Here is an 85,977-nt window from a genome sequence, read left to right as displayed (position 1 = left end):
GGCTGGCGATGGGCACCGGCACCGACGCCGCCATCGAGGCCGGCGACCTGACGCTGGTCAGGGGCGATCTGCGGGTGGCCGCCGATGCGATCAGGTTGTCGCGCCGGACGCTCGGCACGATCAAGGGCAACCTGTTCTGGGCGTTCGCCTACAACGTGGCCGCTCTGCCGCTGGCCGCGCTCGGCCTGCTCAACCCGATGATCGCGGGGGCGGCGATGGCCTTCTCCAGCGTATTCGTGGTGAGTAACAGCCTGCGGCTGCGCCGGTTCAAGTAAGCCCGATGGGATGGCTCCGAGCGCCGACTCGGAGCCATCCCAATCGCGGGTCAGGGGGCGATGCCCACGCCTCCGCGCCGGGCCAGCGCTCGCTCCTGCGCCGCCGTCAGCGCGGGCCAGTGCCGCGCCCCGGGGCGCGGCAGCACCCGCGAAGCGTAGTCGGCGGGGACGAAGCCCGGATCGTGGAAGCAGCCGGTGCCGTAGGTGGCGTCGAAGGCCGGGCAGGACGCGGCCACCGACGCGGCCGTGGGCTTGACGCCGGTGCGCACCCAGGCCGACAGCGCCGAGATCGCGTTGGCGTACTCCGCGATGCTCAGCCCGCTGTGCTCGCTTTCCCGGGTGAAGGTCTGTACGAGGTGCTCGTCGGAGTGGGCGCCCTCCAGGCTGGCGCGGTAGGCCGCTTCGTGTTCGACGAAGGCCGTGGGGTCGTCGATCGCGTGCACGGTGAGTACGGGGATCGAGACCGCGCCGGTGACGTCGCTGTCGAAGGACAGATCCCGCACGGCCGACTGGTCGGGGGAGAATCGTTCGACACCGGCGTTGAGCGCCTTGTCGTCGTGGGATCCGGAGTAGCGGACGTTCCGGTTGCCGAACGGGTTACGCCCGCCGAGCCGATTGTGCACGATGTCGCGGAAGGTGAAGGTGGCGAACCTGAGGTGTGACTCCAGCGTCCGCTCGGGGATCTTCGTCACGGCGAGGATGTCGTCGAGGTTGCGTTGCTGCTCGGGCGTGCGGTCTTCGGGCTTGGCGTCGTAGCCGGTGCACTCGCGCAGCCGGGCGCGCAGGCCTTCCGTCGTCATCGTGGAGGACTTGCGCAGTCCCATCCACAGCGGATACTGCGGCTCGGACGGGCGCGGGTGGTTCTGGCAGTAGTACTGGTAGACCACGCGCAGGTCCACCCGGTAGTCGTAGCCGCGCGAACCGCCCGCCAGCACGCCGCTGGTGAGCAGCACTCCGTCGTACGGCGACTTCGGGCCGTGCCCGTAGATCTCCGCGACCTTGGCGGCGACGTCGCCGCCCCAGGACTGGCCGTGCACGAAGGTCCGCTGCGGTCGCCCGAACCTCTCGACGAACAACCGCCGCAGGTTCTCGGTGTCCTCGGCTCCCATCCTGGTCCCGTAGCCGCCGCGGCGGTAGGCCGAGCCCGCCCAGGCGTAGCCCTCGCGTACCATCACCGACCAGCGGTCGAGGTCGTCGGGACTGCGTTCGGGGTCGGACTCCTCGGTCAGATCTGGTCCCCCGTGGGCGTGCATGACCAGCGACCCGTTCCAGGCTTCGGGGATGGCGATCATGTAGTGGGCGCCGTTGGCGTCCTGCCCTCGGTAGCAGGTCGCCTGTCGCGAGAGCGACGCCGGGCAGGGCGCTGGGTCGGGCCCGGCCGTCGCGGCGGCGGGTGAGCCGAGCGCGACGAGCAGGGGTCCGATGAGAATGCCGGTCAAGGTGGCTGACCGGCGTCGTCGGGATCTGGAGACTGTCTGGGGGGTGTGGGCGGGCACGTCGTCCTCCTTTGTCACTCCGCGCCTCACTGCGGCGCGGCGCTCTGATGTTAGGAAGGACGGTCTGTTAACCATATGTTTCGTCCATTGAGTTCGTAGATCGCGCCGCTTGATCGAGGCTACGAGGGTAGATGCCCGATATGTCCGTTGGAGGGGGCGTCATGGCACAGGGCAGTGTCTTCGACCAGGTGCTGGACTATTCGCACCGCGCCGACCCGTACCCCTTGTATGCCGAGCTCCGCAAGACCCCGGTGGCGCGGCAGGAGGACGGTCGCTACGTGGTCAGTACGTACCGGGAGATCGTCGCGCTGCTGCACGACCCGCGGGTGAGCTCGATCCGTCCCGAGGAAGCGGCCCCGCCCGGAGTGCCTCCGTCGTTCATCCGCCGCGATCCGCCCGACCACGATCGGCTGCGGCAACAGGTGATGCGGCACTGGGGGCCGCCGTGCGCGCCCGGCCGCATCGAGGGCATGCGGGGTGAGATAGCCGCGCTCATCACCGAGCTGATCGACGGTTTCGAGGGCCGGAGCAGGGTGGACATCGTCGACGACTTCGCCTATCCGCTGCCGGTGACGGTCATCTGCCAGCTCCTGGGTGTCCCGCGGGAGGACGAGCCACGCTTCCACGCCTGGGCCGCGGCGCTGATCGAGACCCTCGACCCGCGGGCAGGAGAGGCCGAGGAGCGGCGGCGCTTCGCCGTACAGACGGAGCTGGGCGCCTATCTGGACGAGCTGGTCGCGGCCCGCCTGCGCCGGCCGGGCGACGACCTGCTGTCCGCGCTGGTCACCGACGACGACCCCGGCGGGCGGATGGCGCGGGAGGACGTGGTGAGCACCGCCTCGTTGCTGCTCATCGCCGGGCACGAGACCACCGTCAACCTCATCACCAACGGCATGCTGACGCTGCTGCGCCATCCTGACGTGCTCGGCAGGCTGCGGCGCGACCCCGGCGTGGTCGTCCCTCTGGTCGAAGAGCTGCTGCGGTACGAGCCGCCGGTGCACTTCCCGGCCCAGCGCACCGCTCTGGCCGACATCGAGATCGCCGGCACCGTCATAGCCGAGGGCGCCAGGATCACCCTGGCGCTGGCCGCCGGCGACCGTGACCCGCGGCGGTTCCGCGATCCCGACCGGTTCGATCCCGATCGGGTGGACAACCAGCATCTCGGCTTCGGCAGCGGCATCCACTACTGCTTCGGGGCTCCCCTGGCCCGGCTGGAGACGCAGCTCGCCCTGTCCGAGCTGGCCCGCCGCCTGGAGGATCCCCGGCTGGTCGCCGACCCGCCGCCGTACCGGCGCAGCCCGGCGCTACGCGGCCCGCACCACCTCCTCGTGGAGGTCTCGAACACCGGCGTCTGAGAGTTGCCGTGCGGGAGCCAACAGTCCATGCCAGGACACGCCCGGAAATTTGGGCGGGAAGTATCAAAGGATGTTCCATTGACACCAACCTTGGGCTGGTGTTCAAATGGCACCACTCGACGGCAGGGCAAGCGGCAAAATGTGACCTCGCTTGCCACTCTCACTTGGAGCGGCGCGATGAAGATCCAACCCCTCGCAGCCGGAGCGTCCGCGATGCTCCTCGCCGCCGCCCTGACCGCCTGCGGCGGCGGTGGCGATTCCGAGACCTCGGCAGGCGCCGGTACGACGATCACCTACTGGGCCAGCAACCAGGGCGCGAGCCTGCAGAACGACAAGGACGTCCTGACCCCCGAGATCGCGAAGTTCACCCAGCAGACCGGGATCAAGGTCAAGCTCGAGGTCGTGCCGTGGACCGACCTCACCAACAACACCTTGTCGGCGGCCGTCAGCGGCCAGGGCCCGGACGTGCTCAACATCGGCAACACCAACGCGGTGACCTTCCAGTCGACCGGCGCGTTCCTGCCCTTCGACGACGCCGCGCTGCAGAAGATCGGCGGCAAGGACCGCTTCGTGGCGAGCTCCTTCGCCACGGCGGGCAAGGCGGGTGAGCCGCCCACCTCGATCCCGCTCTACAGCCAGGTCTACGCGCTGTATTACAACAAGAAGCTGTTCCAGGACGCCGGTCTGAAGCCGCCCACGACGTGGGAGGAATTGATCGCGGCCGCACAGAAGTTGACCGATCCCGCGAAGAAGAAGTACGGCATCGTCATCCCGGGCGCCACCGTCAACGCCAGCATGCACTTCGCCTACATCTTCAGCGAGCAGAACGGCGGCTCCGCCTTCGACGCCGCGGGCAAGCCTGCGTTCACCACCCCCGGCATGATCGCCGGCGTCAAGCAGTACGTGGACCTGCTGGCGAAATACCACGTCGTCAACCCGAGCGCCGCGCAGTACAGCGACTCCGCGCAGGCCGCCGGCGACTTCGCCCGGGGAGACGCCGCGATGTACATGGCGCAGACCTCCGGCATCAACGTGCTGGCGCAGAACGGCATGAAGCCCGACGACTACGGCATCGTGCCGATCCCGGCCCCGGCCGCCGGCAAGAAGATCTCCAGCTTCGTCGCCGGGACCAACATCTCGGTGTTCAAGAACAGCAAGAACGTCGACGCGGCCCTCCAGTTCGTCAAGTTCATGACCAGCGACGACGAGCAGAAGATCCTCAACAAGGCCTACACCACGCAGCCCCCGATCCAGGGCGTGCCCGCGGCCTTCACCGACGACCAGGAGAAACTCGACACCTTCACCGAGATCCTCTCCAGCTACGCCAAGCCGCTGCCGCTCGTCCCGGGCATCCAGGCGTTCCAGGCCAACGTCGGCGGCGCGGCCGTCGCGCTGGTCGCCAAGGCCGCGACCGGAGCGCAGGTCGGCGACGCCGAGGTGCAGGCCGCGCTGGAAGAGGCGCAGCAGAAGATGGGGGCGAGCTGATCATCGTTTCCCCCACCGACAACCGACCGAACCACGGGTTGCGGCCCAGCGAGCGGCCTCCCGAGGAGAACGAGATGGCAGCGACGACGTTCCCCAGGCGGCCCGCGCGGGCGCCGAAAGACGGGCCGGGCCCGGACGAGGTCCGGCCGCGCGGGCTCAGACGCATCAACTGGACCCGGGCGGCCCCCTACCTGCTGATCCTCCCGGCGGTGGCGTTCGAGCTGCTCGTGCACGTCATCCCGATGATCGTCGGGATCTTCATGAGCCTCATCGAGCTCACCCAGCTGTTCATCACCAACTGGTCGGCGGCGCCGTTCGCGGGGCTGGGCAACTTCGGGGTGGCGCTCGACTTCTCCGGGCCGCTCGGCCAGCAGCTGCTGCGCTCCTTCGGGATCACGCTCGGCTTCACGGTGCTGGTCATCGGGGTCTCGTACGCGTTCGGCATGGCGGCCGCGATCGTGCTCCAGCGGCCGATGCGCAGCCGGGGCTTCCTGCGCACGTTGTTCCTGATCCCGTACGCGCTGCCCGCGTACGCCGGGATCATCGTCTGGAAGTTCATGCTGCAGCGCGACAACGGCCTGCTCAACCAGTTCATCGTGGACGTGCTGCACCTGGTGGACGACCGGCCGTTCTGGCTGATCGGCGGGAACGCGTTCGTCTCGGTGGTGGTCGTGTCGATCTGGCAGCAGTGGCCGTTCGCGTTCCTCATGTCGATGGCGGGCATGCAGAGCATCCCGGACGAGCTGTACGAGGCGTCGGCGATCGACGGCGCGAGCACCTGGCAGCAGATGCGGCACATCACGCTGCGGATGATGCGGCCGATCAGCGCGGTCCTGCTGCTCCTGCTCTTCCTGTGGACGTTCCGCGAGTTCAACACGCCCTACGTGCTCTTCGGGCCGACCCCGCCCGCGTCCGCCGACCTGCTGACCGTGCACATCTATTCCAGCTCGTTCATCACCTGGAACTTCGGCCTGGGCTCGGCGATGTCCGTGCTGCTGATGTTGTTCCTCGTCGTGGTCGCGGGCCTGTGGGCGCTGTGGAACAGGAGAGTGAGCCGCAATGCGTGAGCAGACGTCGTTCCGCGTCTTCCGCTGGGTGGTGCTGGTCCCGCTGGCCGTGTTCACGATCGTGCCGCTCTACGTGGTGCTGACCTCGGCGCTGAAGCCGCTGCGGGACGTGCAGGGCGAGTTCCAGTGGTGGCCGACGCATCCGACGCTGGCGCCGTTCGTCGACATGTGGTCGACCGTGCCGCTGGCCGACTACTTCGTCAACAGCCTCGTCGTGACGTTCTCGTCGATGGTGTTCAGCGTCGTCATCGCGATCTTCGCGGCGTACGCGATCTCGCGTTATCGCTTCCGCGGCCGGGGCGCGTTCTCCGGGGTGATCCTGTCGACGCAGATGTTCCCGGGGGTGTTGTTCCTGCTGCCGCTGTTCATCATCTTCGTCAACATCGACCGGAGCCTCGGCTTCACCTTCCTCTACCAGACGCGGATCGGGCTGATCGTCACCTACCTGACCTTCACCCTGCCGTTCTCGATCTGGATGCTGGCCAGCTACATGGACAGCATCCCGCGGGCCCTGGACGAATCGGCGAAGGTGGACGGCACGACGGCGCTGGGCGCGTTGTTCCGGGTGCTGCTGCCCGCCGCCCGGCCCGGCATCATCGCGGTCGCCGTCTACGCGTTCATGACCGGCTGGGGCGAGATCCTGTTCGCCTCGCAGCTGACCAACAGCGAGACCCGTACGCTGTCGGTCGGCATGCAGAGCTACGCCACCGAGACGAACGTCTACTGGAACCAGGTCATGGCGGCGGCGCTGGTGGTCAGCGTGCCGATCGTGGCCGGCTTCCTCATCCTGCAGCGCTACCTCGTGACCGGCCTGACGGCCGGCGCGGTGAAGTAGGGCTCGTCATGCCGCTGGACGTCATCTGCGTCGGGGTCGTCACCGTCGATACCATCACCACGATCGACCGGTTGCCCCCTGCGGACGGCCGGGTGGTCGGCGAGCCGTTCACCGTCGCCGGGGGCGGCCCGGCCGCGACGGCGGCGGTCGCGCTGGCCCGGCTGGGCGCCCGCGTCGGGTTCTGCGGCGTCGTCGGCGCCGACGAAGCGGGCCGGCTGAGCAGGAAACTGCTGGAGGACGAGGGTGTGGACACCACGTGGCTGCGCGCCAGGCCCGGCGTCCGCACGCCGCAGAGCATGATCATGGTGTCCCGGATGTCCGGCACGCGGGCGATCGTCACCTCGCCCTCGACCGCGCCCGACGCGGCGCCGCGCGGCATGGCCCGCTGGTTGCACGCCGACCAGACCGGCTACGCCGCCGCCCGCGCGGCCTTGGGCGGTGGGACGTCGCTCAGCCTCGACGGTGGCAACCCGATCCCCGGCCTCGACCTGGCGGGCGTCGAGCTGTACGCGCCGACCGCCGGATCGTTGCGCGCCGCGTTCCCTGCCGCTGACCTGAGGGTGAGCCTGCGGGCCGCCGCCGCGGCGGGCGCCCGGCAGGTGGTGGCGACTCTGGGCGGCGACGGTTGCGACGTCCTGGTGGCGGGCGAGCTGACGCACGTCCCCCCGGTGCCGGTCGAGCCCGTGTCCACGATGGGCGCCGGCGACGTCTTCCACGGCGCGCTGCTGGCCGGGCTGGTCGAGGGCCGGTCGCTGGTCGAGGCGGCGCGGCGGGCCAACCTCGTGGCGGCGCTCTCGTGCCGCGCGCTCGACGGCAGGAGCGGCATACCCCGCGCCGCCGAGGTGGAGCAATGGCTGTCCGCGGCGCGTCCCGCGCCGCGGTCCGATTGAGAACGGAGAATGATGTCTGGGAATTCTGTGGCCCCCCAAGAACACGTGATGCGCAGGTTGACCGCCCCGCTGGAATCGGCCGAGGGCGGTTTCGCCATGCTCGCGCTGGACCAACGGGAGTCACTGCGCCAGATGTTCCCCCTTGTCAACGGCCAGGAAGCAGCCGACGAGGCGCTGCGCGAGTTCAAGTCAACGGCGACACGGGTGCTGTCACCGCTGGCCTCCGCGGTGCTGCTCGACCGGCTGTACGGCGTGGCCGACGCCGCGCCCGAGTCGCTCGCGTCCAGCCTGATCCTGGCCGCCGACGTGCTGGAGCAGCCGCCGGGCCAGCCGGTGCTCACGACTCATCTCGACCCCGCCGTCACCCCCGAGTACGTCCGCCAGGTCGGGGCCGCCGCGTTGAAGTTCCTGGTGATCTGGCGGGCCGACGGCGACCCGGCCGAGCGCGAGCGGCTGGTCCGCTCGTTCCTCGACGTGGCCGCCGCCGCCGAGGTCCCCAGCCTGGTGGAGGCGATCGTACGGCCGGCCGCCGGCCAGACCTGGACCCCGGAGGAGCGGCACGCCGCCATCCTCCAGGCGGCCAGGGAGATCGCCACGCTGGGCGGCACGATCTACAAGGCGGAGGTGCCCGGGTACCAGCCGGGTGACCTGTCGCGGGTCAGGGAGCAGGCCGAACGCCTGTCGGAGATCGTCCCAGGGCCATGGGTGGTGCTGTCGAACGGGGTCGATCCCGCGGACTTCGCGCCGGCCGTACGGGAGGCCTGTCTTGGCGGTGCGAGCGGTTTTCTCGCGGGACGGGCGATCTGGGGCGATACTGTCGCTGACCCCGACACGCTGGGCGCGCTGACCCACCGCTCGGCGGAGAGGTTGCGCGCGCTGACTGCCATCGTGGCCGAGACGTCACGAGGGAGCCTAGGAACCTCACAATGACCAAGGAAAACTTCCGTTACACCTCCGCGCCGGAGCGCCGGGATCGGCTGGTGCAGTTCATCACCGAACAGGGCTACTGCACGATCACCGAGCTGTCGAAGGCGTTCGCCGTGTCGGAGATGACGATCCGCCGCGACGTGCTGCGGCTGACCGAGCAGGGCAAGGTACGCGCGTTCCGCGGCGGCGTGGGCTCACTGTCCAAGCAGGAGATGGAGGGCAGCGACTACCACCTGCGGGACATGAAGATGGCCGACGCCAAGCGGGCCATCGCGCTGAAGGCCATCGAGATGGTCGGCGCGGGTTCGGTGGTGGCCATCGACGCGGGTACGACGACCCGCCAGGTGGCCGACCTCCTGCCCGCCGACCGGAACATCACGGTCGTCACCCATTCGTTCCCGGTGGTGTCGAGCCTGATCGGGCGCAGCGGCACCGACGTGATGTGCCTGGGCGGGTTGCTGCACCCGGAGTCGTTGTCGTTCGACGGCCCGGCGACCCTGTCGGCGATCTCCAATCTGCAGGTGGAGACGTTGTTCCTGGCCGCCAGCGGGATCGGCGAGCGGGGCGCGTTCTGCGGCAACGGGTTCGACGCCATTACCAAGCGGGCGCTGATCGAGGTGGCCGAGCACGTCGTGCTGCTCACCGACTCCTCGAAGTTCTACGCCTCCGCCATGGTGAAGATCTGCGACTGGGACGCGATCGACCGCGTCATCATCGACGACCGCATCACGGACGAGCAGCGCACCATGCTCCAGCAGCAGGACATCGACGTGGTGACGGTGGCCACCGCGCCGCGCGAGCTGGCCAGCGGCGCCGCCTCATGACCCGGCACCGCGTCGCGGTCATCGCGGGCGACGGCATCGGCCAGGAAGTGGTGCCGGCCGCGCTCGGCTGCCTCGACCTGGTGGCCGCGCGGCACGGCGTCCACCTCGACTGGCACCACCTCGACTGGGGCTCCGACCACTACCGGGAACACGGCCGGATGATGCCGGTCGACGGGCTGGACATCCTGGCCGAGCATGACGCGATCTTCCTGGGCGCGGTCGGGGTGCCGGACATCCCGGACGTCGAGACGCTGTGGGGACTGCTGATCCCGATCCGGCGGCGGTTCGAGCAGTACGTCAACCTGCGGCCGGTCAGGACGTTGCCCGGAGTGCGCTCGCCGCTGGCCGACGCGGGCCCGATCGACCTGGTCGTGGTCCGGGAGAACAACGAGGGCGAATACTCCGAGATCGGCGGCCGGATGTACCACGGCCTGCCGGAGGAGGCGGCGGTGCAGGAGGCGGTGTTCACCCGCCGCGGCGTCACCCGGGTCGCCCGCTACGCCGCCGAGCTGGCCGCCGGCCGGAGCGGGCGGCTCACCTCGGCCACCAAGAGCAACGGGATCGTGCACACGATGCCGTTCTGGGACGAGGTGGTCCGGGAGGTGCTGGCGGAGTTCCCAGATGTGGAGCTGCGCAGCGAGCTGATCGACGCGCTGGCCGCGAGCCTGGTGCTGCGCCCCGCCCGTTACGACGTGATCGTGGCGTCCAACCTGTTCGGCGACATCCTGTCCGATCTGGCGGGCGCGGTCACCGGGTCGATCGGGGTGGCTCCGAGCGCCAACCTCAACCCGGAGCGGCGGCACCCGTCGATGTTCGAGCCCGTGCACGGGTCGGCGCCGGACATCGCCGGGCAGGGCGTGGCCAACCCGGTCGGCCAGCTCTGGAGCGGCGCGATGATGCTCGACCACCTGGGCCACCCCAAGGCCGCCGCCGAGCTGACGGCGGCCTTCGAGGCGGCGCTGGCGAGCGGCGTGCGCACCCGCGACCTGGGCGGGACGGCTTCCACGGCCGAGTTCACCGAAAGCGTGCGGAAGAACATCGAGGAAGGCACGTGAAGCTCTACATCGACGGGGAATGGGTGTCCGGCGCGGGCGAGCAGCCGGTGCTCGACCGCTGGAGCGGCGAGCAGATCGGCACGGTCGCCGTGGGCACCGCTGAGCACGCCGTGCTGGCCGTGGACGCGGCCGAGCGGGCGATGCGGCTCGGGCTGCCGGTTCCGGAACGCGCCCGGGTGCTGGGCGAGGCGGCCCGGCTGGTCGCGCGGCGGGCCGAGGAGTTCGCCCGGCTGGTCACCGCGGAGACCGGCAAGCCGATCACGGCGGCGCGCGGCGAGGTGGAGCGGGCGGTGCAGACGCTGACCTGGGCGGCCGAGGAGACCCGGCGGCTGGCCGGGGAGGCCGTGCCGCTGAACGCGATCGAGTCGGGTGCCGGCACGCTCGCGCTGACCGTGCCCGAGGCCAGGGGCATCGCGGCGGCGATCACCCCGTTCAACTTCCCGGTCAACCTCGTGCTGCACAAGATCGCACCGGCGCTGGCCGCGGGCTGCGCGGTGGTGCTCAAGCCGTCGGAGAAGGCGGTGCTGGCCGCCGGGCTGCTCGCCGAGGTGTTCGCCGACGCGGGCCTGCCCGCCGGGTGGCTGAACCTGGTGACCGGGCCGCCCGCCGAGGTGGTGGACGCCTGGCTGGCCGACTCCCGGGTCGCGGTGGTCACCTTCACCGGCTCGACCCGGGTCGGCTGGGAGCTGAAGGCCCGCTCGCCGCGCAAGCTGCACGTCCTGGAGTTGGGCTCGAACACGGCGATGGTGGTCACGGCCGGCGCCGACCTGGAGCGGGCCGCCGCCGCCGCGGTGACGGCGGCCCTGTCCAACTCTGGCCAGGCGTGCGTCTCGCTCCAGCGCCTGTACGTGGCGCGCGAGGTGGCCGACCGGCTCACCGCCGCGCTCAGCGAGGCCTTCAAGTCCGTACGGCACGGCGACCCGCACGACCCGGCCACCATGGTCGGCCCGCTGATCACCCCGCAGGCCACGGCGGCGCTCAAAGCCTCGATCGACACCGCGGTGGCCGGGGGAGCGCGGCTGCTGGCCGGGGGCGAGGTCGTCGCCGGCGTGCTGACGCCGACGCTGCTCACCGACGTGGACCCGGACGGGGCGCTGGTGTGCGAGGAGGCGTTCGGGCCGCTGCTCAGCGTGCTGCCGGTCGACGACCTGGACGAAGCGATCGGCGCGGTCAACAGGTCGGCGCTGGCGCTGAACACCGCCGTCTACACGCGCGACCTGGGCGAGGCGATGCGGTTCGCCGAACGGGCGCAGGCGGGCACCGTCCTGGTCAACATGCCGCCGTCGTACCGGGCCGATCACATGCCGTACGCCGGGGTCAAGGACTCGGGGCAGGGCACCGAGGGCGTACGGTACGCGATCGAGGAGCTGCTGCACCACAAGCTCGTCGTCCTCAGGTCCTAGGACTGGGTGAAGGCGGTGTCGAAGCGGGCGTGCGGCTGGTCCCAGAGCAACGAGCGGACGAACTCCAGGGCCTTGGGCGCGCCGTGCAGGCGGCTCATCCCGGCGTCCTCCCACTCGATGGAGATCGGACCGGTGTAGCCGATCGACTCCAGGGCGCGGAAGGCGTCCTCGAAGGGCACGTCGCCGTGCCCGGCGGAGACGAAGTCCCAGCCGCGCCGCGGGTCGCCCCAGGCCAGGTGCGAGCCGAGCCGCCCGACCCGGCCGTCCTTGTCGCGCAGCCGGGTGTCCTTGCAGTCCACGTGGTAGATGCGGTCGGCGAAGTCGACGATGAAGTTGGCCGGGTTGATGTCCTGCCACATCATGTGGCTGGGGTCCCAGTTGAGGCCGAAGGCGTCCCGGCGGTCGATCGCCGCCAGGGTCCTGGCGGTGGTCCAGTAGTCGTAGGCGATCTCGCTCGGGTGCACCTCCAGGGCGAACTTGACGCCCTCGGAGTCGAACACGTCCATGATCGGGTTCCAGCGGGCGGCGAAGTCGGCGTACCCGTCGTCGATCACCTCCTGCGACACCGGCGGATACATCGCGACATAGCGCCAGATCTTGGATCCGGTGAAGCCGGTCACCACCGACGCGCCGAGCTTGCGGGCCAGGATCGCGGTCTTCTTGACCTGCTCGGTCGCCCGGGCGCGGACGCCATCCGGGTCGCCGTCGCCCCACGTGCGCGGGCCGACGATCGGCTCGTGCCGGAAGTCCAGCGGGTCGTCGCAGATCACCTGTCCCTGGGCGTGGTTGGACAGCGCCCACACGCCCAGGCCGTAGCGATCGAGGATCTCGCAGCGGGAGTCGAGGTACTTCTCGTCCTCCAGCGCCCGGTCCACGTCCAGGTGCTGGGACTTGCAGGCGATCTCCAGGCCGTCGAAGCCCCACTCGCTCGCCAGCCGGGCCACCTCCTCGAACGGCAGGTCGGCCCACTGCGCGGTGAACAGCGTGACGGGATGGGTGGCCATTCAGATCTCCTGGAGGAACTCGAGCTGGTTGCCGAAGCAGTCGTGGGTGTGGAAGCGGCAGTGGCCGGGGTAGTCCCCGTTCATCACGTACGGGATGCCGTGCGCGTCCAGCCGGGCGGCGAGCGCGTCCAGGTCGTTCACCAGGATCGCCGGGTGGCTGACCCGGTTGGGCCGGAAGTCGTCCTCGGGCAGGCCGTGCACCTCCAGCCCGCCGGTGCGGAACCAGCAGCCGACCTGCCTCATGGTCGCCGGTTTGGGCACCGGGGTGAGGCCGAGCACGCCCGCGTAGAACGCCCGCGCCTCGTCCTCCGCGCCCACGGGCATGGTGAACGTCGCGTGATGCAACCTCATGAACGTCATTGCCTCACCTCGGCCGCGTGGACCCGGTCGATGGCGTCCTTGAGGATCTTGGGCAGGTCGCGCTCCGGGATGGTGAACGAGTTCTCGTCGTCGATGGCCAGCGGCGCGCCGAAGACCACGACGCCCGCGCCGATCGCCGGGCAGCTCACGGCCTGGTCGATCGACAACCCGCCGACCGCCTGCACGGGCACGGTCGTCGCGGCGACGATCCCCGGCAGGTCGGTGAGCGGTGACAGGCGCAGCTCCCGGTGCATGTTCCGGTGATCGTGCCCGATGTGGTGCAGGACCATGCCGACGCCCAGCCGCTCCAGCCGCCGTGCCTCGGCCACCCGGTCGCCGGCGCCCATGTCGTCGCCCATCACCAGGATCCCGTGGTCGATCCCGGCCTCGCAGACCCGCTGGACGGTCGCGTCGTGCGCCCGGCCCATCACGACCACGGCGTCCGCCCCGGCCTCGGCGAACATGGTGGCCTCGCCGTACCCGCCGTCCATGATCTTGAGGTCGGCGATCAGCGGGTGGTCGGGGTACTCGCGGCGCAACGCGCGTACGGCGTGCGCGCCCTCGGCCATCACCAGCGGAGTGCCGATCTCCAGCCAGTCGGCCCCGGCCTCGACCGCGATGGCGGCCATCCGCAGACCGTCGTCCAGGTTCTTCAGGTCGAGCGAGACCTGGACCAGGCCGTGCGTCAGGTCGGCCCGCCGCAGTCCGCGAATCGACGTGCTCATCGGTTGTCCTTTCGTGCCTGCTCAAGGGTGGATACGCGGACCGCGGTGGAGCCGCCGAACCAGCGGTCCCTGGCCGCGCGCAGGAAGTCGGCCGAGGCGCGCAGTTCGTCGAAGCCGTTGACGCCGTCCTCGATGCTGATCCAGCCGTCGTACCCGGCCTCGACCAGGATGGTGAAGATCCGGTCATAGTCGTTGAGCCCGCGCCCGATCACGCCGTGCTTGAGCGCGGGCGCGTAGCCGATCGTGCCGTCGGCCTGGCGCAGGTCGTCCAGCGTGGTGCCGGGCTCCAGGAAGCGGTCGGACGCCTGCATGGTGACCACCCGGTCGATCACGCTCTCCAGGAACTCGGCCGAGTCCACTCCGGCGGTGATCGCGTTGGACGGGTCATATTGCACGCCGAAGTGCACCCGGTCGGGAATGTTTTCCACGATCCGGTGGAAGACGGCCGGGGCCTGGGCGAACTCGGGGTAGTTCCAGGTGCTGGCCTTGTAGTGGTTCTCGATGGCCAGCACGATGTCCACCTCGGCGGCCAGCGGCAGCAGCCCGCTGATCGCCTCCGACGCCCACTCCACGCCCTGCTCGACGGCCACCTGGGGGTAGCGTTGCCCGCTCAGCACCCGGCAGGTCGCGCCGGGCCCGCCCAGCCTGGCAGTGATCCGCATGAACTCGGCCTGGGCGTCGATCTCCCTGGCCCGCGCGTCCGGGTCGGGGTTGGTGAAGTCGGGCGAGGCGCACATCATCGGCATCTCGAACCCGGCGCCGGCGAGCGCCTCGCCGATCCGGTCCACCTCGTCGCCGGCTCCGGTCCAGAAGAACCCGGTGTGCAGTTCGAGCCCGTCCACGCCGAGCGCGCGGGCCTCCTCAATCCATTCGAACACGGTCTTGGTACGCCGGATCACCAGCTGATCCAGATCACCCTTTGGGAACGCTGCGATCCTCACGAAATCCCCTGTACTGGTCCCAAAATATGGGAGCAATCATACAGACTTTGGGAGAAATCTGAACTACTGTTGCTCGGGAATGAGCATTCTTGGGAGATCACTGATGAAGGCGTTGGTCAAGTACGCGAACGCGGACGGCGCGCTGGAGGTCCGCGACGTGCCCCGGCCACAGGCCGGTCCCGGCACCGTCCTGGTACGCGTGCACACCGTCGGAGTGTGCGGTTCGGACATCCACATGTGGCACGACACGCAGAGCAAGAGCTCCAAGGGCGTGCTGCCGGTGACGCTGGGCCACGAGTCCGCCGGGGTGATCGAAGCCGTCGGCGAGGGCGTCACGGGCTGGTCGATCGGCGACCGGGTGGTGTGCGAGACCGCCGCGTCGATCTGCGGTGTGTGTGCACTGTGCCGGGCGGGCCGCTACAACCTGTGCCCCTGGCGCGAGGGCTACGGGCTCAAGCGCGACGGCGCCATGGCCGAATACCTCGTGGCCGAGCCCCGGGTGCTGCACCGCATCCCGGACGGCATCGCGTACGAGCTGGCCGCCATGTGCGAGCCGTACGCGGTCGCGTACAACGCCGTCGTCGAGCGCGCCGGAGTGCGGCCCGGCGACCTGGTGGTCGTCCAGGGCGCGGGCGCGATCGGCACGCTCGCCCTGGAGGTCGCCATCCAGCAGGGCGCGGCCACCACGGTCGTGCTCGGCACGGGCATCGACGCGCACCGGCTGGAGAAGGCCAAGCAACTCGGCGCCGACCACACCATCGACATCACCCGGCAGGACCCCGTCGAGGTGGTCGCCGGGTTGCACGACGGGCTCGGCGCCGACCTGGTCGTAGACGCCACCGGGGTGAGCGCCGCACTGCGGCAGAGCATGGAGCTGGTACGCCCGGCGGGAGCCATCGCCAAGGTCGGCTGGGGGCTGCAACCGCTGGGCTTCACCCTGGACCCGCTGGTCAAGAAGGCCGTGACGCTCTACGGCTGCTACTCGCACACCTGGAGCACCTGGGAGAGCGTGTTGCGCCTGTTCGGCCTGGGCAAGCTCCGGCCTGACCTGGTGCTGGGCGGCGTCTACCCGATCGAGGAGTGGCAGGAGGCGTTCTCCGCCATGCAGCGCGGCGACAACGTCAAGTCCGCCCTGCGCCTGGACACGGCGACGTGACGGCCTCCCCGCTGCGGCTCGGCGTGCTCGGGCTGGGCGCGGTGGCGCAGGCCGTACACCTGCCGCTGCTCGCCAAGCGCCCCGACCTCTACACCATCGCGGCCGTCGCCGACCTGTCCGCCGAGGTCACCGAGGTGATCGGCGACCGGTACGGCATCCCCCCGCGCCGCCGCTTCACCGACCTCGGCGACCTGCTCGACGCGGGCGGCCTGGACGCGGTGATGATCCTGGCCCGCGGCTCGCACGCGCCCGAGGTCCGGGCGGTGTTCGAGCGCGGCCTGCCGGTCTTCTGCGAGAAGCCGCTCGCCTACACCCTCGCCGAAGTCGACGACCTGGCCGCCCTCGGCGGGCGCATCCTGGTCGGCTACATGAAGCAGTACGACCCGGCGGTCATCGCGGCGGAGCGGGCGCTGGCCGAGGTGGACGACATCCGCAGCATCGAGGCGACTGTGCTGCACCCGACCGGGGCCTCCCAGCTCGCACTGGCCCGGGTGGTCGGACCGACCGCACCGCTCCCGCCGGACCTCCAGGACGCGACCGACCGCGAGTTGTGGCGGGACGCCGTGGGGGACGCGGAGGAGTCGCTGTGGCGGGCCTACCGCGGCTGCCTGGTGAGCAGCCTCGCGCATGATCTGTCCATCATGCGAAGTTTCGGTACGCCGCCCGCCACCGTGGAGTTCGCCGACATCTGGCGGCAGACCTCCCGGCACACCCGGCGCGACGTGGGCCGCGACCGCAAGTCGTTCGGCGAGCACCCGCCGTCGATCTCGGCCACCGGCACCCTCGCCGCCGGCGGCCGGTACACCCTGGCCTGGCACTACCTGCCCGACTTCCCCGCCTACCGGGAGACGGTCCGGGTCGTGCACGGCCGCGGCACCGTCGAGCTGACCTTCCCCTCGCCGTACCTGCTGCACGCCCCCACCGAACTGGTCGTCACCACGCTGGACGGCGACGCCGAGCGCCGGGTGGTGCGCCGCAGCGTCACCGAGGCGTTCGAGACGCAGCTCGAAGCGTTCCACGCGTACGTCCGCGAGGGCACGCCGCCGAGGTCCGGGCTGGCCGAGGGCCGCGCCGACGTCCTGACCTGCCAGCAGATCGTGGCCGCCTACGCCGCTCGCACCGGCGCGCAGGTCGGCGGCGAGGTCGGCCGCCTGGTGAAGGAGCGTCTGTGATCCGCGTCGCCATCATCGGATACGGCCTGGCCGGACGCGTCTTCCACGGACCGCTGGTCAGCGCCGACCCGTCCTACGCCGTGCGCGGCATCGTCACCGCGAACCCGGAGCGGGCCGCGGCCGCCGCGTCCCGTCATCCGGACGCCCGCATCCTGTCCGGCCCGGAACAGGTGTTGTCCGGCGACTTCGACCTGGTCGTGGTCGCCGCGCCCACCCCCAGCCATGTGGAGCTGGCCACCATGACCGTGGGCGCCGGGCTGCCGACGGTCGTGGACAAGCCGCTGGCCGTGCGCGCCGCCGACGCCGAGCGGCTCATCACGCTCGCCGAACGCGGCGGGGTGCCGCTGACCGTCTTCCAGAACCGCAGGTGGGACGGCGACTTCCGGACGGTACGGCGACTCGTCACCGAAGGGCTGCTAGGCGACGTGTGGCGATTCGAGTCCCGCTTCGAGTGGCTGAGCGCCCGGCCCCGGCCCGCCTGGAAGGTCGGCACCGCCGGGCAGGACGGCGGCGGCGTCGCCTACGACCTGGGCGCGCACCTCGTCGACCAGGCCATCCAACTCTTCGGCCCGGTCAAAGAGGTGTACGGCGAGCTGGACCGGCACCGGGAGAACGCGGTGAACGACGACGACAGCTTCATCGCGCTGACCCACGAGTCCGGGGTCCGGTCGCATCTGGGGATGAGCAGCCTGGTGGCGCAGCGCGGGTTCCGGTTCCGGGTGCTGGGGTCGGCGTCGGCGTACGGCAAGTGGGGGCTGGATCCGCAGGAGTCGCAGCTCGCCTCGGGGATGTCGCCGCTGGACGACGCCTTCGGGCTGGAGCCCGCACAGGCCTACGGAATCCTCGGGCGGGACGGCGAGGGCTCGCCGCTGCCCACCGAGCGCGGCGCCTATCGCGCCTTCTACGCCCAGTTGGCCGAAGCCCTGGCGGGCGGAGGTCCGGTGCCGGTCGATCCGCGGGACGCGCTCGCCGCCCTCCGCATCATCGAGGACCTGCACGAACGCCACGGCTAGCCGTACCCAGGAAAGGAGCGCCCGCCGATGACGGCGGGCGCTCCTTCTTCGCTCAGAGGGTCTTGGCGTACGGGTCCCAGGTCTCCGGGATGGGGGCGGTGAGCGGTGCGCTGCTTTCCACCTGGACGGTCTCGCGGCGTTCGAGGGACTCCGAGATGGCGGCCATCGTGTCGAGGACGTGGTAGGCGAGCCGGCCCGACGCGCGGTGCGGGACGTCGGCGCGGGCCGAGCGGGCGATGTCCAGCGTGCCGAGACCGCGGCCGCCGACCGGGCCGGAGCAGGGCACGGTCGTCCACTCCTGGTCGTCGCCGCGCCGCAGGTACAGGTCGCCGTCGAAGTGGTTGGGATCCGGGATGGACAGCGTGGCCTCCGAGCCGACGATTTCCACGTGCCCCACCCGGCGGTGCGGCGAGTCCCAGCTCAGCACGCTGGTCGAGGTCTGCCCCGACTCGAACTCGGCGATGATGCTCACATAAGTCGGGACTTGTGCCGAAATATCCTGACCAGCCTTGGGACCGACCAGCAGCCGCCTGACCGGCCGGGCGATCCGCCCCACCGCCGTCACCGCGGCGAACGACCCGAGCGACTGGGTGAGCGCCGTCAGATAGTACGGTCCCATGTCCCACAGCGGCCCGGCGCCGCGCGACAACAACACCTCCAGGTTGCGGTGGTCGGCCACCGGCCCCGGCGTCTCGAACAACGTCAGCCCGGTCAGCGGCACCCCGATGTCGCCCCGGTCGATCATCCGGCGGGCCGTCTGGAGCCCCGCGCCGAGGAAGGTGTCCGGCGCACCGCCGACCCGCAGCCCCGCGGCGTCGGCCTTCTCGAGCAGTTGCCGCCCGCTCTCCCGGTCGAGTGCGAACGGCTTCTCCGTCCACACGTGCTTGCCGGCGTCGAGTGCCGCCGTCGACACCTCGGCATGCGCCGCCGGGATGGTCAGGTTGACGATGATCTCCACGTCGGGGTGCTGGAGAGCCTGCTCGGGCGTGCCCGACTCGGCCACGCCGTACGCCTCGGCCTGCTCGGCGGCCCGCTCGGGCAGCAGATCGGCGACGATTCTGACGTCCAGGTCGGGGAACGCGGTGAGGTTCGTCAGGTACTGCTCGCTGATCTTGCCCGCGCCGATGACGCCGACACCGACCGCGCTCATGCGGTTACCCGCGCGTTGAAGTACGCGAAGCTGGCCGCGATGGCCTCGAAGATGTCGCCGTCGTACTCGTCGAACTCGACCACCCCGGCCTCCAGTCGCGGCGCGGCGTCGAGGATCTCCGGCCACAGCATCTTGCCCTGACCGGCGGGACGCTGCTGCAGGTTCTCCCGGTTGATCGGGCCGTCCTTGAGGTGCAGGAAGTGCACCCGGTCGCGCTGCCTGCCGAGCAGTTCGAGCACGTCCTCGCCACCGACCGCCACCCAGTAGGCGTCCACCTCGAGCAGCACGTCCGGCCGTACCCGGTCGACCAGGCACTCGAGCGCGGTGCGGCCACCGAACCGGCGCTCCAGCTCCCACCAGTGGTTGTGATAGCCGACCCGCAGACCGTACTCCTCGGCCTTTTCAGCGGCCCTGTCGAGATATCCGGCGATCCGGTCCACATCAGCCTCGGACGTCCAGAACTGTTCGGGAATGAACGTGTCGATCACCGTGCCGGCGCCGAGCTCCTTCGCGGCCGTGAAGACCGCGTCGAGGTCGACGTCTACCAGCGAGGAGGTCATCGTCGGCGAGGCCAGGCCGGTGTCCCGGACCGCGGCCAGGAACTCGGGACCGCGCGAGTACAGCTTGTAGGAGGACTCGATCTGCCGGTAACCGATGTCCGCGACCTTGACGAGCGTGCCGGGCAGGTCCTCCTCGATGGCATTGCGGACGCTGTAGAGCTGGAGGGAGAGGGATGGGAGGGGCACAGTCAACCTTTCGCCGTGGATGCGCCGCCCCGGTCGACACTGTGGCGGTCCGCACCAACATGTTACTAAATTAACGAATATCTGTGAATTAGGCACCATGTCAAGGTGCGATCCCCACCAGACCGCCCACCGTCAGCCCTTGGTCGCCCCTCCCGTGAGGCCCTTGACGAACTGCTTCTGCGGGAAGAGGTAGCAGATCAGCACCGGCAGCGTGGCCAGGAACATCAGCGCGAACACGGTGCCGAAGTCGGCCTGGTACTGGCCGATCGACCGCCGCGGGGGTTCACCGGCAGTGGTCCCGCGTGGCAACATCCCCAGAGACGAGATGCCGAGGAGGCGGCGATGACGACGAATGACGAGGTGCTCACCGCGGACCAGGTGGAGCAGTTCCTGGACAAGGGCTACGTCCTGCTGCGCGAGTGCTTCACCCGGGAGGCGGCCGAGCAGTACACCGGATCCATCTGGGACCGGCTCGGCTACGAAGCGGACGACCCCTCGACGTGGGCGCTGCCGTCGGTGCACATGCCGGCGCACCAGCGCATCGACATCCGCACGTTCGCGCCCAAGGCGTGGCGGGCGGCCTGCGAGCTGGTCGGCGGTGCGGAGCGCATCTCCACCGAGCAGCCGTACACCTGGTCGGACGGCTTCATCGTCAACCTGCGGCAGGACGCCGACCGGCCGTGGCAGCCGGCCTCCAACGAGTCGCCCGGCTGGCACGTCGACGGCAACTTCTTCCGGCACTATCTCGACTCGCCCGAGCAGGGCCTGCTCACCCTGGTGTTGTGGTCCGACGTCGAGCACCAGGGCGGCGCGACTTTCATCGCCACCGACTCGGTCGGCCCGGTCACGCGGTTCCTGGCCGAGCACCCGGGCGGGCTCCTGCCGTCGCCCGACCCCGACGACGACACCCCGGTCATCCCGTACGCCGACCTGGCCCGGCAGTGCACCGAGTTCGTCGAGGCCACCGGCCAGGTCGGCGATGTGTACCTGGTGCATCCGTTCGTGCTGCACGCCAAGTCGCAGAACGTCCTGCGCAGGCCGCGCTTCATCACCAACTCGACGCTGATCCTGGCCGAGCCGATGCGGTTCGACCGGCCAGAACCCGGCGAGCATTCGCTGGTGGAGCGGGCCGTGCTCCGGGCGCTCGGCGTCGACCGGTACGACTTCACCCCGGCCGGGCCGCGTACCCGTCTGGTGTCGGAGCTGTCCAAGACCCACGAACGCATGCTCGCCGAGGAACGCCGGCGCCTGGCGGCGACGGGCCGTACAGACGGGCACTGACGATGCGACCGTGAGCGCTGGGGCCGCCACCGTGGAGCGGCCCCAGCGCTGGAGCGCCGTATGACCTGCTGGTCAGTGTCCGGGCAACAGGGACTTGGCGATGTAGGCGACGATGACCTTGTTGCCGTCGACCGCCTCGGCGACGATGAAGTCGACCGCGATGCTGCACAACGCGTACGCGTCGGCGGTCGTCAGCGCACCTTGGGTGACCTCGACGAGATAGGCGACCGCCTGCTTGACGGCGATCTGCAGCGCGACGTCGAGGTCGGCGTCGATGCCCATGCACCAGAAGTACTTGTCGCTCTCCGCCCGCGGCCACTCGAGGCTCGCGCCCTTGCGCACGATGAACTGCGCGGTGAACGCCATCGAGTGCTCGACGGCGGTCTGGTCGACTTCACCGTGGCCCTGCGCGCCGTGCGTGTCGCCGGTGTAGAACATGGCGCCCGGTTGGAAGACCGGCAGGTACAGGGTCGTCCCGGCGACGAGGTCGCGGAAGTCCAGGTTGCCGCCCCACCGGTTCGGCGGGTTGGCGGAGACGAAGCCGGCCGACGTGGGCGGCGCGACCCCGGTGATCCCGGCGAACGGCTTGAACGGGACCTTGATGCCGTGCCCGAACGAGTAGTGGCGGCCCGAGCGGTCCAGCCGGAGCAGCCGGGTCGAGGCCGTGTCCAGCAGGTCGCCGCAGACTCCCCGGCCGGGGCCGGTGCTGTTGACGCCGTACGGGACGCGCGGCGAGACGTCCAGGATACGGATCTCCAGTACGTCTCCCGGTTCGGCGCCCCTCACCTCGACCGGGCCGGTGAGGATGTGGCCGCTGGAGCCGGCCGGGCGGGGGTTCTTCGCGACCTCCGCCAGCTCGGGCAGCACCTGGTCGGCGGGCACGCCCAGGGCCTCGAAGTAGGCGACGGGCCCCTGGGCGGCGGACACGCCGGACTGGTTGACGGCGTCGATCCTGACGACCGTGCCGGAGTCCACGGTCAGCACCGGCGCCCGATCAGTGGGGAAATATCCCCAGATCGCGGTCTCCTGGGTGGTCTTGAGTACGACGGGTTTGGGGTAGCTCTGGCGCGACGTGGTGGCCTCACTGGTGGATGTCATGGCGGTACCGAGGGTCAGTCCGGCCCCCGTGGTGCCGAGGGCTCGCATGATCGTACGTCGGCTGGGGAACTCGGGCGATCTCACGTCAGTCAGCCTCCAGACGAAGAGGAAGATCGCCAAGAGTCTGACCGCCGCGTGTTTCGTCACGATATTACGCTGTTTATACCGTGTTACGGCGGCGCTCGACGCGCGTTACGCTGCCTAAGCACTCCCGCGCAACGCCCACTCGACTCCCGGGCACCGATCCATGACCACATGGAGACCGGCGTCGAGAGCCCGTTGAGCGGCGGCCTCGTCGATCACGTCGAGCGGGAGCCAGACCGCCCCGGCGCCCACCGCGATCGCCTCGTCGATGACCTGTCCCGCGTGCTCGGAACGCCGGTAGACGCCGACGACGTCCACCGTGACCGGCACCTCGGCCAGCGACGAGTACCCGGTCTCACCCAGCACGGTCTCGGCGGCAGGATGAACGGGGATGACCCGCCTGCCTCTCGCCTGGAGCAGTTGTGCCTGGTCGTAGGCCGTGCGCTCCGGGTTGTCGCTCAGGCCCACGAACGCCCAGGTCTGTGCCTGGTGCAGCAAGCGCTTGATGACGTCGTCATCGGCGAAACGATTCTCCATGCTGCGGGCAACATGGCCGGCACCTCGAAACTTCCCTGAACGCCTCACTTCTTGAACTGGATCAGGCGTTTGCCGAGGCGCTGGGCCGGGGCCTCGATCAGGTGGTAGGTCAGGAAGCTGAGCGGGATCAGGGTGAGGAAGTACAGCGGCAGGCTCGGGATGACGTACAGCAGGATCGGGTGCAGCAGGTAGAGGGAGAAGCTGATCACGCCGAGCTGCGACAGCCAGCGCGAGAACGCCCGCCGGCGCAGCGCGAACGCCAGCGCGAAGACGCCGAACGCCAGCACGATCGCCGGTGCCCAGCCGGGATCGTCCTTGGCGGGGATGCCGCATCCCAGCACCGCCGCCACCGCGACCGCGGCCGTGCGCCAGGAGATCGTTCCCTGTTCGGCGCGGTACACCGCCGTTCCCGCGAACATCGCCGCCAGAATGATCAAACCCTGCCAGGTGCCGCCCCGGCTGCCCAGGATCACCAGTGCGAGCCCGAGCAGACCGCCCGCGACTGCGGCCGCCGTACGCGTCCTGCCGTGGCCCAGCACCGTCACCGCGATGGCCGCGACGACCGCGAGGCCGAGCAACGCGGCGGGCAGGTCGGCCCGGCCGCTGATCGTCGCCCGTGGTAGCAGCAGGCCCAGGGGCACGCCCGCCAATGCCAGGACGACGGCGATCCCCGCCGACCTGTGTGCCTGCCGCATCGTGAACAGCGCGACGCTGATCAGGTAGAACGCCATCTCGTACGAGAGCGTCCACGTCACGCCGATGACCGGGGGCAGGTTGAGCAGTTCCTGGAGCATCGTCAGGTTGCCGAGCACGACCACGGGCAGGGGGCGCTCGCCGAGCTGCGGTTCGAGCGGGAACACGCCGAGCTGAGCGAGCAGGAGTGCCAGGCAGCAGGCGGCGAGCAGCAGCGGCAGGAGGCGGAAGGCCCGGCCGGTCCAGAAGGCGCGCAGGTCGCCGCGCCGTTCCAGGGAGGCGGGGATGATGTACCCGCTGACCAAGAAGAACACGAACACACCCCACGTGCCGAGATCGATCCGGCGGTCCACTTCCGCCCAGACGCCCGGGATGAAGGTCCAGCCGGCGTGGTGCATGGCGACGGCCAGCGCGGCCGGTCCCCGCAGGGCGTCCAGCCAGGCCACTCGGTGGGGGGCCGCGAACATCTGCCGGATTCTAGGGCACTTCGCGCGACCTCGGTGGGCGCCTGGTCGCCAAGTAATTGACACGTCAATCGCATTGCCCGGTCACCTGGCAGGGCAAGAGGCGCCCGCCGCTCGTCGAGCAGGATGTCGTACCGCATGTCGAGGGCGGGGCGTTCCCGGCGTGGATCGGCGTCGGCGGCAGCCCCCAGTCGGTCATCCGCGCAGCGCGCTACGGATACTCGCTCATGCTCGCGATCATCGGCGGGTCCCCGGCGCGCTTCGCACCTTTCGCCCAGCTCTTCCACCGCGCCCTGGCAGAGTTCGGCCGCCCCGCCCTGCCGGTCGGCGTGCACTCGCCCGGGCACGTCGCCGCCACCGACGAGCAGGCCCTTGAGGAGTTCTGGCCCCACTACCTGGATGTGATCACCGGCGTCAGCAAGACGCGCGGCTTCGCCATCCCGACCAAGCAGTCCTTCCGCTACGAGGTCGGACCGCACGGCGCGCTCTACGTCGGGTCGCCAGAAAGCGTCGCGCAGAAGATCGCGGCGAATCTCAAGCTGCTCGGCGCTAACCGCTTCGACCTGAAATACGGCATGGGCGGCCTCTCCCACGAAAAGCTCATGACCAACATCGAGCTCTACGCCACGAAGGTCATCCCCCGCGTCCGCGAACTCCTGGCGTGAGCGGCGTGGTAGGCCGGGTGCGTCAGACGGTCGTCTCGTGGCCGGTGCCCGGGTCCAGCCAGGTGAGGGATTTCCGGAGAGACGAGGGGGCGGAGGCCAGCGCGTTCTGGATGCCTGCGCGGCCCTCCTGGAAGTGTTGCCAGCCCTCGTAGTGGACGGGGAGCACCGTGGTGGGGGTGAGTCCCTCACACAGTCGGATGGCGTCGGCCGCGGTCATCGTGTAGCGGACGGGTCCGGTGAGGGGGAAGCGGACGCCGCCCAGGTGCAGCAGGATCGTGCCGGGGTTCAGGTCGGCGGCGGTCTCGCGCAGGGCGCGGTGGAGCACGGTGTCGCCGGTGATCCACAGGGGGCCGTGGTCCTGGCCGGGCCAGGTGAGGGCGAAGCCGACGACGTCGCCGACGATCGGGCGGCTCAGGGGCGGGCCGTGGCGGCAGGGGGTGGCCGCGATGTCGATGGGCGGGCGGCCGGGGGCCTCCAGCCGGGTGGTCTGTCCCGCTGCGAGACCGCGGGCCGAGTCGCCGATGCGGCGCGCTCCCGAGACGGTGGTCACGACGGTGCCCGCGGTGGCGAGCAGGGCCCGGCCGGAGTCGTCGAGGTTGTCGCCGTGGTGGTCGTGGCTGAGCAGGACGGCGTCCAGGGGCGGCAGATCGTCGGGGGACAGGGCCGGGCCGGTGAGTTTGCGGGAGGAGGTCCCCCAGCCGAAAGCGTACTTCCGGCCGGGGGCGTCGAAAGTCGGGTCCGTCAGCAGCCGCCAACCGGCGAACTCGATGAGGACGGTGGGGCCGCCGATGTGGGTGAACCTGACTTCCGACATGGGAGGGTCTCCTCTGAGAGGGCTCAGCTGTGGTCGAGGGCCCAGGCCAGGGCCTTGTCGGCCACCTCTTCCCAGCCCTGCTGGGCGGGCATGAGGTGGGACCGGCCGGGGAACTCGATCACTTCGGTGATGGTGTTCGACTTGTAGTGCTTGGCGTTGGAGTGCTGGATCTTGGGCGGCATCAGGTGGTCGTTCTCGCCCGCGACGAACAGCAGGGGCGGCCGGTTGTCGTTGTGGTAGTCGACGTGGTTGTCGTCCGGTCCGGGGTGGATGTTGGCCAGCGCGCTGCCCCAGAACACGTGCCCGGAGGCGGGGACGTGATAGCGCTCGTACGTGGCGCGGGCCTGGTCCTCGGGGAAGGTGTTGGTGAAGGCGTAGCGCCACTGGTCGTAGGTGAACCCGACGGCCTTGTGCCGGTTGGCGGGGTTCTTGAGCACCGGGAACGTGGCCTTCAGCTGCGACAGCGGGATCACCGCCACCCCTTCGGTGGGCGCGGAGTTGATCGCCACGCCGGCCGTGCCGTAGCCGTGGTCGAGCAGGATCTGGGTGAAGACACCGCCCGCGGAGTGCCCCATGATGATGGGCGGGTTGTCGAGGCCGCCGATGAGCTTCTCCAGCGACTCGATGATCGCGGGCACGGTGAGCTGCTCGATCGGGGCAGGATCGGCGTTGAGCGCCTCGACCTCCACCTCGAAGCCGGGGTAGGCGGGGGTCAGGACCTTGAACCCCTTGGCCTCGTAGTGCGCCTTCCACCCCTCCCAGCTGCGCGGTGTGACCCAGAAGCCGTGGATGAGGACGATCGTGTCGGGTTTCATCGGGTTCTCCTTCAGCGGGTGGCCGCGTAGGCCGACAGGATGACCGCGGTGGCCGCGGCGGGGTGGGAGATCATGACGACGTGCGAGGACTTGATCTCCTTGACCTTGCTGTCGGCGCGCTTGGCCATGAAGCGCTGCGCGGCCGGCGGGATGACCTTGTCTTCGGTCGGGATCAGGTACCAGGACGGGATGGTCTTCCAGGCCGGTACGCCGCTGCCGCCACTGAGTCCGCCGACGCTGCCGGGCCGCTGGGTGGCGGCCATGAGCCGGGTCTTGGCGGCGGGCAGGTCCGCGGCGAACACCTCACGGAAACGTTCGGCGGTGATGTAGCCGTCGACCCCTTGGCTGCCGTCGGGCAGGGACCAGGGGCGGGGCAGCAGCGCCTCGCCCAGCAGGCTGCCGGGGAACTGCGAGGCCAGCTGCAGGGCGCTCTCACCCTCGTCGGGCGCGAACGCCCCCAGGTAGACCAGGGCCTTGACGTTGGCGTGGCCGCGGGCGGCATTGGTGATGACGATGCCGCCGTAGGAGTGGGCGGCCAGGATGATCGGGCCGGGGATGGTGTCCAGGATGCTGGAGACGTACGCGGCGTCACCGGCGGAGTCGCGCAGCGGGTTGGCCGGGGCGATCACTGGGAAGCCCGCCGCCTGTAACAACGCGATCGTGTCGTTCCAGCCGGAGGCGTCGGCGAACGCGCCGTGCACCAGGACGACGGTGGGCTTGGGGCCGCCCCGCGCCTGCGTGTCCGCCTGGGCGGAGACGGCTCCGGTGCCGATGAGGAGGGCGAGTGTCACAACGATCAGCAGCTGTCTGACGCGCATCGGGGAGAGCCCTTTCACGAGTTGAGGAATTCCAGCAGGTCGGCGCTCAGCTGCTGCTTGTGGGTGTCGGTGATCCCGTGCGGGGCGCCGGGATAGACCTTGAGCGTCGCGTTCTTGATCCGGGCCGCCGACGCCTCGCCGCCGACCTCGAACGGGACGACCTGGTCGTCGTCGCCGTGGATGACCAGAGTGGGTACGTCGAAGGCGTCGAGGTCGCGCCGGAAGTCGGTGGCCGAGAACGCGGCAATGCACTCATAGGCGTTGCGGTGACCGGCCTGCAGGCCCTGGGCCCAGAACGCGTCGCGAAGCCCCTGGGAGGGATCGGCGCCGGGACGGTTGCCGCCGAAGAACGGCCCGTCGGCGAGGTCACGGTAGAGCTGGGAGCGGTCGGCCAGGGATCCGGCGCGGATCGCGTCGAACACCTCGATCGGCAGCCCGCCGGGGTTGTCGGCGGTCTGGAGCATGAACGGCGGTACGGCCGAGACGAGCACGATCTGGGCGACCCGTCCGGTGCCGTGCCGGCCGACGTAGCGAGCCACCTCCCCGCCGCCGGTGGAGAATCCGACCAGCGTCGCCTCGCGCAGGTCGAGCTCCTCGATGAGGGCGGCGAGGTCGTCGGCGTAGGTGTTCATCTCGTTGCCGTGCCACGTCTGCGTCGAACGGCCGTGGCCACGCCGGTCGTGGGCGATGACGCGGTAGCCGTTGGCGGCCAGGAAGAGCATCTGCGCCTCCCAGCTGTCGGCGTTCAGCGGCCAGCCGTGGCTCAGGACGACGGGCCTGCCCTCACCCCAGTCCTTGAAGTAGATCTGTGCTCCGTCGGAGACGGTGACGAAACCCATTCAACGCTCCTATCTGGGTGGATACCTGCCGATCGTCCGTTGAGTCGGGCGATATCCGAACCACGTGGAGCGCGTAGTCGTGACCGCGTTCACCCGGGGAGTGCCTGGGCGAGCTGACGCCGGGAAGAGACGCCGAGCTTGCGGAAGATCTTGCGCAGGTGGTAGTCGACGGTGCTGGCGCTGATGAACAGCCGGGAGGCGATCTCGGCATTGGTGGCGCCGCCCTTGGCGAGCTTGGCGATCGCGAACTCCTGCGGGGTCAGGACGTTCGCGGTCTCGGGAGCCCTGCTGCCGGGGGTTTCACCGGTGGCCAGCAGCTCCTGCCGGGCCCGCTCGGCGAACCCCGTGGCCCGCATCTCCTCGAACATCCCCATGGCGGTGCGCAACTGCTCGCGGGCGTCCCTGCGTCGTTTCTGCCGGCGCAGCCACTCGCCGTACAGCAGGTGGGCGCGGGCGAGATCGGCCCGCGCCCGCGTGGGGGTCAGCATGTCGATCGCGGCACGATAGAACGGCTCGGCGTGCTCGCCGTGGGCCAGGACCGCCTCCGAACGCGCCAGCAAACCCAGCGCCCGCGGGGCTCCACTGACCCGTGCCCGTTCCCTCAGTGTCCGCAGGGCGGTGCCGGCCAGCAGTCGGTCTCCCGCGCGTACGGCGGCCTCGACCAGGTCGGGCAGCACGCGCGAGTGCACGCCGAGCGTGTCGCCAGCCACCAGGTGGTGGGCGGTCGCGCACGCCTCGGCGTAGTCGCCCCTGCCCAGCGCCAGGATGACCAGGCCGATGCGGGCGATCGACTCCACCGCGCCGTTGCCGAGCGTCCTGGACGACTCCATCGTCCCGCGCAGCGTCCGGCCGAGCTTCTCGTCGCCGTCGTGCCAGGCCAGCAGCTCCGGATGCCGGTAGATCTCCCACACGTCGGAGGTGGCGCCGATCGCCGAGCGGATCTGGTGTCCCTCGATCAGCAGCGCGTCGGCGGCGGCCAGGTCCCCCAGGATGGTCTCGTGCATCGACGCGCAGTACAGGGCCGTATCCAGCCGCCACAGGGCGCCGGTCGCGCGGGCGATGTCGGCGGCGCGGCGGATGAGGGCGGCGTGCGCGTCGTCGTCCCAGGTCATCATGCTGAACGTGACGCCCAGCACGTACCTGTGCACCACCACCTCATCCGGGGTGTCCGGGTGCAGCAGCGCCTCGACCGCCCGCCGCAGATGAGGCACGGCGGGTACGTACCCGTCGCGGGCGAGCACGGCGAAGCCGTGCAGCAGCAGGTCCAGCGGAGCCGCCGAGCCAGAAAGCGCAGAGGCGGCGCCGGCCAGCTCGGTGAGCGAGAGGTCGCGCACGAGGTGCTCGGCGGTCACCACCCTCGCCGCGGACTCCAGCAGCGCCTCGCGGGCCAGCTCGGGAGCATGCTGCCCGAACGCCGTCGCGGCGGCCAGGCACAGCGCCGGCGCCACGGCGAAGGAGCCCGGGCTGCCCAAGGCGATCTGCGCGTCCACGCGGACCAGCAGCGCTCTGCCCCTGCCGACCTCGTCGATCGCCTCGGTGTCGATCGCGTCCAGCAGCGTCTGCGCCTGCAGCGGCGCGCCGGCGGTCAGGGCCGCCTCGGCGGCCGCGAGCATCCGGCCGGCCCGGACCGCACCCTCCGCCGTCAGCTCCGCGGCCCTGACCAGGAAGGCGGAGCGAGCCGCGTAGCCGCCGCGCCCACCGGCTCGATCGGCCGAGCGCTCGAGCTCGGCGGCGACCTCCTCGTCGGGGCCGAGGGCGGCGGCGGCCAGGTGCCAGGCCCGCCGGTCGGCGTCGGCCGGTCGGGTGGTGGCGGCGGCCAGCGCGTCGTGGACGCGCCGTCGCTGCACACTGGTGGCGCCGCCGTAGATCGCCGAGCGCACCAGCGGATGCCGGAAGCCGGCGGTGGCCCGCACGGTCAGCAGGCGCCGCGCTTCGGCCGGGCCGCTGGCCCCGGCCCCGATCCCCAGCAGCGCGGCCGCTGCCGTGATGTGGCCGAGGTCCCCACCGGGCTCGGCCGCGGCCAGCAACAGCCAGGTCTGGGTGGCCTGCGGGAGCTCGCGCACCTGCCGCAGGTAGTGCTGTTCGAGCCGGCCGCCCACCGGTAGCGGGTCGGGCAGCGAGATCCCGCCCAGGAACTGCTCGCTGGACAACTCCCGCGCCAGGTCGATCAGGGCGAGCGGGTTGCCGTCCGTCGCGGAGACGACGCGCGCCGCGACGCGGGCGTCCAGCCGTCCCGTCACGACCGACTCCAGCAATTCCAGCGCGTACGGCTCCTCCAGACCGGTGACCTCGGTGACCGCCAGGCCTTCCAGCCCGGCGAAACCACTGCGGACGGCGAACACCAGGCCGACCCGCTCGGCGTGCACCCGGCGGCCGATGAAGGTCAGCACGCCCAGCGACTCGCCGTCCAGCCACTGGGCGTCGTCCACGCAGCACAACACCGGCTCCCGCCCGGCCACCTCGGCCAGCAGGTTCAGCGCGGCCAGCCCGACCAGGAACCGGTCGGCAGGCGGCCCGTCCGCGAGCCCGCACGCGACCAGCAGCGCCTGGTGCTGCGCGGCGGGAAGCCTGCCCGGCGCCTTCAGGAACGGGATGAGCAGCCGGTGCAGCGCGGCGAACGGGAAACCCGCCTCCGACTCGACCCCGGACACCCGGATGACCCGCACTGCCTGGGCCTCGGCGGCGACGTGATCGAGCAGGGCGCTCTTGCCGATCCCGGCGTCCCCCCGAAACACGATCACCCCGCTCAGGCCCTCGCGTAACGCCATGAGCAGGCGGTCCAGCGCCGCGCGTTCCCCGACCCGTCCCTTGAGAAGCATGTACGCGCCCTTCAGGCAGGTTCAGGGCAGCGTCGGCGACAGCCCCCCGTGACGTCGATTATCGAACCGCCGCTTTCACCGCGTCCAGCGCACAAAGGCGGGCGAAAACCTCCACCACCGCCTTCGGCCTGCTCGCCTGGGCTCTCACCCGGTAGGAGACAGGGTTTCGGTAACACCGGCGGAGGATCCGTACCGGGTTCGATTTGCCGACCTCTGGCCTGGCCAAGCAGCATGGCGGGATGCACTTCTCGATCAACATTCCGAACTTCGGAGATTTCGCCGACCCCAGGACCGTCGCCTCGGTGGCCGTGGCGGCGGAGCAGGCGGGCTGGGACGCGCTGTTCGTCTGGGATCACCTCGTCCACGCCAAACGCCGGCGCCGGGTCTTCGGCGACCCCTGGATGCTGCTCACCGCGGCGGCGCTGGCCACCACCCGGATCAAGCTCGGCACCCTGGTCACCCCGGTCGCCCGGCGGCGGCCGCAACAGCTCGCCCGCCAGGTCGCCACGCTCGACGTGCTCAGCGGTGGGCGGGTGATCTTCGGCGCTGGGTTGGGCGGGCCGATCGAGGACGAGTACGGCAGTTTCGGCGAGCCGACGGATCCGGTCGTGCTGGCCGAGCGGCTCGACGAGGGGCTGGACCTGCTCGACCGCTACTGGACCGGCGAGCCGGTGACCCATCATGGACGGCACTACCAGGTCGAGGACGTGACCTTGCTGCCCGCGTCCGTGCAACGCCCCCGCCCGCCGGTCTGGATCGCCGGGTTCTGGCCGAACCGGCGGCCGATGCGCCGTGCCGCCCGCTGGGACGGCGCCGTCCCGCTGTTCGGGCCGGGCTCGCACGGCTACAACCCGCCCGCCGACCAGGTACGCGAGCTGGTCTCGTACGTTGACCAGCACCGCCAGGAGGGACCCTTCGAGATCGTCGTCGGCGGTGTCAGCCCCACCGGCCCTGCTCAGGCGCGCGACCTGCTCGGCCCGCTGATGGAGGCCGGGGCCACCTGGTGGGACGAGCGGCAGCCGATCGACGGCGACGAGCTGGACCAGGTCGCGCCGGTGTTGCGCCGCATCGAACAGGGCCCGCCCACGTTCTCCGCCTGAGTCATGGGCGGGCCGCTCCCCGGACCAGGTGATCCGGGGAGCGGCCGCGGGTGGGGGATCTAGGCGAATGCCCAGGTGAAGATGTGGAGCTGGCCCTCGTCCGCGGGGGAGAAGGTCAGGCTCTTCACCTTCTTGGCGGGGTCCAGGGCGATGGGCTGGGAGGCGTACACGTTGGTGTTGACGGGGTGGAGCTCCCACGAGCCCCAGTACAGGCGGTAGGGGGTGGTGGCCACGATCTCGTTGCCGAACTGCGGGGTGTCCTGGCCGAAGTCCAGGATCCAGTCGCTGAAGCCCAGCTTGGCCGTGGTCTGCGTGCCGTCCGTGTAGGTGACGGTCACCGTGGACTGGGGGTTGCCCTGGGTGCCCGCGCCGAGGAAGGAGAGCTTGGTGGCCCCGGCCGGGGCCGCCGCCTCAAGGGGCTGGGTGCCTGGGCGGAGGTTGTCCCATTCGCCCTTCTTCCTGTTCGGCCAGGTGAAGCGGAAGTCCTTCCAGGTCACCGGCTCGCCCGGCCGCAGGCCGGCGTCCGCCAGCGCCTGGGCCGAGTAGCTGAAGCCGGGGCCGTCGAGGTTGGCCTCGCCGGGCGAGGTGGCGTCGCCGATGCCCGCGTTGTTGTGGTGCCATTCCGGGCTGCCGCGCTGGGCGACGTTCAGGCGGACGCCGGCCGTGGTGTTCCCGACCGTGATCGGGACGGTCTGGAAGCCGCGGGCGAGGGAGGCGGACACCGAGACGGTGAGCGTCACCCGGGCCACGCCCGAGGCGGGGACGGTGAGCGTGCCGCCGGACGGCGACACCGTCACGCCCGGCGGGGGCTTGGCCTGCCAGGTGACGGTGGCCGCCTGGCCCAGGGACCGGACCGCGAGCTGCGTCTTGAAGGCGCCGCCGGGCTCGACCGGACCGCTGCCGGGGGCCAGGCCCGCCAGGTACGGCTTCGAGCCCTGGCCGAAGGAGGGCGGGAAGTCGCGCGGAGCGGCGCCGAACGCCTTGTTCGGAGTCGAGCCGAGGGTGAAGTCGAGCTGCCCGCCCGCGGTCGCGAACGATTCCGGCAACCACGCCTTGCTGGTCGCCGCGCCGTTCACCTTGAGCGTCTGGATGAAGCGGTTGGCGGCGCCGGGGGCGTTGACCACGATGTCGCCCGCCGGGCGGTCGATCGTGACGCGGTCGAACAGCGGCGTGGTCACGAACAGCTCGGCGCGGCCCGGGATCGCCGGGAACAGGCCCATCGCCGACCAGACGTACCAGGAGCCCATGGCGCCCAGGTCGTCGTTGCCGACCAGGCCGTCCGGGCCGGGCTTGAACAGCTCCTGCTGCACCCGCCGTACCAGGTCCTGGGTCTTGTACGGCTGGCCCACCCAGGCGTACAGCCAGGGCTGGGGCAGCGCGGGTTCGTTGCCCATGTAGGCGTAGGGGTCGGCCGGTCCGGCGTTGAGCTTGGTGAAGTACTGGTCCAGGCGGGCGGTCACCTTGGCGTCGCCGCCCATCGCGGTGAACAGGCCCTGCGGGTTGTGCGGCACCATCCAGTGGTATTGGGCGCCGTTGCCCTCCATGTAGACGTCGGGGGCGGCCGGGTCGAAGGGGGCCTTGAACGAGCCGTCGCCCATGCGGGGCTGGATCCAGTCCTCGGCCGGGTTGTAGAGGCTCTGCCAGGCCTGGGCCCGCTTCATGAACTCGGTGGCCGTCGTCTGGTCGCCGAGCCGCGAGGCGAGCTGGGCGATGCCGAAGTCGGCCACGCCGTACTCCAGGGTGGTGGAAGGGTCGTAGGGGACGTAGCCCTTGCTCATGAAGGCGGCGTTGCCCGGGCGTTCGTCGTAGCCGAGGATCGGGTGGCCGATGTCCATGGGGCCGACGCGGCGGGCCGCCGCCGCCATGGCCTTCAGCGCGGATGCGTAGTCGAAGCCGCGGGCGCCGAAGGCGTACATGGTGGACAGGATCACGTGGTACGGGTCGCCCACCATGACGCCGGTGACCGCGTTCTGGTGTGACCAGCGGTCCCAGACGTTGCCGATGGCCTGCGCGTTGTCGTACATCGACTGGGCGATATCGCCCGCGACGTCCGGCGCGAGCAGGGCCAGGAGCTGCACCTCGCTGCGGTAGATGTCCCAGCCGGAGAAGGTCGCGTACTGGTGGTGGCCGGGGCGGACGGTGTGCGGCTTGCCGTCCATGCCGGTGTAGGTGCCGTCGACGTCCTCGAAGACGTACGGCTGGAGCAGCGAGTGGTAGAGGCTGCTGTAGAACGTGCGCCGCTGGTCCTCGGTGCCGCCGCCGACGTCCACCAGCCCGAGGCGCTTGTTCCAGACGGCGTCGGCCTCCTGCCGCACCTGGTCGAGGCCCTTGCCGGCGATCTCGGCCGCCAGGTTCTCCTTGGCGCCCTCGATGCTCACGTACGACAGCCCGACGCGCATCTGCACCGGGCGGGCGGGGTCGAACTCCAGGTACGCCCCCGAGCCCGGCCCGTTGACGGTGACGTCCTCCGAGGTGACCAGGTCGCCCCTGACCTTGGCGGCCCCGGCGTTGGCCACCGTCTGGGCCCCCGGCAGCACGGCGTCGTCCTTCCAGGTGCCGAAACCGGTGACCGGCTGGTCGAAGGTGGCGTGGAAGTAGACCTTGTAGCGCATCGGAGGGCCGCAGAAGCCGCCGGTCTGGACCCAGCCCTGGACCGTGTTCCCGCTGATCCGGGTCTCGCCGTCGTCCACGCCGTTGACGGAGCCGCTGGTGTTCAGCAGCACCGTGCCGGGCTTGCCCGGCGGGAAGGTGAAGCGGCCGACGCCCGCCCGCATGCTCGCGGACAGCTCCGTCTTGATCCCGGTGTCCAGGGTGCTGCTGTAGAAGCCGGGGGAGGCCTGCTCGTTCTCGTGTTTGAAGGTCTGGACGTAGTCCTCGCCGTGGGTGGCGGGGGAGCGGCCGATCTTGCCGGAGACCGGCAGCACCGGGAAATCCTGGGCGCCCGTGCAGCCGGGCCCCGAGATGTGCGTCATGGAGAACCCGCGCAACCGGTTGTCCTCGTACCGGTAGCCGCCTCCGGCGTCGGCCACGGTGTCGGGGCTCCACTGCATCATCCCGAACGGCAACACGGCGCCGGGGAAGGTCATGCCCCCGCCTCCGCCGTGGCCGAAGTCGGTGGCCGCCTCCTTGGTCCCGTGGAAGACGTTGACCAGGGCGGCCGGGCTCCGCACTATGGCGCCGTCCGGGGAGGCGGGCGCCACGGCGCCGGACGGGAACGCTGCCGTCGCGACGAGGGCGGCGACGATCGGTAAGGACCAATGAGACACGACAGTCCTCCAGAAAGTGAGATCGCCGTATCAAAACCCGGACCGCTGAAGGGGGTCAACGAGGAGAAACGACGGCCAGAAGCTGCCACCCCGGACCCGGTGAGTAGGGGTTGGCGGGCGTGCGGGACCTTGCCACATTCGCAAATACCTGTGTCGAGGCGTGAGGAAGAGCAGCGATGACTGTCGTGTCCACGATTCCCGTCGAGAGCCCAGCAGAGCCCGCCGCCGATCCCCTGGCCCCGTCCTCCCGGCTCGCCCGGCTGCTCGACCCGGGCTCGGCCGTCCCGCTGCACGGTGACGACGACAGCGGGGTGCTGACCGTGCACGGGCTGATCGACGGTGCGCCGGTCGTCGCCTTCTGCACGGACGCCCGCCGGATGGGCGGCGCGCTGGGCGCGGCCGGGGCCCTGCACATCGTGGACGGCATCGAGGTCGCCGTGCGCCAGGGCTGCCCGGTGGTCGGCCTGTGGCACTCGGGAGGCGCCAGGCTCGCCGACGGCGTGGAGTCCATGGACGGCGTCGGCCGCATGTTCGCGGCCATGACGTGGGCCTCCGGCGTGGTGCCACAGCTCTCGGTCATCCTCGGGCCCGCGGCGGGTGCGGCGGCGTACGGGCCCGCGCTCACCGACGTCGTCATCATGGCCCGCACCGGGCGCGTCTTCGTGACCGGGCCCGACATCGTGCGCAGCGTCACCGGCGAGACCATCGACATGGCCGGGCTCGGCGGGCCCGAGGCGCACGGCCGCAAGTCGGGCGTGGCCCACATCGTGGCCGCCGACGAGGAGGACGGCCTGCGCCGCGCCCGCCGCCTCGTCGGGATCTTCACCCACCGCGGCACGTTCGACCTGGCCGCGCTCGGCGAGCCCAGGGACCTGCGCGCGCTGCTGCCCGAGTCGCCGCGCCGCGCCTACGACGTGCGCCCGCTGGTGCGGGAGATCCTGGATGCCGACGGTGACTTCGAGGAGCTGCAGCCCCGCTGGGCCGCCAACGTCCTGGTCGGCCTCGGCCGGCTGGGCGGCCGGTCCGTCGGCGTGCTCGCCAACAACCCGCTGCACAAGGGCGGCTGCCTCGACTCGCTGTCGGCCGAGAAGAGCGCGCGTTTCGTCCGCATGTGCGACTCCCACGGCCTCCCGCTCGTGGTGCTGGTGGACGTGCCCGGCTACCTGCCGGGGGTGGGCCAGGAATGGGGCGGCGTCGTCCGCCGGGGCGCCAAGCTCCTGCACGCCTTCGCCGAGTCGGTCGTGCCCCGGGTCACCCTGATCACCCGCAAGGCGTACGGGGGCGCGTACATCGCGATGAACTCCCGCTCGCTCGGCGCCACCACCACGTTCGCCTGGCCGGGAGCGGAGGTCGCGGTCATGGGCGCGGAGTCGGCCGTCGGCGTCCTGCACCGGAAGGCCCTGGCGGCGGCCCCGGAGGCGGAGCGCGCGGAACTGCGCGCCCGTCTGACCGAGGAGCACCGGCGGGTCGCCGGCGGGGTCGAGCGGGCCGTGGCCATCGGCGTCGTGGACGAGGTCATCGCGCCGGAGACCTCGCGGCTGCGGATCGCGGAGGCGCTGGCCCGCGCGCCGCGCGCCCGCGGCCGCCATTCCAACATCCCGTTGTGAGAAACCATCGGGGCTATACGTGCTCGCTGACCAGCTTGGACGGCAGCTCGGCGCGGCGTGACACATTGAGCTTGCGGTAGACCCGCGTCAGGTGCTGCTCCACCGTGCTGATCGTGATGTACAGCTTGGCGGAGATGTCACGGTTGGAGTAGCCGTCGGCGGCCAGGGCGGCGACGCGCCGCTCGGCGTCGCTGAGGATCGGCTGCACGCCAGGGGCCGCGCCGTCGTGGTCGTCGCCGGGCGACAGCGCCCGGCTCAGCCCGTCGGCGTGGCACTCCTGGGCCAGGGCGCGGGCCCGCCGCGTCAGCATCCCGCCGCGGCGGTACTCCCCGATGGCGTGGTACGCCTCGATGAGGTCGAAGAGCGTCCTGGCCAGCTCGTACTTGTCGCCGCCGGCCTGGAGCAGCTCGGCCGACTGGCGCAGCAGCATGACCCGGTGGCGGCTCTCGCCGGTGGCGGCCAGCACGCGCATGGCCATGCCGTGCACCCTCTTGGAACGCCGGTGGCAGCCCGCCAGTTGCTCCTCGACGAGCACCCGCGCGGCGTCCGGCTCCCCGAGCCGGACCAGGGACTCGGCGGCGTCCACCCGCCAGGCGATGAACTCCGGCGAGTCCAGCCCCCACGCGGCCATCAGCTCGCCGCAGAGCCGCAGGTCGCGCAGGGCCTGTTCGGCCTGTCCCGCCATGAGGTTGAAGCGGGCCTTGCCGTGCAGGTAGAGCAGGCCGAAGCGGGTCTCCAGCATGGCCTCGGGCACGGGCTGGGTGACGTGCGGCAGGCACTCCTCGTGGCGGGACATGGCCGCGCCCGCCAGCAGCAGGGCGCCCAGCGGGGCGCCGACGGCCACGCCCCAGCTGCCCGGCGGGATGATCTCCAGGGCGCGCCGGGCGTCGCGCGCCGCCGCCGCCAGGTCGCCCGCGCGCAGGCCGATCTCGGCGCGGATCGCGGAGAGCCTGGCCTGCCTGCTGGGAGCGTGGCGGGAGGCGGCCTCGTCGATGAAGGCGTCGCACCACGGCGCCGCCCGGTCGGGGCGGCCGGAGTAGGTCAGGGTCAGCAGCGCGCTCTCGACCGTGTCCATGGACATCTCGTCCAGCCGGGAGCCGCGCAGGACCCGCTCGGCGGTCGCCACCGTCTCCGGCCGCGGGCCCTCCGCCAGCGCCCGGACCAGCGCGCCCGCCGACTCGATGCGGCGGCTGACGCTGAGCGAGTGCGCGGGGCTGCCGGCCTCCTCCTCGCTCGGCTCCGGCAGGTGCGGCAGGAAGGACGGCCAGGCACCGCGGAGCCAGGCGCGGGCCACGGCCAGCTCCGCCAGGCCCTCCCGGTCCAGCTCGCCCAGCTCCCGTACGTGGTCCAGGACGTCCCTGGCGTCGGCCACGTGGCCGTGCCACAACAACGCCTTGGCCAGCACCACGGCGTCGCCGCCGCCGAGGTGGCCCTTGTGCAGGGCCTCGGTCAGCTCGGCCAGGTGCCCGGCCGGGCTGCTCGGGTTGATGCGCCACTTGGCGCGTACCAGCTTGGTGGCGATCCTGGCCCGCCGCCGCTCGTCGCCGCAGCCCTGCCAGGCCAGCTTGAGGTACTCGATCGCGGGCTCCACGGCACCGTCGCGCAGCGCCTGGGCCGCCGCCTCCTCCAGGGTCGACAGGGTCCACGTGCACTCCGCGTACCCGGCGAGCAGGAGGTGCTCGGCCACCACCGTGGCGGGGGCGCCCTCGTGGTAGGTGAGCTCGGCGGCGCGGCGGTGCAGGTCCACGCGGTCGTGGGCGTCGAGCGAGGCCAGCACCGCCGACCGGGCGCTCTCGTGGCGGAAGCGGCCGCTCGCGAGCAGACCGGCCCGGTTCAGCGCCTGGAGCGCCTGGGCGGCGGCCGCCTCGCTCACGCCGAGCAGCCGGGCGACCCCGTCGGGCTCGCCGAGCACCGCCAGCCCGCGGGCGACCAGCAGCAGGTCGGGGTCGGCGCTGTGCAGGCAGGTCAGGACGGCTTCGGCGTACCGCTCGCCGGGGGCGCGCGTGGCCTGGTAGTCCTCCACGAGGGCGTCGACCAGGAGGCGGTTGCCGCCGCTCAGCTCGTGGCAGAGGGCCGCGAACCGGTCGGCGGCCTCCCGGCCCGCCCGGTCGGCCACCCGCTGGGCCACGGCCTCGGCGGACAGGTGGGTGAGCCTGACCGGGCGGCAGTGGGGCTGGCGCAGCAGGTCGGTGTGGAGCAGAGAGCGCTGGTGCGGGTCGGGCGCGCTGAAGACCAGCATGATCTTGGCGTACTTGACCCGGCGGGCCAGGTAAGCGAGGCAGAGCTGGGAGGCGCGGTCGGCGTGGTGGGCGTCGTCCACGGTGATCAGCAGGGGGCAGCGTTCCGACAGCTCCAGCAGGACCGTGCAGAGCGCGTCCACGATCTGCACGTCCACGTGGTCCAGGGTCTCGCCGGCGAGCTCGGCGCGGGCGCCCTCCTGCAGCAGGCCGAGCGTGACCGCGCGATGCTGCTCCATCATCGGCGTGTTGCGGACGAGCTGCGAGAGGACGCCGAGCGGCAGGTCACGCTCCGCGCGGGAGCCGGTCGCCGTGAGAGCCAGCGCCCCGTGCTCGAAGGCGTGCTCGGTGAGGCCGTACAGCAGGTGGCTCTTGCCGGTGGCGATGGCGCCCGTCACCACCGCGATGCGGCCCCTGCCCGCCACCGCCTGGTCCAGGAGTTCGCGCAGGAGGGCCATCCCCTGCCGCTGGTTGTGCTCGGCCATGACGGCCCTCCTTCGTGTTCAGTAGGGAAGTCTGCGGCCCGAGGGCGTGCGGAGGTCGAGCCGGGGGACGCGGGTTCGCCTCGGCCTCTCCCTCACGATCCTGATCCGTGGCATCGAGATTTCCTTTCGTGCCGGGCGGCCGCCTGCCGGCCGCTCGCTCATCAGCCCGCGGCCGCCAGACGGGGCCGCGGGACCGGCCGGCGGGACGGCCGCGCCCCGGCGGTCGGGCGGGCGCTGACCGCCGCGCGGACGGCCGAGAAGGCGCAGGCGGCGACGTCGCTGTCGATCCCCGCTCCCCAGGCCGGGCCGGCGCCGGTGCCGCACTCCGCGTAGATCACGATCTCCTCGGGCGCCCGGCCGCCGAGCACCGGCCGCTCGGGCGTCATCGCCTCGTCGTCCAGCGGGGGCGCGGTCGTGTGCACCGCGCGCACCTGGATGCCCCAGGGCCCGAGCACCGCGCCCAACTCCTGTACGGCCGCCGCCCGCGCCCCGTCGAGAGCGGAGCCGCCGTCCACGTGCAGCGTGACCGCGATCGGCTCGCTGCCCAGCGGCAGGGGCTGCGACGGGTCACCGCGGTAGAGGTACTCCTCCTGGAACAGCGTGCCGATCCGGCCCGGCGACAACTCGCCGCCCGCCGCGTCGGCCTGCGCCTGGACCCGGGCGCTCAGGTCGGCCTGGAGTCCGCGCGGCAGGTTGAGCCCGTGCCAGGCGCTCATCACGTACGCCACACCGCCCTTGCCCGACTGGCTGTTCACCCGGACCACCGCCTCGTAGGTGCGGCCCACGTCCTTGGGGTCCACCGGCAGGTACGGCATGCGCCAGGCCAGCTCGTCCACGGGCGTCCCGGTCGCGGCGGCCTGCCGTTCCCGCTCGTCGAAGCCCTTCTTGATGGCGTCCTGGTGCGAGCCGGAGAAGGCGGTGTAGACGAGGTCCCCGCCGTAGGGGTGGCGCGGGTGGACCGGGAGCCGGTTGCACAGCTCGACCGTGTGCCGGATCGCGTCGATGTCGGAGAAGTCGATGCCCGGGTCGACGCCGTGCACGTACAGGTTCATGCCCAGCGTCACCAGGCAGACGTTGCCCGCGCGCTCGCCGTTGCCGAACAGGCAGCCCTCGATGCGCTCGGCCCCGGCCAGCACGGCCAGCTCGGCCGAGGCCACCCCGGTGCCGCGGTCGTTGTGCGGATGCACCGACAGGCAGACGTGCTCGCGGCGGGACAGGTTGCGGTCCAGCCACTCGATCTGGTCGGCGAAGACGTTGGGCAGCGAACGCTCGACGGTCGTGGGGAAGTTCAGGATGATGCCCCGGCCCGCCTCCGGCTGCCAGACGTCCATGACCGCCTCGCACACCTCCAGCGAGAAGTCCAGCTCGGTCTCGTTGAACAGCTCGGGGGAGTACTGGTAGCCCAGGTCGCAGTCGCCGAGCACGCGCTCGGCGTGGTCCATCATCACCCGCGTGGCCTGGACGGCCAGATCGCGGCAGCCGGCCCGGTCGATGCCGAAGACGAGCCGGCGGAACAGCGGCGACGTGGCGTTGTAGATGTGCATCATCGCGCGGGGAGCGCCCTTGAGCGTGTCGACCGTCGCCCTGATGAGCTCCTCGCGGGCCTGGGTGAGCACGGTGATCCGGACGTCGTCCGGGATGCGGTCCTGCTCGACGAGCAGCCGCACGAAGTCGCGGTCGTCCTGGCTGGCGGCGGGGAAGCCGACCTCGATCTCCTTGTACCCCATGCGCACGAGTAACTCGAACATCATCAGCTTGCGCTCGGGGGGCATCGGGCGGGCCAGCGACTGGTTGCCGTCCCGCAGGTCGGTGGAGAGCCAGCGCGGGGCCGTGCGGATGCGCCTGCTCGGCCACGTGCGGTCGGTCAGGTCGATCGGCCGGAATTCTGCATAGCGTTCGGCGCCCTGCATCCTCGGATTTCCTTTCCTGAATGACCTGGTCGTCAGGTGGCGTGCATCGGGCTGCAGAATTCCCGCCGTCTGGCGGAAACTTTCACGAGCGCGACGCGCGGCATAAGGGGTCCGGAAAAACGGAATCCCGCCGCGGGTTCTCCGGCGAATGCGGGTCCGTCCCCGGTGGAAGTTCGGCTGGTATGGCCCGAAGCTATAGACGGCCCCGGGCCGGGACAAGACAGGGGGTCAGGAGTTCGGGCCGGATATCCAGGGTGCGCACGGCCGGGGGTATCGAAAGGTGTATCCCCCTACTTCTTTCGGATCTCACCCCTTACCGAGGTCCGGGACGCGGTTCAGACTCCGAGCCATGACGGCTGTCCCTCGCGCTGTCGCGCTGTGTGTCGTCGAAGCCCGCCCGCTGGTGCTGGCGGTCTCGCTGCTCCGCTTCCTGACCGGCGTCGCCCTGGCGCTGCCGGCGGCCGTGGGCCCCGATCCGCTGACGATCCTGCGGGGCGCGGCGGCCTGGGTGCTCTCCATTTTCGCGATCTACCTCTTCAACGGCGTCACCGACGTCACCGAGGACCGGATCAACGGCTCCGGCAGGCCGATCGCCCGGGGAGACCTGGACCCGCGGCACGCCATGGCCGTCGCCGCCGTAGGGGCCTGCCTGGCGCTGGTCGCCACCGTGGGCCTGCCCGCGCCGATGCTCTGGATCATCGCCGGCAACCTGGTCCTGGGCTACCTCTACTCGGGACCGCCGCTGCCGCTGAAGGGCAGCGCGGGCGGCACGGTGGCCGTGTTGTGCCTGTCGGGCCTGCTGTCGTACCTGGGCGGGTTCGTCGTCGCGACCGCGGGCGTGAACGTGGCCGTGCCGACCGCGCTGGTCGTGTTCGCGGCCGCGGCGATCTGCTGGATGGTGTTCGTCGGCGTGCCCGCGAAAGACCTCTCGGACATCACAGGGGACGCCGCGGCCGGCCGGCGCACGCTCGGCGTGCTGATCGGCGAACGGGTGTCACGGCGCGTGATGGTCGTGGCGGCGCTCGCGCTCCTGGTCGCGTTCGGCCTGACCGTCTCACTGCTCAGGGTGCCGCTGGTGGGCGTCTCCCTGGCGATGGCCGTCGGTGTCGCCGCCGTGACGGCGACCGGGGTGATCGTTCCGGGGTCCGGCGGGGCGGGTGACGGGCGCCGCTGCCGGCGCCGTCCGTACGGCGCGTTCATGGGAACGCAACATCTCGTTCACCTGACCGCTCTTGTGTGCCATATATGACCTTAAATGTTGCATTAGTGCTCTTGGCAGGGGATAGTTAGGAAGCGCTTGATCACACGTCCCGCGGGCGGAGGGGGGACATTGGAGGCGTTACACGGGGCGGCGGGGGATCCGGCGAGATTTGTCGAATCGTGTCGTGAGGAAATACTCGCTGAGTTCGAGCTGGCATTGCAGACCGCCGACAGCGTCGTTTTCGCAGATCAGACCGCCAGAGAGCAGGCTCTCGCCACCGCCAGGTACGTCTTGGACGACGTCGCGGCCACGCTACGCGCTGGAAAGGTACAGGTAAGTGAACTGTACAAATTTCACTCATGGGAAGTTGGAAATGCGCGGGCGGCGAGCGGTGTCCATCCGAAGACCTCTCTTGAGGCGGGCTCATATTTTTTCCGCGCCGCGCTGCGCCATCTCGCCGGCCGAATAGCCGCAGAGTCCGATTCACCGGCGGAGTTGTTCACTCTGGCCGTCAGCGGCATGGAGGAGAGCCTGTCGCGGCGCATCCGCGAGTCTGCGGAGAGTTACCACAGCTTCCTGCTCAACCAGGTCCACGAGGCGCAGGAGGAGGAGCGCCGCCGCATCGCCCGTGAGCTGCACGACCGCATCGGACACGGCATCAGCGTCGCCCACCAGCAACTGGCCCTGTCGGAGGCGTACCGGGCGGCCGACTCGGCCCGCGCCTCCACCAAGATCAGCGTGGTGCAGCAGGCCATCCAGGAGACCATGGAGAACCTGCGGCAGCTGACCTCGGAGCTGCATCCGCAGACGCCGGTCAAAAGCCTGGAGAAGTCCCTGATGGGCTTCCTTGAGGCGGTCGAGGACGACAGCGTCTCCGTCGCCCTGAACGTCAGCGGCGACGAGTCGTGGGCGGACCCGCGCGTACTGGACGAGGCGTTCCTCATCGTGCGCGAGGCCGTGCGCAACGCGCTCACGCACGGATGCCCGGCGATGGTCCTGGTGCGGGTGAACATCGCCCCCCACGAGCTGTTCGCGTCGGTGCAGGACAACGGGCGGGGCTTCGATCCGGCGGGCGTGCGGGGTCGCGGCGGGGTGGGCCTGACGTCCATGCGCGAGCGCGCCGAACTGCTCGACGGACAGGCCGTCGTCTTCAGCGAGCCGGGGCGCGGCTGTCTCGTCGAGCTCTCCATCCCGCTCAAGAGGCGCTCCCGTGGCCGCCGCGACGTCTAGCGGCGCGATCTCCGTCGTCCTGGTGGACGACCACGCGCTGTTCCGGGAGGGGCTGCGGGAGATCCTGGAGTCCGACGGCGGCATCGTCATCGTGGGCGAGGCGGGGGACTCCGAGGCGGCCGTGGCCGTGGTCGCGCGGACCCTGCCGGACGTGCTGCTGCTCGACGTCGAGATCCCCGGCGACGAGGTCACCGAGACCGTCGCCAGGATCAGGACGTCGTCGCCGGAGACCCGGATCATCATCCTGAGCATGTACGACGGACCCCAGCTGCTCACCCGGCTGCTGGCCGCGGGCATCCGCGGTTACCTGCTCAAGAGCGTGCACCGGCACGAGCTGATCGCGGCGGTGCACAGCGTCCACGAGGACGCCTCCAGGATCGTGCTCGCCGTCTCGCGCCACAGCCTGGCCCGCGTCGAGGCGCCCAGTACCGGGGTCCTGTCGGAGAAGGAACTGGAGGTGCTGCAACTGGCGGCGCAGGCGCTGAGCAACGTGCAGATCGCCCGCCGCCTGGGCCTGGCCGAGGCCACCGTGAAGCGGCACATGCGCAACATCTTCGTCAAGCTCAACGCGGTCTCGCGGATCGACGCGGTCAACAAGGCGCTGGCCGCGGCCCTGATCTCGCCTCAGAGCAGGGGCGAGGGCGACTGAGCGTAGTGGCCGGCCGGGAAGAGGCCGGCCAGCGTGTCGAGGGTCTCGGGCGGCAGCCTGACCGGCGCGGCGGCCAGATTCATCTCCAGGTGGACCAGGTCGCGGGTGCTCGGGACGGGGACGACGTGCTCGCCCTGGGAGCACAGCCAGCTCAGCGCGAGCCGTCCGGTGCCCAGGTCGAGCTGCGCGGCCACGGATTCGAGCGCCTGCAGCCGCCCGGCGCTGCTGCGCCGGTGCTCGGGACGGAACCGGGTGTCGGCGCGCCGCCAGTCGCCCGGGACGAGGCGGGCCTGCCGCCGCATCCGCCCGGTGAGGAAGCCGCGGCCGAGCGGGCGGGCGGCCACCACGGCGATGCCCAGCTCACGGGCGGTGGCCAGCAGTTCTGGCCCCGGGCACCGGCCCCACAGGGAGTACTCGACGCCGACCGCGCACACCTGGTGGACCGCGTGCGCCCGCTGGATCTGCTCCGGCGTGCCGTTGGACAGCCCCAGGTGCCGGATCTTCCCGGCCCGCACCAGCTCGGCCAGCCGGCCCATGCTCGCCTCCAGCGGCACCCGCTCGTCCTGGCAGTGCAGGTAGTACAGGTCGATGCAGTCGGTACGCAGGCGCTTGAGCGAGGCGTCACAGGACCGCTCCAAAAAGTCGGGACGCCCGTCGAACAGCACCGGGCCTTTGGGGCCGAGCACCCGCGCCCCGCCCCGCGTGCTCACCACCACCTGGTCCGCCCGCCCGGCGATCGCGTGCCCGATCAGGCTCTCCACCTGCCCGGCGGCGTAGAAGTCGGCCGTGTCGAGCAGCGTCACCCCGGCGTCGACCGCCCTGCGGACCAGCCGGTCGGCTTCGCCGGGGTCCACCCGCCCGTAGGCCCCGCTCAAGGCGAGTGAGCCGAGCCCGACGGCGGAGACGACCGGCCCAGCGGGGCCCAACCTCGTGTAACGCACGAAATCCCCTTCGCGCTGCGGTTTCCTCATCAACAGCACCAGTCAAAAGGCGAGTAAATTAACTGTCAACCCCACTCTTCGCATAAGCCCGTATGCGGGATATCACAACAAACCCCTACGCGATGGTAGGTGACGGGAGGTGAACTGTGAGAGAAGGACGAGGACTTCGACCCCTATCCGAACCCCTAATTCCGAATCCGGCCCTTTTCGAGAATGAGCGCATTTGGCTACTGTGCGGATGTCGACTGCTACTACGGGCGTGAGGAGATCGAGGTGATCGAGGAGATCCTGCCCGACACGGTCATGACCTTCGACACCTTCACCGACCCGCCCGGCGTCGTGCTCTTCCCAGAAGAGGCCGAGCTGGTCCGCCGCGCCGCCGACAAACGCCGCACGGAGTTCACCACCGCCCGCCACTGCGTGCACCGGGCCATGGAACGGCTGGGCGTGCCCCCGGTCCCGGTGCTGAGCGGCGCTCACGGCGAGCCTGCCTGGCCGCCCGGCGTGGTCGGCAGCATCACCCACTGCGCCGGTTACCGCGCGGCCGCCGTCAGCGCCGGGCCCGGCACCATCGGCATCGACGCCGAGCCCGACGGGCCGCTGCCGCCCGGCGTGCTGGAGGCCATCTCGGTCGCCCAGGAACGCGAGCCGCTGCGCCGCCTGGCCGCCGAGCACCCGGGCACGAGCTGGGACCGGATCCTGTTCAGCGCCAAGGAGTCGGTCTACAAGGCGTGGTACCCGCTGGCCCGGCGCTGGCTGGACTTCCAGGACGCCGTGATCGTGCTGGACCCTCTGCACGGCACGTTCGACGCCCGCCTCCTGGTCGCCGGGCCCCGGTGGCATGGGCAGCCGGTGAGCGGCTTCGCCGGCCGCTGGATGGCCCGCCGCGGCCTGGTGCTCACCGCGATCGCCGTGACCGCTCCGCCCGCCGGCAGGAAGGCCGCCTAGAGATGACCAGATTCGGTGTGGTGCTCATCTCCGAGCGCTCCTCCAGGGACGAGTGGCTGGCCAGGTGCCGCCGCGCGGAGGCGCTGGGCTACGACGTGATCGCGGTGCCCGACCACCTGAACCTGCTCTCGCCCTTCCCCACCGCGGTGCTGGCGGCCGAGGCCACCGAGCGCGCCACGATCGGGACGTACGTGCTCAACGCCAGCTTCCACCGCCCCGCGCTGCTGGCCAGGGACGTCACCACCACCATGGGGCTCATCGGGGAACGGCTGGAGCTGGGGCTCGGCACGGGCTACGTCGAGGCCGAGTTCGCCGCCGCCGGGCTGCCCTTCGACCCGGCCACCCGGGTCGACCGGCTGACCGAGCTGGTCGGCGAGCTGGACACGCTGCTCGACCACAAGGGACCGCCGCTGCTGATCGGCGGCCACGGCGACCGGGTGCTGGGCCTGGCCGCCCGCCGGGCGGAGATCGTCAGCTTCACCGGCGCGCCGTACCGGGCCGAGTACGGCAGGACCGCGCTGGTCGCCGCCGGCGCGCTGCTGCGGCGCGTGCAGCACGTGCGGGCCGTCGCCGGGGAGCGGGGCCTGCGGCCGGAGCTCAACGTGTTGTCCAAGGCCACGGTGCTGACCGGGGACCGGCGCGCGGGCGTGCGGAGCCTGCGGTGTTACGCCCCCGACCTGACCACCGAGGAGCTGCTGGAGGTGCCGACCCTGTTCGTCGGCAGGCCGGCGCAGATCGCGGAGCAGGTCCGCCAGAACGAGGAGCGCTTCGGGTTCTCGTACATCACCGTGATGGACTCGGCGATGGAGGACTTCGGGAAGGTCATCGAACACCTCCGCTGACCGGCTGCCTGGCCGGGTGCGCCAGGCCGTGCAGGCAGGCGTTCAGCGTGCGCGCCTGCACGTTCAGGTAGTAGCTGTGCCGCAGCAGCTCGTCGAGCTGGTGCAGGGCGATCCAGCGGAAGGCCGGGTGGCCGGGCAGCGGGTCCTCGTCCACCTCGACCACCAGGTAGCGGTTGCGCGCGTGGTAGAAGCGGCCGCCCTCCTCCGACAGCATGGTGTCGAAGCGCACCCGCTCCGGCGCCGCGTCCAGCAGCGCGTCGAGCAGCGGCGGGCGGGCCTGGGGCGGCAGGTGGTCGTAGTTGCCCGGCGTGCACTGCACGGTCGGGGCCAGCTCCACCACGTCGGTGTAGCCGGGCTCGACGCGGGCGTGCGCCAGGGCGTGCACCACGCCGCCGATCCGCCGGACCAGGAAGCCGACCACGCCCGTGCCCACCGGCGCGATCATCGGCTGGGTCCAGCCGCCGACCTCGCGGCCGTTGGCCTGCACGCGTACCCCGATCACGTCGAAGAACCCGCCGGTCTCGTGCGAGATCCGGCCCTCGGCCCGCCGCCACCGCCTGACCTGGTTCAGCGGCACCGGCGTGGCCTGGACGTCCACCGTGGAACGGATGCCGCTGAGCCAGCTCAGGAGCTCGGCCGTGTGGTGCCTGGCACCCCACCGCGGGTCGCGGGAGCGCGCCACCGCCGCGCCGAACTCGCCCCCATGGGCCCCGTCCAGGAACGGCAGGCACGCCAGCACGGTCCTGGCGTCCATGTTCACCAGATCGGGCACCGACAGCAGCTCGCGCACCCGCCGCAGCGGCAACCAGCGGAACCCCTCGGCGGCCTCGACGTCCTCGGCCACCTCCACGACCATGTTCCGGTTGCGCTTGCGGTAGAACCACGCGCCCTGCTCCGACTGCCGCACGTCGGCCAGCACCCGCCCCTGCGGCTGCCGGAAGAAGTCCAGGTACGGCACCGCCCGCCCCTGGTGCACGCGGGTGTAGTTGCTCCTGGTGGCCTGCACGGTGGGGGAGAGCTGCGGCCCGCCGGGGTTGCCCGGCTCGTTCTTGGCCTGCATCAGCAGCTGCGGCTCGCCCTCCACCCGCCGCAGCAGGATGCCGAGGATGCCCGCCTCGGGCTGGTTGATGATCGGCTGGCTCCAGGCGGGCACCGCCCATCCCGGGCGGCGCACGTCGAGCCCCTCGACGGCGAAGAACCGGCCGCTCGCGTGGCGGAGGTCGCCCGTCGCCGGGTCCTCCCGCCAGCCGGCCAGCTCCTCCAGCGGCAGCCGGGTCACCTGCATGTACGTGAGCCCGGCGACCTCGCGAAGCCAGTCGTGAACGTCGATGATGGCACACCCCTCACAGCGGTCCGATGCCGCCGAAGTTGTCACGGGCCGAAGGAGTCCTCAACCCCTGCCTGGACGGCCTGCCACCCCTGTCAACTGCGCCGAAGCGGGATAGGGGTTCTCCGGCTGGGCCGGGCCTCCGTAGCCTTCTAATGTGGACGCCATGACCGATCATCGGGAAGTGCGGGCCAGTGACTACGACCGCGAGAGGGTGGCCGAGATGCTCCGCGTCGCGGTCACCGAGGGCCGCATCACGCTGGAGGAGCTGGACGAGCGGGTGGATGGTGCCTACACCGCCCGCACGCTGGGCGACCTGGACGACGTCATCGCCGACCTGCCGCGCTCCGACGTGCTGTCCCCGGCCGGGCCCACGGCCGCGCTCGTCACCCTGTCCGGGGCCGACGTGCTCCAGCTGCACACCCGCAGCGGGCGGGTGGAGCAGGTGGGCCACTGGGTGGTCCCGGAGCGCATGAGCGCCAAGGCCGGGCGGTGGGGCAAGGTGCGCATCGACTTCACCCAGGCCCAGTGCCCGCACCGTGAGGTCGTGCTCGACATCGAGATCACCTCCTGGTTCGGCGACATCGTCGTCGTGGTCCCCCGAGGCTGGCGGGTCCGCGACGAGGACGTCTTACGCCGTTGGCTGGGCTCCGTCCACAACCACCCGCCCGTGCCGCTCGCGCCCGACGGCGTCACCGTACGCCTCACCGGCTACGTGCAGACCGGCGACGTCTGGGTGAGGTATCGCCGGGCAGCAACCTGAGGAGGATCGCATGGCGTGCCGGATCTGTTCGGGCCGTCTCCACCCGTTCGCCGACTTCGGGAGCCAGCCGCTCTCCGACGCCTTCGTCACCCCGGGCGACCCGGGCGCGGAGTTCTTCTTCCACCTGGCCGTGGGGCTGTGCGAGAGCTGTTCGATGGTGCAGTTGCTGGAGGAGGTGCCGCGCGAGCGCATGTTCCACGCGGGCTACCCCTACCTCTCCTCCGGTTCCTCGGTGATGCGCGAGCACTTCCAGAGCCTGGCCAAGCGGCTGCTGACCACCGAGCTGGCCGGGCCCGATCCGTTCGTGGTGGAGCTGGGCTGCAACGACGGCACCATGTTGTCCGTCATCGCCGACGCGGGCGTCCGGCACCTGGGCGTCGAGCCGTCCGGCGGGGTCGCCGACCTGGCGGCGGCCAGGGGCGTACGCGTGCGCAAGGACTTCTTCGAGGCCGGCACCGCGGCGAGCGTGCTGGCCGCGGACGGGCCCGCCGACGTCGTGTACGCGGCCAACACGCTGTGCCACATCCCCTACCTCGACTCGATCATGGAGGGGCTCGACACGCTGCTGCGGCCCGAGGGCGTGTTCGTGTTCGAGGACCCCTACCTGGGCGACATCGTGCAGCGCGCCTCCTTCGACCAGATCTACGACGAGCACTTCTACTTCTTCACCGCCACCTCGGTGCGCGGCCTGGCCCGGCGGCACGGCTTCGAGCTCGTGGACGTGGAGCGGCTGCCCGTACACGGGGGCGAGGTCCGCTACACGCTGGCCCGGCGGGACGCCAGGTCACCGAGCCCGGCCGTGGCCGCGCTGCTGGCCGCCGAGGAGGCCGCGGCGCTCACCGAACCGGCCACCCTGCACCGGTTCGCCGCGCGTGTGGCGGACACCCGCGAGCGCCTCGTGCGGCTGCTCACCGACCTGCGCGACCAGGGCGCTCGCGTGTACGGCTACGGCGCCACGGCCAAGAGCGCCACCGTGCTCAACTACTGCGGCCTCGGCCCCGACCTGATCACGTTCGTCAGCGACACCACGCCGGCCAAACAGGGCAGGCTCACACCCGGCTCGCACATCCCGGTGCTCGGTCCCGAGGCGTTCGCCGATCCCTACCCGGACTACGCGGTGCTGTTCGCGTGGAACCACGCCGAGGAGATCATGGCCAAGGAGACGGCGTTCGGCCGGGCCGGCGGCACGTGGATCCTCTACGTGCCCGAGGTCCAGTTGGTGCGGGCCTGAGGTCATGGAGCACCGCGAGCTGGCGGTGGCCGGCGCCTACGCGTTCTTTCCCGAGGTCTTCTCTGACGGGCGCGGCGACTTCGCCTCGCCGTACCAGGAGAGCGTGTTCGCCGCGGCGGTGGGGCGGCGGCTGTTCCCCGTGGCGCAGGCCAGCAGGAGCGTCTCCAGGCGCGGGGTGGTGCGGGGCGTGCACTACACGCTGGTCCCGCCCGGAACCGCCAAGTACGTCTACTGCGCCGGGGGACGGGCCCTGGACATCGTGGTCGACCTGCGGGTGGGCTCGCCGACGTTCGGGCGGTGGGAGTCGCTGGAGCTGACCGCCGCCAACGGCGTCTCCGTATACCTGCCGCCGGGGGTCGGCCACGCCTTCGCCGCGCTGGAGGACGACACGGTGGTCTGCTACCTGCTGTCGGAGGAGTACCGCAAGGAGCACGAGCTGGCGCTCTCGGTCTTCGACAAGGAGCTCGGGCTGCGGCTGCCGCCGGGCCCGCCGGTGTTGTCGGAACGCGACCGGCAGGCGCCCACGCTGGCCGAGGCGGCGGCGCAAGGGCTGCTGCCCCGGTACGACCGGTGAGGGCTACAGCACCTCGCGGAGCGCGGAGATGATCTTCTCCTGGAGTTCGACGGGGAGCGACGGGTACATCGGCAGCGAGAAGATCTCCCCGGCCAGCGCCTCGGTCACCGGCAGGCTGCCCGGGGCGTGGCCCAGGTGGGCGAAGCCCGACATGGTGTGGACCGGCCAGGGGTAGCTGATGTTGAGATGGATGTCGTAGGCGCGCAGGGCCTCGATGATCTCGTCCCGGCGCGGGTGCCGGACCACGTAGAGGTAGTAGGCGTGCTCGTTGCCCGCGGCGGTCGCGGGCAGGACGAGGCCGGTGTCCGCCAGGCCCTCGGCGTAGCGGGCGGCCACGGCCCGGCGGGCGGCCAGGTAGTCGTCCAGGCGGGTCAGCTTGCGGCGCAGGATCTCCGCCTGCACCTCGTCCAGGCGCGCGTTGTGGCCGGGGGTGGACACGACGTAGTACGTCTGCTCCATCCCGTAGTAACGCAGCCGCCGCAGCGCCCGGTCCACCTCGTCGTCGGAGGTGATGACCGCGCCGCCGTCGCCGTACGCGCCGAGGACCTTGGTGGGGTAGAAGGAGAAGGCGGCCGCGTGCCCCATCGAACCGGCCACCCGGCCGTGGTGGCGGGCGCCGTGCGCCTGGGCGCAGTCCTCCATGATCACCAGGTCGTGCGCGGCGGCCAGCCGTTCCAGCGGGGCCATGTCCACGCACTGGCCGTACAGGTGGACCGGCAGCAGGCACCGCGTCCGCGCCGTGATCGCGGCCGCCACCTGCGAGACGTCCATCAGGTACGTGCCGGGGTCGACGTCGGTGAAGACCGGGGTCGCGCCCACGGCGTCGATGGCGACCACGGTCGGTGCGGCCGTGTTGGAGACGGTGATCACCTCGTCGCCCGGGCCGACGCCCAGCGCCTGCAGGGCGAGCTTGATCGCGTTGGTGCCGTTGTCCACGCCGGCGCAGTGACGTACGCCGTGGTAGCCGGCGAACTCCTCCTCGAAGGAGCGCACGCTCTGGCCGAGGATGAGCTGGCCGGAGCGGAAAACGGTCTCGACGGCGTCCATGATGTCGGCGCGCTCGGTTTCGTATTCCGGCAGATAGTCCCAGACACGGGTGGGCATCATCGTCCTCCTAGAGACTCCCGGCCCCGAGTAAACGCCCTGTCCGCCGGTCGGCGGAACCCCTAGAAAAGGGGGGCCCTATCTCAGGGGAGGGGTAGGGGGTGACGCCCGATCGCCGCGCTTATTACGTTGGCGGTGGCACACATCATTGCGAATGAGCCGAAAGACTTCACATGACGGCACATTACCTTTTTATATGTCATCCCGATCATGGTCATCTCATTCCGACGCTCGCCGTGGTGGCCGAATTGACGCGTAGGGGAAACCGCGTCACCTATCTCACCGCGGAGAGCACGGCCCGCCTGGTCGCGGAGGCCGGGGCCGAGCCCGTCACCTATGACTCCCCGTACCAGCGGGTGCGCTCGCGCGAGCGGGAGGACGACCCGCTCGCGCTGCTCTCGCTGCTGCTGGACGAGAGCGCGGCGATCCTCGGCGCCGTCGGGCGCCTGCCCGAGCGGCCCGACGCGGTCGTCTACGACATCTCGATCCTGCACGCCGGCCGCATCCTGGCCAGGAAGCTCGACCTGCCGGCGACCCAGCTCATCCCGATCTTCGCCTCCAACGCCCACTACTCCGTCCTCGCCTCCACCTACGAGTGCGAGGACGGCGGCCGCCTGGAGCGGGCGCTGCCCGGCTGGGTGGATGGCATGCTGGCCAGGATCGGCGCGCTGGCGCGGGCGCACGGGGTCCAGGACGACCCCGCCGAGCTGTGGTGGGAGGTCCAGGACGCCAACCTGGTGACCATCCCGCGGTCGTTCCAGTTCGCCGGCGAGACCTTCGACGAGCGCTTCGCGTTCGTCGGTCCCTGCCTGGGAGAGCGGCGGTTCCTGGCCGAGTGGGAGCCGCCGGGCGACGGCCTGCCGATCGCGCTGCTCTCCTTCGGCACCATCGGCGCCGCCCGGCCCGAGCTGCTGCGCACCTGCGTCCAGGCCCTCGCCGAGCTGCCCTGGCGCACCGTGGTCACGCTGGCCGACGGCGTGGACCCCGCCGACCTCGGCCCGCTGCCGCCCACCGTCGAGCCGCGCCGGTGGGTGTCGCACCTGAGCGTGCTGCGCCACGCCTCCGTGGCGGTCACCCACGGCGGCATCGGCACCACCATGGAGGCCCTGTACTGGGGCTGTCCACTGGTGGTCGTGCCGACCACCGCCTTGGACCGGCCGCCCGCGCGGCGAATCGAGGAACTGGGCCTCGGCCGCGCGCTGGACCCCGCGCTGCTGACCCCCGAGGGGCTGGCCGAGCAGGTGCTCGCTGTCGCGGGCGACCCGCGCATCCGCCAGGCCGCCGCGGAGATGCGCCAGGAGATCAGGGCCGCCGGCGGCACCTCCCGGGCCGCCGACGAGCTCGAACGCCTGCCGGCCAAGGCGGCGGCGTGATGGAGGCGCCCGCGTTCGAGTTCCGCGTGCTGGGGCCGCTCAAGGTGGTCAAGGACGGCGTCGAACTGCCCATGAGCGCCAACAGGGAGCTGGTCATCCTGGCCAGCCTGCTGCTGAACGCCAACCGGGTGATGAGCGTGGAACGCCTGATCGAGGCGGTGTGGGCCGGGTCGGCACCGCCCAGCGCGTGGCGGCAGGTCGCCATCTGCGTCTCGCGGCTGCGCCGTACGCTCGGGGCCGGGCTGATCGAGACCTCCAGCCCCGGCTACCTGCTCAGGGCCGCGCCTGACAGCATCGACTGGCTCAGGTTCACCCTCATGATGTCCCGGGCGCGCGCGCTGGCCGACTCCGGTCAGGCGGAGGCGGCCGTCCCGCTGATGCGCGAGGCGCTCGCGCTCTGGCACGGCCGTCCGTTCGAGGACATCAGGGGGCTGCGGTACGACGTGGCGCGGATGGAGGAGTCCCGGCTGGAGGCACTGGAGACCTGCCTGGAGCTGGAGATCGAGCTCGGCCGCCACCACCAGGTGATCCCCGAGCTGCTGGCCCTGGTGGCGGAGTCGCCCTTCCGCGAGCGGGTGCGCGCCCAGCTCATGCTGGCCCAGTACCGCGCGGGCCGCCGGGCCGAGGCGCTGCGCACGTACCAGGAGACCCGCCGCTACCTGCTGGAGCAGATCGGCCTGGAGCCCGGTCCCGCCCTGCGGCAGCTGCACGAGCAGATACTCAGGGACGAGTCCGCCCTGATGCGCCCGCCCGCCCACCGGCCGGCAGGCGTCGTGCCCTGCCAGCTTCCGCCGCGGGTGCTGCCGTTCGTGGGGCGGACCGGCGAGCTGGCCGCCCTGGACGCCGCCCTGCTCCGGGACGACGCGGCCCCCGCCACCATGATCATCAGCGGTCCGGCCGGGGTCGGCAAGACCACCCTGGCCCTGCGATGGGCGCACGCCCAGATCGACGCCTTCCCGGACGGCCAGCTGTACGCGGACATGGCGGGCGCCGGCCCCGGCGCCGTCCTCGACCGCTTCCTGCGCGCGCTCGGCGTGCCCGCCCAGGACCTGCCCGCCGACCCCGCCGAGAGGCTCGCCCTCTACCGGAGCCGCACGGCCCGGGGCAGGGTGCTGGTGGTGCTGGACGACGTCAGGGACAGCGACCAGGTGTTGCCGCTGCTGCCGGGCGGCGTCCGCTGCCGGGTCGTGGTCACCGCCGCGGACCCGCTGGACGACCTGGTGGCCCGGCAGGGCGCGCATCGCGCGTTCCTGCGGCCGCTGCCGGAGGAGGCGGCCCGGGAACTGGCGGGCCTGCTGGTGGGCACGTCACCGCACGGAGCCGAGGCGGTGCGCGACCTCGTCGCCGCCTCCTGCGGAAACCCCCTCTCCCTGCGCCTGGCCGCGGCCCGCCTCCGCTCCCGCCACGCCGCCCGACTCCACAACTGACGGCCGAGCCGGTCAGTGCCGGGACAGGATCGTGTCCAGAGCGGTCACCAGGGTGTCCGCCGAGGGGGTGTCCTCGTGCGTGCGCCAGCCGACGTGCCCGTCCGGGCGGATGAGAACCGCTCCGCGTGGGCCGAGGCCGTATTCCTTGGCCCAGGTCGGGGAGGTGAGCGCGGCGGTCGTGTCCTCGTCGGCGATCTCCACGGCGGTGAGCGGGACGCCGGTGACCGAGGCGGCCTGGTGGAGCCAGCCGCTGCCCGCCGGGGTCATCAGGGTGAAACGCGGGCCGAGCAGGTCGAGCGTCGACACCTGGCCCCGGTGGCCCGACAACCAGACGTGGGGGGCGCGGTGGCCGGGGCGGGCGGTCGGGACGTACGTGCGGTAGGGGTCCGCCGGCGACGGCGGCGGGGTGCCGTCGGGGACGACGGCGGCGGAGGAGTAGGCGAAGCCCAGCACCAGCCCTTCCGAGCTGCGCCGGTCGGCCTGCCGCTGGATGGCCTCGCTCATCGACAGCCGCCCCTCCATCATCCGGAAGGTGATCAGGGCGTTGGTCAGGCTCTCGTCCACGGTGCGCCCGGCGAGCGGACGGCGCTCGGCCGCGTACGTGTCCAGCAGCCCTTCCCCGGCCCTCCCGCGCAGTACGGCGGCCAGCTTCCAGGCCAGGTTGTGGGCGTCCTGGATGCCGCAGTTCATGCCGAAACCGCCCTGCGGGGTCGCCACGTGGGCGGCGTCCCCGGCCAGGAAGACCGGGCCGGAGCGGAAGGCGGAGGCGAGCATGACCTGCTGCAGCCACGGCATCACGCCCAGGATGGTGACCGGCAGGCCGGGTACGCCGACGGCGTCCCGCACCGCGCGCAGGCACACCTCCTCGGTGAAGTCCGCGGGGCTGCCGCCCTCCTCAGGGTCGTAACCCGTCTGCACCATCCAGCGCCGCCCGTGGTCCACCGCCTCGACGGCGCAGGGCGGGTCGCGCAGGAAGGACAGGGCGGCCCGCCGGTCGGCGGGCAGGAAGCCGAGGTCGGCCTCGAACATGATGCTGATCATGTGGCCGAGCGGCGGCGGGCCCTCGGTGGTGATGCCGAGGGAGTCCCGGATGCCGCTGCGGCTGCCGTCGGCCGCCACCAGGTGGCGGCAGCGCACCAGGGTCTCGCCGGCCGAGTCGGAGACGACCGCCTCGACGCCGTCCCCGTCGGACCTCATCCCGGTCATGGTGGTGGCGAACCTGACGTCGGCCAGCGACTCCGCGAGCCGCCGCAGGATCACTTCGAGCAGGTCCTGCGCGCACAGAGAGGTGTAGGTGGGGCTCTGCGGGGCGTCCCTGTTCAGCGCCGCCGCCGACCGGACGAAGTCGTCGGCCGTCAGCGAGCTGCCCACGCCCACCGCGAGGTACTCCTCGCGCGGCATGCCCGCGCCCTCCACCTCCTCCTGGATCCCCCAGGCGCGAAAGAGCTCCATTGTCCTGGTGGTGATGAGCCGGGCCTTCGGGAAAAGCGATGTGCCCGAGTGCCGCTCCACCAGCAGGGTCGATATTCCGTGACGGGAGAGCTCGATGGCGGCACAAAGCCCCACCGGTCCGCCGCCGACCACTAAAACTTCGACATCGAGCTCCTTCATGATGCCCAGGGTGATATATCGCGATTGTTCTGGTCAATGCGTGGATAACCGCGTGATACAGCAGTGATACACCTACTTAGTAGCTTATGCGGTGCAGATCCAGATTAAGTCAATCGGCGATTGTCGAATTCCTGGAGACCATGATGCTGTTTGCGCAGGGCGCCGTGGCGCTGGTGACCGGCGGGTCGCGCGGGATCGGCCGGGCCGTCGCGCTCGACCTGGCCAGGGAGGGCGCCCACGTCATCGTGAACTACGCGCGGTCCGCGGGGGACGCCAAGGACGTCGTCGCCCAGATCGAGGAGGAGGGCGGCAGCGCGACAGCCGTGCAGGCGGACGTGACGGACGAGGAGGCCGTACGGGGGATGTTCCGCGGTGTGCGGGCCGACCACGGACGCCTCGACGTGCTGGTGACCAGCGCCGGCGTCACGTTCGACCGCTACCTCATCGCCATGAGCCTGGAGCAGTTCCGCGCCCCGGTCGAGACCAACCTCGTCGGCACCTTCCTGACCTGCAGGGAGGCGCTCAAACTGATGCAGCACCAGCGGAGCGGGGCGATCGTGACGCTCTCCTCCTCCAGCGGGCTCGACGGGGGCTTCCCCGGCCAGACCAACTACGTGGCCTCCAAGGGCGCGATCATCGCCTTCACCCACGCGCTGTCCAATGAGGCGGCCCCGCACGGCGTGCGGGCCAACGTGGTGTGCCCCGGGTTCGTGGCCACCGACATGACGCGCAAGGTCCCCGCGGACCTCAAGAAGCAGTACGAGTCCCGCATCCGGCTGGGCCGCATGGGCCGGCCAGAGGAGATCGCCTCGATCGTGAGCTTCCTGGCCTCGGACAAGGCCTCGTACATGTCCGGCTCCGTGGTCGTCGCCCACGGCGGCGGCCTCGGCTGAGCCCCACCTCGTCACAAGGAGAACGCATGACCATCGACGAACTGCGCGCCAAGGCCGCCGAGCGCCAGCAGACCTGCGGCCAGATCAAGAAGATGATCGTGTCCAGACTGGACCTGGAGATCGAGCCGGACTGGATCACCGACGACCAGCCGCTGTTCGGCCGCGGCCTCGAACTCGACAGCCTCGACGTGCTCGAACTCTACGTGGCCATCGAGGCCGAGTTCGGCGTGGCACTCTACGACAGCGAGATGTCGGTGTTCGGCTCGGTGTCGCGGCTCGCCGACGAGGTCAGCCCGGCGCTGCGGGCGACGGTATGACGGTCGCCGAGAAGGCGCCGGCGGCCACGGGGCTGACGCACGACCAGATCCGCCAGGTGCTGCCGCACCGGTGGCCGATGTTGCTGCTCGACCGGATCGGCTCCGTGGAGCCGGGGGTCAAGGGCACGGCCACCAAGAACGTGGCCGGGACCGAGTTGTGGTTCCAGGGACACTTCCCCTCCGAGGCGGTGCTGCCGGGGGTCGTGATCGTCGAGGCCATGGCCCAGCTCTCCGGGGTGGTCTTCGCCCTGGCCGGAGCCAGCGAGATCAGCTACCTGGCGGGGGTCAGGTCGATGCGGTTCCGCCGCCCGATCGTCCCCGGCGACCAGGTCACCCTGACGGCCGAGCGCACCGCGGGCGGCGGCGGGTTCGCCGAGTTCCGGGTCTCGGCCCGGGTGGACGGACAGGTCGCCGCCGAAGGAAACCTCACGATCGCCGATCCGGCGTTCCAACGCTCTGTGCGAAAGGTGTGAACATGGCAAGCGTCCTCGCGACCACGCATCCGGAGGACACCGTGTACGGCGAGGTGGGCGACGCCACCGTGCCCCTGCGCTTCTCCTCACTCTCGGAGGAGTACGGCGTGCTGAGAGAGCGCGCCGCCCTCCTGGACCTCAGCGGACACCGGCTCATCGAGATCACCGGCCCCGCCGCCGTGGACTTCGCCCAGCGGCAGCTGGCCCGCGACGTGGAGTACCTCACCTCCGACCGCTGCATGATGAGCCTCGTCCTGGACGAGTCCGGCCAGGTCGTGGACCAGGTCCTCGCCTTCGGCAGGGAGGACGGGATCCTGCTGGAGAGCTCCTGCGGCGCGGGCACCCGGCTGCTGGAGCACCTGCTCGCGCGCAGCGAGGAGGGCGTCGAGATCATCGACCGCTCGGGCGACCTGACCGTCCTGGGCCTGGAGGGCCCGTACGCCTGGGGCGTGGTGGGCCGCCTGATCGACGGCGAGCTGGCCGCGCTGCCGTTCGAGTCGGTGGTGGACACCACCTGGGACGGTCTGGAGATCGTCTTCGCCAGGACCGGCCTGACCGGCGAGTACGGCTACCAGATGATCGTGCCCATCGAGGCCGCCGCCGACCTGTGGCGCCGGTCGCTGGAGCACGCGCAGGCAGCCGGGCTGGAGGCGCTGGAGCTGGCCATGCTGGAGGTACGCCAGCCGATCCCGCGCCACGAGGCCACCCCCGGCGCGACGGTCATCGAGATCGGCGCCAACTGGCTGGTGGACATCACCAAGGACGAGTTCGTCGGCAAGGACGCCGTGGTCGAGGCGTTCGAGAGCGGCGGCGGGCGGCGCACGGTCGGCTTCACCGGCTGCACCGGCGTCCCGGCGCCAGGCACCCGCGTGCAGGCGGGCGGCCAGGACATCGGCGAGATCGTGTACGCCGTCCACAGCGTCGGGCTCGACGCCACCCTCGGCCTGGCCAGGGTGGACCAGGACCTGGCGGCGGCGGGGCTGGAGCTCACCGTCGGCGGCCTGCCCGTGACCACGCTGACCAGCCCCTACATCGTGCCCAAGAGCTGGAGCATCCCGATCATCTGATCGGCCGGCGCGCTGAGAAGGAGACAAGCATGGCGCTGCGGCCCGTCGTGGTCACCGGCCTGGGCATCATCTGCGCGGCCGGACGCGACCTCGCCGAGTTCTGGAGCCGGCTCACCACCGCCCAGGGCGGACTCACCCCGATCGAGGACGAGGCGTTCGCCGTGTTCACCGCTCGGCACGCGGGCCAGGTGCCCGACGAGTGGATCGACGACCAGCTCCCGCCCTCGGACGCCCACTACGACCGTACGGCCAAGCTCGCCCTTGTCGCCGCCCGCCAGGCGATCGAGCAGGCGGGGCTGACGGAGGGCGGGCCCGGCCAGGAGCGGTTCGGGATCATCCTCGGCAAGTGCCAGGCGACCCCCGACGCCGTGGGCCGCTACCAGCCCATGCACCGCACGGGCGACGTGGTGGCGGGGCGGCTGGGCCTGCGCGGCCCGCGCATCCTGGTGTCCACCGCCTGCGCCGCCGGGGGCAACGCCGTCGGCCTGGCCAAGGACAAGATCCTCACCGGCGAGGCGGACGCGGTCCTGGCGGGAGGCGTCGATCCGCTGCTGTTCGGCACCTACGCGGGCTTCGCCGGGCTGCAGGCCCTGAGCACCGGCCCCTGCCGGCCCTACAGCCACTCCGACGGCCTCAACCTCGGCGAGGGCGCGGCGTTCCTGCTGCTGGAGCCGCTGGACCTGGCCCTGGCCAGAGGCGCCACCCCGCTGGCCGAGGTGGCGGGCTACGGCCTGTCCGCCGACGCCTACCACGCCACCGCTCCCGACCCCACCGGCCGCGGCGGGTCCAGCGCGGTACGGCGGGCGCTCGCCGACGCCGGTCTCACCCCCGGCGACGTCCACTACGTCAGCGGCCACGGCACCGGCACCCCCGCCAACGACGCCATGGAGGCCAAGGTCATGCGCCTGGTCTTCGGCGAGCGGGCCGGGCAGGTGCCCACCAGCAGCATCAAGTCCTTCGTCGGCCACACGCTGGGCGCGGCGGGCGCGGTGGAGGCGGTGGCCAGCGTGCTGGCGCTGCGCCACGGCACGGCCCCGCCCACGATCGGCTTCGACGACAAGACCGTGACGGACCTGGACTTCGTGCCGAACGAGGCCAGGCCGATGCCCATCGACACCGTCGTCTCCAACAACTACGCCTTCGGCGGCAACAACGTCTCGCTCGTGCTGACCCGGCCCCGCGGCCCCCGCCGGCACGAGGAGCTGCCCCGGCGCGAGGCCGTGATCACCGGCCTGGGCCCGGTGACCGGCGTCGGCACCGGGATCGCCGAGGTGAGCGAGGCCGTCGCCGCGGGCCGCCAGGCGCCCGGCCGGCCGCCGTCGCTGGACGGCCGGACGTTCGCCCCGCGCTCGTTGTGGCGGCACATGAACCACCTGTCCCGCATGGCCATCGCGGCCTCCCGGCTGGCCTGGGAGGACGCCGGGCTGAAGCTGCCCAGGAAGGCGCTGGACGACGTGGGCCTGGTGTTCGCCACCGGGGCCGGGTCGGCCGAGAGCACCGGCGGGTTCGACGAGAGCATCGCCGTCAACCCGAACAAACCGGCCGTGCTCAGCTTCTCGAACGTGGTGCTGAACGCCACCGGCGGCGCCGTCTGCCAGACCCTGGGCCTGCGCGGGCCGACCACCACGATCTGCAACGGCGGGGCGTCGGCCTCGATCGCCCTCGACTGCGCGCTGGAGATGATCTGGGCGGGCAAGGCGGAGGTGGTCGTGGTCGTCGCCGCCGACGAGACCGCCGCGCCCCAGCCGTCGTACGACGCGGACGAGACCCCCACGCCGGTGCCGTACGGCGAGGGGTCGGCCGAGCCCGTGCGGGGATCGGCCGCCGTGGCCTTCGTGATCGAGTCGGCCGAGCACTGCGCGGAGCGGGGCGGCAGGCCGTACGCACGGGTGGAGGGCACCCGGCACGCCGGCGGCGAGGGAGCCGAGCCGGTCAGGCGGAGCCTCGCGCTGCTCGACGGGCAGGCACCGGGGCTCGTGATCGGGACGGGGACCGGGCTGCCGGCGGACGGCGACGAGGTCGCCGCCGTGCTCGACAGGGCACCGGGGGCGCTGCTCACCAGCACCGCCGCACTGACCGGCGACTGCCAGGCGGCGACCGGCGCCATGAACATCGCCATGGGAGCGCTGGCCGTGCGGGAGCGGATCGCGCCCGCGCTGACCGGCCTCACCACCCCGCTCGCCGGAGACCTCGCCTCCTACGTGACCAAGCCGGACCTGTCCGGCCCGGTGCGCCACGCGCTGGCCCTGACCGCGGCGAACGGCTCCGTACGCGGCGCCGTGCTGCTGGGGGCGGTATGAGCGCCCCGCCCTTCGACGTCGCCGAGACCGACCGGCTGCTGACCACCACCCGGTCCGTACGCCGCCGCCTCGACCTGGAGCGGCCCGTCCCCCGGGAGGTCATCCAGGAGGCCCTGGAGGTCGCCGTCCAGGCGCCCACCGCCAACAACCACCAGAACTGGCGCTGGCTGGTGATCACCGAGACCGCCGCCAAGGCCAGGCTGGCCGAGCTGATCCGCTCGTCGTGGCAGTTCCACCTCAACGACATCTGGACCAGGGCGGGGCGGCGGCGCCACGACGCGCAGGCCCGCCGCAACCACGCCTCGGCGCAGGCGCTCACCGAGACCATCGCGACCGTGCCCGCACTGGTGATCCCGTGCGTGCTCGGCCGCCCGCCGGACATCGCGGCGATCAACGCCGCCTGGCGCGGCCGGATGGCCGACAAGGTCGACGAGGACCCCGGCCACCTCGTCCAGCACGGCGAGACGCGCGCCAGCATCTTCTACGGCTCGATCTTCCCGGCCATCTGGTCCTTCCAGCTCGCCCTGCGCAGCCGGGGCCTCGGCAGCACCATCACCTGCCTGCACGTGCCCCACGAACGCGAGGTGGGGCGGCTGCTCGGGATTCCCTCCGGGGTCACGCAGGTGTGCATGATCCCGGTCGCGTACACGGTGGGCACCGACTTCCGCCCCGCCGACCGCTACAGCGCCAAGGAGCGCACCTACTGGGAGAGGTGGGGGACGTGACCCAACGACCGGAACAGCCCGACGTCGTCATCGTCGGCGGCGGCATCTCGGGCGCGTCGGCGGCCTGCAAACTGGTCGCCGGCGGGCTCTCGGTGGTGCTGCTGGAGAAGCAGGACGGCTACAAGGACCTGGTACGCGGCGAGTGGCTGGCGCCCTGGGGGATCAGGGAGGCCCAGCGGCTGGGCGTCTACGACTGCTTCTCGGCCGGGGGCGGCTGGGAGATCCGGGAGTGGATGACCTGGGACGAGTCCGTCAGCGACGACGAGGTCGAGGCGGTGGACATGACCAGGTTCATCCCCGGCATCGGCGGCCCGCTGTCCTTCCCGCACCACAGCGTGTGCGAGCTGATGGCCGAGCAGGCCGTGGCCGGCGGCGCGCAGCTGGTGATGGACGCCTCCAAGATCGGCGTCGTACCCGGTCGCCGGCCGGTGGTGACGTACTGGACCCCCGAGGGTGCGCACGAGCTGCGGCCCCGCATCGTGCTCGGCGCGACCGGCCGGGGCTGCACGGTCGGCCGCCAGGTCGGCGTCACCATGAGCAACTCCATGCACCACTGGGGCGGCGGCATGATGGTCGAGGGCCTGGACGACTGGCCGCAGGACGTGCAGGCCATGGGCACCGAGGGCGACGTCATGTTCATGGTCTTCCCCCAGGGGTACGGCCGCGCCCGCCTCTACCTGAACTTCCCCACCGTGAACAAGCACCGCTACCGGGGACCGGGCGGCGTCGAGCGGTTCCTGGCCGCGTTCGAGCTCAACTGCCTGCCCGACCGGGGCAAGGCGGTCACCCAGGCCGTTCCCGCCGGGCCGCTGTCGGTGTGGCCGTCGGTGTCCAGCGTCCCGGAGGGGCCGCCGCTGACCGAGGGCGTGGTGCTGATCGGCGACGAGGCGGGCAACGCCGACACCGTGCTCGGCACCGGCCTGTCCTGCGCGATGCGCGACGCCAGGACCGTCTGCGACATCCTGCTGGCCTCCGGCGACTGGTCGCCCGAGGCGTTCACCCCCTACGTGGAGGAGCGGGACTTCCGCCTGGAGCGGCTGGACTTCGGCGCCTCCATCGTGAGCAGGCTGCACGTCGAGTTCGGTCCCGCCGCGCTGGAACGCCGGCGCCGGGTGCGCAGGCTGATGGCGAAGAACTTCGCCGCGCAGGTGACCGGGCTGCTCAACATGGTCGCCCCCGAGGACGTACCGGAGTTCGGCTTCAGCGAGTTCTTCGCTGAGCGGCTGTTCAGGGAGACAGCATGACCGAGAAGAAGACCACGCGCGTCAACGACGTGGACCTGGCCTACGTGGACGAGGGCGAGGGCGATGCCGTCGTCCTGCTGCACGGCTTCCCCGACTCCTCCTACCTGTGGCGGCACCAGATCCCCGCCCTCGTCGAGGGCGGCTTCCGGGTCATCGCGCCGGACCTGCGCGGCTTCGGCGACTCCGGCAAGCCGCAGGAGGTCGAGGCGTACGGCATGCAGACCATCGTCAACGACATCGTGGCCCTCACCATCAAGCTCGGCGTCAAGCGGCCGCACGTGGTGGGCCACGACTGGGGAGCGGCCATCGCCTGGATGTACGCCTTCCTCATGCCCCGCAGGATCGACCACCTGGCCGTGTTATCGGTCGGCCACCCCGGCGTGTTCGCCACGCCCTCGCTGGAGCAGCGGGCGGCCTCGTGGTACATGCTCTTCTACCAGTTCCCCGGCGTGAGCGAGGAGCTGCTGCGCCGCAACGGCTGGCGGCTGTTCAAAGAGATCATGGGGCGGGACGGCGACCACGACCGTTACCTGCGCGACCTGGCCAGGCCGGGCGCGCTGACCGCCGGGCTGAACTGGTACCGGGCCAACCGTTCGCCCGCCGCCGAGCTGCGCCCGGCGCGGCCCTTCCCGCCCGTGCTCGCCCCGACGCTCGGCATCTGGGGGAGCGGGGACAAGGCGCTGCTGGAGGAGGGCATGGCCGGCTCCGGCAAGTTCGTCAAGGGCCCCTGGCGGTACGAGCGGGTCGAGGACGCCGGTCACTGGCTGCCACTCGACGCCCCCGACCAGGTCAACAAGCTGCTGCTCGGCTTCCTCGGCACGGAGCGGCCCGCGCACGAGGAACGGCGACCGCGGCGCCGGTTGTAGCCGGCCGCCGCGAAGGGAGTGGACGTTTGATGCTCGGCTATCTCTTTCCAGGACAGGGGACCGTCCGCGTCGGGATGGGCGCGTGGTTGCGCCGCAGGCCCGTCGCCAGGGAGCGGCTCGACCAGGTCGACACGCTGCTTTCGCGGCCGATCTCCCCGCTGTGCGCCCGAGGGCCCATCGACCGGCTGGTCGCCACCGAGCACGCCCAGGTGGCGGTGACGGCCTGCAACCTCGCGGCGCTGGCCGTACTGGAGGAGGAGGGCTACGAGGCCGCCATGGTGGCCGGGCACAGCGTGGGCGAGCTGAGCGCGCTGCACGCGGCCGGCGTACTGGACCTGGCCGAGACCGTCCGGCTGGTCGAGACGCGCTCGCGGCTCATGGCCGGCGTCGGCGTGACGGGCGGCATGCGTGCGGTGATGGGCCTGCCGATCGAACGGGTGGAGGAACTGGCCGCGGCCGCCTCCGCCCCCGGCGAGCCGGTCGTGGTGGGATTGGAGAACGCGCCAGGCCACGTGGTGGTCTCGGGAGCGCTGCCCGCGCTCGACCGGCTGACGTCGCTCGCTACTGACGCCACCAAGATCGTGCCGCTCCAGGTCGGCAACGCCTTCCACTCGCCGCTGATGGCCGCCGCCGTGCCGGACTGGGCGGAGGCGGTACGCAGCGCGCCGATGCGGGAGCCGCGCGTACCCGTCGTCCCCAACGTCACCGGCGAGCCCACCACCGACCTGGCCATGCTGCGGGAGGCCCTGATCGCCCAGCTCACCGGCCGGGTGTTGTGGACCCGCACGGTCACCGCGATCGAGGCGAGCGCCCCCGGTGTGGAGGTGGGCGACAGCAAGGTCCTCACCGGGCTGTCACGCCGCGCCGAGGCCCGCTGCCTGAGCATGTCCGACCCCGGCACCCTGCGCCGCCTGGCCAGGGCGGTGGCCGCGTGAACCGCTGGGGCAGCGCCGTGGTCGGCTACGCGGGGCTCACCCGGCCGCAGGACCTGCTCGGCGAGGCGCCGCTGGAGGAGGTCTTCACGCGGGCCGAGCGGATGAGGTCCGCCGGCGGGCGCACCCTGCAGCACTGGGCGGGACGGCTGGCGGGCAAGCACGCGGTGCTGCGCCTGCTCGGCCTGCCGCCCACCGCCGAGCGGCTCGGCCAGGTGGAGGTGTTGTCGCAGCCCACCCCCGCCTGCCGGGGCGGCGCGGCCTGCCTCGACGGGCACCCGCCGGCCGTGCGCCTGAACGGCGAGCTGTCCGAACTGGCGGGCTCCGGCGAGCAGATCCGGATCTCGCTCAGCCACACGGGTGAGCGCGCCCTCGCCGTGGCGCTCCGCTCAGCGCAACTGCCGGAGGACTCGGCGCGGCTGCCGGAGGACCTGGTGCGGTTGCCGAAGGACTCCGTGCGGTTGCCGGAAGACGAGGACAGGTGACGATGGACGCCAGGAAGCTCGCGGAGGACCACCTGCAGGCGTGGCGCGACGGCGATCCCGGCGCGGTCGCCGCTACGGCCGTCACCTACTCCGATCCCGACACCGGTGGCGTGCTCGAGGGCCCGGCGTTGACCGCGCACGCGGCCGCGGTGCTGGCCCGGTTCAGAAACCTGCGCTTCGAGGTGGACCGGGTGGTCGGCGACCAGGACGCGGCCGTCGTCTCCTGGACGCTCAGGGCCGATCACCGCGACGCCTACCTGGGCATGCCCGCCACCGGCGGCGCGATCACCGTGAGCGGCACCGACCTGGTGACCGTCGACGGGAACGGCGCGCACGTGCGGCGCGGATTCGACCGGCTGGCGCTGGCCGAGGCGCTCGGCTACACGGCCAGGTTCGTGCCCGGGGCCGACGAGGCCCGCGAGTTCGGCGTCAGCGCCAGGGCCGCCACCGGCCGCACCGAGCGCCCCGGCGCGCTCGTCCTGACCTGGCTGGAGGTCCGCGACGACGCCGAGGCCGCCGACGTGGACCTGCTCAGCGTGGAGATCGTCAAGTCGCTGCGCGCCGCCCGCGGCTTCCTCGGCGTGACCACCTTCGACATCGGCGACCGCAAGTTCACCCTGAGCGCCTTCGACCGGCCCGAGTCGGTGCGCGCCATCCACGCCCGGCCGCACCAGCGGGCCATGCGCCGCTTCTTCAAGGGCGGCCTGTGCACCCGCGTCCACACCAGCGTCTGGCATCCCGTCACCGCGCGCGACTTCGCCCGCTGTCCCGACTGCTCGGCGGTCGTGGCGGTGGGCACGGACGCGGCCTGCGGCTGCGGCTGGACACCGGACGCCGCCTCCACCCTGTGACCGCCGCCTGCAACCACCCCCCGTGATCGTCCCCACCGAGCAACTGGAGACTTGATGATGGAATTCACCGCCGAGCACCTGCCCGGCGACGGCAGGCCGGCCGTGGTGTTCATGTCCGCGCTGTTCGCCGGTGGCTGGATCTGGGACCACCCCTTCCACCGGCTGGCGGCCGACAGGTGGCCGGTGCTCCGTACGAACGAGCCGATCTGCGCCCTGGACCGCCAGGTGGCCGGGTCGATCGAACGGCTCGGTGACGCGCTGCTGCTGGCCTGCGACGAGGCAGGGGTGACGGACGCCATCGTGTGCGCCAACTCGCTCGGCGGCCTGGTGGCCATCGACCTGGCGGGCCGCCGTCCCGACCGGGTGCGCGGGATCGTGGTGAGCGGCGCCCCCGGCCTGACCGCCGACCCCGACGTGGGGCTGAGCTTCGATCGGCGGGGGAGCGTGCGGCCGTTCGGCGACGACTTCGGCGAGCGCATGGTGGCCGCCCTGTTCCACAGCGGACGCAGCCACTTCTCCCCCGAGCGGATGGCCGAGGCCGGTGCCCTGCTGCAGCGCCCGGAGTCCATGGTGAGCATGGCCCGCAGCATCAAGGCCACCCGCAGGTACCAGGTCAAGCCGGCGCTGGACCGGGTCCAGTGCCCGTCCTTGTACGTCTGGGGCCGCCACGACCGCATGACCCCGGTCGACTCCTGGCTGGAGCTGCTGGCCGCGTACCCGGACAACGAGGTGCTGGTCGTCGAGGACAGCGGCCACATCCCCATGGTCGAGTGCGCCGAGCGGTACACCGCGGCCCTGGAGCCCTTCGTCACCCGCTGCGCCGGAGCGCTCACATGAGCGCGCCCGCTGTCCTCATGGGTGTGGACATCGTGGACACCGACCGGCTCGCCAGGGCGGCGGCCCGCGGCGGCGAGGTGTTCACCCGCCACCTCACCACCCCCGCCGAGCGGGAGCTCGGGCCGGGCGTGGCCGCCTTCTCCGTCAAAGAGAGCCTGATCAAAGCGGTGGGGCTGCGTCCGCCCGGCTTCACCTGGCACGACTTCGAGGCCGTGGCGGCCCCGCCGGACGGCTGGCCCGCCCGCCTGCTGGAGGAGGCGGCAGGAGAGCTGAGCGCCTCCACCGGCCTGTCCCTGACCGGAGGCGCGACCTACGCCGTCCGCGGCGCCAGCGCGCGGGCCGCCCTCGAACGGCTCCGCCCGGGTGCGGGCACGGCGGCGGGTGCCGCCAGGTGGGGGGAGGGCGACGGGTTGTTCGTGTCGCTGGCGATCGTCTACGCCGAGGAAGAGGGGATCCCGTCATGATGAGATCGGTCGCGCCCGGAGAGTCGATTCAGCGGGCGCTGGACGAGGCCGGGCCGGGCGCCCGGATCGTGCTGGCCGAGGGCGTCTACGCCGAGAGCGTCTGGATCAGGCACTCAGGCGTGACCTTGACCGGCGCGGGCCTCGGCAGGACCGTCCTGGTTCCCGGCGACGGCGTGCCGCCCGACGTGCCCAGCCTGCACGACGCGACGGCCGACGTGGTCAGCGGCGTGACCGTGTACGGCCAGGCCGTGTCGGACGTCCGCGTCGAGGGACTGACGGTGCGGGGCTTCTCCGGCGCGGGCGTGTACGCCCACTCGGTCGACCGCGTCACCCTCCACGAGGTGGCGGCCGAGGACAACGGGGTCTGGGGCGTCTACCTGCGCGAGTCCACCGCCTGCCGGGTGACCGGTTGCCGCGCCCGCGGCAGCCAGTACGGCGGCGCCGCCCTCAGCTTCTGCCCCCTGTCCGACCACCTGGTCGCCGGCAACGAGACCCACGACAACGCCTTCGGCGTCTTCATCGACAACTCCTCCGGCGTCAGGGCCGTCCGCAACACCTGCCACGGCAACGCGATCGGCATGATGCTGCTCAACCAGGTCTACGACGGCGAGCCCGACGGCGGCGTCACCGACTGCCTCATAGCGGGCAACGACCTGCACGGCAACGGGCTGGCCAGCGGCGCCGAGCCCGACGGGCTGGGCGCGGCGGGGCCGCCGATCTCGGGCGTCGGCCTCGCGCTGATCGGCACGCACCGGGTGGTTGTCGTGGACAACCACATCCACGACAACCACCCCAGCGGCGAGTCGGTCATGGGCGCCGCCTTCGTCATGAGCTCCTCCCAGGGGTGGGGCGGCGACGACGCCCTGGACAACCACGTGTCGTGGAACCGCGTCCACGGCAACACCCCCCTGGACTACCTCCTCGGAGTGGACCTGGAACGCCAGCACTTCGCCGCCAACACCGCCGACAAGGGCGACCCGTCGGACGCGCGGGGATGGCGGCTATGACGGCCACGCTCTCCTGCCGGGGACTGAGCAAACGGTACGGCGATCTCGTCGCCGTCCAGGACGTCGGCTTCGCCATCGCCCCCGGCCAGGCGTACGGGCTGCTCGGCCCCAACGGCGCGGGCAAGACCACCACGATCTCCATGCTGGTGGGCCTGCTGCGCCCGGACGCGGGCAGCGTCACCGTCGGCGGCGTGGACCTGGCCGCCGACCCGATGCGCGCCAAGGCCAAGATCGGCTACGTCCCCCAGGAGATCGCCCTCTACCCCGACCTGACCGGCCGCGAGAACCTGCGCTTCTTCGGCCGCCTCTTCGGCCTGCCCCGCCGCGAGGTGGCCGGCCGGATCGAGGAGGTGCTCGACCTGGTCGGCCTCGCGGGCCGCGCCGACAGCAAGCTCACCACGTACTCGGGCGGGATGCGGCGGCGCATCAACATCGGCGCGGCGCTCCTGCACCGGCCCGAGGTGCTGATCCTGGACGAGCCCACCGTGGGCGTGGACCCGCAGAGCCGCAAGGCCATTCTCGACGGCGTCGAACGCCTGGTCGAGGAGGGGATGGCGCTGCTGTACACCTCCCACTACATGGAGGAGGTCGAGCGCGTCTGCGACCGCGTGGCGATCATCGACCACGGCCGGATCATCGCCGACGGCACCTGCGACGAGCTGATCTCCCTGGTCGGCAGCGCCGACAAGGTCGAGTTGTCGCTCGACGGCGACGTGGAGAGCGCCCTGGCCAAGCTCCGCACGGTCGAGGGCGTCATCGAGGCGGCCAGGACCGGCGCCACGTCCCTCCGGCTGATCACCGAGGGCGGCAGGTACCTGCTGCCCTCGCTCATCACCGCCGTGGAGGGGTGCGCCACCGTGACGGCCACCCAGGTCATCGAGCCCGACCTGGAGGCCACATTCCTGCACCTCACCGGCAGCACCTTGAGGGACTGACCATGTGGAGAGCACTCGTCACGGTGAGCGCGCTGGAACTGCGCACCCGGCTGCGCGACGGCACCGCCCTGGTCATCGCGCTGATCGTCCCGGTGACGCTGGCCACGCTGTTCAGCCTGGCCCTCGGCGGGGACGACCCGCCGCTGCGGGCGACGGTGGGGTTCGTGGACCTGGACGGCGGCGAGTTCCCGGCCGGCGTGCGCCGCGAGGTGCTGGCCTCGGAGGAACTGCGGGGCAGCGTGACGCTGCGCGACCTGTCCAGCAGGGAGCAGGCGGCGCGGGCTCTGGAGGCCGACGAGATCGGCTCGGCGATCGTCTTCCCGGCCGGGTTCAGCCGCAGCGTGGGGGACGGTAAGGGGGGCGACGTGGCCGTTCTGACCTCGCCCAGGTCTCCCCTGGCGGGCGTGGTGGCCAGGGCCGTCGTGGACCGGATCTCGGCCCTGGTGGACGCCAGGACGCTGGCGGTACGGGCCGTGCTGCTCGCCGGAACGCCCGGCGACGAGGTCAAGGAACTGGTGGAGCGCAACGGCGCCGCCGGGCCCGCGCTGGCGCTGGCCGACGACCCGCTGTCCGGCGGCAAGGTGGACCTTTCGGTCTACTACGGCTCCGGCATGGCGGCGCTGTTCGCCTTCTTCGTGGTCGGCGCCTCATTCCGGGGCCTGCTCACCGAACGCAAGCTCGGCACGCTCGACCGGATGCGCGCCGGGCCGCTGGCCGTCTGGGTGCCGTTCGCCGGCAAGGCGGTCGTGGGCTTCACGCTGGCGCTCGTCAGCGTCTGCGTCACCTGGGCGGCCTCCCTCCTCGTCTCCGGCGCGACCTGGGGCGACCCCCTGGCGGTCTTCGTGGTGCTGCTGGCGCACGTGCTGGCCGCGACGGCGATCACCATGCTGGTGGCCAGCCGGGTCAGGACCGACGCCCAGGCCGACGGCGTGATCATGGTGGTCTCGTTCGTGATGGCCTTCCTCGGCGGCAGCCTCGTACCGATGCACAGCCTGCCCGGCGTGCTGCAGGCCGCCGCGCTGCTCACCCCGAACGGATGGACCTCGACGGCCCTGACCGAGCTGGCCGGCTCCGGCGCGGGCCTGGCCGCGGTGGCCGGGCCGATCGCCGTCCTGTGCGCGATCGCGCTGGTCACGGGCGGGCTGGCCGTGCTCGGGCTGAAGAAGGGAATGTTGTTGTGACCGCGAGTCCTCGGCCCGTCCTGGCGCTGGTGGCCGCCAACCTGCGGCGGCACACCCGCGACCGGGTCGGCCTGTTCTTCATGGTGGTCATGCCGTTCGTCTCCATCGTCTTCGTCGGGATGGCCATCGGGAACGTCACGGACCGGCTGCCCGTCGGCGTGGTCGCCCACGGCTCCGACCCCGTCACCACCGCCCTGCTGGCCGAGCTGCGCCGCCGCCCCGACCTGGAGATCACCCCGGTGGACTCGGCGGCGGAGCTGCGCTCGGGCGTGCGGGCGGGCTCGATGGCCGCCGGGCTGGTGATCCCGCCGGGCTCCACCCGGCTCGAACTCGTCATGACCCAGACCAACGGCAGCGGCCTGGCCGCCCGCAGCGCCATCGACGTCGCGGTGGGCCGGGTGGCCGCCGTCCAGGAGGCCACCAGGGCGGCCACGACGGCCGGCGCCACCCCGGCCCAGGCCGCCGAGTTCGTACGCCGTGCGCAGGCGGAGTCGGGCCGGGTCGCCGTGGCCGACTCGGCCGCCGCCACCGCCGATCCCCGCGGCTTCGCCTACACCGCCCCCGCCAATCTGCTGCTGTTCACCTTCATCAACTCCATGGCCGTGGCCGCCGCCCTGGTCGAGAGCCGCCGGCTCGGCATGCTCCAGCGCGCGCTCACCGCCCCCGTACGCCGCCGGTCGGTGCTGCTCGGCGAGGCGCTGAGCCGCTTCCTCGTGGCGCTCGCCCAGGCCGTGCTGATCGTGGTGGTCAGCGCGCTGTTGTTCGGCGTCTCGTGGGGCGACCCGCTCGGGGTGGCGGCCGTCGTGGTGGTGTTCTCGCTGGTGGCCACCGGCGCCGCGCTGCTGGTCGGCACGCTGCTGCGCTCGCCCGACCAGGCCCCCGCGATCGGCCCACCGCTCGGCGTGGTCCTGGGCATGTTCGGCGGCTGCCTGTGGCCGCGCGAGTCGTCGGGCGAGGTCATCAACGCCATCGGTCATTTCTTCCCGCACGCCTGGGGGATGGACGCGCTGCTGACGCTGGCCCAGCCCGGCACCGGCCTCGTCGCGGTCCTGCCCCAGCTCGCCGTGCTGGCCGGGATGGCCGTCCTGCTGCTGGGCGCGGCGCTGGCCCTGTTCAGCCGCCGCGCACTGACCGCCATCTAGAAAGGACGGGTTCGCGATGAAGGGCATCCTGCTCGCCGGAGGGAGAGGCACCCGGCTGCTGCCCACCACGCTGGCGGTCTCCAAGCAGCTCCTGCCGGTCAACGACAAGCCGCTGGTCTACTTCCCCCTGTCAGTGCTGATGCTGGCGGGCATCACCGACATCCTGCTGATCACTACGCCCGAGGACCGTCCCCAGCTGCAGCGGCTGCTGGGCGACGGCTCCCATCTCGGCCTGCGCATCTCCTACGCCGAGCAGCCCGAGCCGAACGGCATCGCCGCGGCCCTGCTGATCGGCGCCGAGCACATCGGCGACGAGCCGGTCGCGCTCGTCCTCGGCGACAACGTCTTCCACGGCTACAACTTCCAGGAGCTGCTCCGGCAGGCGTGCCGCGACGTGGACGGCTGCGTGCTGTTCGGCTACCCGGTCAGCGACCCGCACCGGTACGGCATCGCCGAGGCAGACGTCGACGGACGGCTGCTGTCCATCGAGGAGAAGCCCGCCTCCCCCCGGTCCAACCTGGCCCTCGTCGGCCTCTACCTCTACGACGGCGACGCCGTCGACATCGCCAAGAACCTCACTCCCTCGGCCCGCGGCGAGCTGGAGATCACCGACGTCAACCGCGCCTACCTGGAACGCGGCAGGGCGAAGATGGTCCACCTCGGCCGCGGCTTCGCCTGGCTGGACGCGGGGACGCCGGAGTCCCTGCTGCAGGCCGGTCAGTACGTCCAGCTCCTCGAACAGCGGCAGGGCGTCCGGATCGCCTGCCTGGAGGAGATCGCCCTGCGCATGGGCTACATCGACGCCGAGGACTGCCACCGGCTCGGCGTCGCACTGGGGAATTCCGCCTACGGCCAGTACGTGATTTCGGTGGCCGAGCAGTTCCGGAACAAATAGCAGGAGGCACGACCATGACGTTGACGACGTCGTTCACGGGCAGGCCGCCCGCCGGCGAGGACCATGTGACGCACGTGTACCGCTACGCCGCCCGCAAGGGCGCGATCGAGGCGATCGAGGTGGCGGCGGCGGATCTCGGAATCGGGCCGGGCGATTTACGGGAGGCGGTGCGGTACCTGGTCGAGAGCCGCCTGCTGCGGCCGGACGAAGGTGTGGGCGAGCGGTATGTGCCGGTCGATCCAGAATTGGCCGCCGCTTCGCTCGTTTCCACGGTGGAGCGGGAGATCTACCGGCGCCGGGAGTTGATCGACCAGATCCGCGAGCGGATCGGCCTGTTCGAGCCCCGCCAGGGCGACGGCTCGGCCCGCAGCACCGTGGAGTACCTGGCGGGAACCATGGAGGTGCGCGGCTTCCTGAAGACGGCCTCCGACGCCTGCCGCGACGAGGTGCTGGTGCTGCACGCGGGCGGCGTGGTCGAGGACCTGTCGGAGACCTACATCGCCCTGGTGGGCAGGGGAGTGACCGTCCGCATCATCTGCCAGCACCGCAACCGGGCCGACGTGGCCACGTGGATGCGGATGAAGCGGCTGACCGACGCGGGCGCGGTGATCTACACGGTCAGCCACGTGCCCAGGTCGGCGATCGTCTTCGACCGGTCGCTGGTCGTGCTGTTCGGCGTGGCGGACGAGGAGGACAACGTCGCCCGCGTGCACAACCAGGGCATCGCCCAGTTCTTCCTGGACCTGTTCAACCATCTGTGGGAGATGGCCACGCCGCTGGAGGGCATCGACTTCGGCTACGCGGGTGTGGCCGAGGACCTCCAGCAGTCCATCGCCGCGCTGATGGCCAAGGGCTACACCGACGAGGTGGTGGCCAGGAAGCTGGGCATGTCGGTGCGGAGTTGCCGCAGGCACATCGCCACGATGATGCGCGACCTCGACGCGACCAGCCGCTTCCAGGCCGGCGTCCAGGCGGCCAGGACGTTCCTCAAGACCGGCTGAGAGGCCGGCTGAGTATCGTTCCTGGCCGCGTGTCACCCTCAGCCCTGGCCGGGCGTCGCGACCGCCACGCCGGCCAGGGCGCGGGCCCGCTCGACGACCAGCTCGACGCCGAGCACCAGGTCCTCGAAGGCCATCCCCGGGTCCAGGCAGATCCGGACCGAGCTGTTGGCGTCCTCGGCCGGGACGCCGATGGCGGTCAGCACGTAGGAGGGCTCCTGGGAGCCGGAGTTGCACGCCGACCCGGTGGACACCGCCACCGACCGCAGGCTGGAGACCAGGCTCTCGCCCCGTACGCCGGGCAGCACCACGTTCAGCACGTGCGGCACGCTCGCGTCGGGGTCGCCGTTGACGCGCAGGCCCGGTATCCCGGTCGCCAGGATGTCCAGCGCCGTGGCGCGCAGCTCGCGGACCCGCCGCCACTCGGCGTCCAGCCGCCGCACGGCCAGCTCGCACGCCTTGCCCAGCCCCACCACGAGGTGGGCAGGGATCGTCCCGCTGCGCAGCGCGTGCTGGCCGCCGCCGAACATCACCGGCCGCAGCCGGTGGCGGATCTCCGGCCGTACGTACAGCGCGCCGACGCCCTTCGGGCCATGGATCTTGTGTGCCGAGACGGACAGCGTGTCGATCTCCGCCTCCCGTACCGCGATCGGGATGCGCCCGGCGGCCTGGGCGGCGTCCACGTGCAGCATGGCCCCCACCGCGTGGCAGAGCGCCGCCATCGCGCGCACCGGCTGCACGGTGCCGATCTCGCTGTTGACCCAGGCGGCCGTGGCCACCCGGGTGTTCAGGTCGAGCCCCCCGGCGAGGTCGTCCAGGTCCACCTGGCCGCTCGGGCGTACCCGCGCGGTCCTGACCTCGACGCCGCGGGCGGCCAGCGCCTGCCCGACGGCCAGCGAGGACTTGTGGTCGGTGGGGCAGAAGAACCCGTTGACCGGGGCGCGGTCGTCGTGGCCGAACATTCCGAGCAGCGCGATGTTGTTGCTCTCGGTCGCGCCCGAGGTGAACACGACGGAGCCGGGGTCGGCGCCGATGAGACGGGCCACGGACTCCGTCGCCTCGTCCACCGCGCGCCTGGCCCGCTTGCCCAGGACGTGCGGGGAGGAGGGGTTGCCGTACTCCTCGCGCAGGAACGGCAGCATGGCCTCGAGCACCTCGTCGTCCACACGGGTGGTGGCGCAGCCGTCCAGGTAGATGACCTTCATCGGGTCACCGCCGGAACGTGCTGACGGTGACGAGGTTGCCGTAGATCTCCTCGGGGGACATCTCGCCGCTGCCGCCGGGATCGGCGACCACCACCCGCATGCCGGGCAGGTCGTACAGGCTGAGGGCGATGTCCACGCCGGTCTCCACCGGCATCAGGCACTCTCCGGGCGCGAAGATCAGCAGGTTGGTGTACCCGGCGCGGTGCACCTCGGAGACCATCTCGGTGATCTCGCCGGCGCAGCCGGTGATGCCGCAGCTGATCAGCGTGCGGTAGTTGCCGTCGGCGTCCAGGAAGCTCACCTCGGTGTCCCGCGGGCCCGAGTCGAGGTAGCGCTTCTCCAGCCGCCCGGCCTTGACGAACCTGTCGGCGGCCTTCTGGAAGCGGTACTTCAGCCAGGTCTCGGGGAAGGCGAGCGGGTGTTTCCTGCTCGGCAGGACGCTCTCCTGCGACAGCCCGGCCTCGCGCAGCACCTTCTCGTACGAGACGGGCAGCGCGCCGAAGTCCGCCAGGAACTCCGCGCGCAGCTCGCTCGCCGGGCGGTCCGCGGTCGGCACGTACTGCCAGTCGTTGATCAGCAGCAGCAGCCGGACGTCCGCGCCCGCCGCCGCGTACTCCTGGAGCAGCTCGGCCGACATCCGCCAGGTGTAGCCGGGGAAGACGCCCACGCGGCCGGCGATGCGGCTGCGCATGGTCTCGTCCTGCTGCTCCTCCATGACCCCGGGCGTCAGCCGCCCGGACGACGGGTCCTCGAACAGCATGAAGTGGCCACCCATGATGACCAGGTTGCCGAGGTCGGCGCCGGGCAGTTCGCGGGCGATCGCCTGGCGCAGCTCCTGCTCCGAGGCGACTAAACGGCGGCTCTTGGCCACCTGGCCGGTGAGGGCGTGGTTCATGTTCACTCCGTGTTGCTAGGGATCTGGGTGGACGGTGTCCGCGGGCCGGGAGCCAGCCGAGCGGCCAGCGCCCCCAACGGCGTGGGACCGGTGAGCTGGTGGAGGGTCAGACCACCCCAGCCGCGCCTGCCCAGTTCGGCCAGCACCTGCGGGACGCGCAGGGCCTGGCCTCCAGCGAGGGTGTAACTGTCCGAAGGGTCGATGTGGGCGAGGCTGTTGGCGCGCCGCACGGCCTCGATCAGCGCCTGTACGGCCTCGCCGGATGGAACGGCGGATATGACGGGCGCCGGAGGCAGCGGAGGCGTGGCGCGCGGCGCGAACGGGGACAGCCGGGCCGCCTCGGTGATCCGCAGGTCGGCCGCGGGGTCGTCGTGCGCGAGCACCAGGGCCTCCATGCCGCGCAGGAACCGCTCGACGGCCGCGGCGTCCATGACCGAGGAAGCGGCGTGCAGCGAGAGGGAGACGGCGTCGCGCCACTCGTCGACGCGCAGGTAGGTGTCCAGCCCGCAGTGCGCCCAGGAGCCGGGCACCGGGTTCCAGGTGAAGGCGGTGCGCCGGCCGCCGTACTCCTCGGTGCGCTGCTTGATGAAGTTGACCTCCGAGCCCAGCCGCACCTCCCCGCCACGCCTGGACCCCTCGCGCGAGACCGTCTCGACGACCTTGTCGTAGGGCAGGTAGGAGTGCTCCTTGGCCCGATCGAAGGTCTCCGACACCCGCCCCAGCAACTCGCCGAACGCCGGGTCGTCCGCGCAGTCCACCCGGACGAGCATCGGGGAGAACATGCAGGTCATCACGTCCGGGTACGGATGCGACTCGCGGTTGCTGACGAACGTGAGGAACCCCACGGACTCCTGCCCGGTGTAGAGCGCCATCATGGCCGTGTACGCGGCGAAGTGCACCAGCGACGGCCACACGCCGTATCGGCCCGCCACGCGCCGCCCGGTGTCCAGCAGCGCGGGCGAGATCAGCGTCGCGTGCCTGGCCGCCGGCTCCCGCGCCGGCCCGCGCCGCAGCGCGAACGGGTCGCGCGGCAGCCGCGCCACCTCCTCCTGCCAGTACGCCATGGCCCGCGTCGCCACGATCGCCGCGTCGGCGGACGCCTCGTGGCGGGCCAGGTCCGACGGCTGGTGGCGCACCGGGGGCAGCGCGGCGGGGCGGCGGGAGACGAATCCGAGCGCCTGCGTCCGCAGCTCCCGTCTGAGCTTCCCCACCGTCCAGACGTCCACGGCCAGGTGGTTGAGCACCAGCACGCACTGCTTCGGCACGCCACCCGTGGTGATCAGACAGGCCCGGATCGGCCACTCCCCGGCCAGGTCGAACGGCCGGCGGCTGAGCTCCTCGAGCACCTCCGCGGGGCCGGCGGTGCCGTCCCGCTCCGTGGTGACCTCGCTCACCGGCAGCGCGCGCGGCGGGTCCACCCGCTGCTCGGGCTCGGGTTCGAGATGATACGTCGTACGCAGGACCTCGTGGCGCCGGGCGAGATAGGTGAGCATCGCCCGGCACTGGGCCGCCGTGACCCCGGCGGGCACCTCGAAGCGCAGCACCACGTGCGTCTCGTGCTGGTGCGCGGGCGGCAGCTGATGCACGCGCAGCCACATGTAGCGCTGCCCCCAGCACAGGCTCGCGGATTTCATCTGGCATTCACCCCAGCGGATTTCGCGATATCCGAATACAATGAGAATTGGCCTTTCCCGCGCGCGGGACAACGGGTGTTCAATGGCCGGTTCGGCACGGGACAACCTGTCAGCGGGGGTGGCTTGACCGGTGGCCGTGATTTTCGGCAGCCTCTTTCCCAAAGGGATGATTCCGTGAGATGGGGGCATCGCCATGCTGGATATACCTGACGGTTTCGCCAGCCTTTTGCGCGCGCATTTGCCGTACGCGGACGCCGGGGCGCTGGCCGCCCACGACGAGTTGGGCGCGCTCGGGCTCGACTCGATGGGGGTCGTGCGGCTGCTGGTGGACGTCGAGGACGCGTACGGGGTCGAGCTGCCCGACGAGCTGCTGAACGAGGCCACCTTCGCCACGGTCGGCTCACTCTGGCAGACGCTGTCCGCCGCCTGGCCCCCGCTGCGCTGAGACCCGACGCGCCCGGCGTCGCGTTCCCGCGGGGCCGGGCGCGGCGCGTCAGCCGTGTAGCGCCGTGGCGGTGGCGCGCCGGTCGATCTTGCCGTTGGGGTTCAGCGGCAGCTCGTCCAGCAGGGTGACCGAGCGCGGCACCATGTACCCGGGCAGCACCTCCGCGACCCCCTTGACCAGCGCCACCGGATCCAGGCCCGCACCCGTGCAGGCGGCCTCGAGCCCCAGCTCCCCGTCCTCGCCCGGCACCGCCAGCACGACCGCCTCGTGCACGCCCGGCCGGCCCCGCAGGGCGGCCTCGACCTCGCCCAGCTCCACCCGATGGCCCGAGATCTTGACCTGCTGGTCCAGGCGGCCCAAGTGGACCAGTAGCCCGTCACGCCAGGCCACCCGGTCCCCGGTCCGATACCACAACTCCGGCGCCACGGTGGCGTCCGTCTGCGCGGGGGTCGCCACCACGCCGTCGAAGGACACGAACCGCTCCGCGTTCACCTCGGGGTCGGTGTACCCGGGAAAGCGCTGCACGCCGCGCAGGCACAACTCGCCCTCCGCGGCGGGCCGCCCGTTCCCGTCCAGCACCAGGTGTTCCACCCCGGGGTACGGCAGGCCGATCGGCACCGTGCCGTTGGCCGTCTCGGGCCATCGGGCCAGGTCGGCGGGCAGGCGGTACTCGGTGCAGCTGATGGTCAGCTCCGTCGGGCCGTACAGGTTCTCCAGGACGCCGCCCGGCGCGGCGGCCCGCCACGCCTGCGCCTGCCGCAGCGTCAGCGGCTCCCCGCAGAACAGGCTCCAGCGCAGCGACGGCATCGCGCCGGGCGTCAGCCTGCGCAGCCGCATGGCCACCGAGACCACCGAGGGCACGCTGAACCAGTGCGTCAGCCGCTCGCGGGCGACGAAGGCGACCGGCTTGAGCAGGTCGTACGCGCCCGGCACCACCAGCGTGGCCCCGCTGCCCCACGCGGCGAACATGTCGAACACCGACAGGTCGAAGGTCAGGTCGAAGGTCTGCGACAGGCGGCAGCCGGGGCCCAGCTCGTAGCGGGGGATCACGTGCGCCAGGTAGGCGTCCACGCTGCGGTGGCGCAGCGGCACGCCCTTCGGCACGCCGGTGGAGCCCGAGGTGAACAGCACGTAGGCCAGGTCGTCCAGCCCGGCGGCGAGCGTGTCGGGCACGCCGCGCGGCGAGGCGTCCAGCGTGTCCAGGCGCAGCGACAGCGTGGCGGCGGGCAGTATCGGTGGCCGGAGGGCCGCGTCGGCCAGGACGAGCTCGAGCCCGGCGGCCGCGGCCACCGCCCGGTTGCGGGCGTCCGGCGCGGCCGGGTTCAGCGGGACCGCGGTCGCGCCGAGCCGCTGGACGGCCAGGTAACCGGCGTAGGCGAGGACGCTGCGCGCCGCGTACAGGCCGACTCTGGCCGGCGGCCGGCCGCACGCGTCGGCGATCTCGGCGGCCAGCCGCCGGGAGAGCGCGTCGAGCTCGGCGTAGGTGTGGCGCTCGCCGCCCACCTCCAACGCGACCCGCTCGCCGTAGCGCGCGGCGGAGTCGGCGAACCACTGGTAAAGGGTGCGTTCCATGGCCTCTCCACGGGATGGCCCGGCCGCTAGCGCGGCGGTTCGGGCAGCTCGGGCGGGAACAGCGACGGCGGCGGCGTCGCGCCGCCCGCGCTCCACAGGTCCTTCAGCGCGCGTCCCGGATCGGTCACCGCCAGTTGCACGCCGGCCGCGAGAGTCCGCATGATGTCGGTCATCGCCTCGGCGGGCAGCACCTCGGGGTCGCCCAGCATCAACACGCTGGTACGACCGCCGCGCACCTCCACCCGCACCCGGAACGCCTGCCCGTACTGCTGGGCCAGCGGGGTCCACTCCAGCTCGGCCGGGCTGGGGTCGTGGGGGTCGCTGGGCCGGCGGTCCACCTGGATGTAGTTGATCCAGGCGCGGAACAGGTGGTTGACCCAGCAGTCGTGCCCCGGCCGCTCGCCCAGGCCGGCCGCCATGGCGGCGATCCGGTCGAAGTCGTAGCAGGAGTGCCGGTAGGCCTTGGCGCTGGCCCAGTGCAGGCGCTTGATGTGCTCGCCGAGCGTGGCGCGCATGTCCACGCCCGTGACGAACGGGATGAGCTGGTTCATCGTGCCCACGTTGTGCTGGTCCTCGGCGGCGAACCGGTTGGAGGACATCAGGCTCATCGTCACCCGGTCGGTGTCCAGGTGGCGGGCCAGGCCCGCGGCCACCAACGCCATCACCACCGCCGGAGCCGTCACCCCGTGCCGCTTCCCGGCCTCCGCCGCGAATCCGCCGAGGCTGCGCGAGCGCAGCGTCAGCTCCAGCCGGTTGCGCTTCACCTTGGCGGGCAGCGTGGGCAGCGCGTCCATCAGCCCCTCGTCCAGCACGCTGCGCCAGTAGCGTTCCGAGCTCTCCTGCCGGGGCCGCCAGGACTCCTCCCGCTGCCGCCGCGCCAGCTCGCGCGGGGCGGGCCCCATGGCCGGAACCGACCCCGGATCGGCCACCAGTGCCCTGAACTGGTCCTGCAGATGGTGGATCGACCACAGGTCGACGATGAGGTGCGAGAACGTCAGGCCCAGGTACATCGGCGCGCCCTCCGAGCTGATCAGCCTCCCGCGCCAGTTGAGGTCGCCGCTCATCGCGAACGGCTGCGCCAGCAGCTCCGCCCTGGTCAGCTCGTGCTCGGAGGGATCGGTGATCACCCGGTCGATCCGCTCGATCGGGAGCTCCACCGCCTCGTGGACGTGCTGCACCGGCTGCCCGCCGGCGCGGACGTGGTACGTGGTGCGCAGCGCCTCGTGGCGGTCCACGAGCTGCCGCAGCGCCCGCGTCACCCGCTCGCCGGAGAGCCCGCGCAGATCCCAGGTGCTCGGCAGGTTGGCCTCGGCCAGCCAGTCCTCCGGATACCGCTCCACTTCGCGCCAGCTGAAGAGCTGGCCGTGACTGAGAGGCGCCTCGACGGACATGTGATCTCCTCCGCAGCTTTCTCCGTCCGTCATTCTTCGCGGACGGGAACGCCCCGGGTCAAGACCGCGGCCGGTCGATGGCGGTGGCCACAAACGGTGGCAACTTTATGTCGGCGGCCCGGGCGTGTGCCGGCCCGGAAAAGAACCTTAAAGTCGCACTGACTAAGTAATAGCCGCGAACTCGCACGGCTGTCGAGTAATTCCGGATAAACCGTCGGCGTCGTATTGACGATCCCCGAGGCTTGAGGTGACGCATTGATGGCTGGTGAGTCGGCACAGCGGGCCGTGAACGACGAGCCGGTGGCCGTCGCCGTCGTCGGCATGGCGTGCCGGCTGCCGCGGGCCGCCGATCCCGGGCAGTTCTGGCAGCTGCTGCGCGAGGGCGTGGACGCGGTCACCGAGGCGCCCGAGGGGCGTGGGGCGTACGACACGGCGTACCGGCGGGGCGGATTCCTGCAGGACGTGGACGGCTTCGACGCGGCCTTCTTCGGCATCTCGCCCAACGAGGCCGCGGTGATGGACCCGCACCAGCGCCTGGTGCTCGAACTCGCCTGGGAGGCCCTGGAGAACGCCCGCGCCGTGCCTGCCGCACTGCGCGGCAGCGCCGCCGGCGTCTTCCTGGGCGCCATCTCCAACGACTACGCCGCGCTGCAGGACCGGCTCGGCGCCGGCGAGCTCGGCCGCCATGCCTACACCGGCGCCAACCGCGCGATGATCGCCAACCGCGTCTCGTACGTCCTCGGCCTGCGCGGCCCCAGCCTGACCCTGGACACGGGCCAGTCGTCGTCGCTCGTGGCCGTCTGGATGGCCGCCGAGAGCCTGCGCCGGGGCGAGCGCGACCTGGCCCTGGCCGGCGGTGCCAACCTGAACCTGCTGGCCGAGACCACCACCGCGATCGGCAACTTCGGCGCGCTGTCGCCCGACGGGCGTTGTCACGTCTTCGACCGCCGGGCCAACGGCTACGTGCGGGGCGAGGGCGGGGCGCTGGTGGTGCTCAAGCGGCTGGCGGACGCGCTGGCGGACGGCGACGCCGTACACGCGGTGATCCTGGGCGGGGCGGTCAACAACGACGGCGGCGGTGAAGGGCTGACGGTGCCCAGCTCGCGCGCCCAGCAGGAGGTCGTCACGCTCGCCTGCGCGAGCGCCGGGGTGCGGCCCGAGCAGGTGCGCTACGTCGAGCTGCACGGCACCGGTACCAAGGTGGGCGATCCGGTGGAGGCCGCGGCGCTTGGCGCCGCGTACGGCACCGCCCGCCCCGCCGCCGGCCCGCTGCTGGTGGGCTCGGTCAAGACCAACATCGGCCACCTGGAGGGCGCGGCGGGCATCGCCGGCCTGCTGAAGGTGGTGCTGTCACTCAAGCACCGCGAACTACCCGCCAGCCTGCACTTCGAGTCACCCCCTCCGGAGATCCCGCTGGAGGAACTGCGCCTGAGCGTCGTCCGGACGACCCAGGACTGGCCCGGCGACGATGGCCCGGCGGTGGCGGGGGTCAGCTCGTTCGGCATGGGCGGCACCAACTGCCACCTCATCCTCACGGAACCCCCGGAGCCCGCCGTTTCCTCAGGAGGCGGTTCCGGGGAAGCGCCGTGGGTGCTGTCGGCGCGGGCCGAAGGGGCGTTGCGGGAGCAGGCCGACCGGCTCCTGCCGCTGGCCGCCGATCCGGGGGTCGAGCCGGGGGAGGTGGCGCTGAGTCTGGTACGAAGCCGGACCGCGTTCGAGCGGCGTGCGCTGGTTCTCGCGCCGGACCGCGACACGCGACTGGCCGCGCTCCGCGCGCTGGCCGCCGGGCAACCGCACGACGCGCTGGTGACCGGGACCGCCACCGGCGGCGGGCACGCCTTCGTCTTCCCCGGGCAGGGCTCGCAGTGGCCGGGGATGGCCCGCGACCTGCTGGCCGCCTCGCCGGTGTTCGCCGGTCGCCTGGCCGAGTGCGCCGACGCGCTCGCGCCCTTCACCGGCTTCTCCCTCATGGACGTGCTCCACGAGCACCCCGGCGCCCCCGGCCTGGACCGTGTGGACGTCGTCCAGCCGGCGCTCTGGGCGGTCATGGTCGGCCTCGCCGAGCTGTGGCGGGCCCACGGCGTCGAACCCGGCGTGGTCGTCGGCCACTCCCAGGGCGAGATCGCCGCGGCCACCGTCGCCGGCGCCCTGTCCCTGTCGGACGCCGCCAGGGTCGTCGCCCTGCGCAGCCGCGCGATCGCGGGCATCGCCGGCCGCGGCGGCATGATGTCCGTCGCCGCCCCCCTCGACCTGGTGGAGCGGGCCATCGCGGCCGGGCCCGTCTCCGTGGCCGCCTTCAACGGGCCGCGCTCGGTCGTGGTCTCCGGGCCGCGCGAGGCGCTGTCCGAGCTGGCGGCCCGGCTGGCCGACCACCCCACCAAGATCCTCCCGGTCGACTACGCCTCCCACTCGCCCGAGGTGGAGCAGGTACGCGACGAGGTCCTGGCCGCGCTCGCTCCGATCAGACCGGTGAGCAGCGCGACGACGTTCGTCTCCACCCTCACCGGTGAGCCGATGGACACCGCCGGGCTCGACGCCGGCTACTGGTACCGCAGCCTGCGCCACCCCGTGCGGTTCGCGCAGGCCGTACAGGTGGCGCTCGACGGGCGCTGCGACCTGTTCGTCGAGTGCAGCCCGCATCCGGTGCTGGTGACCGGGGTGGAGGAGACGGCCGAGGCGGCCGGGCAAGAGGTGGCCGCGGTCGGCACGCTGTGCCGCAACGACGGCGGGCACGAGCGGCTGGTGCGGTCGCTCGCGCAGGCGTACGCCTGGGGGGCTCCGGTGGATTGGTCCGCCCTCTGCGGCGGGGACACGGCCCGGCTCGTCGATCTGCCCACGTACCCCTTCCAGCGCCGGCACCACGCCCTCACCGGAAAGCGGCGTCCGACGCCGGCCTCGGACCAGGTCAGACCGGGCCCTGCCGCGCCGGCGACCCCGGTGCGCTCCCGGGAGGACCTTCGCGAGCTGGTGTCGTCCACCGCCGCCCGGCTGCTCGGATACGAGGACGCGGCGGAGGTGGAGCCCGGCAGGACGTTCAAGGATCTGGGGCTGGAGTCGGCGGCCGCCGTCGAGCTGCGCGACCGGTTGCGTACGGCGACCGGGCTGCGGCTGCCGACCGGGCTGCTGTTCGACCACCCGACGCCCGACCGGCTGGCCGGCCACCTCCACGCCCTGCTGGCCGGCGCCGAGCCGGCGACGGCCGCCGTTGTTCCCGACGAGACCCCGGACGACGACCCGATCGTGGTGGTCGGCATGGGCTGCCGGTACCCGGGTGAGGTCGCCTCACCGGAGGACCTGTGGCGGCTGGTCAAGGGCGGTACGGACGCGATCGGAGAGTTCCCCGCGAACCGGGGGTGGGACCTCGACACGCTCTTCGCCACCGGCTCCGACCGTACGGGGACCAGCGACACCAGGTACGGCGGGTTCGTCTACGACGCGGACCTGTTCGACGCCGCGTTCTTCGGCATCAGCCCGCGCGAGGCGGCGGCCATGGACCCGCAGCAGCGGCTGCTGCTGGAGATCTGCTGGGAGGCCATGGAACGGGCCGGGATCGACCCCGCCGACGTGCGCGGCTCGGCCACCGGCGTGTTCGTGGGGGCCATGGCCCCCGACTACGGCCCCCGGCTGCACCAGTCCAGCGGCGCCGCCGACGGCCACCTGCTCACCGGCACCGCGCTCAGCGTCGTCTCCGGCCGCATCGCCTACACCCTGGGCCTGCGCGGACCGGCCATCACCTCGGACACGGCCTGCTCGTCCTCGCTGGTCTCGATCATGCTCGCGACGCAGGCGCTGCGGCGCGGGGAGTGCTCCATGGCGCTGGCGGGCGGCGTCACCGTGATGTCCAGCCCCGGCATGTTCGTAGAGTTCAGCAGGCAGGGCGGGCTGGCCGCCGACGGGCGGTGCAAGGCGTTCTCGGCCTCGGCCGACGGGACCGGGTGGGCCGAGGGCGCGGGCGTGCTGCTGCTGGAACGCCTCTCCGCCGCCCGCCGTCTCGGCCACCCCGTGCTGGCCGTGATCAGGGGCGGCGCGGTCAACCAGGACGGCGCCAGCAACGGGATGACGGCGCCCAGCGGCCAGGCGCAGCAGGAGGTCATCCAGCGCGCACTGGCCGACGCCGGGCTCACGGCCGGCGACCTGGACGTGGTGGAGGCGCACGGCACCGGCACCAGACTCGGCGACCCCATCGAAGCCGAGGCCATCATCGCCACCTACGGGCGGGGACGCCCGGCGGATCGGCCGCTCTGGCTCGGCTCGCTGAAGTCGAACATCGGTCATACGCAGGCGGCTGCGGGGGTGGCCGGCGTGATCAAGATGGTGATGGCGCTGCGGCATGGCGTGTTGCCTCGCACGTTGCATGTCACCGAGTCGACGCCGCATGTGGATTGGTCGGCGGGCTCTGTGCGCCTGCTGACTGATGCGGTGGAGTTGGCGGGGTCGGGTCCGGTGCGGGCGGGGGTCTCTTCGTTCGGGGTCAGTGGGACGAATGCGCACGTGATCGTGGAGAGTGCGCCGGAAGTGGATCCTGTGGCGTCGGTGGGGCTGCTGCCTGGTGCTGGGGTGCTGGTGTGGGTGGTGTCGGGCAAGAGTGCGG

The 85,977-nt window shown here is 71.8% G+C and carries 75 protein-coding genes and 1 pseudogene; 48 read left to right on the top strand and 28 right to left on the bottom strand.

The genetic code is table 11. The features are described from left to right. A pseudogene (locus tag ACFLIM_RS43425) lies at positions 1 to 275 on the top strand (heavy metal translocating P-type ATPase); the annotation flags it as partial. Between the two features lie 50 nt (positions 276 to 325). Here the strand turns inward: ACFLIM_RS43425 and ACFLIM_RS43420 are convergent. Then, the gene (locus tag ACFLIM_RS43420; protein WP_393175425.1) at positions 326 to 1,714 is read right to left on the bottom strand and encodes a hypothetical protein; all 1,389 of its coding nucleotides are present in this window, start codon (positions 1,712 to 1,714) and stop codon (positions 326 to 328) included. 218 nt (positions 1,715 to 1,932) lie between these two features. Here ACFLIM_RS43420 and ACFLIM_RS43415 point away from each other — a divergent pair, with 218 nt between their 5' ends. The 9 genes from ACFLIM_RS43415 to ACFLIM_RS43375 all read left to right on the top strand — a co-directional run bounded on the left by ACFLIM_RS43415 (position 1,933) and on the right by ACFLIM_RS43375 (position 11,612). Beyond that, a complete protein-coding gene (locus tag ACFLIM_RS43415; protein WP_393175423.1) occupies positions 1,933 to 3,126 on the top strand; it encodes a cytochrome P450 in 1,194 nt (397 codons plus the stop codon). Positions 3,127 to 3,303: 177 nt separating this feature from the next. Continuing rightward, a complete protein-coding gene (locus ACFLIM_RS43410) occupies positions 3,304 to 4,611 on the top strand; it encodes an ABC transporter substrate-binding protein (protein WP_393175421.1) in 1,308 nt (435 codons plus the stop codon). Positions 4,612 to 4,685: 74 nt separating this feature from the next. Further along, a complete protein-coding gene (locus ACFLIM_RS43405) occupies positions 4,686 to 5,678 on the top strand; it encodes a carbohydrate ABC transporter permease (protein WP_393175419.1) in 993 nt (330 codons plus the stop codon). Beyond that, a complete protein-coding gene (locus tag ACFLIM_RS43400) occupies positions 5,671 to 6,513 on the top strand; it encodes a carbohydrate ABC transporter permease (RefSeq protein ID WP_393175417.1) in 843 nt (280 codons plus the stop codon). The genes ACFLIM_RS43405 and ACFLIM_RS43400 overlap by 8 nt, the downstream gene beginning before the upstream one ends. 8 nt (positions 6,514 to 6,521) lie before the next feature. Then, on the top strand, positions 6,522 to 7,403 hold the full coding sequence (locus ACFLIM_RS43395; protein ID WP_393175415.1) for a carbohydrate kinase family protein: 882 nt from the start codon (positions 6,522 to 6,524) through the stop codon (positions 7,401 to 7,403). A gap of 48 nt (positions 7,404 to 7,451) precedes the next feature. Further along, positions 7,452 to 8,333: a hypothetical protein gene (locus tag ACFLIM_RS43390; RefSeq protein WP_393175413.1), complete on the top strand. Its 882-nt coding sequence runs from the start codon at positions 7,452 to 7,454 to the stop codon at positions 8,331 to 8,333. Beyond that, a complete protein-coding gene (locus ACFLIM_RS43385; RefSeq protein WP_393175411.1) occupies positions 8,330 to 9,154 on the top strand; it encodes a DeoR/GlpR family DNA-binding transcription regulator in 825 nt (274 codons plus the stop codon). Before ACFLIM_RS43390 ends, ACFLIM_RS43385 begins: the two co-directional genes overlap by 4 nt. Continuing rightward, positions 9,151 to 10,209, top strand: coding sequence for a tartrate dehydrogenase (locus ACFLIM_RS43380; RefSeq protein ID WP_393175409.1), 1,059 nt, complete (start codon positions 9,151 to 9,153; stop codon positions 10,207 to 10,209). The genes ACFLIM_RS43385 and ACFLIM_RS43380 overlap by 4 nt, the downstream gene beginning before the upstream one ends. Continuing rightward, positions 10,206 to 11,612 carry an aldehyde dehydrogenase family protein gene (locus ACFLIM_RS43375; protein ID WP_393175407.1) on the top strand — a complete coding sequence of 469 codons (1,407 nt, stop codon included), beginning with the start codon at positions 10,206 to 10,208 and terminating at the stop codon, positions 11,610 to 11,612. Before ACFLIM_RS43380 ends, ACFLIM_RS43375 begins: the two co-directional genes overlap by 4 nt. On the opposite strand, the gene ACFLIM_RS43370 is transcribed toward ACFLIM_RS43375, so the two are convergent. Genes ACFLIM_RS43370 through ACFLIM_RS43355 form a run of 4 tightly spaced genes read right to left on the bottom strand, consistent with a single transcriptional unit; the run spans position 11,609 to position 14,600 of the window. Then, positions 11,609 to 12,616 carry a sugar phosphate isomerase/epimerase family protein gene (locus ACFLIM_RS43370; protein ID WP_393175405.1) on the bottom strand — a complete coding sequence of 336 codons (1,008 nt, stop codon included), beginning with the start codon at positions 12,614 to 12,616 and terminating at the stop codon, positions 11,609 to 11,611. The two genes, ACFLIM_RS43375 and ACFLIM_RS43370, sit on opposite strands and share 4 nt — an antisense overlap. Further along, a complete protein-coding gene (locus ACFLIM_RS43365) occupies positions 12,617 to 12,976 on the bottom strand; it encodes a VOC family protein (protein ID WP_393175403.1) in 360 nt (119 codons plus the stop codon). Next, a complete protein-coding gene (locus ACFLIM_RS43360) occupies positions 12,973 to 13,701 on the bottom strand; it encodes an orotidine 5'-phosphate decarboxylase / HUMPS family protein (protein ID WP_393175401.1) in 729 nt (242 codons plus the stop codon). The genes ACFLIM_RS43365 and ACFLIM_RS43360 overlap by 4 nt, the downstream gene beginning before the upstream one ends. Further along, a complete protein-coding gene (locus tag ACFLIM_RS43355; RefSeq protein ID WP_393175399.1) occupies positions 13,698 to 14,600 on the bottom strand; it encodes a sugar phosphate isomerase/epimerase family protein in 903 nt (300 codons plus the stop codon). Before ACFLIM_RS43355 ends, ACFLIM_RS43360 begins: the two co-directional genes overlap by 4 nt. 145 nt (positions 14,601 to 14,745) lie before the next feature. Here ACFLIM_RS43355 and ACFLIM_RS43350 point away from each other — a divergent pair, with 145 nt between their 5' ends. From ACFLIM_RS43350 to ACFLIM_RS43340, 3 genes are read left to right on the top strand one after another with little or no spacing between them, the layout of a single operon-like run. Continuing rightward, positions 14,746 to 15,798 (top strand): zinc-binding dehydrogenase, encoded by a 1,053-nt coding sequence (locus tag ACFLIM_RS43350; RefSeq protein WP_393175397.1) that lies wholly within the window; start codon positions 14,746 to 14,748, stop codon positions 15,796 to 15,798. Then, positions 15,795 to 16,970 carry a Gfo/Idh/MocA family protein gene (locus ACFLIM_RS43345; RefSeq protein WP_393175395.1) on the top strand — a complete coding sequence of 392 codons (1,176 nt, stop codon included), beginning with the start codon at positions 15,795 to 15,797 and terminating at the stop codon, positions 16,968 to 16,970. Before ACFLIM_RS43350 ends, ACFLIM_RS43345 begins: the two co-directional genes overlap by 4 nt. Further along, complete coding sequence (locus ACFLIM_RS43340; RefSeq protein WP_393175394.1) at positions 16,967 to 17,983, top strand: Gfo/Idh/MocA family protein; 1,017 nt, start codon at positions 16,967 to 16,969, stop codon at positions 17,981 to 17,983. Before ACFLIM_RS43345 ends, ACFLIM_RS43340 begins: the two co-directional genes overlap by 4 nt. A gap of 52 nt (positions 17,984 to 18,035) precedes the next feature. Here the strand turns inward: ACFLIM_RS43340 and ACFLIM_RS43335 are convergent, their stop codons facing one another. From ACFLIM_RS43335 to ACFLIM_RS43325, 3 genes are all read right to left on the bottom strand, one after another. After that, on the bottom strand, positions 18,036 to 19,133 hold the full coding sequence (locus ACFLIM_RS43335; protein WP_393175392.1) for a Gfo/Idh/MocA family protein: 1,098 nt from the start codon (positions 19,131 to 19,133) through the stop codon (positions 18,036 to 18,038). Then, positions 19,130 to 19,879 carry a sugar phosphate isomerase/epimerase family protein gene (locus ACFLIM_RS43330; protein WP_393175390.1) on the bottom strand — a complete coding sequence of 250 codons (750 nt, stop codon included), beginning with the start codon at positions 19,877 to 19,879 and terminating at the stop codon, positions 19,130 to 19,132. The genes ACFLIM_RS43335 and ACFLIM_RS43330 overlap by 4 nt, the downstream gene beginning before the upstream one ends. A gap of 132 nt (positions 19,880 to 20,011) precedes the next feature. Further along, positions 20,012 to 20,191 (bottom strand): hypothetical protein, encoded by a 180-nt coding sequence (locus tag ACFLIM_RS43325; RefSeq protein ID WP_393175388.1) that lies wholly within the window; start codon positions 20,189 to 20,191, stop codon positions 20,012 to 20,014. A gap of 30 nt (positions 20,192 to 20,221) precedes the next feature. On the opposite strand from ACFLIM_RS43325, the gene ACFLIM_RS43320 reads away from it, so the two are divergent. After that, a complete protein-coding gene (locus ACFLIM_RS43320) occupies positions 20,222 to 21,160 on the top strand; it encodes a hypothetical protein (protein WP_393175386.1) in 939 nt (312 codons plus the stop codon). A gap of 72 nt (positions 21,161 to 21,232) precedes the next feature. On the opposite strand, the gene ACFLIM_RS43315 is transcribed toward ACFLIM_RS43320, so the two are convergent. The 3 genes from ACFLIM_RS43315 to ACFLIM_RS43305 all read right to left on the bottom strand — a co-directional run bounded on the left by ACFLIM_RS43315 (position 21,233) and on the right by ACFLIM_RS43305 (position 24,039). Then, complete coding sequence (locus ACFLIM_RS43315; protein WP_393175384.1) at positions 21,233 to 22,258, bottom strand: acetamidase/formamidase family protein; 1,026 nt, start codon at positions 22,256 to 22,258, stop codon at positions 21,233 to 21,235. A 201-nt stretch (positions 22,259 to 22,459) separates the two neighbouring features. Beyond that, on the bottom strand, positions 22,460 to 22,879 hold the full coding sequence (locus ACFLIM_RS43310) for a CoA-binding protein (protein ID WP_393175382.1): 420 nt from the start codon (positions 22,877 to 22,879) through the stop codon (positions 22,460 to 22,462). A gap of 44 nt (positions 22,880 to 22,923) precedes the next feature. Then, on the bottom strand, positions 22,924 to 24,039 hold the full coding sequence (locus tag ACFLIM_RS43305; RefSeq protein WP_393175380.1) for an acyltransferase family protein: 1,116 nt from the start codon (positions 24,037 to 24,039) through the stop codon (positions 22,924 to 22,926). Between the two features lie 56 nt (positions 24,040 to 24,095). Here ACFLIM_RS43305 and ACFLIM_RS43300 point away from each other — a divergent pair, with 56 nt between their 5' ends. Then, complete coding sequence (locus ACFLIM_RS43300; protein WP_393175378.1) at positions 24,096 to 24,701, top strand: LLM class flavin-dependent oxidoreductase; 606 nt, start codon at positions 24,096 to 24,098, stop codon at positions 24,699 to 24,701. 22 nt (positions 24,702 to 24,723) lie between these two features. On the opposite strand, the gene ACFLIM_RS43295 is transcribed toward ACFLIM_RS43300, so the two are convergent. The 5 genes from ACFLIM_RS43295 to ACFLIM_RS43275 all read right to left on the bottom strand — a co-directional run bounded on the left by ACFLIM_RS43295 (position 24,724) and on the right by ACFLIM_RS43275 (position 30,806). Continuing rightward, positions 24,724 to 25,515, bottom strand: coding sequence for an MBL fold metallo-hydrolase (locus ACFLIM_RS43295; RefSeq protein ID WP_393175376.1), 792 nt, complete (start codon positions 25,513 to 25,515; stop codon positions 24,724 to 24,726). 23 nt (positions 25,516 to 25,538) lie between these two features. Further along, positions 25,539 to 26,330, bottom strand: coding sequence for an alpha/beta hydrolase (locus tag ACFLIM_RS43290; protein ID WP_393175374.1), 792 nt, complete (start codon positions 26,328 to 26,330; stop codon positions 25,539 to 25,541). Positions 26,331 to 26,341: 11 nt separating this feature from the next. After that, on the bottom strand, positions 26,342 to 27,148 hold the full coding sequence (locus ACFLIM_RS43285; RefSeq protein ID WP_393175372.1) for an alpha/beta fold hydrolase: 807 nt from the start codon (positions 27,146 to 27,148) through the stop codon (positions 26,342 to 26,344). A 14-nt stretch (positions 27,149 to 27,162) separates the two neighbouring features. Further along, positions 27,163 to 27,987 carry an alpha/beta fold hydrolase gene (locus ACFLIM_RS43280; protein ID WP_393175370.1) on the bottom strand — a complete coding sequence of 275 codons (825 nt, stop codon included), beginning with the start codon at positions 27,985 to 27,987 and terminating at the stop codon, positions 27,163 to 27,165. A gap of 89 nt (positions 27,988 to 28,076) precedes the next feature. Next, positions 28,077 to 30,806 (bottom strand): helix-turn-helix transcriptional regulator, encoded by a 2,730-nt coding sequence (locus tag ACFLIM_RS43275; RefSeq protein WP_393175368.1) that lies wholly within the window; start codon positions 30,804 to 30,806, stop codon positions 28,077 to 28,079. A 203-nt stretch (positions 30,807 to 31,009) separates the two neighbouring features. On the opposite strand from ACFLIM_RS43275, the gene ACFLIM_RS43270 reads away from it, so the two are divergent. Further along, on the top strand, positions 31,010 to 31,906 hold the full coding sequence (locus ACFLIM_RS43270) for an LLM class flavin-dependent oxidoreductase (RefSeq protein ID WP_393175366.1): 897 nt from the start codon (positions 31,010 to 31,012) through the stop codon (positions 31,904 to 31,906). Between the two features lie 59 nt (positions 31,907 to 31,965). On the opposite strand, the gene ACFLIM_RS43265 is transcribed toward ACFLIM_RS43270, so the two are convergent. Next, positions 31,966 to 35,172 carry a GH92 family glycosyl hydrolase gene (locus ACFLIM_RS43265; protein ID WP_393175364.1) on the bottom strand — a complete coding sequence of 1,069 codons (3,207 nt, stop codon included), beginning with the start codon at positions 35,170 to 35,172 and terminating at the stop codon, positions 31,966 to 31,968. A gap of 176 nt (positions 35,173 to 35,348) precedes the next feature. On the opposite strand from ACFLIM_RS43265, the gene ACFLIM_RS43260 reads away from it, so the two are divergent. Next, on the top strand, positions 35,349 to 36,779 hold the full coding sequence (locus tag ACFLIM_RS43260) for an acyl-CoA carboxylase subunit beta (RefSeq protein WP_393175362.1): 1,431 nt from the start codon (positions 35,349 to 35,351) through the stop codon (positions 36,777 to 36,779). Between the two features lie 13 nt (positions 36,780 to 36,792). On the opposite strand, the gene ACFLIM_RS43255 is transcribed toward ACFLIM_RS43260, so the two are convergent. Beyond that, positions 36,793 to 39,501 (bottom strand): helix-turn-helix transcriptional regulator, encoded by a 2,709-nt coding sequence (locus tag ACFLIM_RS43255; RefSeq protein ID WP_393175360.1) that lies wholly within the window; start codon positions 39,499 to 39,501, stop codon positions 36,793 to 36,795. A gap of 161 nt (positions 39,502 to 39,662) precedes the next feature. Continuing rightward, positions 39,663 to 41,411: a 2-isopropylmalate synthase gene (locus tag ACFLIM_RS43250; protein WP_393175358.1), complete on the bottom strand. Its 1,749-nt coding sequence runs from the start codon at positions 41,409 to 41,411 to the stop codon at positions 39,663 to 39,665. A 349-nt stretch (positions 41,412 to 41,760) separates the two neighbouring features. On the opposite strand from ACFLIM_RS43250, the gene ACFLIM_RS43245 reads away from it, so the two are divergent. The 3 genes from ACFLIM_RS43245 (at position 41,761) to ACFLIM_RS43235 (ending at position 44,491) form a co-directional block, all read left to right on the top strand. Then, positions 41,761 to 42,660 carry a prenyltransferase gene (locus ACFLIM_RS43245; RefSeq protein ID WP_393175356.1) on the top strand — a complete coding sequence of 300 codons (900 nt, stop codon included), beginning with the start codon at positions 41,761 to 41,763 and terminating at the stop codon, positions 42,658 to 42,660. Positions 42,661 to 43,107: 447 nt separating this feature from the next. Beyond that, positions 43,108 to 43,842 carry a sensor histidine kinase gene (locus ACFLIM_RS43240; protein ID WP_393175354.1) on the top strand — a complete coding sequence of 245 codons (735 nt, stop codon included), beginning with the start codon at positions 43,108 to 43,110 and terminating at the stop codon, positions 43,840 to 43,842. Continuing rightward, complete coding sequence (locus ACFLIM_RS43235; RefSeq protein ID WP_393175352.1) at positions 43,823 to 44,491, top strand: response regulator; 669 nt, start codon at positions 43,823 to 43,825, stop codon at positions 44,489 to 44,491. The genes ACFLIM_RS43240 and ACFLIM_RS43235 overlap by 20 nt, the downstream gene beginning before the upstream one ends. Here the strand turns inward: ACFLIM_RS43235 and ACFLIM_RS43230 are convergent. Beyond that, complete coding sequence (locus ACFLIM_RS43230) at positions 44,467 to 45,432, bottom strand: aldo/keto reductase (protein WP_393175350.1); 966 nt, start codon at positions 45,430 to 45,432, stop codon at positions 44,467 to 44,469. The two genes, ACFLIM_RS43235 and ACFLIM_RS43230, sit on opposite strands and share 25 nt — an antisense overlap. 213 nt (positions 45,433 to 45,645) lie before the next feature. Between ACFLIM_RS43230 and ACFLIM_RS43225 the strand changes: the two genes are divergently transcribed. After that, on the top strand, positions 45,646 to 46,380 hold the full coding sequence (locus tag ACFLIM_RS43225; protein ID WP_393175348.1) for a 4'-phosphopantetheinyl transferase family protein: 735 nt from the start codon (positions 45,646 to 45,648) through the stop codon (positions 46,378 to 46,380). Positions 46,381 to 46,382: 2 nt separating this feature from the next. Further along, positions 46,383 to 47,222, top strand: a complete 840-nt coding sequence (locus ACFLIM_RS43220) for a TIGR03621 family F420-dependent LLM class oxidoreductase (protein ID WP_393175346.1) — start codon at positions 46,383 to 46,385, stop codon at positions 47,220 to 47,222. On the opposite strand, the gene ACFLIM_RS43215 is transcribed toward ACFLIM_RS43220, so the two are convergent. After that, on the bottom strand, positions 47,203 to 48,597 hold the full coding sequence (locus ACFLIM_RS43215) for an NDP-hexose 2,3-dehydratase family protein (RefSeq protein ID WP_393175344.1): 1,395 nt from the start codon (positions 48,595 to 48,597) through the stop codon (positions 47,203 to 47,205). The two genes, ACFLIM_RS43220 and ACFLIM_RS43215, sit on opposite strands and share 20 nt — an antisense overlap. A gap of 118 nt (positions 48,598 to 48,715) precedes the next feature. Between ACFLIM_RS43215 and ACFLIM_RS43210 the strand changes: the two genes are divergently transcribed. Genes ACFLIM_RS43210 through ACFLIM_RS43200 form a run of 3 tightly spaced genes read left to right on the top strand, consistent with a single transcriptional unit; the run spans position 48,716 to position 51,117 of the window. Next, positions 48,716 to 49,312 carry a DUF1707 SHOCT-like domain-containing protein gene (locus ACFLIM_RS43210; protein ID WP_393175342.1) on the top strand — a complete coding sequence of 199 codons (597 nt, stop codon included), beginning with the start codon at positions 48,716 to 48,718 and terminating at the stop codon, positions 49,310 to 49,312. A gap of 10 nt (positions 49,313 to 49,322) precedes the next feature. Then, the gene (locus tag ACFLIM_RS43205) at positions 49,323 to 50,543 is read left to right on the top strand and encodes a methyltransferase domain-containing protein (RefSeq protein WP_393175340.1); all 1,221 of its coding nucleotides are present in this window, start codon (positions 49,323 to 49,325) and stop codon (positions 50,541 to 50,543) included. 4 nt (positions 50,544 to 50,547) lie between these two features. Beyond that, complete coding sequence (locus ACFLIM_RS43200; protein WP_393175338.1) at positions 50,548 to 51,117, top strand: dTDP-4-dehydrorhamnose 3,5-epimerase family protein; 570 nt, start codon at positions 50,548 to 50,550, stop codon at positions 51,115 to 51,117. A gap of 3 nt (positions 51,118 to 51,120) precedes the next feature. Here the strand turns inward: ACFLIM_RS43200 and ACFLIM_RS43195 are convergent, their stop codons facing one another. Continuing rightward, a complete protein-coding gene (locus tag ACFLIM_RS43195) occupies positions 51,121 to 52,221 on the bottom strand; it encodes a DegT/DnrJ/EryC1/StrS family aminotransferase (protein ID WP_393175429.1) in 1,101 nt (366 codons plus the stop codon). Between the two features lie 173 nt (positions 52,222 to 52,394). On the opposite strand from ACFLIM_RS43195, the gene ACFLIM_RS43190 reads away from it, so the two are divergent. Both ACFLIM_RS43190 and ACFLIM_RS43185 read left to right on the top strand, forming a co-directional pair. Then, positions 52,395 to 53,594, top strand: coding sequence for a macrolide family glycosyltransferase (locus ACFLIM_RS43190; protein WP_393175336.1), 1,200 nt, complete (start codon positions 52,395 to 52,397; stop codon positions 53,592 to 53,594). Continuing rightward, the gene (locus tag ACFLIM_RS43185; RefSeq protein ID WP_393175427.1) at positions 53,594 to 55,021 is read left to right on the top strand and encodes an AfsR/SARP family transcriptional regulator; all 1,428 of its coding nucleotides are present in this window, start codon (positions 53,594 to 53,596) and stop codon (positions 55,019 to 55,021) included. The genes ACFLIM_RS43190 and ACFLIM_RS43185 overlap by 1 nt, the downstream gene beginning before the upstream one ends. Before the next feature lie 12 nt (positions 55,022 to 55,033). On the opposite strand, the gene ACFLIM_RS43180 is transcribed toward ACFLIM_RS43185, so the two are convergent. Beyond that, the gene (locus tag ACFLIM_RS43180) at positions 55,034 to 56,632 is read right to left on the bottom strand and encodes an FAD-dependent monooxygenase (protein WP_393175335.1); all 1,599 of its coding nucleotides are present in this window, start codon (positions 56,630 to 56,632) and stop codon (positions 55,034 to 55,036) included. Between the two features lie 140 nt (positions 56,633 to 56,772). On the opposite strand from ACFLIM_RS43180, the gene ACFLIM_RS43175 reads away from it, so the two are divergent. From ACFLIM_RS43175 to ACFLIM_RS43085, 19 genes are read left to right on the top strand one after another with little or no spacing between them, the layout of a single operon-like run. Beyond that, complete coding sequence (locus ACFLIM_RS43175; protein WP_393175333.1) at positions 56,773 to 57,525, top strand: SDR family oxidoreductase; 753 nt, start codon at positions 56,773 to 56,775, stop codon at positions 57,523 to 57,525. Positions 57,526 to 57,551: 26 nt separating this feature from the next. Beyond that, on the top strand, positions 57,552 to 57,842 hold the full coding sequence (locus ACFLIM_RS43170; RefSeq protein WP_393175331.1) for an acyl carrier protein: 291 nt from the start codon (positions 57,552 to 57,554) through the stop codon (positions 57,840 to 57,842). After that, positions 57,839 to 58,315 (top strand): 3-hydroxyacyl-ACP dehydratase FabZ, encoded by a 477-nt coding sequence (gene fabZ, locus ACFLIM_RS43165; RefSeq protein ID WP_393175329.1) that lies wholly within the window; start codon positions 57,839 to 57,841, stop codon positions 58,313 to 58,315. The genes ACFLIM_RS43170 and fabZ overlap by 4 nt, the downstream gene beginning before the upstream one ends. Positions 58,316 to 58,317: 2 nt before the next feature. After that, positions 58,318 to 59,382, top strand: a complete 1,065-nt coding sequence (locus tag ACFLIM_RS43160; protein WP_393175327.1) for an aminomethyl transferase family protein — start codon at positions 58,318 to 58,320, stop codon at positions 59,380 to 59,382. Between the two features lie 29 nt (positions 59,383 to 59,411). Beyond that, positions 59,412 to 61,682 carry a beta-ketoacyl synthase N-terminal-like domain-containing protein gene (locus tag ACFLIM_RS43155; RefSeq protein ID WP_393175325.1) on the top strand — a complete coding sequence of 757 codons (2,271 nt, stop codon included), beginning with the start codon at positions 59,412 to 59,414 and terminating at the stop codon, positions 61,680 to 61,682. After that, complete coding sequence (locus tag ACFLIM_RS43150; protein WP_393175323.1) at positions 61,679 to 62,407, top strand: nitroreductase family protein; 729 nt, start codon at positions 61,679 to 61,681, stop codon at positions 62,405 to 62,407. Before ACFLIM_RS43155 ends, ACFLIM_RS43150 begins: the two co-directional genes overlap by 4 nt. Continuing rightward, positions 62,404 to 63,651, top strand: coding sequence for an FAD-dependent oxidoreductase (locus ACFLIM_RS43145; RefSeq protein ID WP_393175321.1), 1,248 nt, complete (start codon positions 62,404 to 62,406; stop codon positions 63,649 to 63,651). Before ACFLIM_RS43150 ends, ACFLIM_RS43145 begins: the two co-directional genes overlap by 4 nt. Further along, complete coding sequence (locus ACFLIM_RS43140; protein WP_393175319.1) at positions 63,648 to 64,517, top strand: alpha/beta fold hydrolase; 870 nt, start codon at positions 63,648 to 63,650, stop codon at positions 64,515 to 64,517. The genes ACFLIM_RS43145 and ACFLIM_RS43140 overlap by 4 nt, the downstream gene beginning before the upstream one ends. 29 nt (positions 64,518 to 64,546) lie before the next feature. Then, entirely contained in the window at positions 64,547 to 65,452 is a 906-nt protein-coding gene (locus ACFLIM_RS43135; RefSeq protein ID WP_393175317.1) for an ACP S-malonyltransferase, read from the top strand. After that, on the top strand, positions 65,449 to 65,934 hold the full coding sequence (locus ACFLIM_RS43130; protein ID WP_393175315.1) for a phosphopantetheinyl transferase: 486 nt from the start codon (positions 65,449 to 65,451) through the stop codon (positions 65,932 to 65,934). Before ACFLIM_RS43135 ends, ACFLIM_RS43130 begins: the two co-directional genes overlap by 4 nt. Before the next feature lie 2 nt (positions 65,935 to 65,936). Next, positions 65,937 to 66,785, top strand: a complete 849-nt coding sequence (locus tag ACFLIM_RS43125; protein WP_393175313.1) for an ester cyclase — start codon at positions 65,937 to 65,939, stop codon at positions 66,783 to 66,785. A gap of 54 nt (positions 66,786 to 66,839) precedes the next feature. Next, positions 66,840 to 67,622 carry an alpha/beta fold hydrolase gene (locus ACFLIM_RS43120; RefSeq protein WP_393175311.1) on the top strand — a complete coding sequence of 261 codons (783 nt, stop codon included), beginning with the start codon at positions 66,840 to 66,842 and terminating at the stop codon, positions 67,620 to 67,622. Beyond that, a complete protein-coding gene (locus tag ACFLIM_RS43115) occupies positions 67,619 to 68,086 on the top strand; it encodes a hypothetical protein (protein ID WP_393175309.1) in 468 nt (155 codons plus the stop codon). The genes ACFLIM_RS43120 and ACFLIM_RS43115 overlap by 4 nt, the downstream gene beginning before the upstream one ends. Next, positions 68,083 to 69,093 (top strand): right-handed parallel beta-helix repeat-containing protein, encoded by a 1,011-nt coding sequence (locus tag ACFLIM_RS43110; protein ID WP_393175307.1) that lies wholly within the window; start codon positions 68,083 to 68,085, stop codon positions 69,091 to 69,093. The genes ACFLIM_RS43115 and ACFLIM_RS43110 overlap by 4 nt, the downstream gene beginning before the upstream one ends. Next, the gene (locus tag ACFLIM_RS43105) at positions 69,090 to 70,028 is read left to right on the top strand and encodes an ABC transporter ATP-binding protein (RefSeq protein WP_393175305.1); all 939 of its coding nucleotides are present in this window, start codon (positions 69,090 to 69,092) and stop codon (positions 70,026 to 70,028) included. The genes ACFLIM_RS43110 and ACFLIM_RS43105 overlap by 4 nt, the downstream gene beginning before the upstream one ends. Before the next feature lie 2 nt (positions 70,029 to 70,030). After that, positions 70,031 to 71,209, top strand: a complete 1,179-nt coding sequence (locus ACFLIM_RS43100; RefSeq protein WP_393175303.1) for an ABC transporter permease — start codon at positions 70,031 to 70,033, stop codon at positions 71,207 to 71,209. Beyond that, positions 71,206 to 72,351 carry an ABC transporter permease gene (locus ACFLIM_RS43095; RefSeq protein ID WP_393175301.1) on the top strand — a complete coding sequence of 382 codons (1,146 nt, stop codon included), beginning with the start codon at positions 71,206 to 71,208 and terminating at the stop codon, positions 72,349 to 72,351. Before ACFLIM_RS43100 ends, ACFLIM_RS43095 begins: the two co-directional genes overlap by 4 nt. A 16-nt stretch (positions 72,352 to 72,367) precedes the next feature. Continuing rightward, a complete protein-coding gene (gene rfbA / locus ACFLIM_RS43090) occupies positions 72,368 to 73,246 on the top strand; it encodes a glucose-1-phosphate thymidylyltransferase RfbA (protein WP_393175299.1) in 879 nt (292 codons plus the stop codon). 14 nt (positions 73,247 to 73,260) lie between these two features. Beyond that, complete coding sequence (locus tag ACFLIM_RS43085; RefSeq protein ID WP_393175297.1) at positions 73,261 to 74,247, top strand: hypothetical protein; 987 nt, start codon at positions 73,261 to 73,263, stop codon at positions 74,245 to 74,247. A 38-nt stretch (positions 74,248 to 74,285) separates the two neighbouring features. Here ACFLIM_RS43085 and ACFLIM_RS43080 read toward each other — a convergent pair whose 3' ends face one another. Genes ACFLIM_RS43080 through ACFLIM_RS43070 form a run of 3 tightly spaced genes read right to left on the bottom strand, consistent with a single transcriptional unit; the run spans position 74,286 to position 77,978 of the window. Beyond that, a complete protein-coding gene (locus ACFLIM_RS43080; protein ID WP_393175295.1) occupies positions 74,286 to 75,449 on the bottom strand; it encodes a cysteine desulfurase family protein in 1,164 nt (387 codons plus the stop codon). A gap of 4 nt (positions 75,450 to 75,453) precedes the next feature. After that, positions 75,454 to 76,344 carry a hypothetical protein gene (locus ACFLIM_RS43075; RefSeq protein ID WP_393175293.1) on the bottom strand — a complete coding sequence of 297 codons (891 nt, stop codon included), beginning with the start codon at positions 76,342 to 76,344 and terminating at the stop codon, positions 75,454 to 75,456. Between the two features lie 2 nt (positions 76,345 to 76,346). Further along, positions 76,347 to 77,978, bottom strand: a complete 1,632-nt coding sequence (locus ACFLIM_RS43070; RefSeq protein WP_393175291.1) for a condensation domain-containing protein — start codon at positions 77,976 to 77,978, stop codon at positions 76,347 to 76,349. Between the two features lie 193 nt (positions 77,979 to 78,171). On the opposite strand from ACFLIM_RS43070, the gene ACFLIM_RS43065 reads away from it, so the two are divergent. Then, on the top strand, positions 78,172 to 78,423 hold the full coding sequence (locus ACFLIM_RS43065) for a phosphopantetheine-binding protein (protein WP_393175289.1): 252 nt from the start codon (positions 78,172 to 78,174) through the stop codon (positions 78,421 to 78,423). A gap of 48 nt (positions 78,424 to 78,471) precedes the next feature. Here the strand turns inward: ACFLIM_RS43065 and ACFLIM_RS43060 are convergent, their stop codons facing one another. Both ACFLIM_RS43060 and ACFLIM_RS43055 read right to left on the bottom strand, forming a co-directional pair. Then, the gene (locus ACFLIM_RS43060) at positions 78,472 to 79,995 is read right to left on the bottom strand and encodes an amino acid adenylation domain-containing protein (RefSeq protein WP_393175287.1); all 1,524 of its coding nucleotides are present in this window, start codon (positions 79,993 to 79,995) and stop codon (positions 78,472 to 78,474) included. Between the two features lie 26 nt (positions 79,996 to 80,021). Beyond that, a complete protein-coding gene (locus ACFLIM_RS43055) occupies positions 80,022 to 81,386 on the bottom strand; it encodes a condensation domain-containing protein (protein ID WP_393175285.1) in 1,365 nt (454 codons plus the stop codon). Positions 81,387 to 81,644: 258 nt separating this feature from the next. On the opposite strand from ACFLIM_RS43055, the gene ACFLIM_RS43050 reads away from it, so the two are divergent. Beyond that, positions 81,645 to 85,977, top strand: a 4,333-nt coding sequence (locus ACFLIM_RS43050) for a beta-ketoacyl synthase N-terminal-like domain-containing protein (protein ID WP_393175283.1), incomplete at its 3' end; no start/stop codon positions are given.

The organism is Nonomuraea marmarensis (assembly GCF_043197025.1).
GTDB lineage: Bacteria > Actinomycetota > Actinomycetes > Streptosporangiales > Streptosporangiaceae > Nonomuraea > Nonomuraea marmarensis.
Note: the sequence above shows the minus strand (reverse complement) of the source record. Positions and strands in the feature narration are given on the sequence as shown.

Excerpts from the sequence above, each read along its gene's own strand:
- ACFLIM_RS43250 (WP_393175358.1), bottom strand. The coding sequence starts at position 41,411 with ATGCAGGGCGCCGAACGCTATGCAGAATTCCGGCCGATCGACCTGACC.
- ACFLIM_RS43195 (WP_393175429.1), bottom strand. The coding sequence starts at position 52,221 with ATGCCCACCCGTGTCTGGGACTATCTGCCGGAATACGAAACCGAGCGC.
- ACFLIM_RS43260 (WP_393175362.1), top strand. The coding sequence starts at position 35,349 with ATGACTGTCGTGTCCACGATTCCCGTCGAGAGCCCAGCAGAGCCCGCC.
- ACFLIM_RS43315 (WP_393175384.1), bottom strand. The coding sequence starts at position 22,258 with ATGACATCCACCAGTGAGGCCACCACGTCGCGCCAGAGCTACCCCAAA.
- ACFLIM_RS43380 (WP_393175409.1), top strand. The coding sequence starts at position 9,151 with ATGACCCGGCACCGCGTCGCGGTCATCGCGGGCGACGGCATCGGCCAG.
- ACFLIM_RS43120 (WP_393175311.1), top strand. The coding sequence starts at position 66,840 with ATGATGGAATTCACCGCCGAGCACCTGCCCGGCGACGGCAGGCCGGCC.
- ACFLIM_RS43135 (WP_393175317.1), top strand. The coding sequence starts at position 64,547 with ATGCTCGGCTATCTCTTTCCAGGACAGGGGACCGTCCGCGTCGGGATG.
- ACFLIM_RS43055 (WP_393175285.1), bottom strand. The coding sequence starts at position 81,386 with ATGTCCGTCGAGGCGCCTCTCAGTCACGGCCAGCTCTTCAGCTGGCGC.
- ACFLIM_RS43365 (WP_393175403.1), bottom strand. The coding sequence starts at position 12,976 with ATGACGTTCATGAGGTTGCATCACGCGACGTTCACCATGCCCGTGGGC.
- ACFLIM_RS43065 (WP_393175289.1), top strand. The coding sequence starts at position 78,172 with ATGCTGGATATACCTGACGGTTTCGCCAGCCTTTTGCGCGCGCATTTG.
- ACFLIM_RS43160 (WP_393175327.1), top strand. The coding sequence starts at position 58,318 with ATGGCAAGCGTCCTCGCGACCACGCATCCGGAGGACACCGTGTACGGC.
- ACFLIM_RS43205 (WP_393175340.1), top strand. The coding sequence starts at position 49,323 with ATGGCGTGCCGGATCTGTTCGGGCCGTCTCCACCCGTTCGCCGACTTC.
- ACFLIM_RS43320 (WP_393175386.1), top strand. The coding sequence starts at position 20,222 with ATGACGACGAATGACGAGGTGCTCACCGCGGACCAGGTGGAGCAGTTC.
- ACFLIM_RS43245 (WP_393175356.1), top strand. The coding sequence starts at position 41,761 with ATGACGGCTGTCCCTCGCGCTGTCGCGCTGTGTGTCGTCGAAGCCCGC.
- ACFLIM_RS43225 (WP_393175348.1), top strand. The coding sequence starts at position 45,646 with ATGAGCGCATTTGGCTACTGTGCGGATGTCGACTGCTACTACGGGCGT.
- ACFLIM_RS43360 (WP_393175401.1), bottom strand. The coding sequence starts at position 13,701 with ATGAGCACGTCGATTCGCGGACTGCGGCGGGCCGACCTGACGCACGGC.
- ACFLIM_RS43175 (WP_393175333.1), top strand. The coding sequence starts at position 56,773 with ATGATGCTGTTTGCGCAGGGCGCCGTGGCGCTGGTGACCGGCGGGTCG.
- ACFLIM_RS43280 (WP_393175370.1), bottom strand. The coding sequence starts at position 27,987 with ATGGGTTTCGTCACCGTCTCCGACGGAGCACAGATCTACTTCAAGGAC.
- ACFLIM_RS43140 (WP_393175319.1), top strand. The coding sequence starts at position 63,648 with ATGACCGAGAAGAAGACCACGCGCGTCAACGACGTGGACCTGGCCTAC.
- ACFLIM_RS43125 (WP_393175313.1), top strand. The coding sequence starts at position 65,937 with ATGGACGCCAGGAAGCTCGCGGAGGACCACCTGCAGGCGTGGCGCGAC.
- ACFLIM_RS43325 (WP_393175388.1), bottom strand. The coding sequence starts at position 20,191 with ATGTTGCCACGCGGGACCACTGCCGGTGAACCCCCGCGGCGGTCGATC.
- ACFLIM_RS43410 (WP_393175421.1), top strand. The coding sequence starts at position 3,304 with ATGAAGATCCAACCCCTCGCAGCCGGAGCGTCCGCGATGCTCCTCGCC.
- ACFLIM_RS43105 (WP_393175305.1), top strand. The coding sequence starts at position 69,090 with ATGACGGCCACGCTCTCCTGCCGGGGACTGAGCAAACGGTACGGCGAT.
- ACFLIM_RS43335 (WP_393175392.1), bottom strand. The coding sequence starts at position 19,133 with ATGAGCGCGGTCGGTGTCGGCGTCATCGGCGCGGGCAAGATCAGCGAG.
- ACFLIM_RS43115 (WP_393175309.1), top strand. The coding sequence starts at position 67,619 with ATGAGCGCGCCCGCTGTCCTCATGGGTGTGGACATCGTGGACACCGAC.
- ACFLIM_RS43060 (WP_393175287.1), bottom strand. The coding sequence starts at position 79,995 with ATGGAACGCACCCTTTACCAGTGGTTCGCCGACTCCGCCGCGCGCTAC.
- rfbA (WP_393175299.1), top strand. The coding sequence starts at position 72,368 with ATGAAGGGCATCCTGCTCGCCGGAGGGAGAGGCACCCGGCTGCTGCCC.
- ACFLIM_RS43305 (WP_393175380.1), bottom strand. The coding sequence starts at position 24,039 with ATGTTCGCGGCCCCCCACCGAGTGGCCTGGCTGGACGCCCTGCGGGGA.
- ACFLIM_RS43170 (WP_393175331.1), top strand. The coding sequence starts at position 57,552 with ATGACCATCGACGAACTGCGCGCCAAGGCCGCCGAGCGCCAGCAGACC.
- ACFLIM_RS43390 (WP_393175413.1), top strand. The coding sequence starts at position 7,452 with ATGCGCAGGTTGACCGCCCCGCTGGAATCGGCCGAGGGCGGTTTCGCC.
- ACFLIM_RS43185 (WP_393175427.1), top strand. The coding sequence starts at position 53,594 with ATGGAGGCGCCCGCGTTCGAGTTCCGCGTGCTGGGGCCGCTCAAGGTG.
- ACFLIM_RS43415 (WP_393175423.1), top strand. The coding sequence starts at position 1,933 with ATGGCACAGGGCAGTGTCTTCGACCAGGTGCTGGACTATTCGCACCGC.
- ACFLIM_RS43310 (WP_393175382.1), bottom strand. The coding sequence starts at position 22,879 with ATGGAGAATCGTTTCGCCGATGACGACGTCATCAAGCGCTTGCTGCAC.
- ACFLIM_RS43180 (WP_393175335.1), bottom strand. The coding sequence starts at position 56,632 with ATGAAGGAGCTCGATGTCGAAGTTTTAGTGGTCGGCGGCGGACCGGTG.
- ACFLIM_RS43275 (WP_393175368.1), bottom strand. The coding sequence starts at position 30,806 with ATGCTTCTCAAGGGACGGGTCGGGGAACGCGCGGCGCTGGACCGCCTG.
- ACFLIM_RS43085 (WP_393175297.1), top strand. The coding sequence starts at position 73,261 with ATGACGTTGACGACGTCGTTCACGGGCAGGCCGCCCGCCGGCGAGGAC.
- ACFLIM_RS43350 (WP_393175397.1), top strand. The coding sequence starts at position 14,746 with ATGAAGGCGTTGGTCAAGTACGCGAACGCGGACGGCGCGCTGGAGGTC.
- ACFLIM_RS43210 (WP_393175342.1), top strand. The coding sequence starts at position 48,716 with ATGACCGATCATCGGGAAGTGCGGGCCAGTGACTACGACCGCGAGAGG.
- ACFLIM_RS43370 (WP_393175405.1), bottom strand. The coding sequence starts at position 12,616 with ATGGCCACCCATCCCGTCACGCTGTTCACCGCGCAGTGGGCCGACCTG.
- ACFLIM_RS43285 (WP_393175372.1), bottom strand. The coding sequence starts at position 27,148 with ATGCGCGTCAGACAGCTGCTGATCGTTGTGACACTCGCCCTCCTCATC.
- ACFLIM_RS43290 (WP_393175374.1), bottom strand. The coding sequence starts at position 26,330 with ATGAAACCCGACACGATCGTCCTCATCCACGGCTTCTGGGTCACACCG.
- ACFLIM_RS43405 (WP_393175419.1), top strand. The coding sequence starts at position 4,686 with ATGGCAGCGACGACGTTCCCCAGGCGGCCCGCGCGGGCGCCGAAAGAC.
- ACFLIM_RS43400 (WP_393175417.1), top strand. The coding sequence starts at position 5,671 with ATGCGTGAGCAGACGTCGTTCCGCGTCTTCCGCTGGGTGGTGCTGGTC.
- ACFLIM_RS43255 (WP_393175360.1), bottom strand. The coding sequence starts at position 39,501 with ATGGCCGAGCACAACCAGCGGCAGGGGATGGCCCTCCTGCGCGAACTC.
- ACFLIM_RS43100 (WP_393175303.1), top strand. The coding sequence starts at position 70,031 with ATGTGGAGAGCACTCGTCACGGTGAGCGCGCTGGAACTGCGCACCCGG.
- ACFLIM_RS43075 (WP_393175293.1), bottom strand. The coding sequence starts at position 76,344 with ATGAACCACGCCCTCACCGGCCAGGTGGCCAAGAGCCGCCGTTTAGTC.
- ACFLIM_RS43395 (WP_393175415.1), top strand. The coding sequence starts at position 6,522 with ATGCCGCTGGACGTCATCTGCGTCGGGGTCGTCACCGTCGATACCATC.
- ACFLIM_RS43385 (WP_393175411.1), top strand. The coding sequence starts at position 8,330 with ATGACCAAGGAAAACTTCCGTTACACCTCCGCGCCGGAGCGCCGGGAT.
- ACFLIM_RS43070 (WP_393175291.1), bottom strand. The coding sequence starts at position 77,978 with ATGAAATCCGCGAGCCTGTGCTGGGGGCAGCGCTACATGTGGCTGCGC.
- ACFLIM_RS43295 (WP_393175376.1), bottom strand. The coding sequence starts at position 25,515 with ATGTCGGAAGTCAGGTTCACCCACATCGGCGGCCCCACCGTCCTCATC.
- ACFLIM_RS43110 (WP_393175307.1), top strand. The coding sequence starts at position 68,083 with ATGATGAGATCGGTCGCGCCCGGAGAGTCGATTCAGCGGGCGCTGGAC.
- ACFLIM_RS43220 (WP_393175346.1), top strand. The coding sequence starts at position 46,383 with ATGACCAGATTCGGTGTGGTGCTCATCTCCGAGCGCTCCTCCAGGGAC.
- ACFLIM_RS43150 (WP_393175323.1), top strand. The coding sequence starts at position 61,679 with ATGAGCGCCCCGCCCTTCGACGTCGCCGAGACCGACCGGCTGCTGACC.
- ACFLIM_RS43190 (WP_393175336.1), top strand. The coding sequence starts at position 52,395 with ATGACGGCACATTACCTTTTTATATGTCATCCCGATCATGGTCATCTC.
- ACFLIM_RS43200 (WP_393175338.1), top strand. The coding sequence starts at position 50,548 with ATGGAGCACCGCGAGCTGGCGGTGGCCGGCGCCTACGCGTTCTTTCCC.
- ACFLIM_RS43155 (WP_393175325.1), top strand. The coding sequence starts at position 59,412 with ATGGCGCTGCGGCCCGTCGTGGTCACCGGCCTGGGCATCATCTGCGCG.
- ACFLIM_RS43080 (WP_393175295.1), bottom strand. The coding sequence starts at position 75,449 with ATGAAGGTCATCTACCTGGACGGCTGCGCCACCACCCGTGTGGACGAC.
- fabZ (WP_393175329.1), top strand. The coding sequence starts at position 57,839 with ATGACGGTCGCCGAGAAGGCGCCGGCGGCCACGGGGCTGACGCACGAC.